This window comes from Serratia sp. CMO1 (assembly GCF_015689115.1).
GTDB lineage: Bacteria > Pseudomonadota > Gammaproteobacteria > Enterobacterales > Enterobacteriaceae > Serratia > Serratia marcescens.
Map to the genome: position 1 here is coordinate 230,687 of NZ_CP065032.1, position 115,343 is coordinate 346,029.

86 protein-coding genes, 8 tRNA genes, 6 rRNA genes, 1 other RNA gene and 1 riboswitch (2 of these 102 running past the window's edge) are annotated in these 115,343 nt (G+C 57.9%); of the genes, 73 read left to right on the top strand and 28 right to left on the bottom strand.

What is annotated here, in order from left to right; all coding sequences use genetic code 11:
• Positions 1-533, bottom strand: partial view of an acetyl-CoA C-acyltransferase FadA gene (fadA, locus tag IT763_RS01040; RefSeq protein ID WP_033638974.1) — the 5' end (the start) only. It extends 631 nt beyond the left edge of the window; the window shows 533 of its 1,164 coding nt (coding positions 1-533); the start codon lies at positions 531-533; the stop codon falls past the left edge of the window.
• A gap of 10 nt (positions 534-543) precedes the next feature.
• On the bottom strand, positions 544-2,733 hold the full coding sequence (gene fadB, locus IT763_RS01045; protein ID WP_049299744.1) for a fatty acid oxidation complex subunit alpha FadB: 2,190 nt from the start codon (positions 2,731-2,733) through the stop codon (positions 544-546).
• A 233-nt stretch (positions 2,734-2,966) separates the two neighbouring features.
• On the opposite strand from fadB, the gene IT763_RS01050 reads away from it, so the two are divergent.
• From IT763_RS01050 to birA, 11 genes are all read left to right on the top strand, one after another.
• Positions 2,967-4,163 carry an MFS transporter gene (locus IT763_RS01050; RefSeq protein WP_028127639.1) on the top strand — a complete coding sequence of 399 codons (1,197 nt, stop codon included), beginning with the start codon at positions 2,967-2,969 and terminating at the stop codon, positions 4,161-4,163.
• A gap of 112 nt (positions 4,164-4,275) precedes the next feature.
• On the top strand, positions 4,276-5,607 hold the full coding sequence (gene pepQ / locus IT763_RS01055; RefSeq protein WP_049299746.1) for a Xaa-Pro dipeptidase: 1,332 nt from the start codon (positions 4,276-4,278) through the stop codon (positions 5,605-5,607).
• On the top strand, positions 5,607-6,221 hold the full coding sequence (locus tag IT763_RS01060; RefSeq protein ID WP_004934489.1) for an IMPACT family protein: 615 nt from the start codon (positions 5,607-5,609) through the stop codon (positions 6,219-6,221). Before pepQ ends, IT763_RS01060 begins: the two co-directional genes overlap by 1 nt.
• A 35-nt stretch (positions 6,222-6,256) precedes the next feature.
• Entirely contained in the window at positions 6,257-7,708 is a 1,452-nt protein-coding gene (trkH, locus tag IT763_RS01065) for a Trk system potassium transporter TrkH (RefSeq protein ID WP_004934492.1), read from the top strand.
• Between the two features lie 21 nt (positions 7,709-7,729).
• Positions 7,730-8,263, top strand: coding sequence for a menaquinone-dependent protoporphyrinogen IX dehydrogenase (gene hemG, locus IT763_RS01070; protein ID WP_025304933.1), 534 nt, complete (start codon positions 7,730-7,732; stop codon positions 8,261-8,263).
• 391 nt (positions 8,264-8,654) lie between these two features.
• Positions 8,655-10,196, top strand: a 16S ribosomal RNA gene (locus IT763_RS01075).
• A gap of 88 nt (positions 10,197-10,284) precedes the next feature.
• A tRNA-Glu gene (locus IT763_RS01080) sits at positions 10,285-10,360 on the top strand.
• A 239-nt stretch (positions 10,361-10,599) separates the two neighbouring features.
• A 23S ribosomal RNA gene (locus IT763_RS01085) occupies positions 10,600-13,507 on the top strand.
• 99 nt (positions 13,508-13,606) lie between these two features.
• A 5S ribosomal RNA gene (gene rrf, locus IT763_RS01090) occupies positions 13,607-13,722 on the top strand.
• Together the 16S, 23S and 5S rRNA genes with 1 tRNA gene alongside form the textbook arrangement of a ribosomal RNA operon.
• 378 nt (positions 13,723-14,100) lie before the next feature.
• Positions 14,101-15,138, top strand: coding sequence for a UDP-N-acetylmuramate dehydrogenase (gene murB / locus IT763_RS01095; protein ID WP_151254215.1), 1,038 nt, complete (start codon positions 14,101-14,103; stop codon positions 15,136-15,138).
• The gene (birA, locus tag IT763_RS01100; protein WP_004929427.1) at positions 15,135-16,097 is read left to right on the top strand and encodes a bifunctional biotin--[acetyl-CoA-carboxylase] ligase/biotin operon repressor BirA; all 963 of its coding nucleotides are present in this window, start codon (positions 15,135-15,137) and stop codon (positions 16,095-16,097) included. The genes murB and birA overlap by 4 nt, the downstream gene beginning before the upstream one ends.
• Positions 16,098-16,145: 48 nt before the next feature.
• Here the strand turns inward: birA and coaA are convergent, their stop codons facing one another.
• Both coaA and IT763_RS01110 read right to left on the bottom strand, forming a co-directional pair.
• Positions 16,146-17,096, bottom strand: coding sequence for a type I pantothenate kinase (gene coaA, locus IT763_RS01105; RefSeq protein WP_049300049.1), 951 nt, complete (start codon positions 17,094-17,096; stop codon positions 16,146-16,148).
• Between the two features lie 219 nt (positions 17,097-17,315).
• Positions 17,316-17,864 (bottom strand): GNAT family N-acetyltransferase, encoded by a 549-nt coding sequence (locus IT763_RS01110; RefSeq protein ID WP_085337720.1) that lies wholly within the window; start codon positions 17,862-17,864, stop codon positions 17,316-17,318.
• A 396-nt stretch (positions 17,865-18,260) separates the two neighbouring features.
• Between IT763_RS01110 and IT763_RS01115 the strand changes: the two genes are divergently transcribed.
• The 17 genes from IT763_RS01115 to IT763_RS01195 all read left to right on the top strand — a co-directional run bounded on the left by IT763_RS01115 (position 18,261) and on the right by IT763_RS01195 (position 34,909).
• A tRNA-Thr gene (locus IT763_RS01115) sits at positions 18,261-18,336 on the top strand.
• A gap of 25 nt (positions 18,337-18,361) precedes the next feature.
• Positions 18,362-18,446, top strand: a tRNA-Tyr gene (locus IT763_RS01120).
• A 46-nt stretch (positions 18,447-18,492) separates the two neighbouring features.
• A non-coding RNA gene (locus IT763_RS01125) (RtT sRNA) lies at positions 18,493-18,608 on the top strand.
• Positions 18,609-18,644: 36 nt separating this feature from the next.
• Positions 18,645-18,719, top strand: a tRNA-Gly gene (locus IT763_RS01130).
• Positions 18,720-18,725: 6 nt separating this feature from the next.
• Positions 18,726-18,801 (top strand) — tRNA-Thr (locus IT763_RS01135).
• Between the two features lie 109 nt (positions 18,802-18,910).
• Positions 18,911-20,095, top strand: a complete 1,185-nt coding sequence (tuf, locus tag IT763_RS01140) for an elongation factor Tu (protein WP_015376315.1) — start codon at positions 18,911-18,913, stop codon at positions 20,093-20,095.
• A gap of 259 nt (positions 20,096-20,354) precedes the next feature.
• On the top strand, positions 20,355-20,738 hold the full coding sequence (gene secE / locus IT763_RS01145) for a preprotein translocase subunit SecE (protein ID WP_004929916.1): 384 nt from the start codon (positions 20,355-20,357) through the stop codon (positions 20,736-20,738).
• 1 nt (position 20,739) lies between these two features.
• Complete coding sequence (nusG, locus tag IT763_RS01150) at positions 20,740-21,285, top strand: transcription termination/antitermination protein NusG (RefSeq protein WP_004929914.1); 546 nt, start codon at positions 20,740-20,742, stop codon at positions 21,283-21,285.
• 165 nt (positions 21,286-21,450) lie between these two features.
• Positions 21,451-21,879 carry a 50S ribosomal protein L11 gene (rplK, locus tag IT763_RS01155; RefSeq protein ID WP_004929911.1) on the top strand — a complete coding sequence of 143 codons (429 nt, stop codon included), beginning with the start codon at positions 21,451-21,453 and terminating at the stop codon, positions 21,877-21,879.
• A gap of 3 nt (positions 21,880-21,882) precedes the next feature.
• Complete coding sequence (gene rplA, locus IT763_RS01160; protein WP_004929908.1) at positions 21,883-22,587, top strand: 50S ribosomal protein L1; 705 nt, start codon at positions 21,883-21,885, stop codon at positions 22,585-22,587.
• Positions 22,588-22,925: 338 nt separating this feature from the next.
• Complete coding sequence (gene rplJ, locus IT763_RS01165; protein WP_004929905.1) at positions 22,926-23,423, top strand: 50S ribosomal protein L10; 498 nt, start codon at positions 22,926-22,928, stop codon at positions 23,421-23,423.
• 63 nt (positions 23,424-23,486) lie between these two features.
• Positions 23,487-23,852, top strand: coding sequence for a 50S ribosomal protein L7/L12 (gene rplL / locus IT763_RS01170; protein WP_004929903.1), 366 nt, complete (start codon positions 23,487-23,489; stop codon positions 23,850-23,852).
• A 332-nt stretch (positions 23,853-24,184) separates the two neighbouring features.
• Complete coding sequence (gene rpoB / locus IT763_RS01175; RefSeq protein WP_004929900.1) at positions 24,185-28,213, top strand: DNA-directed RNA polymerase subunit beta; 4,029 nt, start codon at positions 24,185-24,187, stop codon at positions 28,211-28,213.
• A 118-nt stretch (positions 28,214-28,331) separates the two neighbouring features.
• A complete protein-coding gene (gene rpoC, locus IT763_RS01180) occupies positions 28,332-32,555 on the top strand; it encodes a DNA-directed RNA polymerase subunit beta' (protein ID WP_004929899.1) in 4,224 nt (1,407 codons plus the stop codon).
• 167 nt (positions 32,556-32,722) lie between these two features.
• Positions 32,723-33,169, top strand: coding sequence for a GNAT family N-acetyltransferase (locus IT763_RS01185; RefSeq protein ID WP_016929429.1), 447 nt, complete (start codon positions 32,723-32,725; stop codon positions 33,167-33,169).
• On the top strand, positions 33,169-33,633 hold the full coding sequence (locus tag IT763_RS01190) for a hypothetical protein (RefSeq protein WP_016929428.1): 465 nt from the start codon (positions 33,169-33,171) through the stop codon (positions 33,631-33,633). Before IT763_RS01185 ends, IT763_RS01190 begins: the two co-directional genes overlap by 1 nt.
• A 1-nt stretch (position 33,634) precedes the next feature.
• Entirely contained in the window at positions 33,635-34,909 is a 1,275-nt protein-coding gene (locus tag IT763_RS01195) for a sensor histidine kinase KdpD (protein ID WP_016929427.1), read from the top strand.
• On the opposite strand, the gene IT763_RS01200 is transcribed toward IT763_RS01195, so the two are convergent.
• The 8 genes from IT763_RS01200 to IT763_RS01235 all read right to left on the bottom strand — a co-directional run bounded on the left by IT763_RS01200 (position 34,895) and on the right by IT763_RS01235 (position 42,613).
• Positions 34,895-35,590, bottom strand: a complete 696-nt coding sequence (locus tag IT763_RS01200; RefSeq protein ID WP_049300352.1) for a response regulator — start codon at positions 35,588-35,590, stop codon at positions 34,895-34,897. The genes IT763_RS01195 and IT763_RS01200 overlap by 15 nt on opposite strands.
• Positions 35,591-36,391: 801 nt before the next feature.
• Complete coding sequence (gene thiH / locus IT763_RS01205; protein ID WP_206195089.1) at positions 36,392-37,525, bottom strand: 2-iminoacetate synthase ThiH; 1,134 nt, start codon at positions 37,523-37,525, stop codon at positions 36,392-36,394.
• A complete protein-coding gene (locus IT763_RS01210) occupies positions 37,525-38,304 on the bottom strand; it encodes a thiazole synthase (RefSeq protein ID WP_049300351.1) in 780 nt (259 codons plus the stop codon). Before IT763_RS01210 ends, thiH begins: the two co-directional genes overlap by 1 nt.
• 1 nt (position 38,305) lies before the next feature.
• The gene (gene thiS, locus IT763_RS01215) at positions 38,306-38,506 is read right to left on the bottom strand and encodes a sulfur carrier protein ThiS (protein WP_004929884.1); all 201 of its coding nucleotides are present in this window, start codon (positions 38,504-38,506) and stop codon (positions 38,306-38,308) included.
• Positions 38,503-39,252 carry a HesA/MoeB/ThiF family protein gene (locus IT763_RS01220; RefSeq protein ID WP_004929883.1) on the bottom strand — a complete coding sequence of 250 codons (750 nt, stop codon included), beginning with the start codon at positions 39,250-39,252 and terminating at the stop codon, positions 38,503-38,505. Before IT763_RS01220 ends, thiS begins: the two co-directional genes overlap by 4 nt.
• A complete protein-coding gene (thiE, locus tag IT763_RS01225) occupies positions 39,245-39,895 on the bottom strand; it encodes a thiamine phosphate synthase (RefSeq protein ID WP_016929422.1) in 651 nt (216 codons plus the stop codon). Before thiE ends, IT763_RS01220 begins: the two co-directional genes overlap by 8 nt.
• Positions 39,888-41,831, bottom strand: a complete 1,944-nt coding sequence (gene thiC / locus IT763_RS01230) for a phosphomethylpyrimidine synthase ThiC (RefSeq protein ID WP_016929421.1) — start codon at positions 41,829-41,831, stop codon at positions 39,888-39,890. Before thiC ends, thiE begins: the two co-directional genes overlap by 8 nt.
• 114 nt (positions 41,832-41,945) lie before the next feature.
• Positions 41,946-42,070: riboswitch (TPP riboswitch) on the bottom strand.
• Between the two features lie 39 nt (positions 42,071-42,109).
• Positions 42,110-42,613: an Rsd/AlgQ family anti-sigma factor gene (locus IT763_RS01235; protein ID WP_016929420.1), complete on the bottom strand. Its 504-nt coding sequence runs from the start codon at positions 42,611-42,613 to the stop codon at positions 42,110-42,112.
• Between the two features lie 101 nt (positions 42,614-42,714).
• Here IT763_RS01235 and nudC point away from each other — a divergent pair, with 101 nt between their 5' ends.
• The 6 genes from nudC to IT763_RS01265 all read left to right on the top strand — a co-directional run bounded on the left by nudC (position 42,715) and on the right by IT763_RS01265 (position 47,090).
• Positions 42,715-43,482: an NAD(+) diphosphatase gene (gene nudC / locus IT763_RS01240; RefSeq protein WP_028127642.1), complete on the top strand. Its 768-nt coding sequence runs from the start codon at positions 42,715-42,717 to the stop codon at positions 43,480-43,482.
• Between the two features lie 38 nt (positions 43,483-43,520).
• Complete coding sequence (hemE, locus tag IT763_RS01245; RefSeq protein ID WP_206195090.1) at positions 43,521-44,585, top strand: uroporphyrinogen decarboxylase; 1,065 nt, start codon at positions 43,521-43,523, stop codon at positions 44,583-44,585.
• Positions 44,586-44,594: 9 nt separating this feature from the next.
• Positions 44,595-45,281, top strand: a complete 687-nt coding sequence (gene nfi / locus IT763_RS01250; protein ID WP_049300349.1) for a deoxyribonuclease V — start codon at positions 44,595-44,597, stop codon at positions 45,279-45,281.
• Between the two features lie 48 nt (positions 45,282-45,329).
• The gene (locus IT763_RS01255) at positions 45,330-45,920 is read left to right on the top strand and encodes a YjaG family protein (RefSeq protein WP_015376329.1); all 591 of its coding nucleotides are present in this window, start codon (positions 45,330-45,332) and stop codon (positions 45,918-45,920) included.
• Positions 45,921-46,109: 189 nt separating this feature from the next.
• Positions 46,110-46,382 (top strand): nucleoid-associated protein HU-alpha, encoded by a 273-nt coding sequence (gene hupA / locus IT763_RS01260; protein WP_004929874.1) that lies wholly within the window; start codon positions 46,110-46,112, stop codon positions 46,380-46,382.
• A gap of 36 nt (positions 46,383-46,418) precedes the next feature.
• Entirely contained in the window at positions 46,419-47,090 is a 672-nt protein-coding gene (locus IT763_RS01265; RefSeq protein ID WP_028127643.1) for a DUF1481 domain-containing protein, read from the top strand.
• A 49-nt stretch (positions 47,091-47,139) separates the two neighbouring features.
• Here the strand turns inward: IT763_RS01265 and purD are convergent, their stop codons facing one another.
• Both purD and purH read right to left on the bottom strand, forming a co-directional pair.
• Positions 47,140-48,423, bottom strand: a complete 1,284-nt coding sequence (purD, locus tag IT763_RS01270; protein WP_049300348.1) for a phosphoribosylamine--glycine ligase — start codon at positions 48,421-48,423, stop codon at positions 47,140-47,142.
• Between the two features lie 48 nt (positions 48,424-48,471).
• Positions 48,472-50,061 carry a bifunctional phosphoribosylaminoimidazolecarboxamide formyltransferase/IMP cyclohydrolase gene (gene purH / locus IT763_RS01275; RefSeq protein ID WP_033631541.1) on the bottom strand — a complete coding sequence of 530 codons (1,590 nt, stop codon included), beginning with the start codon at positions 50,059-50,061 and terminating at the stop codon, positions 48,472-48,474.
• A gap of 636 nt (positions 50,062-50,697) precedes the next feature.
• Between purH and IT763_RS01280 the strand changes: the two genes are divergently transcribed.
• The 5 genes from IT763_RS01280 (at position 50,698) to rrf (IT763_RS01300) (ending at position 55,833) form a co-directional block, all read left to right on the top strand.
• Positions 50,698-52,239 (top strand): 16S ribosomal RNA (locus tag IT763_RS01280).
• 74 nt (positions 52,240-52,313) lie between these two features.
• Positions 52,314-52,390, top strand: a tRNA-Ile gene (locus tag IT763_RS01285).
• A 38-nt stretch (positions 52,391-52,428) separates the two neighbouring features.
• Positions 52,429-52,504: transfer RNA gene (locus IT763_RS01290), tRNA-Ala, on the top strand.
• 207 nt (positions 52,505-52,711) lie between these two features.
• Positions 52,712-55,619 (top strand): 23S ribosomal RNA (locus IT763_RS01295).
• 98 nt (positions 55,620-55,717) lie between these two features.
• Positions 55,718-55,833, top strand: a 5S ribosomal RNA gene (gene rrf, locus IT763_RS01300).
• Between the two features lie 359 nt (positions 55,834-56,192).
• Here the strand turns inward: rrf (IT763_RS01300) and actP are convergent.
• The 3 genes from actP to acs all read right to left on the bottom strand — a co-directional run bounded on the left by actP (position 56,193) and on the right by acs (position 60,203).
• Positions 56,193-57,845, bottom strand: a complete 1,653-nt coding sequence (gene actP / locus IT763_RS01305; protein ID WP_004930048.1) for a cation/acetate symporter ActP — start codon at positions 57,843-57,845, stop codon at positions 56,193-56,195.
• Complete coding sequence (locus tag IT763_RS01310) at positions 57,842-58,153, bottom strand: DUF485 domain-containing protein (protein ID WP_004930047.1); 312 nt, start codon at positions 58,151-58,153, stop codon at positions 57,842-57,844. The genes actP and IT763_RS01310 overlap by 4 nt, the downstream gene beginning before the upstream one ends.
• Positions 58,154-58,244: 91 nt before the next feature.
• Positions 58,245-60,203: an acetate--CoA ligase gene (gene acs, locus IT763_RS01315; RefSeq protein WP_164053953.1), complete on the bottom strand. Its 1,959-nt coding sequence runs from the start codon at positions 60,201-60,203 to the stop codon at positions 58,245-58,247.
• Positions 60,204-61,104: 901 nt separating this feature from the next.
• Here acs and gltP point away from each other — a divergent pair.
• Positions 61,105-62,421: a glutamate/aspartate:proton symporter GltP gene (gene gltP / locus IT763_RS01320; protein WP_206195091.1), complete on the top strand. Its 1,317-nt coding sequence runs from the start codon at positions 61,105-61,107 to the stop codon at positions 62,419-62,421.
• Between the two features lie 274 nt (positions 62,422-62,695).
• Entirely contained in the window at positions 62,696-64,039 is a 1,344-nt protein-coding gene (locus IT763_RS01325) for a condensation domain-containing protein (protein WP_206195092.1), read from the top strand.
• A 43-nt stretch (positions 64,040-64,082) separates the two neighbouring features.
• On the opposite strand, the gene IT763_RS01330 is transcribed toward IT763_RS01325, so the two are convergent.
• Positions 64,083-67,178, bottom strand: a complete 3,096-nt coding sequence (locus IT763_RS01330) for an amino acid adenylation domain-containing protein (protein WP_206195093.1) — start codon at positions 67,176-67,178, stop codon at positions 64,083-64,085.
• 64 nt (positions 67,179-67,242) lie between these two features.
• A complete protein-coding gene (locus tag IT763_RS01335) occupies positions 67,243-68,853 on the bottom strand; it encodes a condensation domain-containing protein (protein ID WP_164053942.1) in 1,611 nt (536 codons plus the stop codon).
• Between the two features lie 534 nt (positions 68,854-69,387).
• On the opposite strand from IT763_RS01335, the gene IT763_RS01340 reads away from it, so the two are divergent.
• The 3 genes from IT763_RS01340 to IT763_RS01350 all read left to right on the top strand — a co-directional run bounded on the left by IT763_RS01340 (position 69,388) and on the right by IT763_RS01350 (position 75,749).
• A complete protein-coding gene (locus IT763_RS01340) occupies positions 69,388-71,481 on the top strand; it encodes a TonB-dependent receptor (RefSeq protein ID WP_049299585.1) in 2,094 nt (697 codons plus the stop codon).
• A 78-nt stretch (positions 71,482-71,559) separates the two neighbouring features.
• The gene (locus tag IT763_RS01345; RefSeq protein ID WP_206195094.1) at positions 71,560-74,469 is read left to right on the top strand and encodes a condensation domain-containing protein; all 2,910 of its coding nucleotides are present in this window, start codon (positions 71,560-71,562) and stop codon (positions 74,467-74,469) included.
• A 47-nt stretch (positions 74,470-74,516) separates the two neighbouring features.
• A complete protein-coding gene (locus IT763_RS01350) occupies positions 74,517-75,749 on the top strand; it encodes a YncE family protein (protein ID WP_151254720.1) in 1,233 nt (410 codons plus the stop codon).
• A 57-nt stretch (positions 75,750-75,806) separates the two neighbouring features.
• On the opposite strand, the gene IT763_RS01355 is transcribed toward IT763_RS01350, so the two are convergent.
• Positions 75,807-78,089, bottom strand: coding sequence for a TonB-dependent siderophore receptor (locus tag IT763_RS01355; protein WP_164053892.1), 2,283 nt, complete (start codon positions 78,087-78,089; stop codon positions 75,807-75,809).
• Between the two features lie 284 nt (positions 78,090-78,373).
• On the opposite strand from IT763_RS01355, the gene fes reads away from it, so the two are divergent.
• The 11 genes from fes (at position 78,374) to IT763_RS01410 (ending at position 92,785) form a co-directional block, all read left to right on the top strand.
• A complete protein-coding gene (gene fes / locus IT763_RS01360; RefSeq protein WP_072265060.1) occupies positions 78,374-79,747 on the top strand; it encodes an enterochelin esterase in 1,374 nt (457 codons plus the stop codon).
• The gene (locus tag IT763_RS01365; protein WP_004930023.1) at positions 79,722-79,928 is read left to right on the top strand and encodes an MbtH family protein; all 207 of its coding nucleotides are present in this window, start codon (positions 79,722-79,724) and stop codon (positions 79,926-79,928) included. Before fes ends, IT763_RS01365 begins: the two co-directional genes overlap by 26 nt.
• A 32-nt stretch (positions 79,929-79,960) precedes the next feature.
• Entirely contained in the window at positions 79,961-83,905 is a 3,945-nt protein-coding gene (locus IT763_RS01370; RefSeq protein WP_206195095.1) for an enterobactin synthase subunit F, read from the top strand.
• Positions 83,906-84,080: 175 nt separating this feature from the next.
• The gene (gene entS, locus IT763_RS01375) at positions 84,081-85,337 is read left to right on the top strand and encodes an enterobactin transporter EntS (RefSeq protein WP_164053888.1); all 1,257 of its coding nucleotides are present in this window, start codon (positions 84,081-84,083) and stop codon (positions 85,335-85,337) included.
• Positions 85,338-85,549: 212 nt separating this feature from the next.
• Entirely contained in the window at positions 85,550-86,755 is a 1,206-nt protein-coding gene (locus IT763_RS01380; RefSeq protein WP_049186371.1) for an isochorismate synthase, read from the top strand.
• A 7-nt stretch (positions 86,756-86,762) separates the two neighbouring features.
• Entirely contained in the window at positions 86,763-88,391 is a 1,629-nt protein-coding gene (locus IT763_RS01385) for a (2,3-dihydroxybenzoyl)adenylate synthase (protein ID WP_164053879.1), read from the top strand.
• 3 nt (positions 88,392-88,394) lie between these two features.
• Positions 88,395-89,255, top strand: a complete 861-nt coding sequence (locus IT763_RS01390) for an isochorismatase (protein ID WP_016929399.1) — start codon at positions 88,395-88,397, stop codon at positions 89,253-89,255.
• 243 nt (positions 89,256-89,498) lie between these two features.
• Positions 89,499-90,518, top strand: coding sequence for a PQQ-binding-like beta-propeller repeat protein (locus IT763_RS01395; protein ID WP_371811612.1), 1,020 nt, complete (start codon positions 89,499-89,501; stop codon positions 90,516-90,518).
• A 120-nt stretch (positions 90,519-90,638) separates the two neighbouring features.
• The gene (locus IT763_RS01400; RefSeq protein ID WP_049299592.1) at positions 90,639-91,256 is read left to right on the top strand and encodes a DUF2238 domain-containing protein; all 618 of its coding nucleotides are present in this window, start codon (positions 90,639-90,641) and stop codon (positions 91,254-91,256) included.
• A gap of 320 nt (positions 91,257-91,576) precedes the next feature.
• Positions 91,577-92,317 carry a helix-turn-helix domain-containing protein gene (locus IT763_RS01405; RefSeq protein ID WP_228009779.1) on the top strand — a complete coding sequence of 247 codons (741 nt, stop codon included), beginning with the start codon at positions 91,577-91,579 and terminating at the stop codon, positions 92,315-92,317.
• A gap of 3 nt (positions 92,318-92,320) precedes the next feature.
• Positions 92,321-92,785, top strand: a complete 465-nt coding sequence (locus tag IT763_RS01410; RefSeq protein WP_164053966.1) for a hypothetical protein — start codon at positions 92,321-92,323, stop codon at positions 92,783-92,785.
• A gap of 74 nt (positions 92,786-92,859) precedes the next feature.
• Here IT763_RS01410 and IT763_RS01415 read toward each other — a convergent pair whose 3' ends face one another.
• Positions 92,860-93,615, bottom strand: a complete 756-nt coding sequence (locus IT763_RS01415; protein WP_197817679.1) for a winged helix-turn-helix domain-containing protein — start codon at positions 93,613-93,615, stop codon at positions 92,860-92,862.
• A 430-nt stretch (positions 93,616-94,045) separates the two neighbouring features.
• Between IT763_RS01415 and IT763_RS01420 the strand changes: the two genes are divergently transcribed.
• The 11 genes from IT763_RS01420 to IT763_RS01470 all read left to right on the top strand — a co-directional run bounded on the left by IT763_RS01420 (position 94,046) and on the right by IT763_RS01470 (position 103,411).
• Positions 94,046-94,588, top strand: a complete 543-nt coding sequence (locus tag IT763_RS01420) for a fimbrial protein (protein WP_206195096.1) — start codon at positions 94,046-94,048, stop codon at positions 94,586-94,588.
• Between the two features lie 94 nt (positions 94,589-94,682).
• A complete protein-coding gene (locus IT763_RS01425; protein ID WP_049299760.1) occupies positions 94,683-95,228 on the top strand; it encodes a fimbrial protein in 546 nt (181 codons plus the stop codon).
• Positions 95,229-95,274: 46 nt separating this feature from the next.
• The gene (locus tag IT763_RS01430; RefSeq protein WP_206195097.1) at positions 95,275-97,800 is read left to right on the top strand and encodes an outer membrane usher protein; all 2,526 of its coding nucleotides are present in this window, start codon (positions 95,275-95,277) and stop codon (positions 97,798-97,800) included.
• Positions 97,801-97,840: 40 nt separating this feature from the next.
• Positions 97,841-98,599, top strand: a complete 759-nt coding sequence (locus tag IT763_RS01435; RefSeq protein ID WP_151254724.1) for a fimbria/pilus periplasmic chaperone — start codon at positions 97,841-97,843, stop codon at positions 98,597-98,599.
• Positions 98,600-98,635: 36 nt separating this feature from the next.
• Positions 98,636-99,298, top strand: a complete 663-nt coding sequence (locus tag IT763_RS01440) for a fimbrial protein (protein WP_049299757.1) — start codon at positions 98,636-98,638, stop codon at positions 99,296-99,298.
• 13 nt (positions 99,299-99,311) lie between these two features.
• Entirely contained in the window at positions 99,312-99,821 is a 510-nt protein-coding gene (locus IT763_RS01445) for a fimbrial protein (RefSeq protein ID WP_065426406.1), read from the top strand.
• An 11-nt stretch (positions 99,822-99,832) separates the two neighbouring features.
• A complete protein-coding gene (locus IT763_RS01450) occupies positions 99,833-100,318 on the top strand; it encodes a fimbrial protein (RefSeq protein ID WP_161801396.1) in 486 nt (161 codons plus the stop codon).
• A 54-nt stretch (positions 100,319-100,372) separates the two neighbouring features.
• Positions 100,373-100,897: a fimbrial protein gene (locus IT763_RS01455; RefSeq protein WP_053090359.1), complete on the top strand. Its 525-nt coding sequence runs from the start codon at positions 100,373-100,375 to the stop codon at positions 100,895-100,897.
• Positions 100,898-101,022: 125 nt separating this feature from the next.
• Positions 101,023-101,841: a hypothetical protein gene (locus IT763_RS01460; RefSeq protein ID WP_206195098.1), complete on the top strand. Its 819-nt coding sequence runs from the start codon at positions 101,023-101,025 to the stop codon at positions 101,839-101,841.
• A gap of 240 nt (positions 101,842-102,081) precedes the next feature.
• Positions 102,082-102,612 (top strand): LuxR family transcriptional regulator, encoded by a 531-nt coding sequence (locus tag IT763_RS01465; protein ID WP_049299755.1) that lies wholly within the window; start codon positions 102,082-102,084, stop codon positions 102,610-102,612.
• Positions 102,613-103,123: 511 nt separating this feature from the next.
• Entirely contained in the window at positions 103,124-103,411 is a 288-nt protein-coding gene (locus IT763_RS01470) for a hypothetical protein (protein WP_049299754.1), read from the top strand.
• A gap of 376 nt (positions 103,412-103,787) precedes the next feature.
• Here IT763_RS01470 and IT763_RS01475 read toward each other — a convergent pair.
• The 6 genes from IT763_RS01475 to aspA all read right to left on the bottom strand — a co-directional run bounded on the left by IT763_RS01475 (position 103,788) and on the right by aspA (position 109,629).
• Positions 103,788-103,863: transfer RNA gene (locus IT763_RS01475), tRNA-Phe, on the bottom strand.
• Positions 103,864-104,023: 160 nt separating this feature from the next.
• Positions 104,024-104,599: a transcriptional regulator gene (locus IT763_RS01480; RefSeq protein WP_143779099.1), complete on the bottom strand. Its 576-nt coding sequence runs from the start codon at positions 104,597-104,599 to the stop codon at positions 104,024-104,026.
• A 39-nt stretch (positions 104,600-104,638) separates the two neighbouring features.
• Positions 104,639-106,357, bottom strand: coding sequence for a protein-disulfide reductase DsbD (locus IT763_RS01485; protein ID WP_164053124.1), 1,719 nt, complete (start codon positions 106,355-106,357; stop codon positions 104,639-104,641).
• Entirely contained in the window at positions 106,333-106,656 is a 324-nt protein-coding gene (gene cutA, locus IT763_RS01490; RefSeq protein WP_206195099.1) for a divalent cation tolerance protein CutA, read from the bottom strand. Before cutA ends, IT763_RS01485 begins: the two co-directional genes overlap by 25 nt.
• A 109-nt stretch (positions 106,657-106,765) precedes the next feature.
• On the bottom strand, positions 106,766-108,067 hold the full coding sequence (locus tag IT763_RS01495; RefSeq protein ID WP_118892531.1) for an anaerobic C4-dicarboxylate transporter: 1,302 nt from the start codon (positions 108,065-108,067) through the stop codon (positions 106,766-106,768).
• A gap of 125 nt (positions 108,068-108,192) precedes the next feature.
• Positions 108,193-109,629 carry an aspartate ammonia-lyase gene (gene aspA / locus IT763_RS01500; RefSeq protein WP_004929659.1) on the bottom strand — a complete coding sequence of 479 codons (1,437 nt, stop codon included), beginning with the start codon at positions 109,627-109,629 and terminating at the stop codon, positions 108,193-108,195.
• Between the two features lie 367 nt (positions 109,630-109,996).
• On the opposite strand from aspA, the gene IT763_RS01505 reads away from it, so the two are divergent.
• The 4 genes from IT763_RS01505 (at position 109,997) to IT763_RS01520 (ending at position 113,248) form a co-directional block, all read left to right on the top strand.
• Positions 109,997-110,485, top strand: a complete 489-nt coding sequence (locus tag IT763_RS01505; protein WP_004929660.1) for an FxsA family protein — start codon at positions 109,997-109,999, stop codon at positions 110,483-110,485.
• A 189-nt stretch (positions 110,486-110,674) separates the two neighbouring features.
• Positions 110,675-110,968: a co-chaperone GroES gene (locus tag IT763_RS01510; RefSeq protein WP_004929661.1), complete on the top strand. Its 294-nt coding sequence runs from the start codon at positions 110,675-110,677 to the stop codon at positions 110,966-110,968.
• Between the two features lie 44 nt (positions 110,969-111,012).
• On the top strand, positions 111,013-112,659 hold the full coding sequence (groL, locus tag IT763_RS01515) for a chaperonin GroEL (RefSeq protein ID WP_206195100.1): 1,647 nt from the start codon (positions 111,013-111,015) through the stop codon (positions 112,657-112,659).
• A 244-nt stretch (positions 112,660-112,903) separates the two neighbouring features.
• Positions 112,904-113,248 (top strand): DUF4156 domain-containing protein, encoded by a 345-nt coding sequence (locus IT763_RS01520; RefSeq protein ID WP_025305007.1) that lies wholly within the window; start codon positions 112,904-112,906, stop codon positions 113,246-113,248.
• An 88-nt stretch (positions 113,249-113,336) separates the two neighbouring features.
• Here the strand turns inward: IT763_RS01520 and epmB are convergent, their stop codons facing one another.
• Complete coding sequence (epmB, locus tag IT763_RS01525) at positions 113,337-114,365, bottom strand: EF-P beta-lysylation protein EpmB (protein ID WP_028127561.1); 1,029 nt, start codon at positions 114,363-114,365, stop codon at positions 113,337-113,339.
• Between the two features lie 42 nt (positions 114,366-114,407).
• On the opposite strand from epmB, the gene efp reads away from it, so the two are divergent.
• From efp to IT763_RS01540, 3 genes are all read left to right on the top strand, one after another.
• Positions 114,408-114,974: an elongation factor P gene (gene efp / locus IT763_RS01530; protein WP_004929666.1), complete on the top strand. Its 567-nt coding sequence runs from the start codon at positions 114,408-114,410 to the stop codon at positions 114,972-114,974.
• 70 nt (positions 114,975-115,044) lie between these two features.
• Complete coding sequence (locus IT763_RS01535) at positions 115,045-115,176, top strand: entericidin A/B family lipoprotein (protein ID WP_004929667.1); 132 nt, start codon at positions 115,045-115,047, stop codon at positions 115,174-115,176.
• Positions 115,177-115,296: 120 nt separating this feature from the next.
• Positions 115,297-115,343: the beginning of an entericidin A/B family lipoprotein gene (locus IT763_RS01540; RefSeq protein WP_004929668.1), read on the top strand. It continues 85 nt past the right edge of the window; the window shows 47 of its 132 coding nt (coding positions 1-47); it begins with the start codon at positions 115,297-115,299; the stop codon falls past the right edge of the window.

Here is a 115,343-nt window from a genome sequence, read left to right on the forward strand (position 1 = left end):
GCATGTGCGCGCTGGTGGGAGCGGGCGGCAAACTCATCCTGCATCTGGCGACTGATGTTGTGCATCTTGGCCAGCATTTCGGCGGTCAGCCCCATCATCCCGGCGGCTTTGGCCACGCTGCGGCTCAGGCCCGGATGGAAATCCACGCCGTGATTCATCGGCACATGGCCCATGTGTTCCACGCCGCCGATCAGGCTGATGTGCGCGTCGCCAACCATGATGGCGCGCGCCGCGTCGTGCAGTGCCTGCATCGAAGAGCCGCACAGGCGGTTGACGGTCACCGCCGGCACGCGGTGCGGGATCTCGGCCAGCAGCGCGGCGTTGCGGGCGATGTTGAAGCCTTGTTCCAGCGTTTGCTGCACGCAGCCCCAGTAAATGTCATCAATCTCGGCGGCGTCCAGCGCCGGGTTGCGGCTCAGCACTTCACGCATCAGGTGAGCGGAGAGATCTTCGGCGCGCACCTGGCGGAAGGCGCCGCCCTTGGAGCGGCCCATCGGCGTGCGTACGGCATCAACAATAACTACGTTTTCCATCTTTATGACCTCATGCCGGTTGGCGGGTAGCGACGTCGGACAGCGGTGTCGCCACCGGGTAGTAGCTTTCATTGCGTTCGGCCTTGGCGCGCAGACCGGCCGGCACCTGGTACAGGGCGCCGAGGTGTGCGTAACGCTGGGCCAGCTCAACGTAGTTGGCGGTGCCGAGCGCATCCAGGTAGCGGAACACGCCGCCGTGGAACGGAGGGAAACCGATGCCGTAGACCAGCGCCATATCGGCTTCGGCCGGGCTGGCGACGATCTTTTCTTCCAGGCAACGCACCACTTCGTTGATCATCGGGATCATCATGCGCGCGATGATTTCTTCGTCGCTGATGGTCTGGCGCGGTTGGCTCACTTCGGCCAGCAGCGCATCGGTCTGCTCGTCGTTGTCCTTGCGCGGTTTGCCTTTGCTATCCTGGCTGTAGCGGTAGAAGCCCAGCTGATTTTTCTGACCGAAGCGCTGGTTGTCGAACATCACGTCAATGGCGTCGCGATAGTCTTTGCTCATGCGATCCGGGAAGCCGGCGGCCATTACCGCCTGCGCGTGGTGCGCGGTGTCGATGCCCACGACGTCGAGCAGGTAGGCCGGGCCCATCGGCCAGCCGAACTGTTTCTCCATCACTTTATCGATTTGACGGAAGTCGGCGCCGTCGCGCAGCAGCAGGCTGAAGCCGGCGAAGTACGGGAACAGCACGCGGTTGACGAAGAAGCCCGGGCAGTCGTTCACCACGATCGGCGTTTTGCCCATGCGGCTGGCGTAGGCCACCACTTTGGCAATGGTCTCGTCGCTGGTCTGTTCGCCGCGGATGATTTCCACCAGCGGCATGCGGTGCACCGGGTTAAAGAAGTGCATGCCGCAGAAGTTTTGCGGGCGCTTCAGCGATTTTGCCAGGTGATTAATCGGAATGGTCGAGGTGTTCGACGCCAGAACGGTGTCCTCACCGATCAGGTTTTCCACTTCCGACAGCACGGCGGCTTTGACTTTCGGATTCTCGACGACCGCCTCAACGATCACCTGCGCGCGCTCGATGCCGGCATAGTCCAGCGTCGGCTGAATGGTCGACAGCACCTGCGCCATTTTCAGGCCATCCAGCTTGCCGCGCTCCAGTTGCTTATTGAGCAGCTTGGCCGCTTCGCTCATGCCCAGCGTCAGCGACTTGTCGCTGATGTCTTTCATGATCACCGGCACGCCTTTCAGCGCCGATTGGTAGGCGATACCGCCGCCCATGATGCCGGCGCCCAGCACCGCCGCCTGTTTCGGCGCATCCACATTCTTGGCCAGCTTTTTCGCCTGGCCCTTCACGAACTGATCGTTAAGGAAGATGCCGACCAGCGCGCGCGCTTCGTTGGAGCGGGCCAACGGCACGAAGCTGGCGGTTTCCAGTTTCAGCGCTTCATCGCGGCCCAGCTTGGCGGCGGCTTCAATGGTCTTCACCGCGGTCATCGGCGCCGGGTAATGTTTACCGGCGGTCTGCAGCACCATGCCTTTGGCGGTGGTGAAACTCATCGCCGCTTCAATCGGGCTGAGTTTCAGCGGCTCCAGCTTAGGTTGACGCGCGGCGCGCCAGTCCAGCTTGCCGTCGATCGCCTGTTGCAGCATGTTGAGCGCCGCTTCGGCCAGTTTTTCCGGTGTCACCACCGCATCCACCAGGCCGACTTTCAACGCGTCTTTGGCGCTGACGTCTTTGCCGGCGGCGATGATTTCCAGCGCGCTGTCGTTACCCAGCAGGCGCGGCAGACGGACGGAACCGCCGAAGCCCGGCATGATGCCCAATTTGGTTTCCGGCAGGCCGATGCGCGCGTCCGGCGAGGCGACGCGGAAATCGGTCGCCAGAATGCATTCGCAACCGCCGCCGAGCGCATAGCCGTTAATGGCCGAAATGGTCGGTACCGGCAAATCTTCCAGCCGGTTAAAGACGTTGTTGGCGAATACCAGCCACTCGTGCAGCTTTTCAGCCGGTGCGGCGAACAGAGAAAGGAATTCGGTGATATCGGCGCCGACGATAAACGCGGCTTTGGAGGAGCGCAGCAGCAACCCCTTGAGCTCAGGCTGGTTTTCCAGCACGGTGAGCGCTTCGCCCAGGCTGGCGACGGTGCGGGTGTCCAGCTTGTTGACCGAGCCCGGTGCGTTGAACACCAGCTCGGCGATGCCGTTATCGAGCCAGTGCAGTTGTAATGTTTCGCCTTGGTAGAGCATGTCTATCTCCTGAATCAGCGTATGATCTGGTATGACCAGATGAAGAGGAGTGTGGTTTTTATGTTAAAAATATGCAAATGAGAGATTGCATATTTGCTGGTCGGATCACATGTCGCCAAGTTAGTTTTTTGATTTGAAACGAAGTTATATTTTATGTGCTATCGGCATTTGCTGGAGTGTGTCGGCACTCATACACTTGCTCGCAGCGAATGAACATTCAGACGAGGTTACGCATGACTAAGGCGGCTTGTGTCAAACGCAGCGGCTTATGGAGCATTCCGGCCAGAACCATGACGCTGGCATGTCTGTTGGTGTTTATGGCACAGATGGCGACGACCGTGTATTTGCCTTCGCTGCCGACGGTGATGCGGGAGCTGGCGATGAGCCGACGCGCCACCGAGCTGTCCATTTCGATCTTCGTCATCGGCGCCGCTTTGCCGGTGCTGTTCTGGGGCGCGGCCGCCGATCGCTTTGGCCGCCGTGCGCCCCTGACGCTGTCTTTGTTTCTTTTCATTGGCTGCAGCGGGCTGTTGGCGCTGTGCAGCAACGGCGCCCAGCTGCTGGCGCTGCGTGCGCTGCAGGGTGTGGGCGCCGGCGGTGCGGCGATCATTGCGCGTATCATCGTGCGGGATAACTGGAGCGGTGACGAGTTGGCGCGTCGGTTATCGGTGCTCTCCATCGCTTTTATCACCGCGCTGGGCGGTGGTCAGTTTGTCGGCGGCCTGCTCAGCCAATATTCGCACTGGCAGATGGGCTTCGTCCTGATGGGCGCCACCGGTTTGGCCATTCTGGCGCTGATGGCGACGCTGCCGCTTGAGGCGGGGCGCACACGCGGGCCACGCCCGGCGATGGCGGCCACCTACTTCGCCATCCTGCGGCGGCCGGGGTTCTTCTGGCCGGCCTGCGTCGGCGGATTGGGCTTCGCCACCACGGTGACATTGCAGGAGGTGAGCCCGTTCGTCATGCAGCAGGGTTTTGGCCTCAACGTTACGGCGTTCGGCGCGCTGGGGTTGGTGATAGGTATCGCCTACTTTAGCGGCGCGTTGACGGTGAACCGCACGGTGGCGCGTGTCGGCGGGAAAAAACTGATGCAAACCGGCAGCGGCATCGTCGCTCTGGCGACGGTAGCGATCCTGCTGTTGTGGTGGAGCGGCATTCTGGCCGGCCTTTCCGGTATGGCACTGTTCATCGTGCTGTATTGCCTGACCATTTTTGGCCAGGCGGTGTTGTTTCCCAACAGCATGGCGATGGCGGTCAGCGACGCCAAAGAGCACGGTGCCTATGCGATGGCGCTGTGCGGCTTTCTGCAGCAGTGTCTGGCGGGCATTGCCGCGGCCGGCGCGGTGTTATTGGAGCACCACGGCCTATGGGCGCTGGCGATAGCGTTGCTCGGCCTGGCCGGCTGGCTAATGGTTAAACTGCGGATGTAACGGCATTTGCAGGGAATTGCGAGCTGCTCCGCATGCCCAACGCGATAAGGTTGGTGCGCCGGAGCGCTGTGTTAAGATGACTTCTTTCGTGCTAAGGCATAAGGGTACTGTGATGGAAACGCTGGCTTCTTTGTATAACGACCACTTGGCAGAGCTGCAAAAACGCGCGCGCGAAGTGCTGGAGCGCAACAAGTTGGATGCGTTGCTGATTCACTCCGGTGAACTGCAAAAGGTATTTTTGGACGACCATAGCTATCCGTTCAAAGTGAATGCGCATTTCAAAGCCTGGGTGCCGGTGACGTCGGTGCCGAACTGCTGGTTGTGGATCGACGGTGTCAACAAGCCGAAGCTGTGGTTCTACTCCCCGGTCGACTACTGGCACAGCGTAGAGCCGCTGCCGGACAGTTTCTGGACTAAATCCCTTGAATTGATGCCGCTGGCCAACGCCGACGCCATCGCCCAGCAGCTTCCGCCGCAGCGCGAGCGCGTGGGCTATATCGGTTATGCGCAACAGCGCGCCCGCGATCTCGGCATCCCTTCCGAGAACATCAATCCGAAAGCGGTGTTGAACTACCTGGATTTCCACCGTTCGATCAAAACCGGCTATGAGCTGGCCTGCATGCGCGAAGCGCAGAAGACGGCGGTAACCGGCCATCGTGCGGCGCATGAGGCCTTCCTCTCCGGCATGAGCGAGTTCGACATCAACCTGGCCTACCTGACGGCGACCGGCCACCGCGATACCGACGTGCCTTACGACAACATTGTGGCGCTGAACGAACACGCTTCGGTACTGCACTACACCAAGCTGGATCATCAGCCGCCGGCCGAATCCCTGAGTTTCCTGATCGACGCCGGCGCGGAATATAACGGCTACGCCGCCGATCTGACCCGCACCTACGCGGCGCAAAGCGGCAGCGAGTTTGCCCACCTGGTGAAAGATCTCAACGGTGAGCAGCTGGCGTTGATCGATACCATCAAAACCGGCGTGCGTTATACCGACTACCATGTGCAGATGCACCAGCGCATCGCCAAGCTGCTCAAGAATCACAAGTTGGTGAACGGCCTCAGCGAAGAGGCGATGGTTGAAACGGGTATCACCACGCCGTTCCTGCCGCACGGGCTGGGCCACCCGCTGGGCCTGCAGGTGCACGACGCCGCCGGCTTTATGCAGGACGAGCAAGGCACCCACCTGGCGGCGCCGTCCAAGTATCCGTTCCTGCGTTGCACCCGCGTGTTGCAGCCGGGCATGGTGTTGACCATCGAGCCGGGTCTGTACTTCATTGACTCTCTGTTGGCGCCGTGGCGCAGCGGTGAGTTCAAGCAGCACTTCGCCTGGGATCGCATCGATGCGCTGAAGCCGTACGGCGGCATCCGCATCGAAGACAACATCGTGATCCACGAAAAGCGCATCGAGAACATGACGCGCGATCTGAACCTGGCCTGATGCGGCCGTACCCGATACCGGCGGAAGCAACCTGCTTTACCGAAGAAATAAAGAAGAGCCGTTTTATCACCCTGCTGGCGCCGACCAGCGGGGTAGAAGCGGCAAAGGCGTTTATTCAGCAGGTGCGGGACGAGCACCCGGCGGCGAGGCACCATTGTTGGGCTTTCGTCGCCGGCAGCCCCGATGACTCGCAGCAGCTGGGGTTCTCCGACGACGGAGAACCGTCGGGCACCGCCGGCAAACCGATCCTCGCGCAGCTGATGGGCAGCGGTATCGGCGAAGTGACCGCCGTGGTCGTTCGTTACTATGGCGGCGTCAAGCTGGGCACCGGCGGGCTGGTGAAAGCCTATGGCAACGGTGTTCAACAGGCGTTGAAGCAGTTGGCGTTGGCACAAAAGGTGCCGGAAGCCGAATATATCTTGCAGTGCGACTATGCGCAGTTGGCGCTGGTGGAGAACTTGCTGCAGCAAACCGCAGGTCGGATCCTGCAGGGTGAATACGGTGCCGCCGTCGTGCTGCATCTGGCGTTGCCGGCAACCGAGGTCGAACTGTTTGGGAATAAATTGCGTGATCTCAGTCGCGGTAATTTGCAATTAACCCCCATTTCGCAATAATTCCTCCCAATTGAATTGCTAAGGATCGTGCTGAAATGCATTTTCGCGCCATAACCCGTATCGTTGGTCTGCTGGTCATCCTGTTCTCCGGGACGATGTTTATTCCCGGCCTGGTGGCATTGATTTACCGCGATGGGGCGGGGCGCGCGTTCAGCCAAACCTTCTTCGTGGCGCTGACCATCGGTCTGATGCTGTGGTGGCCGAACCGCAAACAGAAACACGAGCTGAAGCCCCGTGAAGGCTTCCTTATCGTCGTGTTGTTCTGGACCGTTCTGGGCAGTGTAGGGGCATTGCCGTTCCTGTTTTCGGAGCGGCCCAACTTGTCGCTGACCGACGCCTTCTTTGAATCCTTCTCGGGATTAACGACCACCGGTGCGACGACGCTGGTGGGGTTGGACTCGCTGCCGAAGGCCATTCTGTTCTATCGCCAAATGCTGCAATGGATGGGCGGCATGGGGATCATCGTGCTGGCGGTGGCGATACTGCCGATACTCGGCGTCGGCGGCATGCAGCTGTATCGGGCAGAAATGCCCGGGCCGCTGAAAGATAACAAGATGCGCCCACGCATCGCCGAAACCGCCAAAACCCTGTGGCTAATCTATGTGTTGCTGACCGTCGCCTGTGCGCTGGCGCTCTGGGGGGCCGGGATGTCGGTGTTCGACGCCATCGGCCACAGTTTCTCGACCATCGCCATCGGCGGTTTTTCTACCCACGACGCCAGTATCGGTTATTACGCCAGTCCGACTATCAACACCATCATCGCCGTGTTCCTGCTGATTTCCGGCTGTAACTACGGCCTGCACTTCGCTTTGCTAAGCGGCCGTAGTCTGAAGGTGTACGGACGCGATCCTGAATTCCGCATGTTCATCTTCGTTCAGTTGACGCTGGTGGTGGTATGCACGTTGGTGCTCTGGGGACATGGCGTCTATAAGAGCGGTATGGAAACGCTCAATCAGGCGTTCTTCCAGGTGGTATCGATGGCGACCACGGCCGGTTTTACGACCGACAGCATCGCCAAGTGGCCGCTGTTCCTGCCGATGTTGTTGCTGTGCTCAGCGTTCATCGGCGGCTGCGCCGGCTCGACCGGCGGCGGCCTGAAGGTGATCCGTATTCTACTTCTGTACCTGCAGGGCTCGCGCGAGTTGAAGAGGCTGGTGCACCCCAACGCGGTCTATACCATCAAATTGGGCAATCGCGCACTGCCGGAACGCATTCTGGAAGCGGTATGGGGATTCTTCTCCGCCTATGCGCTGGTGTTTATCGTCAGCATGCTGGCGATCATTGCCACCGGCGTTGACGATTTTTCCGCGTTCGCCGCAGTGACGGCAACGCTCAATAACCTTGGCCCCGGCCTGGGCGTAGTGGCGGATAACTTCACCACGATGCCGGCGGCGGCCAAGTGGATCCTGGTGGTGACGATGCTGTTCGGGCGCCTGGAAGTGTTCACATTGCTGGTGCTGTTCACGCCAACCTTCTGGCGTGAGTGAGTCTGATATAAGGAGTACGCCATGAAGGCATTGATACTTTATTCGAGCCGTGACGGGCAAACACGCGCTATCGCTTCTTATATAGCAAGCAAGCTGCAGGACACGCTGCGTTGTGAGGTGATCGATCTGCTGCAGGCGGAACAGGTCGATCTTAGCCAGTATCAGCAGGTGATGATCGGCGCGTCTATCCGTTACGGGCACTTTAACCCGGCGCTGGATAAATTCGTCAAGCGTCATGCCGAGCAACTGAATCGAATGCCGAGCGCGTTCTTTGCCGTGAACCTGACCGCGCGTAAACCGGAAAAGCGCTCGCCGCAAACCAACGCTTATACTCGCAAGTTCCTGCTGGCCTCGCCGTGGCAGCCAAAACAGTGCGCGGTGTTTGCCGGCGCATTGCGTTATCCGCGCTATCGCTGGTTCGACCGCATCATGATTCAATTTATTATGCGTATGACGGGCGGTGAAACGGATACCAGTAAGGAAGTGGAGTACACCGATTGGCAGCAGGTCGACCGTTTCGCCCAGGAATTTAGCCAGATCCAGTACGAAAAGTGACAAAAATGCGGGTTTGGCCAGCGTTTTGCCGAAAAAATCCGCGCTTGAAAAGTTTTTTGCATTTAGGGGTTGCGGCCTGCCGAGAACTCCCTATAATGCGCCTCCACTGACCGGGAACAACGACTGACAAGCCGCCGGGTCAGCGAGAAGAAAGCGAAATAAACGCTTGACTCTCCGGGCGAAAAGCGTAGTATACGCAGCCCGCGCCGATGAGTTTCTCGGCACTGCTCTTTAACAATTTATCAGACAATCTGTGTGGGCACTCCACAAGACGATATCCAGCATCTTCGGATGCAAAAAAATATCAAGTCTTGAAGAGTGACTAACTGAAGTAAAATTCATGCAGTAAATCTTTGAGCATCGCTTCTCGAGTGGAAGCAAATCAAGCTTTTAATTGAAGAGTTTGATCATGGCTCAGATTGAACGCTGGCGGCAGGCTTAACACATGCAAGTCGAGCGGTAGCACAAGGGAGCTTGCTCCCTGGGTGACGAGCGGCGGACGGGTGAGTAATGTCTGGGAAACTGCCTGATGGAGGGGGATAACTACTGGAAACGGTAGCTAATACCGCATAACGTCGCAAGACCAAAGAGGGGGACCTTCGGGCCTCTTGCCATCAGATGTGCCCAGATGGGATTAGCTAGTAGGTGGGGTAATGGCTCACCTAGGCGACGATCCCTAGCTGGTCTGAGAGGATGACCAGCCACACTGGAACTGAGACACGGTCCAGACTCCTACGGGAGGCAGCAGTGGGGAATATTGCACAATGGGCGCAAGCCTGATGCAGCCATGCCGCGTGTGTGAAGAAGGCCTTCGGGTTGTAAAGCACTTTCAGCGAGGAGGAAGGTGGTGAGCTTAATACGTTCATCAATTGACGTTACTCGCAGAAGAAGCACCGGCTAACTCCGTGCCAGCAGCCGCGGTAATACGGAGGGTGCAAGCGTTAATCGGAATTACTGGGCGTAAAGCGCACGCAGGCGGTTTGTTAAGTCAGATGTGAAATCCCCGGGCTCAACCTGGGAACTGCATTTGAAACTGGCAAGCTAGAGTCTCGTAGAGGGGGGTAGAATTCCAGGTGTAGCGGTGAAATGCGTAGAGATCTGGAGGAATACCGGTGGCGAAGGCGGCCCCCTGGACGAAGACTGACGCTCAGGTGCGAAAGCGTGGGGAGCAAACAGGATTAGATACCCTGGTAGTCCACGCTGTAAACGATGTCGATTTGGAGGTTGTGCCCTTGAGGCGTGGCTTCCGGAGCTAACGCGTTAAATCGACCGCCTGGGGAGTACGGCCGCAAGGTTAAAACTCAAATGAATTGACGGGGGCCCGCACAAGCGGTGGAGCATGTGGTTTAATTCGATGCAACGCGAAGAACCTTACCTACTCTTGACATCCAGAGAACTTAGCAGAGATGCTTTGGTGCCTTCGGGAACTCTGAGACAGGTGCTGCATGGCTGTCGTCAGCTCGTGTTGTGAAATGTTGGGTTAAGTCCCGCAACGAGCGCAACCCTTATCCTTTGTTGCCAGCGGTTCGGCCGGGAACTCAAAGGAGACTGCCAGTGATAAACTGGAGGAAGGTGGGGATGACGTCAAGTCATCATGGCCCTTACGAGTAGGGCTACACACGTGCTACAATGGCGTATACAAAGAGAAGCGACCTCGCGAGAGCAAGCGGACCTCATAAAGTACGTCGTAGTCCGGATTGGAGTCTGCAACTCGACTCCATGAAGTCGGAATCGCTAGTAATCGTAGATCAGAATGCTACGGTGAATACGTTCCCGGGCCTTGTACACACCGCCCGTCACACCATGGGAGTGGGTTGCAAAAGAAGTAGGTAGCTTAACCTTCGGGAGGGCGCTTACCACTTTGTGATTCATGACTGGGGTGAAGTCGTAACAAGGTAACCGTAGGGGAACCTGCGGTTGGATCACCTCCTTACCTAAAGATATTAGTTCGAGTGGCGTGCTCACACAGATTGTCTGATGAAAAAGTAACGAGCAAAAGCGTCATAAAAGTACGGTGTCGTGTCCCCTTCGTCTAGAGGCCTAGGACACCGCCCTTTCACGGCGGTAACAGGGGTTCGAATCCCCTAGGGGACGCCAAGCTTCCGACCCACCCGGTGAAAGCGGCGGTCTCAAGTATCTGACGATACACCATATCTTAAAGATGACTTCCGAGTCATGTTTAAGATATTGCTCTTTAACAATCTGGAACAAGCTGAAAATTGAAACATGACGGCTGAAATTTATCCCTCCGTAGAAGTACCGGGATGAAGAGTAACCTGTCATAGAGTCTCTCAAATGTTTGCAGCACGAACGATGGAAACATCTTCGGGTTGTGAGGTTAAGTGACTAAGCGTACACGGTGGATGCCTAGGCAGTCAGAGGCGATGAAGGGCGTGCTAATCTGCGAAAAGCGTCGGTAAGGTGATATGAACCGTTATAACCGGCGATACCCGAATGGGGAAACCCAGTGTGTTTCGACACACTATCATGTCATGAATACATAGTGGCATGAGGCGAACCGGGGGAACTGAAACATCTAAGTACCCCGAGGAAAAGAAATCAACCGAGATTCCCCCAGTAGCGGCGAGCGAACGGGGAGGAGCCCAGAACCTGAATCGGCTTGTGTGTTAGTGGAAGCGTCTGGAAAGTCGCGCAGCAAAGGGTGATAGCCCCGTACACTAAAATGCACAGGTCGTGAGTTCGATGAGTAGGGCGGGACACGTGACATCCTGTCTGAATATGGGGGGACCATCCTCCAAGGCTAAATACTCCTGACTGACCGATAGTGAACCAGTACCGTGAGGGAAAGGCGAAAAGAACCCCGGCGAGGGGAGTGAAATAGAACCTGAAACCGTGTACGTACAAGCAGTGGGAGCACCTTCGTGGTGTGACTGCGTACCTTTTGTATAATGGGTCAGCGACTTATATTTTGTAGCAAGGTTAACCGTATAGGGGAGCCGTAGGGAAACCGAGTCTTAACTGGGCGAATAGTTGCAAGGTATAGACCCGAAACCCGGTGATCTAGCCATGGGCAGGTTGAAGGTTGGGTAACACTAACTGGAGGACCGAACCGACTAATGTTGAAAAATTAGCGGATGACTTGTGGCTGGGGGTGAAAGGCCAATCAAACCGGGAGATAGCTGGTTCTCCCCGAAAGCTATTTAGGTAGCGCCTCGTGAACTCATCTTCGGGGGTAGAGCACTGTTTCGGCTAGGGGGCCATCCCGGCTTACCAAACCGATGCAAACTCCGAATACCGAAGAATGTTATCACGGGAGACACACGGCGGGTGCTAACGTCCGTCGTGAAGAGGGAAACAACCCAGACCGCCAGCTAAGGTCCCAAAGTCATGGTTAAGTGGGAAACGATGTGGGAAGGCATAGACAGCCAGGATGTTGGCTTAGAAGCAGCCATCATTTAAAGAAAGCGTAATAGCTCACTGGTCGAGTCGGCCTGCGCGGAAGATGTAACGGGGCTAAACCATGCACCGAAGCTGCGGCAGCGACGCTTAGGCGTTGTTGGGTAGGGGAGCGTTCTGTAAGCCGGTGAAGGTGGCCTGTGAGGGTTGCTGGAGGTATCAGAAGTGCGAATGCTGACATAAGTAACGATAAAGCGGGTGAAAAGCCCGCTCGCCGGAAGACCAAGGGTTCCTGTCCAACGTTAATCGGGGCAGGGTGAGTCGACCCCTAAGGCGAGGCTGAAAAGCGTAGTCGATGGGAAACAGGTTAATATTCCTGTACTTGGTGTTACTGCGAAGGGGGGACGGAGAAGGCTAGGCTAGCCGGGCGACGGTTGTCCCGGTTTAAGCGTGTAGGGGGTGTGACCTGGTAAATCCGGTTGCATACTAACCCTGAGGCGTGATGACGATGCACTACGGTGCAGAAGTAGTTGATGCCCTGCTTCCAGGAAAATCCTCTAAGCTCCAGGTAACATTAAATCGTACCCCAAACCGACACAGGTGGTCAGGTATAGAATACCAAGGCGCTTGAGAGAACTCGGGTGAAGGAACTAGGCAAAATGGTGCCGTAACTTCGGGAGAAGGCACGCTGGCATGTAGGTGAAGTCCCTCGCGGATGGAGCTGAAGCCAGTCGAAGATACCAGCTGGCTGCAACTGTTTAATAAAAACACAGCACTGTGCAAACACGAAAGTGGACGTATACGGTGTGACGCCTGCCCGGTGCTGGAAGGTTAATTGATGGGGTCAGCCGCAAGGCGAAGCTCTTGATCGAAGCCCCAGTAAACGGCGGCCGTAACTATAACGGTCCTAAGGTAGCGAAATTCCTTGTCGGGTAAGTTCCGACCTGCACGAATGGCGTAATGATGGCCAGGCTGTCTCCACCCGAGACTCAGTGAAATTGAACTCGCTGTGAAGATGCAGTGTACCCGCGGCAAGACGGAAAGACCCCGTGAACCTTTACTATAGCTTGACACTGAACATTGAGCCTTGATGTGTAGGATAGGTGGGAGGCTTTGAAGCGTGGACGCCAGTCTGCGTGGAGCCATCCTTGAAATACCACCCTTTAATGTTTGATGTTCTAACTCGGCCCCATAATCTGGGGTGAGGACAGTGTCTGGTGGGTAGTTTGACTGGGGCGGTCTCCTCCCAAAGAGTAACGGAGGAGCACGAAGGTTAGCTAATCACGGTCGGACATCGTGAGGTTAGTGCAAAGGCATAAGCTAGCTTGACTGCGAGAGTGACGGCTCGAGCAGGTACGAAAGTAGGTCTTAGTGATCCGGTGGTTCTGAATGGAAGGGCCATCGCTCAACGGATAAAAGGTACTCCGGGGATAACAGGCTGATACCGCCCAAGAGTTCATATCGACGGCGGTGTTTGGCACCTCGATGTCGGCTCATCACATCCTGGGGCTGAAGTAGGTCCCAAGGGTATGGCTGTTCGCCATTTAAAGTGGTACGCGAGCTGGGTTTAGAACGTCGTGAGACAGTTCGGTCCCTATCTGCCGTGGGCGTTGGAAGATTGAGAGGGGTTGCTCCTAGTACGAGAGGACCGGAGTGAACGCACCACTGGTGTTCGGGTTGTCATGCCAATGGCATTGCCCGGTAGCTAAGTGCGGAAAAGATAAGCGCTGAAAGCATCTAAGCGCGAAACTTGCCTCAAGATGAGTCTTCCCTGGGCCTTCAAGGCCCCTGAAGGAACGTTTAAGACTAAGACGTTGATAGGCTGGGTGTGTAAGTGCAGCGATGCATTGAGCTAACCAGTACTAATGATCCGTGAGGCTTAACCTTACAACACCGAAGGTGTTTTTAGAGAGATTTTCAGCGAAGTTCCGAGATTGGTTCTGATGGCGACACGAGAGTGAAGCGGTTGGAATGAAACAGAATTTGCCTGGCGGCAATAGCGCGGTGGTCCCACCTGACCCCATGCCGAACTCAGAAGTGAAACGCCGTAGCGCCGATGGTAGTGTGGGGTCTCCCCATGCGAGAGTAGGACACTGCCAGGCATCAAACAAAGCCGAAAGCCCTGAACTGACGTTCAGGGCTTTTTGCTATGCGTAAAATAAATATCCTGACAGTATCTATTACTTTGAAAAATGCCTTTTTGGGCATGTGTAACTTATTCTTATAATGAAGAATAATGTTTCTTTGCTAAGGAAATAGCCAGCTAAATATATAATTGATAGTTCCAGATTATTATTTAAATAATAAAAATATCTATCTATGAACAGACTGATGAGAATTATCCGGTTATATCAAAGATAAATCTTAATTCTTCAGTGTATTAGTCGATAAATTTCACGTTAATTAAAACAAATATTAGCCAGACGCCTCGAATCGAGTAGACTAGGCGGAAGATTATTTCCGTATGGGTACTGAACGTTATGTCTACTGAAAGCGCGTCTTTAAAAAACCACAATACGTTTGCGCTCCCGGTCAACGCAGCGCACCTGATCATGGCCGATAGAATTGAGCTAATGCTCAAGGTGTGGCAACAAACGCGCAAGCGTCAGGAGCCGTTGCTGATTCTCGGTGAAGGTAGCAACGTGCTGTTCCTGGAGGATTTTTCTGGCACAGTAATGGTCAATCAGTTGAAGGGTATTGATGTTCGGGAAGATAACGATGCCTGGTATCTCCACGTCAGCTCCGGTGAAAATTGGCATGACCTGGTGCAATATACGCTGCAGGCCGGGATCTGCGGTCTGGAAAACCTGGCATTGATTCCTGGATTGGCCGGTTCCGCCCCTATCCAGAACATCGGCGCCTACGGCGTCGAATTGAAAGATATCTGCGAGTATGTCGATCTGCTGGACTTCTCTACCGGCGCTATCGATCGTATCCCGGCTGCCGAGTGTGGTTTTGGTTACCGGGAAAGTATTTTCAAACACCGTTTCCAGACTGGACATGTCATTGTCGGGCTGGGTCTGCGTCTCAACAAACAGTGGCAACCTAAATTGAGCTACGGCGATCTGGCCAAGCTGGATCCTGCCACGGTGACGCCACTTCAGGTATTTGAATCCGTATGCGCCATGCGCCGCAGCAAGCTGCCCGATCCGCGTGAAACCGGCAATGCAGGCAGCTTCTTCAAGAATCCGCTGGTGAACGCAGAGAAAGCCGCAGAACTCATCGCTAAATATCCTGCTATGCCGCATTATCCACAGCAGGATGGCCAAGTGAAGCTGGCCGCCGGATGGCTTATCGATCAATGCGAACTGAAAGGATATCGTATCGGTGGCGCTGCGGTACACCGCCAACAAGCGCTGGTGCTGGTGAACATCGCCAACGCCCACAGTCAGGATGTGGTGGCGTTGGCGCGCCACGTACGCAAGACGGTGGCTGATAAATTCGGCGTGTGGCTGGAACCTGAGGTGCGTTTTATTGGCGCGACCGGTGAACTGAATGCCGTGGCGGTGCTGTCATGAAAGATACCAAGGTTCCGTTAAAACTGATCGCGCTGCTGGCTGACGGCGAATTCCATTCCGGTGAACACCTCGGTGAGTCACTGGGCATGAGTCGCGCGGCGATCAATAAGCATATTCAGACCATTCGCGAATGGGGACTGGATGTCTTTACCGTGCCCGGAAAAGGCTATAGCCTGCCTGGCGCCATCCAGCTGTTGGAAGCCAAGCGAATCCTCAGCCTGCTGGAAGACAAGCGTGTAAGCGTGTTGCCGGTGGTCGATTCCACCAACCAATACTTGCTGGATCGCATCGACGAATTGCACTCTGGTGATGCCTGCGTCGCTGAATACCAACAGGCTGGACGAGGGCGCCGCGGGCGGCAGTGGATCTCGCCATTCGGCGCTAATTTATATCTGTCGATGTTCTGGCGACTGGAGCAGGGGCCGGCAGCGGCTATGGGGCTTAGCCTGGTGATCGGGATGGTGATGGCGGAGGTCTTGCAGCGTCTCGGTGCGGCTGATGTGCGCGTGAAGTGGCCTAACGATCTTTATCTAAACGATCGTAAATTGGCGGGGATCCTGGTCGAACTGACGGGAAAAACCGGCGATGCGGCCCAACTGGTCATCGGCGCCGGCATCAACCTGGCGATGCGTGATACCAATGCCAGCGCCATTACTCAGGGATGGATTAACCTACAGGAAGCGGGAATTCAGATCGATCGCAATGAACTGGCTGCGACCTTGCTTAATGAACTGCGTCAGTCATTGAAACAGTTTGAGATAGACGGACTCGCACCCTTTATCGGTCGCTGGCGTACCCTGGATAACTTTATCGACAGGCCGGTCAAGCTGCTGATTGGCGAGCGGCAGATTGTGGGTATCGCCCGAGGAATCGATTCACAGGGCGCACTGCTGCTGGAACAGGACGGGGAGATCAAGCCCTTCATCGGTGGCGAGATATCGCTGCGCAGCGCGGAATAGTGAGAAAAGACAAGGGGACAGTAACGTCCCCTGAATCGATCGGTAGGCTTATTTTCTTAAACGCACGCTTTCAACGGCGTGGTTAGCGCTTTTGGTCATTATCAGGCTGGCGCGTTCACGGGTGGGCAGTATATTCTGCTGCAAATTCAATCCGTTAATTTCATTCCATAATTGCGTGGCGATATTAACTGCTTCCGGTTCCGGCAATTTTGAATAGTTATGGAAATAAGAATCGGGATTGGAAAATGCGCCCTGACGGAATTTCAAGAAGCGATTGATATACCAGCTTTGCAATAGCGTCTCCGGCGCATCGACATATATAGAGAAGTCGACAAAGTCGGAAACGAATACGCGATGCGGATCGTGAGGATAATCCATACCGCTTTGCAATACGTTAAGCCCTTCCAGGATCAGAATATCCGGTTGCTCGATGACTTTATTGCCTTCGGGTACAACGTCATAGATTAAATGAGAATAAACCGGAGCGGTGACGCGTTTGGCGCCGGATTTCACTTCCGACACGAATTTCACCAGGCTATGCATATCGTAAGACTGCGGGAAGCCTTTTTTCTTCATCAGGCCGCGTTCGTTCAGCACCTTATTAGGGTGCAAGAAGCCGTCGGTCGTGATCAACTCAACGCTGCGGTGTTCTGGCCAACGGCTCAACAACGCCTGCAACAGACGTGCGGTTGTGCTCTTACCTACGGCTACGCTGCCGGCGATACCGATGACATAGGGAATCTTTTGCCCGTCGGTGCCGAGGAATTGCTCGAGCACCGCCTGCCTACGCAGGTTGGAACTGATATAGAAGTTCAACAGTCGTGACAGCGGCAGATAAATCTGCGCAACTTCTTCCAACGAGAGATCTTCGTTAATCCCTTTCAGTTTAACGATCTCTTCTTCCGACAACGTCAGCGGCACCGAATCTCGCAACGCAGCCCATTGGGTACGATCGAACTGTAGGTAAGGCGTTGCTAAAGATTGATCTCTTTTTATCATAAGCCAAATTCTGCCTGTTAACGCAGGTTGGGAAAGGCGCCGGACGCCAACTCCAGAGAATAAACAAGCTGCATATTATAGACAGCTTCGTTTTTGGCGTAGACTTTTTTCGCAAAAGTTGTCGATAGGCAGCAGTTTATGTCAATTGTGCGAAGCGGCGCGCAGTTGATAAAGCGGGGTTGCAAGGCGGTATCATCAGAGCCGGATACCGCCTGAAGACTAACTGGCGATGGCGCGCGAAGGCTGACTTACGGTGAACAGACGTTTGTAATAAATGACGGTCGGATGGTAATGCCCATCGGGACCCGCTGCATAATCCGGCAGCTCACCCAAACAGCGATAACCCAGGCTGCGATAAAGCGCTTCTGCCGCCGAACCGGCCTGCGTATCCAGATACAATAGCCCGCGTTGCTGCTGCAGTGCCGCGTACTCCAGTGTCTTCATCAGAGCCTGACCTACGCCGTTGCGGCGAGCACGGCTATGCACCAACAGCTTCACTACCTCCGCACGATTACGGCCGTTCGGCTTCTGGCAAAGCTCGAGTTGCACGGTGCCAACGACGCCGCGATCGTCACGGGCAATCCACAGCAGCAGCTCACCTTTGGCCAGGGCCGGTCGCAGACTGTGGAAGTAGCTCTCGGCGTCTTCGTGAGGAATTAAGGTGTCGTAACCGACAGAAGCGCCGTGCGTGACGGCATCGGTCAACAGGCGGGCCAATTCATCGCGGTAAATCGGCAACGTAGCGGCGTTGATAGGCACTATTTTCATCGGTCATTCCTCCTGGGATGGGGGTAATGAAGAGAAGCAATAACTGAGCCACAGCGGCGAAAGGCATAGCAACGGCAAAAGGGCGAGGGATCAGTGTAGCCCACGCCGCAGTTCGGGGCAGGTATCCCCTTTTTGGTGCATCGATCCCGCTCACAGTTTACCATCGCGGGTTAAGTGTTTTGAGAAGCCCGACACGGAGAAAGCGGCGCTCAAGGCTTGCAAAAAGTGGATAAAATTGTAGAGAATGATTGCCGCGAGTGATGAATGTTTGCACGCCGCAGGCTGCAAATTGCATGACAGTATGCAAAATTGACTGATTTATGAGCGAAAGTGCGCGTAAAGCAATTTTTTTGTTGCATAGGTCGCCCGCTCTACCTAGAATGCGCTGCACTTGATGCCGGCTTAGCTCAGTAGGTAGAGCAACTGACTTGTAATCAGTAGGTCACCAGTTCGATTCCGGTAGCCGGCACCATTCAAGTCACAAGTAGTTAAAATCTGGTGGGGTTCCCGAGCGGCCAAAGGGAGCAGACTGTAAATCTGCCGTCACAGACTTCGAAGGTTCGAATCCTTCCCCCACCACCAAATCTTGCCTTCGGCGATTAACTGAGATGCGATGAATACCGCAGCGGTTGATGGCGGGAGGAGAGGGCGAAAGCCTTCGGCAAGGTTCGAGCTGTGCAGCGCAAGGCGCAGCCGGCCCGAAGGATGCGAGCCGAGTGATGAACAATCCTGCTCCATCCCAAAATTCTACAGAAAAATCAGGTAGCCGAGTTCCAGGATGCGGGCATCGTATAATGGCTATTACCTCAGCCTTCCAAGCTGATGATGTGGGTTCGATTCCCACTGCCCGCTCCAAGATGTGCTGATATAGCTCAGTTGGTAGAGCGCACCCTTGGTAAGGGTGAGGTCGGCAGTTCGAATCTGCCTATCAGCACCACTTCTTAATTTCTCGCCCCCTGATTTTCTTTCTGTTCTGGATTCAACGAGCAAATGCTTGGTTGATGTGGTGATACCACCGATTTATCCGTGTCTTAGAGGGACAATCGATGTCTAAAGAAAAGTTTGAACGTACAAAACCGCACGTTAACGTCGGTACTATCGGCCACGTTGACCACGGTAAAACTACCCTGACTGCAGCGATCACTACCGTACTGGCTAAAACCTACGGCGGTTCTGCACGTGCTTTCGACCAGATCGATAACGCGCCAGAAGAAAAAGCTCGTGGTATCACCATCAACACCTCTCACGTTGAATATGACACCCCGACTCGTCACTACGCGCACGTTGACTGCCCAGGGCACGCCGACTACGTGAAAAACATGATCACCGGTGCTGCTCAGATGGACGGCGCGATCCTGGTAGTAGCTGCGACTGACGGCCCAATGCCTCAGACTCGTGAGCACATCCTGCTGGGTCGTCAGGTTGGCGTTCCTTTCATCATCGTATTCATGAACAAATGCGACATGGTAGATGATGAAGAGCTGCTGGAACTGGTAGAAATGGAAGTTCGCGAACTGCTGTCCGCTTACGACTTCCCAGGCGACGACCTGCCGGTAATCCGCGGTTCCGCGCTGAAAGCGCTGGAAGGCGAAGCTGAGTGGGAAGCGAAAATCATCGAACTGGCCGAAGCCCTGGACAGCTACATCCCAGAGCCAGAGCGTGCTATCGACAAGCCGTTCCTGCTGCCAATCGAAGACGTATTCTCCATCTCCGGTCGTGGTACCGTTGTTACCGGTCGTGTTGAGCGCGGTATCATCAAAGTTGGCGAAGAAGTTGAAATCGTTGGTATCAAAGACACCGTTAAGTCTACCTGTACTGGCGTTGAAATGTTCCGCAAACTGCTGGACGAAGGCCGTGCTGGTGAGAACGTAGGTGTTCTGCTGCGTGGTATCAAACGTGAAGAAATCGAACGTGGTCAGGTACTGGCTAAGCCAGGCTCCATCAAGCCGCACACCCAGTTCGAATCTGAAGTGTACATCCTGAGCAAAGATGAAGGTGGTCGTCACACGCCATTCTTCAAAGGCTACCGTCCACAGTTCTACTTCCGTACTACTGACGTGACCGGTACCATCGAACTGCCAGAAGGCGTAGAGATGGTAATGCCAGGCGACAACGTGAACATGGTTGTAACCCTGATTCACCCAATCGCGATGGACGACGGTCTGCGTTTCGCAATCCGTGAAGGCGGCCGTACTGTAGGCGCTGGTGTTGTTGCTAAAGTTATCGCTTAATCGCTGATAAAGTTTGACGCGACACGCGGTAAAAGGGCATCATTTGATGCCCTTTTTCTACGCTGTGAACTAGAACCTATCTCATCAGCGATTTTGCAGTCATAATCATTGGTGAGATGGGCTCTTAAACCGTATTGACTGAATACGTCATGGCGTAAAACACCGGGATATCGCTAGTGCGGTATCCGATCGGTTTGGTTTGCCTCGCAATGCGAGGCAAAGTTGTTTGTTCTGAATCATCATTGTGACAGGTTGGTTTATGAGTGCGAATACCGAGGCTCAAGGGAGCGGACGCGGCCTGGAAGCGGCAAAGTGGCTGATCGTCGCCGTTCTGTTGGTTGTGGCTATTGTCGGTAACTATTACTACCGTGATTTAAGCCTGCCATTGCGCGCGCTGGCAGTTGTGCTGATCATCGCCGTTGCAGGTGCAGTGGCTCTGATGACCACCAAAGGCAAAGCCACCGTTGCGTTTGCCCGTGAAGCGCGTACCGAAGTACGTAAAGTGATTTGGCCAACTCGTCAGGAAACGCTGCACACCACGTTGATCGTCGCCGCGGTAACCGCCGTGATGTCACTGATTCTGTGGGGGCTGGATGGTATTCTGGTCCGTCTGGTGTCGTTTATTACTGGCCTGAGGTTCTAAAATGTCTGAAGCTCCAAAAAAACGTTGGTACGTCGTTCAGGCGTTTTCCGGTTTTGAAGGTCGCGTAGCACAATCGCTGCGTGAACACATCAAACTGCACGATATGGAAGAGCTGTTCGGCGAAGTGATGGTGCCTACGGAAGAAGTGGTTGAAATCCGTGGCGGTCAGCGTCGCAAGAGCGAGCGTAAGTTCTTCCCTGGCTATGTGCTGGTGCAGATGGTGATGAATGACGCCAGCTGGCACCTGGTGCGCAGCGTACCGCGCGTCATGGGGTTCATCGGCGGTACGTCTGACCGTCCAGCGCCGATCAGCGATAAAGAAGTTGATGCGATCATGAACCGCCTGCAGCAGGTTGGTGACAAGCCGCGTCCGAAAACGCTGTTCGAGCCGGGCGAGCTGGTGCGCGTCAACGACGGCCCGTTTGCCGATTTCAACGGCGTGGTCGAAGAAGTCGATTACGAGAAGAGCCGCCTGAAAGTTTCCGTTTCCATCTTCGGCCGTGCAACGCCGGTGGAACTGGACTTCAGCCAGGTTGAAAAAGGCTGATCGAATAATCAGCAGTAAGCGGCCTGTTGCCGCTTGTCAAAGGCGCGAAATTGAACTACAATTTCGCGCCTTTTGTTTTTAGATGCCTTGCCTGATGTTTGTCCGGCGAGGTTAAACACGGGGAGCCTCTCACGAGGCGATACTACCCAAACCGAGGAAATTTAAATGGCTAAGAAAGTACAAGCCTACGTTAAGCTGCAAGTTGCAGCTGGTATGGCTAACCCGAGCCCACCAGTGGGTCCAGCTCTGGGTCAGCAGGGCGTTAACATCATGGAATTCTGTAAGGCGTTCAATGCTAAGACTGACAGCATTGAAAAAGGTCTGCCGATTCCGGTTGTTATCACCGTTTATTCTGATCGCTCCTTCACTTTCGTTACCAAAACCCCGCCAGCAGCAGTTCTGCTGAAAAAAGCGGCTGGTATCAAGTCTGGTTCCGGTAAGCCGAACAAAGACAAAGTAGGTAAAGTGACCCGTGCTCAGGTACGTGAAATCGCAGAAACCAAAGCTGCGGACATGACTGGTTCTGACGTTGAAGCGATGACTCGCTCCATCGAAGGTACCGCTCGTTCCATGGGCCTGGTAGTGGAGGATTAAGAGATGGCTAAGCTGACCAAGCGCATGCGCGTGATCCGTGACAAAGTTGATGCTACTAAACAGTATGACATCACTGAAGCTGTTGCTCTGCTGAAAGAGCTGGCCACCGCTAAATTCGTAGAAAGCGTTGACGTTGCCGTTAACCTCGGCATCGACGCTCGTAAATCTGACCAAAACGTTCGTGGCGCTACCGTTCTGCCACACGGCACCGGTCGTTCCGTTCGCGTTGCCGTATTTACCCAAGGCGCTAACGCTGAAGCTGCGAAAGCTGCAGGCGCAGAGCTGGTAGGTATGGACGATCTGGCTGAGCAGATCAAGAAAGGCGAAATGAACTTCGACGTTGTTATTGCTTCCCCGGATGCAATGCGCGTTGTTGGTCAACTGGGCCAGATCCTGGGTCCACGCGGCCTGATGCCAAACCCGAAAGTGGGTACCGTTACCCCGAACGTTGCTGAAGCTGTGAAAAACGCTAAAGCAGGTCAGGTTCGCTACCGTAACGACAAAAACGGCATCATCCATACCACCATCGGTAAGGTTGATTTCGACGCAGACAAACTGAAAGAAAACCTGGAAGCCCTGCTGGTTGCGCTGAAAAAAGCAAAACCTTCTCAGGCGAAAGGTATGTACATCAAGAAAGTTAGCCTCTCCACCACCATGGGTGCTGGCGTTGCTATCGATCAGAGCGGTCTGTCTGCCGCAGCGAACTAATCGCACTTGCGATTATCGCTTTGACTTGGGGCCGAGATTTGTCTAGAATCTTATGCCCCAAGGTTTTGCTATTGGCTATGCCGTAGGCAAAACAAAGATTTTTCGGTTGGAGCCTGGCCTATCCAGGCCTCCGTCCAAGACCGCAGGTGTATCGCGAGATACTTAATCCTTCCTGCGTAGACGGTGACAGAGCCTAAGAAAATTTTTCTTTTTTATAAAAGAATGTCTTTGCTGGATTCTGCTCACCGTGTTAAGCCGCTCGGCGTGGCGTTTTACAAAGCGCCGAGTGAAGTGAGTTCCGGGGGATTTTCCCCGGCTAATCCAGGAGCAAAAAGCTAATGGCATTAAATCTTCAAGACAAACAAGCGATTGTTGCTGAAGTCAGCGAAGTAGCCAAAGGCGCGCTGTCTGCGGTTGTTGCGGATTCCCGCGGCGTTACCGTAGATAAAATGACTGAACTGCGTAAAGCAGGTCGTGAAGCTGGCGTTTACATGCGTGTTGTTCGCAACACCCTGATGCGTCGCGTAGTTGAAGGCACTCCATTCGAATGCCTGAAAGACACGTTTGTCGGTCCAACCTTGATTGCATTCTCTCACGAACACCCGGGCGCTGCTGCTCGTCTGTTCAAAGAGTTCGCGAAAGCGAATGCAAAATTCGAGGTTAAAGCTGCGGCCTTTGAAGGTGAGCTGATCCCAGCGGCGCAAATCGACCGCCTGGCGACGCTGCCAACTTACGAAGAAGCGATCGCACGCCTGATGGCAACCATGAAAGAAGCCGCTGCCGGCAAACTGGTTCGCACTCTGGCTGCAGTACGCGATCAGAAAGAAGCGGCGTAAGCCACTCTTTCTTAGCCTTTGCTAACGTATTTAAACTATTTCTGAATTTTAGGAACAATTGTTATGTCTATCACTAAAGACCAAATCCTGGAAGCAGTTGCCGCTATGTCCGTAATGGACGTTGTTGAACTGGTTTCCGCTATGGAAGAAAAATTCGGCGTTTCTGCTGCTGCTGCTGTAGCTGTAGCTGCTGGCCCAGCTGAAGCTGCTGAAGAGAAAACTGAATTCGACGTTATCCTGAAAGCTGCAGGCGCTAACAAAGTTGCTGTTATCAAAGCAGTACGTGGCGCTACCGGCCTGGGTCTGAAAGAAGCTAAAGACCTGGTTGAATCTGCTCCAGCCGCTCTGAAAGAAGGCGTGAGCAAAGATGACGCAGAAGCTCTGAAAAAATCTCTGGAAGAAGCTGGCGCAGAAGTTGAAGTTAAATAAGCCAACCTTTCCGGTTGCAGCCTAGTCTTTTAGGCTGATGGCTGGTGACTTTTTAGTCACCAGCCTTTTTGCGCTGTAGGGCGCCAGTAGCGTTTCACACTGTTTGGCTGCTGGTTTCGCCTCCCAATGTTTGTTTCTATTGACGACTTAATATACCGCGGTCTTTGCACTACCAGGAGTTCTGGGGGAAGGCGCGATGAAATGGTTTAAGCGTGATAGCAAGAGACATTGCGGAAAGTGTTTCCGCTTTCCGGTCGACAAAACGGTGTTGCATGAACTGTCCCTAATCGGACGGACAGATTGGGTCACTGATCAGCGAGCTGAGGAACCCTATGGTTTACTCCTATACCGAGAAAAAACGTATTCGTAAGGATTTTGGTAAACGTCCACAAGTGCTGGACATACCATATCTCCTTTCTATCCAGCTTGACTCGTTCCAGAAGTTTATCGAGCAAGATCCAGAAGGGCAGTACGGCCTTGAAGCCGCATTCCGTTCTGTTTTCCCTATCCAGAGCTACAGTGGCAATTCGGAGCTGCAATACGTTAGCTACCGTCTTGGTGAGCCGGTCTTCGACGTCAAAGAGTGCCAGATCCGTGGTGTGACGTTCTCTGCACCGCTGCGCGTAAAACTGCGCCTGGTTATCTATGAGCGCGAAGCGCCTGAAGGTACGGTCAAAGACATCAAGGAACAAGAAGTCTACATGGGCGAAATTCCGCTCATGACCGAAAACGGCACCTTTGTGATCAACGGTACTGAGAGGGTTATCGTATCTCAGTTGCACCGTAGTCCTGGCGTATTCTTCGACAGCGATAAGGGTAAAACCCACTCCTCGGGTAAAGTGCTGTACAACGCACGTATCATCCCTTACCGCGGTTCATGGTTGGACTTCGAGTTCGATCCGAAAGACAACCTGTTCGTGCGTATTGACCGTCGCCGCAAACTGCCTGCGACCATCATTCTGCGCGCGCTGAACTACACCACTGAACAGATCCTCGACCTGTTCTTTGACAAGATCGTCTTCGAAATCCGCGACAACAAGCTGCAGATGGAGCTGGTGCCAGAGCGCCTGCGTGGTGAGACCGCTTCGTTCGATATCGAAGCCAACGGCAAGATCTACGTAGAGAAAGGCCGTCGCATCACCGCTCGTCATATCCGTCAGCTGGAAAAAGACGACATTCAGAGCATTGAAGTACCGGTAGAGTACATCGCGGGCAAAGTGGTCGCGAAAGACTATATCGATACCAATACCGGCGAACTGATCTGCGCAGCCAACATGGAGCTGTCGCTGGATCTGCTGGCCAAGCTGAGCCAGTCTGGCCACAAGCGCATCGAAACGCTGTTCACCAACGATCTGGACCACGGCGCGTACATCTCTGAAACGCTGCGTGTCGATCCGACCAACGATCGTCTGAGCTCGCTGGTAGAAATCTACCGCATGATGCGTCCTGGTGAGCCGCCAACGCGCGAAGCTGCCGAAAGCCTGTTCGAGAACCTGTTCTTCTCCGAAGACCGCTACGATCTGTCCGCGGTTGGCCGTATGAAGTTCAACCGTTCTCTGCTGCGTGACGAGATCGAAGGTTCGGGCATCCTGAGCAAAGACGACATCATCGAAGTGATGAAGAAGCTCATCGATATCCGTAACGGCAAGGGCGAAGTGGACGATATCGACCACTTGGGCAACCGCCGTATCCGCTCCGTTGGCGAAATGGCCGAGAACCAGTTCCGCGTAGGTCTGGTGCGTGTTGAGCGTGCGGTGAAAGAGCGTCTGTCTCTGGGCGATCTGGATACCCTGATGCCTCAGGACATGATCAACGCCAAGCCGATTTCGGCGGCGGTGAAAGAGTTCTTCGGCTCCAGCCAGCTGTCCCAGTTCATGGACCAGAACAACCCGCTGTCCGAGATCACGCACAAGCGTCGTATCTCCGCACTGGGCCCGGGCGGTCTGACCCGTGAGCGCGCCGGCTTTGAAGTTCGAGACGTACACCCGACCCACTACGGCCGCGTGTGTCCAATCGAAACGCCGGAAGGTCCAAACATCGGTCTGATCAACTCCCTGTCCGTGTACGCACAGACTAACGAGTATGGCTTCCTGGAAACCCCGTACCGCCGCGTGCGCGACGGCGTGGTGACCGATGAAATCAACTACCTGTCTGCTATTGAAGAAGGCAACTTCGTTATCGCCCAGGCGAACTCCAACCTGGATGAAGAAGGCCGCTTCGTAGAAGACCTGGTCACCTGCCGCAGCAAAGGCGAATCAAGCCTGTTCAGCCGCGACCAGGTTGACTACATGGACGTATCCACCCAACAGGTTGTTTCCGTTGGTGCCTCACTGATTCCATTCCTGGAACACGATGACGCCAACCGTGCATTGATGGGTGCGAACATGCAACGTCAGGCCGTACCAACCCTGCGCGCTGACAAGCCGCTGGTCGGTACCGGTATGGAACGCGCTGTAGCGGTTGACTCCGGCGTAACCGCCGTTGCCAAACGCGGCGGTGTGATCCAGTACGTGGATGCTTCCCGTATCGTTATCAAAGTTAACGAAGACGAGATGTACCCGGGCGAAGCAGGTATCGATATTTACAACCTGACCAAGTACACCCGTTCTAACCAGAACACCTGCATCAACCAGATGCCGTGTGTGAATCTGGGTGAGCCAATCGAGCGCGGTGACGTGCTGGCGGATGGCCCATCGACAGACCTGGGCGAACTTGCACTGGGCCAGAACATGCGCGTAGCGTTCATGCCTTGGAACGGCTACAACTTCGAAGACTCCATCTTGGTCTCCGAGCGCGTGGTGCAGGAAGATCGCTTCACCACCATCCACATCCAGGAACTGGCGTGCGTGTCTCGCGACACCAAGCTGGGGCCTGAAGAGATCACCGCCGACATCCCTAACGTGGGTGAAGCTGCGCTCTCCAAACTGGATGAATCCGGTATCGTGTATATCGGTGCTGAAGTGACCGGCGGCGACATTCTGGTCGGTAAGGTAACGCCTAAAGGCGAAACCCAACTGACGCCGGAAGAGAAACTGCTGCGTGCGATCTTCGGTGAGAAAGCGTCTGACGTTAAAGACTCTTCTCTGCGTGTGCCGAACGGCGTTTCCGGTACGGTTATCGACGTGCAGGTCTTCACCCGCGATGGCGTGGAAAAAGACAAGCGCGCGTTGGAAATCGAAGAGATGCAGCTGAAGCAGGCGAAGAAAGACCTGACTGAAGAACTGCAGATCCTGGAAGCCGGCCTGTTTGCGCGTATCCACGCGGTGCTGGTTGCCGGTGGCATCGAAGCCGACAAGCTGAGCAAGCTGCCGCGCGATCGCTGGCTGGAACTGGGCCTGACCGACGAAGAGAAGCAAAACCAGCTGGAGCAGCTGGCTGAGCAGTACGACGAACTGAAATCCGACTTCGAGAAGAAGCTGGAAGCCAAGCGTCGTAAGATCACTCAGGGCGACGATCTGGCGCCGGGCGTACTGAAAATCGTCAAGGTTTATCTGGCCGTTAAACGTCAGATCCAACCGGGTGACAAGATGGCGGGCCGCCACGGTAACAAGGGTGTTATCTCCAAGATCAACCCGATCGAAGATATGCCTTACGATGAAAACGGCACGCCGGTAGACATCGTACTGAACCCGCTGGGCGTACCATCACGTATGAACATCGGTCAGATCCTGGAAACCCACCTGGGTATGGCTGCGAAAGGCATCGGTGAGAAGATCAACCAGATGCTGAAGCAGCAGCAGGAAGTGGCCAAGCTGCGTGAGTTCATCCAGAAGGCCTACGATCTGGGCGACGACGTTTGCCAGAAAGTTGACCTGAACACCTTCAGCGACGACGAAGTGCTGCGTCTGGCAGAGAACCTGAAAAAAGGTATGCCGATCGCAACGCCGGTGTTTGACGGTGCGAAAGAGACTGAAATCAAGAAGCTGCTGGAAATGGGCGGAATCCCGACCTCCGGTCAGATCACGCTGTTCGATGGCCGTACCGGTGAGCAATTCGAGCGCCAGGTTACTGTTGGCTATATGTACATGCTGAAACTGAACCACTTGGTTGACGATAAAATGCACGCCCGTTCAACCGGTTCTTACAGCTTGGTTACTCAGCAACCTCTGGGTGGTAAAGCGCAGTTCGGTGGTCAACGCTTCGGTGAGATGGAAGTGTGGGCACTGGAAGCATACGGCGCGGCTTATACCCTGCAGGAAATGCTCACCGTTAAGTCGGATGACGTTAACGGCCGTACCAAGATGTACAAAAACATCGTGGATGGCGACCACCGGATGGAGCCAGGCATGCCGGAGTCCTTCAACGTACTGTTGAAAGAAATCCGCTCGCTCGGCATCAACATCGAACTGGAAGACGAGTAATCGTCATTCCGGCTCAGGCTCCCCGCCTAAGGGAGCCTGAGGGTGGTTGTTCAGGTCACACGGGTACCTACTGCGGTTGTGGGTGCCCAACAGGTTTAACTCCGACAGGAGCCAATCCGTGAAAGACTTATTGAAGTTTCTGAAAGCGCAAACTAAGACCGAAGAGTTTGATGCGATCAAGATTGCTCTGGCCTCGCCAGACATGATCCGTTCGTGGTCGTTCGGTGAAGTTAAGAAGCCGGAAACCATTAACTACCGTACGTTCAAACCAGAGCGTGACGGCCTTTTCTGCGCCCGTATCTTCGGGCCGGTAAAAGATTACGAGTGCCTGTGCGGTAAGTACAAGCGCTTGAAACACCGCGGCGTGATCTGTGAGAAGTGCGGCGTTGAAGTGACCCAGACCAAAGTGCGTCGTGAGCGCATGGGCCACATCGAACTGGCTTCCCCGACTGCGCACATCTGGTTCCTGAAATCGCTGCCATCCCGCATCGGTTTGCTGCTGGATATGCCGCTGCGTGACATCGAACGCGTACTGTACTTCGAATCCTATGTGGTGGTCGAAGGCGGTATGACGAACCTCGAGCGTCGTCAGATCCTGACCGAAGAGCAGTATCTGGACGCGCTGGAAGAGTTCGGTGACGAATTCGACGCCAAGATGGGTGCGGAAGCTATTCAGGCCCTGTTGAAAAACATGGATCTGGAAGCCGAGTGCGAGCAGCTGCGTGAAGAGCTGAACGAAACCAACTCCGAAACCAAGCGCAAGAAGCTGACCAAGCGTATCAAGCTGCTGGAAGCGTTCGTACAGTCCGGCAACAAGCCGGAGTGGATGATCCTGACCGTGCTGCCGGTACTGCCGCCGGATCTGCGTCCACTGGTTCCGCTGGATGGCGGCCGTTTCGCGACGTCGGATCTGAACGATCTGTATCGTCGCGTGATCAACCGTAACAACCGTCTGAAACGCCTGCTGGATCTGGCTGCGCCTGACATCATCGTGCGCAACGAAAAGCGTATGCTGCAAGAAGCGGTAGACGCCCTGCTGGATAACGGCCGTCGCGGTCGTGCCATCACCGGTTCCAACAAACGTCCTCTGAAATCTTTGGCCGACATGATCAAAGGTAAGCAGGGTCGTTTCCGTCAGAACCTGCTCGGTAAACGCGTTGACTACTCCGGCCGTTCCGTAATCACCGTAGGTCCATACCTGCGTCTGCATCAGTGCGGTCTGCCTAAAAAGATGGCGCTGGAGCTGTTCAAACCGTTCATCTACGGCAAGTTGGAGCTGCGTGGCCTGGCCACCACCATCAAAGCCGCCAAGAAAATGGTTGAGCGTGAAGAAGCCGTCGTTTGGGATATCCTGGACGAAGTGATCCGCGAACACCCGGTACTGCTGAACCGTGCACCAACCCTGCACCGTTTGGGTATCCAGGCGTTTGAACCTGTTCTGATCGAAGGTAAAGCGATCCAGCTGCACCCGCTGGTTTGTGCGGCCTATAACGCCGACTTCGATGGTGACCAGATGGCCGTTCACGTACCGCTGACGCTGGAAGCCCAGCTGGAAGCGCGTGCGCTGATGATGTCCACCAACAACATCCTGTCCCCAGCGAACGGCGAGCCAATCATCGTTCCTTCTCAGGACGTTGTACTGGGTCTGTACTACATGACCCGCGACTGTGTTAACGCCAAGGGCGAAGGCATGGTGCTGAACGGTTCCAAAGAAGCTGAGCGCGTTTACCGCGCCGGCCTGGCGTCTCTGCATGCGCGCGTTAAAGTGCGTATCACCGAAGACGTCAAAAACGCCGAAGGCGAATGGACTTCTCAGACCAGCATCATCGACACCACCATCGGCCGCGCCATCCTGTGGATGATCGTACCGAAAGGTCTGCCGTACGCGATCGTTAACCAGCCTTTGGGCAAGAAAGCGATCTCCAAGATGCTGAACACCTGTTACCGCATCCTGGGCCTGAAGCCGACCGTTATCTTTGCTGACCAGATCATGTACACCGGTTTTGCTTACGCAGCCCGTTCCGGCGCTTCCGTAGGCATCGACGACATGGTTATCCCGGCCAAGAAGGCGGAGATCATCGAAGAAGCGGAAACCGAAGTTGCCGAGATCCAGGAGCAGTTCCAGTCTGGTCTGGTTACCGCCGGCGAACGCTACAACAAAGTGATCGATATCTGGGCTGCAGCGAACGAACGCGTTGCTAAAGCGATGATGGAAAACCTGTCGGTAGAAGACGTGGTTAACCGTGACGGCGAAGTGGAACAGCAAGTTTCCTTCAACAGCATCTTTATGATGGCCGACTCCGGTGCGCGTGGTTCCGCCGCTCAGATTCGTCAGCTGGCCGGTATGCGTGGTCTGATGGCGAAGCCGGACGGCTCCATCATCGAAACGCCAATCACCGCGAACTTCCGTGAAGGTCTGAACGTACTCCAGTACTTCATCTCCACCCACGGTGCTCGTAAAGGTCTGGCGGATACCGCACTGAAAACCGCGAACTCCGGTTATCTGACCCGTCGTCTGGTTGACGTGGCGCAGGATCTGGTGGTGACCGAAGACGACTGTGGCACCCACGACGGCATCCTGATGACTCCGGTTATCGAAGGTGGCGACGTGAAAGAGCCGCTGCGTGAACGCGTTCTGGGTCGTGTGACGGCAGAAGACGTCCTCAAGCCGGGTACGGCGGACATTCTGGTGCCACGCAACACCCTGCTGAACGAGAAGGCGTGTGACCTGTTGGAAGAGAACTCTGTCGACAGCGTTAAAGTCCGTTCCGTGGTGAGCTGTGAAACCGACTTTGGTGTGTGTGCAAACTGCTATGGTCGCGACCTGGCACGTGGCCACATCATCAACAAAGGCGAAGCCATCGGCGTTATCGCGGCACAGTCCATCGGTGAGCCGGGTACACAGCTGACGATGCGTACGTTCCACATCGGTGGTGCGGCATCTCGTGCGGCTGCTGAATCCAGCATTCAGGTGAAAAACAAGGGTAGCATCAAGCTGAGCAACGCGAAGTTCGTTATGAACGCCGCAGGCAAGCTGGTGATCACCTCGCGTAACACCGAACTGAAACTGATCGACGAATTCGGCCGTACCAAAGAAAGCTACAAGGTGCCTTACGGCGCCGTGATGGGCAAAGGCGACGGTGAAGAAGTTAATGGCGGCGAAACCGTCGCTAACTGGGATCCGCACACCATGCCGGTCATCAGTGAAGTCAGCGGCTTCATTCGCTTCGCGGACATGGTTGACGGCCAGACGATTACTCGTCAGACCGACGAACTGACCGGTTTGTCTTCTCTGGTTGTTCTGGACAGCGCAGAGCGTACCGGTAGCGGTAAAGACCTGCGTCCGGCACTGAAAATCGTTGACGCTCAGGGCGAAGACGTATTGATCCCAGGTACTGATATGCCTGCTCAATACTTCCTGCCGGGCAAAGCGATCGTTCAGCTGGAAGATGGCATTCAGATCGGTGCGGGTGATACCCTGGCGCGTATTCCTCAGGAATCCGGCGGTACCAAGGATATTACCGGTGGTCTGCCGCGCGTTGCCGACCTGTTCGAAGCGCGTCGTCCGAAAGAGCCGGCAATCCTGGCTGAAATCAGCGGGATTATCTCGTTCGGTAAAGAGACCAAAGGCAAACGTCGCCTGGTGATCTCTCCGCTGGACGGCAGCGACGCTTACGAAGAGATGATTCCGAAATGGCGTCAGCTCAACGTGTTCGAAGGCGAAGTGGTGGAACGTGGTGACGTCGTTTCCGACGGCCCAGAGTCTCCGCACGACATTCTGCGTCTGCGTGGCGTGCATGCGGTTACCCGCTACATCACCAACGAAGTGCAGGAAGTTTACCGTCTGCAAGGCGTTAAGATTAACGATAAGCACATCGAAGTTATCGTTCGTCAGATGCTGCGTAAAGGCACCATCGTTAGCGCTGGTGGCTCCGAGTTCCTGGAAGGCGAGCAGGCTGAAGTGTCTCGCGTCAAGATTGCCAACCGTCAGCTGGAAGCTGAAGGTAAAATTGCGGCAACCTTCTCGCGCGATCTGCTGGGTATTACCAAGGCTTCCTTGGCGACCGAGTCCTTCATCTCCGCCGCATCGTTCCAGGAAACGACGCGCGTTCTGACCGAAGCTGCCGTAGCCGGCAAGCGTGATGAACTGCGTGGCCTGAAAGAGAACGTCATCGTGGGCCGTCTGATCCCAGCCGGTACCGGTTACGCTTATCATCAGGATCGCATGCGTCGCCGTGCTCAGGGTGAAGCGCCGGTTGTTCCGCAAGTCAGCGCGGAAGAAGCGACGGCTAACCTGGCCGAGCTGCTCAATGCAGGCCTGGGCGGCAGCGACGACGAATAATCGTCATCCGCGCCGCGGGCCCGGCATGCCGGGCCCATCGCCAGATAAACCGCTCCCTCGGGGGCGGTTTTTTTTCGCCTCATGCCGGGGCCGAGCAAACTTTGCTACTATGGTTACAGCAGAAATTGACCGGCGTTTTTTACCAGACAACCAAGGACAGTGCGAACATGGACAGCCTCATTACCTTCGAAAAATTGACGGCGCAACACCTGCCTTACCTGTATGAGATCCGCTTTTCCGTTGAGGAAAACCTGCTGCACCCGCATCAGATCCAGTATCTGCAGCGCAGGCAGGCGCTGGAGGACATCAACCAGGGCGGCGGCTGGATCTGCAAGCATGGCGACGACTATGCCGGCGTTGGCTTCGGGTTATTCATCCCTGAACCGCTGATCGGCGGCCTGTTCGTGAAGCCGGAATACCAGTCGAAGGGGATCGGCTCCGCCTTGTTGGCGCGGGTCACCGCCTGGATGTTTGAGCGCGGCGCCGAAGCGATCCACTTAACCACCGATCCCGGCTCCAAAGCCGAAGGCTTTTATCAACATCACGGTTGGGCCGTGGTCGGGCAGGATGAATTCGGCCAGGCCGAACTGGTAAAACGTAAAGAGGGTGAATAATGACAATCAAAGGATTGATGACGTTACTGCTGCTTTCGCTGTTCAGCACGCCGCTGTATGCGGCCGTTGACTATTTTTACCTGAAACCGCTCGATGGCGAGAAGATCAAGATAACCCGGCAGATGCTGGCGGCGATGCCGCAGCACACGATTAAAACCTCGACCAATTTCACCCCGGAAGATATGTTCACCGGCGTTGAGTTTGCGGAGTTAGTGAAAGCCTATCACCTGAAAGGCCAGTCGGTGCGCGCTTTCGCCTGGGATGATTACTCTTATTCGATGCCGATTGACGAGATGATTAAATACCGTGTGATCGTCGCCTACCAGCGCGGCGGCAAGCCGATCGACGTTGGTGAGCTGGGGCCGTTCGCCATTATTTATCCGCGCGATGGCTATGCTGAGCTGAATAACCTGGATGTGAATGCGAAAACCGTCTGGCAAGTTAAAAGGTTGGAGCTGAAATAAGATGAGCAAAAAACTGATCGGTACTCTTATCGCGTTGGTTGCCATCTTCTCCTTATTGATTTTGTTGATTGCCATTAATTTCGGCGGCGTAAAAGAGCGCTATAAGCAGATCGAGCCCAATCTGGACAACTACTCGGTGGCCGAGATCCTGTTTCTGGCGTTTGAAAGGACCAAAACCGCGCTGTTGCTCAGTGAAAACAACGATTACGACGCCTTCCAGATCAAAAAGAAAATCTTCTACTCGAAGATTCAGATCCTGGAGAGCCGTTCGACCTTCAGCGACTCTTTTTATTACGACGACGAGTTCATCAAAAATGTTGCGCTGCTGAAGCAGCAGTATCGCACGTTGGACGATCTTTCTGCCGGCTTGCTGGTGGGGCAGAAAAACAAGGCGGACATTCTCTCTTATATGGATGATATCGAGGGCACGCTGGTCGATATCCAGGAAATTATTTATCGGATACAGATTAAAAACTTTACCGAAGTGAAAGGCATCATCCAGGACAACTCGAGTAAAGCCGAGATGTTCGCCCTCTTTTCGCTGATTTTGGTGTTCCTGATGATGTTCCTGGTGCTGAGAAATGCCTTCTCGTTGAAAGAGATCATCAAGAACAAGAACATCTTTATCTCTTCCATCTACCACGAGATCGCCGGCTCGACCCAGGCCATCGTCATTGCCGCGGATATCATGGAACACGAGCTAGCGCAGGAAGAGTTGAAAAAAGAAGCCCGCCTGATCTCCTATCACGGCAACAAGATCGCCGAACAAACGCGCGAGGTGATGGATTATTCTCGGCTTGAGATGGGAGAAGTTAAAATCAATATTTCCACCTTCCGGCTGAATGAGGTGGTGGAGGATGCCGTAACCGGCATCGGCGCCGGGCGAGGCAATCGGCTCGTGATCCACCGTTCGTCTTATGCCGGCCTGATTGGTTCTGATAAATACAAGCTCTACCGAATATTGGCCAACCTGCTCAGCAACGCGGACAAATTTACCCACCACGGCGCGATCGTCCTCAATGTGAAGGTGTGTCACGGCAATCTGTATTTGCGGGTCAAAGACACCGGCATCGGGTTTAACGTCGATAATCTGGATCGGTTATATAAGGCGTTCAATCAGGGGCTGGAAAGGGAAACGCGGCAGGGGTTGGGGCTGGGGCTGACCATTATCAAAAATTACGTCACGACGATGAAAGGCGCCATCAAGGTCAAATCCGTCGAAGGGGTTGGCTCATCGTTTTTGATCCGCATCCCGATCAAACTAATTAAAGAATAGGTTCGACAGCAACAGCGAGGAGATAATCAGCGGCTTGGTCGGTTTTTCCACCAGGTGCACGTCATAGTGCAGGATCATATCGCCGATGTTTTTCTCGTAGTGATTCAGCTGGCCGGTCAGAATGATGATGCGGGCGTGCGGATCGAGGGCGTCTTTAATTTTCTTCACGACGCGTTCGGAAGTCTCGCCGAAGTCCAACAGCCAGTCCAAAATAAACGCCTCAAAGGACTGCTGCTCCAGCGCGGCCAGCATGGCGTCCGCCGTCTGAAAGGTCTCAGTTTCGATGCCGTAGCGGCTGGCGATCTTCTTCAACAGTTCGAGAATATCGCCGTCATTATCCAGGATCGCGATACGCGGGGCCGGCAGAAAGTCTATCTTGTTGACTTTATACAGCGGGGCATCGGCTGCATATTCCCGATTGGTGTTGATGATGAAAAGGTCGTCCTTTTTGTAGGCGTAAGTTTCGTCGCTGTCCGCTTGCGTGACCGGGCGCTCGTCGACCTCAATGTTGCAGCGCTTGTGAATGCTGTTCATGATAAACACGCCGTTATGTGTCCGTTGGCCGGCAAACGGCTCGTTGAAATACTGGAAAACCTTTTTGACTTCATCGAGGGTGATGCCCCTTTTGCCATCCAGCTTCTGTTTGGCGCTGTTGTACTGAAGGTTCAGTATGTTGGCCATCGTGGAGGCATGTTTTCTGTCGCCAACTCCTTTCAGAGTGAGCAACGCGCTGATTGCATCGATGTAATTTGGCGTTTTCTTCATGACAACCTTGGCTTTTTTGATGTTAACCGCGAGCGTTGAAAAACCTGTTTGAGGACCCGTGCTGGATTATAGATGAAGCCTCGGGTATTGCGGTGATATCAGTTTGATTTTCCTTGGCAAACTCAAAACACACTCGATCATGAATAAAAAAACACTCAAAAGACATTCACATTTCGCCGTTTATGTGGTTAATTAGCGCACATACTGTGTGATTCGCGTCCTGGGGGGGTGCCAGTCTCACAAAATAAACCGCCTGCTCTTGTCCGTAAGCAGGGAGCAGGCGGCAAAAAGATCCGCGGCCAGCACCAGGGCCATTGGCAGCACCGGGGATTATCCTTCAAGCTTCTCTTGTCGCGCATCTTCTTTGCAGTGCCTTCTTTTTCCACGCTCTCCACTTTCTGTTGTAACCGTCGCCCTTTGAATCTCACTCTGAGTTATTGCAGAACGCAGTTTCTCCTGTCAGCCGAGTCGCCAAAACGGCCTGTCCGCATGCCCCGCCGGCGCAAATCCAAGGAGGAACCGGAGTCGCGCAGAGAGTCTCTGCGCGATCCGGGATGGGATAAGGCGGGGCCATCGAGAGGGAGACGGCCCCGGCCGACGCCGGGTTTGGCGGTCGGCAAGGTCACTATAAGCGAGGGGCTTGCCGACGCCAGCATCGGCGTTCAGCATTGCGCGGCCGCTCCAGCGTTTTCTTCACGCGGCGGCAAACGTTGCCGCTTATTGCGCACCGCGTCCCAGATAACCGTCCCAGTCTTTCCACACCGGCTGCAGCCCGGCGTTGCTGATGGCCTCGGCGACCTGCTGCGGCGTGCGGCCGTCGTGCGGTTCGAACTGTTCCAGCTCCGGCGGCACGTCATCGGCATAGCCGCCGGGCTGCGTCTTGGAGCCGGCGCTGACGCTGTTGATCGCCACCGGGATCATATGATCGCGGAAGTACGGCGACTCACGCGTAGACAGTGACAGCTCAACGTCCGGCGCGAACAGCCGGAAGGCGCAGATCAGCTGCACCAGTTGAGGCTCGCTCATGATCGACGCCGGTTCAATGCCGCCGGCGCAGGGGCGCAGACGCGGGAACGAGATCGAGTAGCGGCTCTGCCAGTAAGTTTGCTGCAGGTAGAACAGATGTTCCGCCAGCAGGTAGCAGTCGGTGCGCCAGCTGTTGGAGAGGCCGATCAACGCGCCGAGGCCGATCTTGTCGATCCCGGCGCGCCCCAGGCGATCCGGCGTGGCCAGGCGCCAATGGAAATCCTGCTTCTGGCCGCGCAGGTGATGCTGCAGATAGGTGGCCGGATGGTAGGTTTCCTGGTACACCAGCACGCCGTCCAGGCCCAGTGTTTTCAGTTCGGCGTACTCGTCCTGCGCCAGCGGCTGCACTTCCATCATCAGCGAGCTGAAGTGGCTGCGGATCGCCGGAATGTGCCGGCGGAAATAGTCCATGCCGACCTTGGTCTGATGCTCGCCGGTGACCAGCAACAGGTGTTCGAACCCCAGCGCCTTGATGGCTTCGCACTCGCGTGCGATCTCCGCCGCATCCAGCGTTTTGCGCTTGATGCGGTTGCTCATCGAAAAGCCGCAGTAGGTGCAGTCGTTGGCGCACCGGTTAGAGAGGTACAGCGGCACATAGAAGCTAACGACGTTGCCGAACCGCTGACGGGTCAGCTGCTGCGCGCGCTGCGCCAGCGGTTCCAGATACGGCGCGGCGGCGGGGGAGATCAGCGCCATAAAGTCGTCGCGCGTCAGCTTGTCGGCGTTCAACGCGCGTTCCACGTCGCGCGCGGTTTTGCCGTTGATGCGCAGCGTAATATCGTCCCAATCCAGCTGTTGCCAGCGGCTACTGAAATCGTCGCCCATCACTGCGCCTCCTCTGGCTGAGTGAGGAAGGCGGTCAGCGGGCTGGAGGCGACCGCCCCGCGCTGGCTGGCGCCCAGTCCGGCGCTGCGCGCCAGTTCGCCGGCCTCCAGCGCCTGACGAAACGCCCGCGCCATTTGCACCGGGTCGCGCGCCACGGCGATGGCGGTATTCACCAGCACCGCGTCGGCGCCCAGCTCCATCGCTTCCAGCGCGTGGCTTGGCGCGCCGATGCCGGCGTCGACCACCACCGGCACTTTGGCCTGTTCGATGATGATCTCGAGGAAGTCACGGGTGCGCAGACCGCGGTTGGAGCCGATAGGGGCGCCGAGCGGCATCACCGCCGCGCAGCCCGCCTCTTCCAGCCGTTTGCACAGCACCGGATCGGCGCCGCAGTAAGGCAGCACCACAAAACCGTCTTTCACCAGCGTTTCCGCCGCCTTCAGCGTTTCTATCGGATCAGGCAGCAGGTATTTCACATCGGGATGGATCTCCAGCTTCACCCAGCGGGTGCCGAGCGCTTCACGCGCCAGCCGGGCGGCGAACACCGCTTCGGCGGCGGTTTTGGCGCCGGAGGTGTTGGGCAACAGCCTGACGCCCAACTGCTGCAGCGGCGCCAAAATGGCGTCGTTGCCGCCGCGCAGATCGACGCGCTTCATGGCCATGGTCACCAGCTGTGAACCGGAGGCCGCCAGCGCCTCCAGCATTAGCTCCGGGGTGGCGAACTTGCCGGTGCCAGTGAACAGGCGCGAGGTAAAAGTGGTATCGGCGATTTTCAGCATGTCAGCCTCCGGCGATCGCTTGAAACAGCAAAATGTCGTCACCGTCCTGCACCTGATGGTCGGCCCAGTCGGCGCGTGGGATGATGGTTTGGTTGATCGCCAGCGCGGTACCCGGCTGGTGGCGTTCCAGCTGGGCCAGCAGGGCGGCAACGCTGAGCGGCTGCGCCAGCTCCAGCGGTTGGTCGTTCAAACGGATCTTCATGCCGCGCCTCCGCATACCGGGCAGGCACGGGCCTGGCTCAGTTGCAGCGTGCTCCAACTCTGCTGCTTGCCGTCGAACAGCCGCAGTTTCCCGCTGAGGGAGGAAGGCATGCCGGCCAGCATCTTGATGGCCTCCAGCGCTTGCAGGGTGCCGATCACGCCGACCACCGGGCCGAGTACCCCGGCGGTGCGGCAGTTGCGCTGCGGCTCTTCCTGCTCCGGGTACAGGCAGGCGTAACAGCCGTGTGCATAGGGCGGCTCGAGCACCAGCAACTGGCCGCTGAAGCCGACCGCGCTGCCGCTGATCAGCGGCTTGGCGGCGGCGATGCAGGCGGCATTGACCTCATGGCGGGTCGCCATATTGTCGCAGCAGTCCAGCACCAAATCGGCGCGGGCGACCGCGTCGCGCAGCGCTTGCCCTTGCAGCCGCTGCGCCAGCGGGATGGATTCCACCAATGGGTTCAGCGCCTGCAGATGGCGTTGCGCCAGCGCCGCCTTACCGGTGGCGGTATCGGCGCTGCGGTAGAGGATTTGCCGCTGCAGGTTGGTGACGTGCAGCTGGTCGTCGTCGGCCAACAGCAGCGTGCCGACGCCGGCGGCGGCCAGATACAGCGAAGCCGGGGAGCCGAGCCCGCCCAAACCGACGATCAGCACCGTGGCGCGCTTGAGTTTCTCCTGGCCTTCCGGGCCGACGTCCTCCAGCAGCAGTTGGCGGCTATAGCGCAGGAATTCCTGATCGTTAAGCATCGTTCGGATCCTCGCCTTCGATCAGCCGCAGCAGCTCGGCCGTCGCCGCGCGCCAGTCCGGCGCCTGGGTGATGGCGCTGACCACCGCGACGCTGCCGACGCCGCACGCCAGCACCGCCGGTACGCGATCGATACTGATCCCGCCGATCGCCACCGTCGGGTAATCCGCCAGGCCGGCGATGTGGCGTTTCAACTCCGTCAGCCCCTGCGGCGCCGAAGGCATGTCTTTGGTTTGGGTGGGGAAGATGTGCCCCAGCGCGATGTAGGACGGTTTCACCGCCAGCGCGCGCGCCAGTTCGGCGTCGTCATGGGTGGACACGCCGAGCCGCAACCCGGCGCGGTGAATGGCCGCCAGATCGGTGGTATCAAGATCTTCCTGGCCCAGATGCACGCCGTAGGCGCCGTGCTTGATCGCCAGCCGCCAGTAGTCGTTGATGAACAGCCGCGCCTGATAACGCTGGCCCAGCGCGATGGCGGCGGCGATATCCTCTTCGACCTGCTCGTCAGGCAAATCCTTGATGCGCAGCTGGATGGTGGTGACGCCGGCCTCCAGCAGGCGAGCGATCCATTCCACGCTGTCGACGACCGGGTAGAGCCCCAGTTTGTAGGGCGTCGCCGGGAAGGGGGTCGTGATATCAGTCATTGCTTGTCTCCTCTTGCAGCGTGCCGGCGCTGTGATACAGCTCGCTGCCGCGGGCGCGGAACTCGGCGGACATTTTCTCCATGCCGGTCAGCTGCACTTCGATCGGTTTGGCGGCCTCTTGGGCGGCGGCGTAGTCGCGCACCTCCTGCGAAATCTTCATCGAGCAGAATTTCGGCCCGCACATCGAGCAGAAGTGGGCGACCTTGCCGGATTCCTGCGGCAGGGTTTCGTCGTGATAGGCGCGCGCGGTGGCCGGATCGAGCGCCAGATTGAACTGATCTTCCCAGCGGAATTCGAAACGCGCCTTGGACATGGCGTTATCGCGGATCTGCGCGCCCGGATGGCCTTTGGCCAGATCGGCGGCGTGAGCGGCGATCTTGTAGGTGATCAGGCCCTGTTTGACGTCTTCTTTGTTCGGCAGGCCGAGGTGCTCTTTCGGCGTGACGTAACACAGCATGGCGCAGCCGAACCAGCCGATCATCGCCGCGCCGATGCCGGAGGTGAAATGGTCATAGCCCGGGGCGATATCGGTGGTCAGCGGGCCGAGGGTGTAGAATGGCGCTTCGTGGCAGTGTTCCAGCTCTTCGGTCATGTTGCGGCGGATCATCTGCATCGGCACGTGGCCTGGGCCCTCGATCATCACCTGCACGTCGTATTCCCAGGCGATTTTGGTCAGCTCGCCCAGCGTATGCAGTTCGGCGAACTGGGCTTCGTCGTTGGCGTCCTGAATTGAGCCGGGGCGCAGGCCGTCGCCGAGCGACAGCGAAACGTCGTAGGCGGCGCAGATCTCACAGATTTCGCGGAAATGCTGATAGAGGAAGTTTTCCTGATGGTGCGACAGACACCATTTGGCCATGATCGAGCCGCCGCGCGACACGATGCCGGTCAGGCGTTTGGCGGTCATCGGCACGTAACGCAGCAGCACGCCGGCGTGGATGGTGAAGTAGTCGACCCCTTGCTCCGCCTGTTCCAGCAGCGTATCGCGGAACATCTCCCAGGTGAGGTTTTCCGCCACGCCGTTGACCTTCTCCAGCGCCTGGTAGATCGGCACGGTGCCGATGGGCACCGGGCTGTTGCGCAGGATCCACTCGCGGGTTTCGTGAATGTAGCGGCCGGTGGAGAGATCCATCACGGTGTCTGCGCCCCAGCGGGTGGCCCACACCAGCTTCTCCACCTCTTCTTCGATCGACGACGTGACCGCCGAGTTGCCGATATTGGCGTTCACCTTCACCAGGAAATTGCGGCCGATGATCATCGGCTCTGCTTCCGGATGGTTGATGTTGGCGGGAATGATGGCGCGGCCGGCGGCCACTTCCTGGCGCACGAACTCCGGCGTGATGTTGTCCGGCAGGTTGGCGCCCCAGCCCTGGCCCGGATGCTGATGGCGCAGTACTTCGCCGCGAATGCGTTCGCGCCCCATGTTTTCACGGATGGCGATGAACTCCATCTCCGGGGTGACGATACCGGCGCGGGCATAGTGCAGCTGGGTCACGCGCTTGCCCGGCAGCGCTTTGCGCGGCAGCGGCAGATGCTCGAAGCGCAGGTGATCCAGCCCCTCGTCCGCTAACCGCTGCTGGGTGAAGCCGGAGCTGGCGCCGCTGAGCGTCGTGGTATCGCCGCGCGCGTCGATCCAGCCGGCGCGCAGCTTGGCCAGGCCGGCGTGCACGTCGAGCTCGGCCTGCGGATCGCCGTAGGGGCCGGCGGTATCATACACCGGAATCGCCTCGTTGGGTTCATACTGCGGGCTATCTTTGCTGCCGCCGAGCAGGGTCGGGCTGAGCTGAATTTCGCGCATCGGCACCTGGATATCGCCGCGCGAGCCCTGGAGATAGATGCGGCGTGAGTTCGGGAAAGCCATGCCTTGCAGCGTGTCGATAAACTGCTGGGCGGCTTCGCGTTGCGCTTTACGGGCGCGCGGTGGATTAACGTTAGACATAGCAAGTTCCTACCAGTGTGTTGGGTTGGGAAAGTTGCTTGTCTGGAGCTCGGAGGGAGTAATGATGGTGGCCGATAAGGCAGGGCGCCCGCAAGGGGACGGCCGTGCCTGTGGCGATAGATTACTCTTGTTCCCTTCGCGGGTATTAACCCGATCAGGTTCCGCGGATCCCGAATTAACGGTCTCAGCCTGGCTGATTCGATGAACAAATCAGGCGCTAGGCACTCCGACAAGATGCCCCCCAGTATAGGAGGGATAAGAAAAAAAACTATAAAATTTTAACGCGCCGGATCCAGTGTCTGGTCCGGCAGCGGTTGCTGCGCGGCTTCCGCTTCCAGTTGGATCAGCTTATCTTCCAGCGCAAAGCGCGCCGCCAACGTTTCGCCGATATCCGACAAGGCCTGGTGGAATTCCAGACAAACTTCCTGATCGATATCCACTTCGGTATAGCGATCGTGGAACGCCATGATCTGTTCGGTATTGGCCCACAGCTTGGGGTAGATGTTCACCGCCAGCGACATTTTCGGACTGGCTGCGCCTTCCACTTGTTTGATAATTCTGTCATAGATATGAAAATGCCCTGCGGAGAGGTAATCCACCAGGTTATGGCAAAAGTTCTCCAGCGCTTTTTCATTCAGCGGCGTATGCTTTTCTTTATTCGGTTTGAGGCCTACCAGCGTGCAGTAGGCGACCAGCAACTGCTTGCGGGCCTGAAGCCATTGATCAACTAATTCATTACTACCGCCAACGCGCTGAGTCAGCCTTTCCAAACGGTTGAGCATGTTTGACTCCGTGTAAGTAACAAAAGTAACCGGTAAGTTATTAAAATGTAACAAAGCCGATTTGTAGAGTGCCAGTGAAGCTGAGGTTGTGCAACAACGATATGGAACTTGCATTAACGGGCAATGAAAACGGCTGGTGGATCGTCAGCCATGAAAGCAAACTTTGGTTACCGAACGGTGAATTGCCGTCGGGGACTGCCGCCGCCCTCGGGCTGCAGGGCCACATGGCGCGCGTCATCGGTGAGTGGGAGGGCGCGCCGGTCTGGCTGGTGCGCCAGGCGATGCCGCGGGAGATGGGGTCGGTGCGTCAGCTGTTGGATCAGGATCGCGGTCTGTTCCAGCTGGCCGGGCGCGGCGTGCAGCTGGCGGACTTCTACCGCTCCCATCGCTATTGCGGCTACTGCGGCCATGAGATGCACCTCAGCCGCACCGAAAGCGCCTGCCTGTGCGGCCATTGCAAAGAACGCTACTACCCGCAGATCGCGCCCTGCGTGATCGTCGCCATTCGGCGCGAGGATCAGATCCTGCTGGCGCAGCACGTGCGCCATCGCGGCGGCATTCACACGGTGCTGGCCGGCTTCGTCGAAGTGGGCGAAACGCTGGAGCAAGCGGTGGCGCGCGAAGTGATGGAAGAGAGCAATATTGAAATCAAGAACCTGCGCTACGTCACGTCACAACCCTGGCCGTTTCCGCACTCGCTGATGATGGCCTTTATGGCCGATTACCACCAGGGTGAGATTCGTCACGATCCCAAGGAGCTGCTCAATGCCGGCTGGTATCGTTACGACCAACTGCCGCTGTTGCCGCCGCCCGGCACCGTGGCGCGCCGGTTGATTGAGGACACCGTGGCGCTGTGCCGGGCAGAATAATGTACAATGGCCGGCAGATTATTAAGGGAGCCCCATAAATGACTGAGTTGAAGAACGATCGTTACCTGCGCGCGCTGTTGCGCCAGCCGGTGGATGTGACCCCCGTATGGATGATGCGCCAGGCCGGTCGTTATTTACCGGAGTACAAGGCGACTCGCGCCCAGGCCGGTGATTTCATGTCGCTGTGCAAGAACGCGGAGCTGGCCTGGGAGGTTACGCTGCAGCCGCTGCGCCGCTATGCGCTGGACGCCGCCATCCTGTTCTCCGATATTCTCACCATTCCCGACGCCATGGGGCTCGGCCTGTACTTTGAAGCCGGCGAAGGCCCGCGTTTCAGCTCCCCCGTCACCTGCCGCGCCGACGTCGACAAACTGCCGGTGTTCGATCCGGAAGTGGAGCTGGGCTATGTGATGAACGCGGTGCGCACCATTCGCCGCGAGCTGAAGGGCGAAGTGCCGCTGATCGGCTTCTCCGGCAGCCCGTGGACGCTGGCTACCTATATGGTTGAGGGCGGCAGCAGCAAGGCCTTCACCAAGCTGAAGAAGATGATGTATGCCGAACCGGCCACGCTGCACCTGTTGCTGGACAAGCTGGCGGACAGCGTGATCCTGTATCTCAATGCCCAGATCAAGGCCGGCGCGCAGTCGGTGATGGTGTTCGACACCTGGGGCGGCGTGCTGACCGGGCGCGATTACCGCGAGTTCTCGTTGCACTACATGCACAAGATCGTCGATGGCCTGCTGCGTGAAAATGACGGCCGCCGCGTGCCGGTGACGCTGTTTACCAAAGGCGGCGGGCAGTGGCTGGAGGCGATGGCCGCCACCGGCTGCGATGCGCTGGGGCTGGACTGGACCACCGACATTGCCGATGCGCGCCGTCGCGTAGGCGACAAAGTGGCGCTGCAGGGCAATATGGATCCGTCGATGCTTTATGCTTCTCCGGCGCGCATCGCGGAAGAAGTGGAGACCATTCTGGCCGGTTTCGGCCACGGCAACGGTCATGTGTTCAACCTGGGCCACGGCATCCATCAGGATGTGCCGCCGGAGCACGCCGGGGCCTTCGTCGAGGCGGTACACGCGCAGTCGGCGAAATACCACCGTTAAGGATCCGATGTGACCGATATGGCGGCTCTGCGCGCCGAACAGCTGCGGCGCGCCGCTGAAGTCATTCGCTACGACGATCTGCCGGCCGAACCGCCGGCGTTCATCGCCGGCGCCGATGTGGGCTTCGAGCAAGAGGGCGCGGTGACGCGCGCCGCCATCGCCATCCTGCGCTATCCGTCGCTGGATCTGGTGGAGTATCAGGTGGCGCGCATCGCTACCGTCATGCCTTATATCCCGGGTTTCCTGTCGTTTCGCGAATACCCGGCGCTGCTGGCCGCCTGGGCGCAGCTGCGGCAAAAACCGGGGCTGATCTTCGTTGATGGCCACGGCGTTTCACATCCGCGGCGCCTTGGCGTCGCCAGCCATTTCGGCCTGCTGGTCGATGTGCCGACCATCGGCGTGGCCAAGAAGCGCCTGTGCGGCAAATTCGCGCCGCTGGACGCCGCCGTCGGCGCGCTGGCGCCGTTGGAAGATAAGGGTGAACAGCTGGGTTGGGTATGGCGCAGCAAGGCGCGTTGCAACCCGCTGTTCATCTCTACCGGTCACCGCGTGGGTGCCGACAGCGCGCTGGCGTGGGTGCAGCGCTGCATGGCGGGCTACCGTTTGCCGGAGCCGACCCGTTGGGCCGACGCCATCGCTTCGCGCCGTCCGGCGTTTCAGCGGTGGTTGCAGCAGCATCCGGAGGTGTCGCCATGAGCGATTTCGGGTACACTGCGCCGCAGATAACGCGTAAGAGAGTAAAGCATGCTACGTAACCCGATTCATTTACGTCTGGAACGGCTCGAGGGCTGGCAACATTTGACCTTTATGGCCAGTTTGTGCGAGCGTATGTACCCGAATTACCAGATGTTCTGCAAACAGACCGAGTTCGGCGATCCGGCGGTTTATCGCCGCATTCTGGATTTGGTGTGGGAAACGCTGGTGGTGAAGGATGCCAAGGTCAACTTCGACAGCCAGCTCGAGAAGTTGGAAGAGGCGATTCCGTCGGCGGAAGATTACGATCTTTACGGCGTTTACCCGGCAATTGATGCCTGTATCGCATTAGGGGAACTGATCCATTCGCGGCTCGGCGGGGAGACGCTGGAGCACGCCATCGCCATCAGCGAAACATCGATTCGCACCGTGGCGATGTTGGAAATGACCCAAGCCGGTAAGGAAATGACCGACGAAGAGTTGGAAAGTTTGCCGGCGGTAGAGGAAGAATGGGACATTCAATGGGAAATTTTCCGCCTGTTGGACGCCTGTGAAGAGCGCGATTTAGACCTGATCAAGGGGCTGCGATCCGACCTGCGAGAGGCCGGTGTCAGCAACATCGGGATAAATTTAGCGCAATAAGGCAACAAAACGTGATTTAACGCCTGATTTGTCATGCCTTAAGGCTTCACATCCGCACCCTGTCTGGTCTACATTTGGGGGGCGTAAAAAAAGTGGCTATCGGTGCGTGTATGCAGGAGAGTGCTGTCAATCGGCATATCCGTCGCACTCGATGCTTTGCAAACGATAAACACACTGTAAGGATAACTTATGAACAAGACTCAACTGATTGATGTAATCGCGGACAAGGCTGACCTTTCCAAAGCACAAGCTAAACTGGCTCTGGAATCCACCCTGGCTGCAATTACTGAGTCTCTGAAAGAAGGTGATGCAGTACAATTGGTTGGCTTCGGTACTTTCAAAGTAAACCATCGTAGCGAGCGCACTGGCCGCAACCCACAGACTGGCAAAGAAATCAAAATCGCAGCAGCCAACGTGCCTGCGTTCGTTTCTGGCAAAGCACTGAAAGACGCCGTTAAATAAGACCGCGCCTCGGTGAAAAGATTAAACAGGGGGGCGATGGCGCCCCTTTTGTTTACTCGTCGGGCGCTCATGGCCGTTGGCATCGCCGTCGGCCTGAGCGCCTGCAGTTTCCATTCCGATATCCCCAGTTTTACCGCCAGCGGCTTCGTGGCCGATCAGGGCGTGATACGTCTGTGGCGTAAAGACGATGAGCAACATCGTCCGCAAGTGTTGGTCAGCGTCTACAGCCCTTACCGCGGCCCGGGTACCATTACCACGCTGTACACCTATCAGGGCGACGTGCTGCGCCAAATCAAACGTAACGACGCCGACGGCGATCGAGATTCTATTCAGCTGCGCTTTGCCGACGACGGCACGGTGAGCTTTATGCAGCGCCAACTGGCGACACGCCGCGAACCGCTGACCCGCGATGAAATTGCCCTGTATCAATATCAGGCGCGACGGATCCTCGAAGTGAGCAATGCGCTGCGCGCCGGCAAGGTGAAATTGCTGCAGGGGCGTTGGATGCAGGGCGAGGTGCAAACCTGCGACGGCCAAAGCATGAAACCGGGACTGGATGCCGCCTCCATCGTCTGGATCGAGAAGCGTGCCCGCAGCAGCAGCCGGCCGGTGAGCGTCGCCTGGCTGGAAGCGCCTGAAGGCAGCGAACTGCTGCTGGTGGCGAACGACGATTTCTGCAGCTGGGAACCGAAAGAAGACCAACTATAAAAAAGGCCCCGCGCTGCGGAGCCTCTTGTCATGACCATGAAAGGTCAAATTATTTGCCGCGCGCAATCGCGCGATAACCGATATCTTTACGGCAGAAGCTGCCTGGCCACTGGATGCCTTCCGCCAGCTGATAAGCGCGTTGCTGCGCCTGCGCCACGGTGTCGCCCAGCGCCGTCACGCACAGCACGCGGCCGCCGCTGGTGACGACGTCATCGCCCTGCAGGTGCGTACCGGCGTGGAAGACCTTACCGTCGGCGCTTTCCTGCTGCGGTAGCCCCTGGATAACCTCACCGTTGCGATAGTCGCCCGGATAACCGCCGGCTGCCAGCACTACGCCGAGCGCAGGGCGTTCGTCCCAGTCAGAACTTTTCTCGTTCAGACGGCCTTCGGCACCCGCCAGGCATAGTTCCACCAGATCGGAGCGCAGGCGCAGCATGATCGGCTGAGTTTCCGGATCGCCAAAACGGCAGTTGAATTCGATCACCTTCGGCTGGCCGTCAGCGGAGATCATCAGGCCGGCGTACAGGAAGCCGACGTAGGTATTGCCTTCCGCCGCCATGCCGCGCACCGTCGGCCAGATCACCTGGTCCATGGCGCGCTGGTGGATTTCGTCGGTCACGACCGGCGCCGGAGAGTAGGCCCCCATGCCGCCGGTGTTCGGGCCGGTATCGCCGTCGCCGACGCGCTTGTGGTCCTGGCTGGTGGCCATCGGCACCACGTTCTCGCCATCGACCATCACGATGAAGCTGGCTTCTTCGCCGTCGAGGAACTCTTCCACTACGATGCGATGACCGGCGTCGCCGAAGGCGTTGCCGGCCAGCATGTCACGCACGGCTTCTTCCGCTTCCTGCAGCGTCATCGCGACGATCACGCCTTTACCGGCCGCCAGGCCATCAGCCTTGATGACGATCGGCGCGCCTTTGCGGCGCACATAGGCTAGCGCTGGCTCCACCTCGGTGAAGTTTTCATATTCGGCGGTCGGGATGCGGTGGCGCGCCAGGAAATCTTTGGTGAAGGCTTTGGAGCCTTCGAGCTGCGCGGCGGCCTGTGATGGGCCGAAGATTTTCAGACCGGCGGCCTGGAAGGCGTCGACCACGCCGATCACCAGCGGCGCTTCCGGCCCAACGATGGTCAGACCGATATCATGGCTCTGGGCGAACGCGACCAGGGCGGGGATGTCGGTGGCGGCGATCGCCACGTTTTCCAGATTGGCTTCCAGCGCGGTGCCGGCATTACCCGGCGCGACGTAGACTTTGTCCGCCAGCGGAGACTGGGCGGCTTTCCAGGCCAGCGCGTGTTCGCGCCCGCCGTTGCCGATAATCAAAATGTTCATCAGGGGCTCCACGAATGGCGTGCGCCGGAGCGCACGCGGCAAAAGGAATTAATGGCGGAAGTGACGCATGTCGGTGAAGATCATCGCGATGCCGTGTTCGTTGGCGGCGGCGATCACTTCGTCGTCGCGGATCGAACCGCCCGGCTGGATCACGCAGGTGATGCCAACCGCCGCCGCGGCATCGATGCCGTCGCGGAACGGGAAGAAGGCGTCGGAGGCCATGGCGGAGCCTTTCACTTCCAGCCCTTCGTCGCCCGCTTTGATGCCGGCGATCTTGGCGGAGTAAACGCGGCTCATCTGGCCGGCGCCTATGCCGATGGTCATGTTGTCACGCGCATAAACGATGGCGTTGGATTTCACGAACTTGGCCACTTTCCAGCAGAACAGCGCGTCACGCAGTTCCTGTTCGGTCGGCTGGCGCTCGGATACCACGCGCAGATCGGCGGCGGTGACCATGCCCAGATCGCGATCCTGCACCAGCAGCCCGCCGTTGACGCGTTTGAAGTCCAGCCCCGCCACGCGTTGCTGCCACTGGCCGCAGGCCAGCACGCGCACGTTCTGTTTGGCGGCCAGCAAGGAGCGCGCTTCCTGGGTGACGTTTGGCGCGATGATCACTTCCACGAATTGGCGGCTGATGATCGCCTGCGCGGTGGCGGCGTCCAGCTCGCGGTTAAAGGCGATGATGCCGCCGAAGGCGGAGGTCGGGTCGGTTTGGTAAGCGCGCTCGTAGGCGGCCAGAATGTCGTCGCCGATCGCCACGCCGCAAGGGTTGGCGTGCTTGACGATCACGCAGGCCGGTTCGTCGAACTCTTTCACGCATTCCAGCGCGGCGTCGGTATCGGCGATGTTGTTATAGGACAGCGCTTTGCCCTGCAGCTGTTCGGCGGTCGCGACAGAAGCTTCCTTTACTTCTTCCTCTATATAGAAGGCGGCCTGCTGGTGGCTGTTTTCACCGTAGCGCATATCCTGCTTCTTGATGTAGTTGAGGTTCAGGGTGCGCGGGAAGCGGCCGGACGGCTGTTCGGTCTCGCCGTGGTACGCCGGCACCAGCGCGCCGAAGTAGTTGGCGATCATGCTGTCGTAGGCGGCGGTGTGTTCAAAGGCCTTGATGGCGAGATCGAAGCGGGTGGCATAGCGCAGCGAGCCGTCGTTGTTGTCCATCTCGGTAATGATGGCGGCGTAGTCGCTGCTCTTCACCACGATGGCGACGTCTTTATGGTTCTTGGCGGCGGAGCGCACCATGGTCGGGCCGCCGATATCGATATTTTCGACCGCGTCTTCTAGCGAGCAATCCGGGCGCGCCACGGTTTGGGCGAACGGGTACAGATTGACGACCACCATGTCGATAGGCTTGATGTCATGCTGATTCATGACGGCGTCGTCCTGGCCGCGGCGGCCGAGAATGCCGCCGTGGACTTTCGGGTGCAGGGTCTTAACTCGTCCGTCCATCATCTCCGGGAAGCCGGTGTAGTCGGAAACTTCGGTAACGGGCAGACCGGCGTCTGCCAGCAGACGAGCGGTGCCGCCGGTGGAGAGCAGTTCAACGCCGCGCTGGGAAAGCGCTTCGGCGAATTCAACGATACCGGTTTTGTCAGACACGCTGAGCAGGGCCCGGCGGATTGGACGAGGTTGTTGCATGGTTTTATCCCTTGGCTTTGAGTCGCAATTAAAGAGCGTTACGTGAATGTCCACCTCGTTCTCTCTATAAGGAAGGGTTTTTTGCCTTATAAAGGGAGGGTCAGGCACATATTCAGGTAGCGCCCCCATTAAAAGGGGGATCGTTTCGTCGCGGGGAATTGTAGCGAAAACGTTTGCGTGGCGCTCGTAAATTTTCCGTGCAAATCGCATCTGTGGATAACACTGTGTGCAAGTGGGTATAAGGCGGGGTTTTGCTGTGGAATGCAGCGAACGATCGTTTTTGCTGAAAATACCTGTTGCGGCCTGCGAGGAACTCCCTATAATGCGCCTCCATCGACACGGAACATGTGAACAACTTCACAGAGTATCCGGGGGTCGCAGAGAAAAAATCCTGAAAATTAGGGTTGACTCTGAAAGAGGAAAGCGTAATATACGCCACCTCGAGTTAGCAAGCGAAAGCGCCTAACTCACTGCTCTTTAACAATTTATCAGACAATCTGTGTGGGCACTCCACAAGACGATATCCAGCATCTTCGGATGCAAAAAATATCAAGTCTTGAAGAGTGACTAACTGAAGTAAAATTCATGCAGTAAATCTTTGAGCATCGCTTCTCGAGTGGAAGCAAATCAAGCTTTTAATTGAAGAGTTTGATCATGGCTCAGATTGAACGCTGGCGGCAGGCTTAACACATGCAAGTCGAGCGGTAGAACAGGGGAGCTTGCTCCCCGGGTGACGAGCGGCGGACGGGTGAGTAATGTCTGGGAAACTGCCTGATGGAGGGGGATAACTACTGGAAACGGTAGCTAATACCGCATAACGTCGCAAGACCAAAGAGGGGGACCTTCGGGCCTCTTGCCATCAGATGTGCCCAGATGGGATTAGCTAGTAGGTGGGGTAATGGCTCACCTAGGCGACGATCCCTAGCTGGTCTGAGAGGATGACCAGCCACACTGGAACTGAGACACGGTCCAGACTCCTACGGGAGGCAGCAGTGGGGAATATTGCACAATGGGCGCAAGCCTGATGCAGCCATGCCGCGTGTGTGAAGAAGGCCTTCGGGTTGTAAAGCACTTTCAGCGAGGAGGAAGGTGGTGAGCTTAATACGTTCATCAATTGACGTTACTCGCAGAAGAAGCACCGGCTAACTCCGTGCCAGCAGCCGCGGTAATACGGAGGGTGCAAGCGTTAATCGGAATTACTGGGCGTAAAGCGCACGCAGGCGGTTTGTTAAGTCAGATGTGAAATCCCCGGGCTCAACCTGGGAACTGCATTTGAAACTGGCAAGCTAGAGTCTCGTAGAGGGGGGTAGAATTCCAGGTGTAGCGGTGAAATGCGTAGAGATCTGGAGGAATACCGGTGGCGAAGGCGGCCCCCTGGACGAAGACTGACGCTCAGGTGCGAAAGCGTGGGGAGCAAACAGGATTAGATACCCTGGTAGTCCACGCTGTAAACGATGTCGATTTGGAGGTTGTGCCCTTGAGGCGTGGCTTCCGGAGCTAACGCGTTAAATCGACCGCCTGGGGAGTACGGCCGCAAGGTTAAAACTCAAATGAATTGACGGGGGCCCGCACAAGCGGTGGAGCATGTGGTTTAATTCGATGCAACGCGAAGAACCTTACCTACTCTTGACATCCAGAGAACTTAGCAGAGATGCTTTGGTGCCTTCGGGAACTCTGAGACAGGTGCTGCATGGCTGTCGTCAGCTCGTGTTGTGAAATGTTGGGTTAAGTCCCGCAACGAGCGCAACCCTTATCCTTTGTTGCCAGCGGTTCGGCCGGGAACTCAAAGGAGACTGCCAGTGATAAACTGGAGGAAGGTGGGGATGACGTCAAGTCATCATGGCCCTTACGAGTAGGGCTACACACGTGCTACAATGGCGTATACAAAGAGAAGCGACCTCGCGAGAGCAAGCGGACCTCATAAAGTACGTCGTAGTCCGGATTGGAGTCTGCAACTCGACTCCATGAAGTCGGAATCGCTAGTAATCGTAGATCAGAATGCTACGGTGAATACGTTCCCGGGCCTTGTACACACCGCCCGTCACACCATGGGAGTGGGTTGCAAAAGAAGTAGGTAGCTTAACCTTCGGGAGGGCGCTTACCACTTTGTGATTCATGACTGGGGTGAAGTCGTAACAAGGTAACCGTAGGGGAACCTGCGGTTGGATCACCTCCTTACCTAAAGATATTAGTTCGAGTGGCGTGCTCACACAGATTGTCTGATAGAAAGTAACGAGCAGAAATACCTTTATAGGCTTGTAGCTCAGGTGGTTAGAGCGCACCCCTGATAAGGGTGAGGTCGGTGGTTCAAGTCCACTCAGGCCTACCACTTCTCGGAAGTGGAAAAGGTACTGCGCGTGACTGTATGGGGCTATAGCTCAGCTGGGAGAGCGCCTGCCTTGCACGCAGGAGGTCAGCGGTTCGATCCCGCTTAGCTCCACCATATAGTCCGGTATTTCAATACTTCAGAGTATATTGGCGACAGTATGCTGCGAAGTATTTTGCTCTTTAACAATCTGGAACAAGCTGAAAATTGAAACATGACGGCTGAAATTTATCCCTCCGTAGAAGTACCGGGATGAAGAGTAACCTGTCATAGAGTCTCTCAAATGTTTGCAGCGCGAACGATGGAAACATCTTCGGGTTGTGAGGTTAAGTGACTAAGCGTACACGGTGGATGCCTAGGCAGTCAGAGGCGATGAAGGGCGTGCTAATCTGCGAAAAGCGTCGGTAAGGTGATATGAACCGTTATAACCGGCGATACCCGAATGGGGAAACCCAGTGTGTTTCGACACACTATCATGTCATGAATACATAGTGGCATGAGGCGAACCGGGGGAACTGAAACATCTAAGTACCCCGAGGAAAAGAAATCAACCGAGATTCCCCCAGTAGCGGCGAGCGAACGGGGAGGAGCCCAGAACCTGAATCGGCTTGTGTGTTAGTGGAAGCGTCTGGAAAGTCGCGCAGCAAAGGGTGATAGCCCCGTACACTAAAATGCACAGGTCGTGAGTTCGATGAGTAGGGCGGGACACGTGACATCCTGTCTGAATATGGGGGGACCATCCTCCAAGGCTAAATACTCCTGACTGACCGATAGTGAACCAGTACCGTGAGGGAAAGGCGAAAAGAACCCCGGCGAGGGGAGTGAAATAGAACCTGAAACCGTGTACGTACAAGCAGTGGGAGCACCTTCGTGGTGTGACTGCGTACCTTTTGTATAATGGGTCAGCGACTTATATTTTGTAGCAAGGTTAACCGTATAGGGGAGCCGTAGGGAAACCGAGTCTTAACTGGGCGAATAGTTGCAAGGTATAGACCCGAAACCCGGTGATCTAGCCATGGGCAGGTTGAAGGTTGGGTAACACTAACTGGAGGACCGAACCGACTAATGTTGAAAAATTAGCGGATGACTTGTGGCTGGGGGTGAAAGGCCAATCAAACCGGGAGATAGCTGGTTCTCCCCGAAAGCTATTTAGGTAGCGCCTCGTGAACTCATCTTCGGGGGTAGAGCACTGTTTCGGCTAGGGGGCCATCCCGGCTTACCAAACCGATGCAAACTCCGAATACCGAAGAATGTTATCACGGGAGACACACGGCGGGTGCTAACGTCCGTCGTGAAGAGGGAAACAACCCAGACCGCCAGCTAAGGTCCCAAAGTCATGGTTAAGTGGGAAACGATGTGGGAAGGCATAGACAGCCAGGATGTTGGCTTAGAAGCAGCCATCATTTAAAGAAAGCGTAATAGCTCACTGGTCGAGTCGGCCTGCGCGGAAGATGTAACGGGGCTAAACCATGCACCGAAGCTGCGGCAGCGACGCTTAGGCGTTGTTGGGTAGGGGAGCGTTCTGTAAGCCGGTGAAGGTGGCCTGTGAGGGTTGCTGGAGGTATCAGAAGTGCGAATGCTGACATAAGTAACGATAAAGCGGGTGAAAAGCCCGCTCGCCGGAAGACCAAGGGTTCCTGTCCAACGTTAATCGGGGCAGGGTGAGTCGACCCCTAAGGCGAGGCTGAAAAGCGTAGTCGATGGGAAACAGGTTAATATTCCTGTACTTGGTGTTACTGCGAAGGGGGGACGGAGAAGGCTAGGCTAGCCGGGCGACGGTTGTCCCGGTTTAAGCGTGTAGGGGGTGTGACCTGGTAAATCCGGTTGCATACTAACCCTGAGGCGTGATGACGATGCACTACGGTGCAGAAGTAGTTGATGCCCTGCTTCCAGGAAAATCCTCTAAGCTCCAGGTAACATTAAATCGTACCCCAAACCGACACAGGTGGTCAGGTATAGAATACCAAGGCGCTTGAGAGAACTCGGGTGAAGGAACTAGGCAAAATGGTGCCGTAACTTCGGGAGAAGGCACGCTGGCATGTAGGTGAAGTCCCTCGCGGATGGAGCTGAAGCCAGTCGAAGATACCAGCTGGCTGCAACTGTTTAATAAAAACACAGCACTGTGCAAACACGAAAGTGGACGTATACGGTGTGACGCCTGCCCGGTGCTGGAAGGTTAATTGATGGGGTCAGCCGCAAGGCGAAGCTCTTGATCGAAGCCCCAGTAAACGGCGGCCGTAACTATAACGGTCCTAAGGTAGCGAAATTCCTTGTCGGGTAAGTTCCGACCTGCACGAATGGCGTAATGATGGCCAGGCTGTCTCCACCCGAGACTCAGTGAAATTGAACTCGCTGTGAAGATGCAGTGTACCCGCGGCAAGACGGAAAGACCCCGTGAACCTTTACTATAGCTTGACACTGAACATTGAGCCTTGATGTGTAGGATAGGTGGGAGGCTTTGAAGCGTGGACGCCAGTCTGCGTGGAGCCATCCTTGAAATACCACCCTTTAATGTTTGATGTTCTAACTCGGCCCCATAATCTGGGGTGAGGACAGTGTCTGGTGGGTAGTTTGACTGGGGCGGTCTCCTCCCAAAGAGTAACGGAGGAGCACGAAGGTTAGCTAATCACGGTCGGACATCGTGAGGTTAGTGCAAAGGCATAAGCTAGCTTGACTGCGAGAGTGACGGCTCGAGCAGGTACGAAAGTAGGTCTTAGTGATCCGGTGGTTCTGAATGGAAGGGCCATCGCTCAACGGATAAAAGGTACTCCGGGGATAACAGGCTGATACCGCCCAAGAGTTCATATCGACGGCGGTGTTTGGCACCTCGATGTCGGCTCATCACATCCTGGGGCTGAAGTAGGTCCCAAGGGTATGGCTGTTCGCCATTTAAAGTGGTACGCGAGCTGGGTTTAGAACGTCGTGAGACAGTTCGGTCCCTATCTGCCGTGGGCGTTGGAAGATTGAGAGGGGTTGCTCCTAGTACGAGAGGACCGGAGTGAACGCACCACTGGTGTTCGGGTTGTCATGCCAATGGCATTGCCCGGTAGCTAAGTGCGGAAAAGATAAGCGCTGAAAGCATCTAAGCGCGAAACTTGCCTCAAGATGAGTCTTCCCTGGGCCTTCAAGGCCCCTGAAGGAACGTTTAAGACTAAGACGTTGATAGGCTGGGTGTGTAAGTGCAGCGATGCATTGAGCTAACCAGTACTAATGATCCGTGAGGCTTAACCTTACAACACCGAAGGTGTTTTTAGAGAGATTTTCAGCGAAGTTCCGAGATTGGTTCTGATGGCGACACGAGAGTGAAGCGGTTGGAATAAAACGAATTTGCCTGGCGGCAATAGCGCGGTGGTCCCACCTGACCCCATGCCGAACTCAGAAGTGAAACGCCGTAGCGCCGATGGTAGTGTGGGGTCTCCCCATGCGAGAGTAGGACACTGCCAGGCATCAAATAAAACAAAAAGCCTCATGCGAAAGCATGAGGCTTTTTGTTTTGTCTGTTATCTGGCGTTCTGCTCGAGCATGGGCATGCGAAAGGCCCGTCGGGAACGGGCCTTAACGCCGTGTGCGGCGGCCCCGGAGGGGAGAGTCTCAGGATGAGACGAATTGTGTAGGACACTGCCAGGCATCAAACAAAGTCGAAAGCCCTGAACTGACGTTCAGGGCTTTTTGCTATGCGTAAAACGTCAAAAAGCGCAGCTACGCTGCGCGGTTTTCCCCTCCTTCTTCTCCGCCAGCGAGCCAGAGAAAAGGCCCCGAAGGGCCTTTGATTAGGGTGTGTTTGCTTTTTTCACTTATTATTCGATCAATGCGAGCTGCCCTGAGAGATGCCCAGTCCGGTTTGCGAACGGACAAACTGGGCCCGGAAGCGTTCCCGCTCCTGCTGTCCGGCCAGCGAGCTGTCGGTGATCGAGAACAGCCAGGTGCCGACAAAGGCCACGATCATCGAGAACAGCGCCGGATATTCATACGGATAAATCGGTTTTTCATGGCCGAGGATCTGTACCCAGATTGTCGGGCCGAGGATCATCAGAATCACCGCCGTTAACAGACCCAGCCAGCCGCCAATCATCGCGCCGCGGGTCGTCAAACGCGACCAGTACATCGACAGGATGATGATAGGGAAGTTACAGCTGGCGGCGATGGAGAAGGCCAGTCCGACCATAAAGGCGATATTCTGCTTCTCGAACAAAATCCCCAGGGCAATGGCGACCAGCCCCAATACCACGACGGTGATCTTGGAGACCTTCAGTTCATCGCGCTCGGTCGCCTTGCCGTTTTTAATCACGCTGGCGTACAGGTCATGGGACACGGCCGAGGCGCCGGCCAGCGTCAGGCCTGCGACGACTGCCAGAATGGTGGCGAACGCCACCGCCGAGATAAAGCCGAGGAAGAAGTTGCCGCCAACGGCATTGGCCAGATGCACCGCCGCCATGTTGGTGCCGCCCAGCAGCGCGCCGGTGGCGTCTTTGAACGCCGGATTGGCGCTGACCAGCAAGATGGCGCCGAAGCCGATGATAAAGGTCAGAATATAGAAGTAACCAATAAAGCCGGTGGCGTAGAACACGCTCTTGCGCGCTTCCTTGGCGTCACTCACGGTGAAGAAACGCATCAGGATGTGCGGCAGACCGGCGGTGCCGAACATCAGCGCCAGGCCAAGCGATAGCGCGGAAATCGGATCGGAGACCAGCCCGCCGGGGCTCATGATGGCGATGCCTTTCGGGTGCACCTTTACCGCTTCGGCGAACAGGGTATTGAAGTCGAAGTTCACCGACTTCATCACCATCAGCGCCATAAAGCTGGCGCCCGCCAGCAACAGCACCGCTTTGATGATCTGCACCCAGGTGGTGGCCAGCATGCCGCCGAACAGCACGTACAGCACCATCAGGATACCGACCAGGATCACCGCCACGTGGTAGTTGAGCCCGAACAGCAGCTGGATCAGTTTGCCGGCGCCGACCATCTGCGCGATCAGATATAGCGCCACCACCACCAACGAGCCGCAGGCCGAGAGGGTACGGATCGGTTTCTGCTGCAGACGGTAAGAGGCGACATCGGCGAAGGTATAGCGGCCGAGATTGCGCAGGCGTTCTGCGATCAGGAACAGAATGATCGGCCAGCCGATGAGGAAGCCGATGGAGTAGATCAGCCCGTCATAGCCCGAGGTATAGACCAGTGCGGAGATGCCGAGGAACGAGGCGGCGGACATGAAGTCGCCGGCGATCGCCAGGCCATTTTGCAGGCCGGTGATGCGCCCGCCCGCGGTGTAGTAGTCCTGACGGGAACGGGTGCGTTTGGACGCCCAATAGGTGATGTAGAGTGTGGCGCCGACAAACAGGATAAACATCACGATCGCCTGGATGTTCAGCGGTTGACGATGCACCTCACCGCCAATGGCGTCGGCGCAGGCCAGGCCAGGCAGTAACAGCAGCGCGGCGGCGGACAATAAGCGCTTCATTGTTTCACCTCGCGCAGAATCTCTGCGGTGAGGCGATCGAACTCGCCGTTGGCGCGAAACACGTAGATCCCGGTCAAGACGAAAGAGATCACGATCAACCCGACGCCGACCGGGATCCCGCGGGTGATGGTCGATCCGGCGGCGATCGGCGTGCCGAGCCATTGGGGATCGAAGGCGATCAACAAGATAAAGCCGACGTACAGCGCCAGCGTAATCAGCGAAAGCAGCCAGGCGAACCGGCCGCGTTTTCTCACCAGCTCTTTAAAGCGCGGGTTTTCTTCAATCCCTTGATAAATGGTGTCATTCATCAGAGTGTCTCCAGTCGGTATTGAGAGAGTACGCCGCGCCAGGGCCGCTCAACGGCGCGTTATCCGAATGAGCGGCCTGAAGCGGCGTAAATTATGACGGCACTTTCATTGATTGTTTTTCTTCCAACAGCTTGTCGACTACGGCCGGATCCGCCAGCGTGGAGGTATCCCCCAGGTTGCTGGTGTCGCCGGCGGCAATTTTGCGCAGGATACGCCGCATGATCTTGCCGGAGCGCGTTTTGGGCAGCGAATCTGTCCAGTGCAACACATCCGGCGTAGCGATCGGCCCTATCTCTTTGCGCACCCAGTTGCGCACTTCGGTATAGAGCTCCGGCGTCGGTTCTTCGCCGTGATTCAGCGTGATGTAGGCGTAGATCGCCTGGCCTTTGATGTTGTGAGGAATGCCGACCACCGCTGCTTCGGCGATTTTCGGGTGCGATACCAGCGCGGACTCGATCTCGGCGGTGCCCAGACGATGGCCGGAGACGTTCAGCACGTCGTCGACGCGGCCGGTGATCCAGTAGTAACCGTCCTCGTCGCGGCGGGCGCCGTCACCGCTGAAGTACATGCCTTTGAAGGTCGAGAAGTAAGTTTGCTCGAAGCGATCATGATCGCCGAACAGGGTGCGCGCCTGGCCTGGCCAGGAATCGACGATCACCAGATTGCCTTCGCAGGCACCTTCCTGCGGCGTGCCGACGTTATCGACCAGCGCCGGCTGTACGCCAAAGAACGGCCGCGTGGCTGAACCGGCCTTCAGCTCAGTGGCGCCCGGCAGCGGGGTAATCATGAAGCCGCCGGTTTCGGTTTGCCACCAGGTGTCGACGATCGGGCATCTCGCGTTGCCGATCTTGTTGTAATACCACTCCCAAGCTTCCGGGTTGATCGGTTCGCCGACCGAGCCCATGATGCGCAGCGAATCGCGTCGGGTGCCTTCGATCGCCTTGTCGCCTTCGGCCATCAACGCGCGAATGGCGGTCGGCGCGGTATACAGAATGTTGACCTGGTGTTTGTCGATCACCTGCGACAGGCGATTGACGCCCGGATAGTTAGGCACGCCTTCGAACATCAGCGTGGTGGCGCCGCAGGCCAGCGGGCCGTACAGCAGATAGCTGTGGCCGGTGACCCAGCCCACGTCGGCGGTGCACCAGTAAATGTCGCCGTCGTGGTAGTCGAACACATACTTAAAGGTCATCGCAGCGTAGACCAGGTAGCCGCCGGTGGTGTGCAGCACGCCTTTCGGCTTGCCGGTCGAACCGGAGGTGTACAGGATGAACAGCGGATCTTCGGCGTTCACTTCTTCCGGCGGGCAGTCTGCGGAGACGCCCTGGGTCAGCTCATGCCACCACAGATCGCGCCCTTCCTGCCAGTAGCCCGGCTTACCGGTGCGTTTGAATACCACCACGTTGGCCACGCTGATCACGCCGGGATTTTTCAGCGCATCGTCGACGTTCTTTTTCAGCGGCACGGCGCGGCCGGCGCGCAGGCCTTCATCGGCGGTGATCACCAGTTTGGCGTTGGAGTCGATAATGCGCCCGGCGACGGCTTCCGGCGAGAAGCCGCCGAAGATCACCGAATGTACGGCGCCGATGCGCGCGCAGGCCAGCATCGCGACCGCCGCTTCCGGCACCATCGGCATATAGATGGCCACCACGTCGCCTTTTTTAACGCCGAGCTGTTTCAGCACGTTGGCGAATTGGCAGACATCGTGATGCAGCTGTTTGTAAGTCACCTTTTTGGATTGGGTCGGGTCATCGCCTTCCCAAATAATGGCGGTCTGGTCACCGCGCTCGGCCAGATGGCGGTCCAGGCAGTTGGCCGCCAGGTTCAAGGTGCCGTCTTCAAACCAGCGAATGCTGACGTGGCCCGGATCGAACGAGGTATTTTTAACTTTGGTATAGGGTTTGATCCAATCCAGGATTTTGCCATGCTCACCCCAGAAAGCCTCTGGGTCTTGAACCGACTGTTGATAATACTGTTGGTATTGTGCCGGATTAATCAGGGCGCGTTCTGCAATTGCAGAAGGAATAGCGTGTTTATGCAGTTGGCTCATAGCTTTTCTCCTTGAAGTTGTTAATGATATGTCAACTGAAGGTTAAGTATAGTTTGCTACGATTCTTTGTTTCTTTTTTGCGCGGCAGATCACGCAACAAAGATATTGATTTGTAATCGTTCTGTCGCATTTGCAGGGCGTATCTATCTCTTTGGCGCTTAAATCCTCATAAACCCACGTTTTTAACCAAAAACACTTATATAAAGAACAAAAAAGAATAAACCAAAACGGGCTCAACTGCCGAGAAACTAATAGATACGATCAGGGCCGCCATTATTTCTCGCTATAAATCTTTTTGGATTATTTTTCGCTATTAATATTCTAAGTTGGCATTAGCACGATATAACGATGGACTGCACAGCGTGAAATAACGTTTTATTAACCTTTAATTCCTGATGAAAGGTCGGGTAATGCCCTATGGTATGCGCCCTGCGATATCGTTCTTTTTTTAATCGAAATATAAAGTGGCACTGCATTTATGGGCGAAAGTGTCACTCGGTCAATTCTCATTTGTTTGACTTTTGAGTAACAAAATATAAACATATCATGCGGATTAAATATGCAGATTGAGCGAAAAATAACGCATTTTAATAGCGTTCAAAAAATCGTCGTCGGTGCGGTTATGTACTTCATTGTATGAAAAATTATGTTTTTAATAACAACCAATTATGCCGTTTGAAATAGTTACGCGAATTTTTTGTGATTCGATTCAGCGCTCAACACTGACAAATCAAGGCTTGCAGAGCATGCCGCCCGGATGATACAGATTTATACTGCGTTTCACTCAGGGCAGGTGAACGCTTCCGCTGAATTAACATAAGCCTGTAATAAATGATTAAGTATTCTTTTCGTCGTGTTGCGACTTTGTACGGCGAAAAGAGTCTTTGAGGACTTTTTGGGTATGAAAAGTGTAAAAATTAGCCTGGCTTGGCAAATCCTGATCGCGTTGGTACTGGGTATTATTGTTGGCGCGGTATTGCACAACCAGACCGAATCTCGTGAGTGGCTGGTCAGTAATATTCTCAGCCCGGCGGGTGATATCTTTATTCGTCTGATCAAGATGATTGTGGTGCCGATCGTTATTTCCACGCTGATCGTCGGTATTGCCGGCGTGGGGGATGCGAAAAAGCTGGGCCGCATCGGATTGAAAACCATTATCTACTTCGAAGTGATCACCACCGTCGCCATCGTGGTGGGGCTCACCTTGGCCAACGTCTTCCAACCCGGCCACGGCATCGATATGTCGACGCTGACCACGGTGGACATTTCGCAGTACGAGAAAACCACCGAACAGGTGCAAAGCGGTTCGCACAGTCTGGTGGCGACCATTCTGTCGCTGATCCCGTCGAACGTCTTCTCGTCGATGGCCAAGGGCGACATGTTGCCGATTATCTTCTTCTCGGTGCTGTTCGGCCTGGGGCTGTCGTCGTTGCCGAAAGAGACCAAAGAGCCGTTGCTGAAGGTGTTCAAGGCGGTGTCCGAGAGCATGTTCAAAGTCACCCACATGATCATGCGCTATGCGCCGATCGGGGTGTTTGGCCTGATTGCGGTCACGGTAGCCAACTTCGGTTTCTCTTCGCTGTTGCCGCTGGCCAAGCTGGTGGTGCTGGTATACTTCGCCATCGCGTTCTTCGCCCTGGTGGTGCTGGGGGCGGTCGCCCGGCTGTGCAACCTGCGCATCTGGACGCTGATCCGCATCCTGAAAGACGAACTGATCCTGGCTTATTCCACCGCCAGCTCGGAAACGGTGCTGCCGCGCATCATCGAAAAGATGGAGGCTTACGGCGCGCCCAAGTCGATCACCAGCTTCGTGGTGCCGACGGGTTACTCCTTTAACCTGGATGGCTCGACGCTGTACCAGAGCATTGCCGCCATCTTTATCGCCCAGCTGTACGGCATCGAGCTGTCGTTGGGGCAGGAGATCGTGCTGGTGCTGACGCTGATGGTGACCTCGAAAGGGATCGCCGGCGTGCCGGGCGTCTCGTTCGTGGTGTTGCTGGCCACCCTGGGCAGCGTCGGCATTCCGCTGGAAGGCTTGGCGTTCATCGCCGGCGTGGACCGTATCCTGGATATGGCGCGCACCGCGCTGAACGTGGTGGGCAACGCGCTGGCGGTACTGGTGATCGCCAAGTGGGAGCACCAGTTCGATCGCAAGAAGGCGCTGGCCTACGAAACGGAGTTCCTGGCGCAGAAGGTGAAGCCGGCCAACCAGGCCTAATCACCGAGTATCGCCGACGTTGAAAACGCCCCAGGCAGTTGTGCCGGGGCGTTTTGTTTTTTATGGCTCTTCAACCTGCCACTTTCTTTTCTCTGCCTTACTGCGCGACTTGCATCCCCGCTTAACAGAATCTAAAGTGTTACCAAATTAATAGAAATGATAATAGATGTTATTATCATTTCCATTTGATGATGTATGGAGACACGCAAAGCCGTTGAACGGTGGGGTTACGCCCGTTCGGCGTCTTTATTCAGGCTTATCAAAGGTAGGTAACATGTCGGACACCGCTTTGGCCTCTGAATGGTTGCCGCTGGCGCCAGCGCAGCTTGATTTCTGGGAAGAACACACCTTGCACCCTGGGCAGACTCTGTCCACCGTCGCACATTGCACCGAACTGTGCGGCGAGGTAGAGGAAGAGACGCTCTGCCGGGCGATCGCCACCACTCTCGCCGAGACGCAGGCGTTTGCCTTGCGCTTTGGTGAGCGGCATGGCGACGCTCCTCCGTCGTTACGTTACGATCCACCGTGCACACCGCCATTGCAACGCATCGATCTGCAAACGCACGGCGATCCCTGGCAGGCGGCGCATAGCCTGATGCGCGAAGATATCGCGCAGCGCCGGGCGCTGCACAGCGAGCCGCTAGCCGCAGCCTGGCTGCTCAAACTGGGGCCGGAGCGCTACCTCTGGTACGTGCGTGCGCACCATATTCTGGTTGATGGCTTCGGCATGGCCCTGATCGAACACCGCTGCGCCGTGTTATACGCGCACTATCTGGGTGAGGGCAGCGCGGGTATGCCCCTGGGTGCCTTTGACGCCTTTCAACAGGCTGAACTGGCCTACGCTGATTCTGAGCGATGCGCGCGCGATCGGCGCTTTTGGCAGACCTATCTGCCGCCGTCGCAGGCGCTGCCGACGGTGCGCAAGGGCGGTGAGGCCTATGGCGTACGGCGTTTGAGCGCCCACTACCGGCTGCCGGCGGCGGTGTCGCACTGTCTGGCGCAGTTGGCGGAGCGCAGCGGCATCAATTGGCCCGACTTGCTGGTGGCGCTGTCGGCGGCCTGGCTGTTTCAGGTGATGCCGCGCTGTACCCGGCAAGGCGATACGCTGCCGATGTGGATGCCGGCGCTGAATCGCCGTGGGCAGGCCGCCACCAACGTGCCTTCGCTGGCGGTCAACACTCTGCCGCTGCTGGTGTCACCACCGCAAGCGGAGACGCTGGGGAGCTTTCTCACCACGCTGACGCAGCAACTGCGCGAGCTGCGCAGCCACGGCGGCTACCGCCTGCGCCAACTGGCCGCCGATCGCGGCGTGGATCCGGACTCGCGCTTCTTTATTTCCCCTTTCATCAACGTGCAGCCCTTCGATACGCCCCGTTTTACCGGCTGCAGCGGTACGCGCAGCGTATTGGCCGGCGGCTCGGGCGACGGTTTCAACCTGACTTATCGCGGCCGCACCGACGCCCGCGATCTGCAGGTGGATATCGATATCTATCTGGAGCAGTTTCCGACGGAGGATGCGCTGGACTATGGCGAGGCGCTGCAAGAATTTCTGTTGCGTGCGCTGCAGCGGGAAGCCTGGGAGCAACCGCTGGCGGCCCTGACGGCGTTGCCCGCCTGAGAAAGTGCGGGCGGGAGGATGCTCCCGCCCGAGTGGTATGGCTTCAGCTGGCCAGCAACGCCGCCACTTCGCGCGCGTTCTTGCACGGCAAGAGCGAACTGCTTACCAGACGGGTGCCGAAAGCGTCATTGAGGCGTGCCGCCACCTGTTTGATATGCGGCAGCTTCAGCCCCATGGCGATAAACGCCGTCTCTTCCCCCCATTCCGGGCGCGGCGTTACGCCAATTTCCTGCCAGTAAATGGCCAGGATCTCTGTGCTGCGCGCCAGCGGCGCGTTTGGCGGCGGGGCCGCGCAGGCGTTTAACGCCGGCGCGGTTTGCTGGTGGCTCAGGTCGGCGCGGATGCGATGGCGATCGGTTTTACCGTTGGCGGACAACGGCAGCGCCTCGGCATGGATAAAGCGCGTGGGAATATGGGTACAGGGCAGATAGCCGGTGGCGAAGGCGCGGATCTCGGACAGCGGCAGCGGTTTGCCGTCGCGGGTCAGATACAGGGCGCCGAGCGCCGCCTCGTTGTTCTCTCCGCTGGGATAATCCACCACCACCATATCCAGGATCGCCGGATGGCGGCGCAGCACGTCTTCGATTTCCGGCAGCGAGACGCGCACGCCGCGGATCTTCACATAGCCGTTCACTCGGGTGGCGAACATGATGTTGCCGTCCGCACGGTAGTAGCCCTGATCGCCAGTGCGGAAAGCGCGCAGCGGTTGTCCGTCCGGCCCTTCGAGGGTGATGAAATCGTGCTGCCTCAGCTCACCCTGCTCCAGGTAGCCCAACGCCAGGTTGACCCCGGCGGTATGGATGCGGCCGACCACGCCGGCCGGGCAATGGCTGCCGTCGTCATGGCAGATGAAATAACGGTTGGCGGGCAGCGGGCGGCCGTAAGGCACAGTGCCGCTCTCCTGCGGGGCGATCGGGTGCCAGATGCTCCAAATGGTGGTTTCGGTCGGCCCGCCAAGCGAGAACAGCGCAAGATCCGGGCGCAGGGTTCGCAGGGTTTGCACCGTCGCCGGCTTGATGTAGTCGCCGCCTTGCGCCACCAGGCGCAGCGAACGCAGGCTGTCGGCCGTTTTGCAGGTGAGCAGCATCTCCAGAATGGCCGGCACCGAACACCACAGACTGACCCGATGTTTTTCCACCAGCTGGTTCCAGCTGATGGCGTCCTTTTCCTGATGCGGCGCCGGCAGCACCAGCGTAGCGCCGGCGCACAGCGAACCGAACAGATCGAACATCGACATGTCATGGTGCGGCGGCGTGACGGAAATGAACACGTCGTCGGCGGTGACCGCCCAGCGCTGCTGGGTCTGGTGGATAACGTTGGCGGTGGCGCGGTTGTTGAGCACCACGCATTTGGGCTTGCCGGTGGTGCCGGAGGTATACAGGTAGTAGCTTGCGGCCAGGCTGGCGCTGCGTTCCACCAACGTCTGTTCATCCGGCAGCGCAGGCGCGCGATCCGTCGGCGCCAGCAGGATCGCCGGCGTCACGCCGATCGGCGTCTCCAGATCGCCGCCGTGCACCACCAGCGTTGGCCGGCAGTTCTCCAGCAGGTAGGCGGTGCGTTCCGGCGGTGAGTTGATGTCGATAGGCACCCAGATCACGCTCTGCAGGGCGCAGGCGAGGCTGAAGATGATCTGTTCTGGGCTGCGCGGCAGATACAGCGCCACCACGTTGCCCGGCTGCACGCCGCGGCTCTGCAGGTGGGCGATTGCCGTGGCGATCCGCTGGCCCAGTTCGCGGTAGGTCAGCGTCTGCTCGCCGCAGATCAGCGCATTGCCGCCGTTTTGCGCGCCAAACAGCCGCTCGGCCAGCTGCGCCAGATAAGGGTAAGGCGCGTAATTCGCTTCGCTGTCGTTGTGGCGGTAATGCGCCAGATCGATGAAGTCCCGCGGCGCGATCGCCAGGTCGGCCCGTTGGCAACTGTGCAGGAAGCGTCGCTGCAACGCGGCTAGCATGGCTTCTACCTGCTCGCCGTGCAGCGCCTGTTCGGCGTAGTCCACGCACAGCTGCAGATTTTTTTCGCTGTCCAGCGTCAGGCGAATGTCGATGGCGACCTGCGGCGTTTGGGTCAGGCCGTCGTGGAAGCGCACCGGCGCCTCGGCCGGCAGCGTTTCCCAACCCAGGCAGTTGGTCAGGATCACCGGCAGCGCCGGGCCGCCCTGGCTTTGGCCGAGCAACTGCCGCGCCAGATCGACGCCGGAAAACGCCAGGTGGTCGAGCGCGCCGAGCACATCGTCCTGCAGGGCTTGCGCGCGCTGAATAAAATCTTCGCCGTGGCGGGAATAGCGCACCGCCACGAAGCTGGAGGCGTTGCCCAGGGCGCCGTCGGCGGCGGGGAACGCCACCGGCACCCCGACGCACAGCTCGCCATCGGTGGTCCAGTGGGCCAGCGTATCGAGGATCAGCGCCGACAGCAGGCTGTTGCGCAGCAGCGCATGCGGCGATCCCAGGCGGCCAAGCTGTTTTACCGTATCGCGCGGCAGCGTCAGGGTGGCGCGGCGATAGCGTGATGAGGTGAGATTGGCGAGTGGGGCGCGCCACGGCAGTGCCGACGGGGTGGTGACATCCTGCAGCTTTTCACGCCAGTAGGCGGCATCGGCCTGGCGCTGCGCCGCCGATGCGGCGGGGGGCGGCAGTGCGGCGGCGGTCGGCGCCAGAGGGCGATCGTCGAACAGGCGCGCGATCACGGTGGAGATCCCCTGGCCGTCGAGGATCAAGGCATCGAAGCTGGTGAAGATCAGCGTATCGTACGGCGATCCCGTCGGATCCTGCTGTTCGGCAAGTTGGATCACGGCGATGCGCCACAGTGGCTGGCTCGGATCGTGGCGCTGGTGGGAGTAGCGATCGCGCAGCTGTTCAGTCTGGCGCTGCGCCGCTTCGTCATCAAGGGAGCGCAGATCGTGGCGATCCAGATGCAGCGTCACCTCTGGGCGTACGTGCTGAGTGGCGCGCTGCACATCGATGCAGGTGCGCAACGCCGGGTAGTGCTGTACCAGCTCGGCCAGGCGCGCTTCAAGGCGCGGTACATCCCGCTGCCGGGTGCGGTATTCGCGAAAGTCGTGCATCGCCACGCCGCCGAGCGGCCATCGATCGCTGCGACCCAGAAGGTAGGCCTGCTGCAGTGCGGTTAATGGTGTCTCCATGGTACTTCCCTATAGTCGCTAACCGATTAAAACGAGCCGGGCGCCGTGCGCCCGGAAACCGATCTCAGTGCTGCGGCGCCAGCGCGGCGAGCAGCGTTTTCGCATGCTTTCCTGCCTCGGGCGACCGTTGGCAGATCAACGCCGCCAGCGCAGCCGGGGAGGGATGCGCCGTCAGATCCTGCGCCGTCAGCGCCGCCGCCAGATACTTGTTGAGCACTGTCAGCAGCGCGTTCACCCCGGCATCCGGCAAGGCCAACCGGCGGATATCGTCGTGGTCGCGCAAGTCGGCCTCGGGAGCCACCCGCGCCAGCAGCCGGTGCAGCACCTGGCGCACCGGCGCCTGCTGCGCCAGCGCGTCGGGCGTGCATTGCGCCAGCAGCTGCGACAGCGGGCGATCGAATGCCCCCGCTTGCCGCACGGCCAGGTGCAGCAGCGCCCGGTAACAGGCCAGCAGGCGCGGCAGCACCTGCTCGGGGAACGCGTCCAGCCGCACGTCCCAGTTGATCAGAATGCCGTCGTCGACGTGGGCGACCTGCGCATCCAGCGCCACCTGCGGCCCCTGAGAGATCACCCAGCCGAGACGGCCAAAGGTGTTGGTGACCCGTTCGGAAAACAGCGTTTTGCCGCGGATGCCGAAACCGGCGGTAAACACCACCGGCGAAGGCTGCAGGCTGCCGTGCAGGCGCGACAGATCGCGCATCACGCTGACGCCGGGGTAATCCGCATGCTCGATCAGCTCCGCCAGCTGCGTCATCAAGCGTCGGCAGAAGGCGTTCAGGTTTTCCGTCGGGTTCAGTTCCACGCCGAGCAGCACCAGGTTAGAGAAATCGCCGATGAGGCGATGTGCGTCCTCCCGTTCGCTCTCGCGGTGGAACAGCGGCACGTTGAGCCGGAAGCGTGTCATGTTCCAACCCTGGCCGACGGCCAGCGCGAACAGCGCCAGAAACAGCGTCGAGAGGGAGGTGTGATGCCGTTTGGCGACGTTTTCCAGCGCGCGGCTTTCTTCTGCATTCAGCTGTATGGCCAAACGATCGCTGCGGCAGCGATCCGGCGTGCGCAGCAGGCGCGGCGCCGGCGGCATCTGCGCCAGGCGTTCACGCCACCAACGCTGACCGCGTTCGCGCCTTTGGCGCAGCGCCACGTCGGCATCGCGTCGTTCTAGGTGATCGAAGTAGGCCGGCGGCGCGTCATGGGCTGGGGCCGCCGGACACTGGTGATAAAACGCCGTCAGATCTTCCATCAACAGGCGAAAGCTCATGGCATCGCCGGCGATCATGTCGAGATCGACGTGCAAGCGGCTGCGTCCTTCCGGCAACAGGCTCAGGCTGATATCGCAGGGAACGCCCTGTTCCAGCGGCAGCAACTGGGTGCTTTTCGCCTGGCGTTTGGCGGCGAGCGCGGCCGCCAGCGTTGCTTCATCGGCATGTCGCCAGTCGTCGAGATGCAAAGTATGCCGGGAGCCGGGAGACGCGATCGTCTGCCTGCCATCGTCGGTAATGCGCAGGCGTAACAGCGGATGGCGCAGATACAGCGCCTCGACGGCCTGGCGCAGCCGGGCGATGTTCAGCTCGCCGCCGTCGAATTCCGCATACAGGTGGGCGGCCATGCCGCCGAGAGGAGGAGCGGACTGTCGGCCTACCCAATAGGCGGCCTGCATCGTGGTCAAAGCTTTCATCGGGTATCCATTTTGATTCAGCCAACGAGACTGCAAGAATATATCCAAATGTTAATAGGAATGAAAATTATTATTATTTGATCCATTTGGCGCGGAGGTGCTATCTATAAGGGGTTTGCGCGATGCCGGGCAGGCAGGGCGTTAGGTGTGAATAATTTATCTATATTATTCTTAGCATTGAAATGATTGCTTGTTATTGCAGCGCTTGTTTTTCCTGCGAAAGTATAAGGTTTTCTGGCGGTTATCGTGGCCGCTCTCACACCTTTATTGATAATGATTTGCATTAGAAAATGCAAAATATTATCATTCTTAACATTATTTTACGTTTTTATACAAGCCGTCGGCCGCTCCGCCGGCGGCTTGGCCGTGGACGGGCCGCGCCCGTTCGGCCGCGAAAGACATGGGTTTGCCGCAGGGATAAGCAACAGCAAGGCCGGGAAGGCCGCAGCGTCATGGTCTGTGTGAGTGTCGATGTAGGTTGTGTAAAAAAAAATCAAATTTTGTGCACCTCTGGGATGAAAGGAGAAGACATCTATGGGCAAGCATTTTGCGGCTCAACGGCATGAAAGCGTAGGAAACGGGGAAAAGGCGGGGATGAAAGCCCTTGGGGCATTTTCCTCCGTATTTTTAGGGGTTTGTTCACTGGCGATCGGTAACGTCAACGCGGCGGAAACGAAGAGCAACGAAACCTACCAGGACGCGGAAACGCTGCTGGTTACCGGTGAGAAGATCAAACGTTCCATTTTCGACACCGGCTCCAGCGTGCAGGTGTTCGACAGCAACCGCATCGCCTCGATGCCCGATGCGGTGCAGATCCCCGATCTGCTGCGCATGACCCCCAACGTGGTGGATCTAGGCATCGGCAACGAACTGCCGACCGTGCGCGGTATCGACGGTTCCGGCCCGAACGTCGGCGCCAACGCTTTCCTCAGCGGCACCCGCCCGCGCCTCAATCTGTCATTGGACGGCCGTTCGCTGACGTATAACGAACAGGCGTTCGGTCCGCAGTCGCTGTGGGATCTGGATCGCGTCGAAGTGTTCCTCGGCCCGCAAAGCTACATCCAGGGGCGCAACGCCATCGCCGGCGCTATCGTCATGGCCAGTAAAGATCCGACCTTCGAATGGGAAAGCGCGTTCAAGGGCGGGGCCGGCAACCAGCACTCTTCACAGCTGGCCGCCATGGCGTCCGGCCCGCTGGTGGAAGATCAGCTGGCGTTCCGCGTCAGCGTCGATCGCCAGCGCCGCCGTAGCGAAGCCGATCTGCCGGCCTATGCGCCGGTGGGCGATCCGCGCGAAGTGGAGGCCACCACCGCCCGCGCCAAGCTGTTGTTTAACCCGGCCGGCCTGCGCGATCTGACCACCAAGCTGACCTTTAACCACTTTGGCAGCACCGCGCCGCAGAACGAAAGCCTCAACCCGCAGCCGCATCCGACCAACCCGCGCCACGATCCGCGCCGCGCCGTGTTCAAAAGCAACATGAACAGCACCATCTGGGATCTGGCCTGGGAGGCCTCCGATGCGATGACGTTTGAAAATCGCGTTATCTATACCGATTTCAACATCAACCGTCCGACCGCTTACAACATCCAATACGCCGAGATCGACGGCCAGGAAGTTCACGTGGAGCCGGTGGTGCGCTTCGGCGGAGCGGACAGCCGCCTGCACGGGCTGGCGGGGCTGCGTTACTTCCACGGCACGCAGGATGAGTTCGTCAACATCTTCGGCGGATCGACCTTCAAAGATAAAACCGATACCCATTCGGCGTTCGCCGAGCTGACCTATGCGCTGACGCCGCAGGTGGACGTGACCGCCGCCAGCCGCCTGGAACGCGAACACCGTCGCCGCGACGGCGGCAGCCAGGCGGTGCGCATCGATTTCGATGAAACCTACACCGTGTTCCTGCCGAAGCTGGACGTGGCCTGGAAACCGACGGATACCCAAACCTACGGCGCCAAGATCGCCCGCGGCTATAACGCCGGCGGCGGCGGCATCACGATCGGCACGCCGGTGGTCAGCTACACCTACGGTTCTGAGTATGTCTGGAACTACGAGTTGTACACCCGCCATCACCTGAAAGACGCCAACGTGGTGCTGACAGGTAACATCTTCTACAACGATTACAAAGACATGCAGCTTCCGTACTCGCTGGGTGAGAACTCCAGCGTGATCCGCAACGCCGACAAGGTGGAAACCTACGGCGCGGAAATCGGCGCCACCTGGCAGCCGCGCTGGGACTTCGAACTGTTCGGCAACCTCGGCCTGTTGAAAACCGACATCAAGAAGTTCTCGGGCAGCGGCGTGGAAGGGCATGAGCTGGCGCGCGCACCGGCTTACACCGCCAACATGGGCGCCAAATATCAGTTCCTGAAAGGATGGGAGCTGAGCAGCAACGTGGCGTTTACCGACTCCTACTATTCGCAATACGACAACGACTCGCGCGGGCGCATCGGCTCTTATTGGACGGCCAACGCCCAGTTGGCTTACACCTTCGACTACGGTCGCGCCACGCTGTATGCGAAAAACCTGTTTGATTCCGACCGCCGCGAGATGGTCAGAAGCAACGACATCTACACGGCGACTCTCCAGCGAGGCCGCCTGGTCGGCGCTGCGGTTGAGCTGACTTTCTAACGCTATCGCGGTGACGGGGGACGAATGTCCCCCATTTTATGCGCTATCCCGGCATGGCCGGGCAAAGGAGATAACGCAGTGATCGGTGATTTTGACAGCATTCTGAGCGATGAAGAGGCCCAGCGGCTGGAGAGCGCGTTTCAGGCGCTGGGCGCGGCGTCGGCGGACGGCGAACGGCCGGTAAGCGAAGCCGAAGAGCGGGCATGGTTTGCCCATCTGCAACAGGGTGACGCACGCGGGCAGCGGGCGCTGGCCTGGCGCCTGACGGGGGACGTGGATATCGCCCGGCTGACGGCGGCGCTGCAGGCGCTGGTGCGGGAAACGCCGGGCGTGGACATGCGCTACGTTTTTGATGACGAAAACGGTCTGGTGAAACGCGCCGCCGACTCGGCGCCGTTGCCGGTGAGCCTGCGTCAGGTGGCGGATGAACAACACGCCATTGGCTGCCTGCTGCAAGCGCAGGCGGCACCGTTTGAACTGGAAAGCGAAGCGCCGCTGCGCTGCCTGCTGTTGCTCACGCCGGGCGATGCCGTGATTTTGGGCGTGGTCCTGCATGACATCCTGGCGGAAGCGCTGCCGTGGCGCCACCTGCCGGCGATGCTGTCCGCCCGTTACAACGGGGATGTGATGCCTCTGCCTTTCGCGGCGGAGCCGGTCGAGCTGGCGGAAACCCCGGAGCTACAGCTGCCGTGGGTGCGCCAGGCGGTCTCGCTGCAGGATTACCGCAGCCCGGCGCAGCGTGCTGAAGCCTTGCCACCGGTGGGCGCGCGCGTGGTCACGCGGATTGATCGCTCGCTGTTGCCCGCCAACGACACGCCGCGGGCCTTGCTGGCGGCGGTGGCGGCACGGTTTGCCGAGTTCATCGCCGCGCAGGCCGGCGGCCAAGCGGTGCAGCTGTGCGTGCCGGCGGCGGAGACGGCGGAGTGCATCGGTCTGGAACTGGGGCTGACGGCGGCACCGCTGATGCGCCTGACCGTGCTGCATGGCGAGGGCAACGTCGGGCAGCGGCTGCTGGCGCAGACCGTGGCCGAACAGCCGGATCCGCAGCGGGCGCAGCTGCTGGTGGCCTGGCGTGACGATCTGGCTGCGGACTGGTGCATGGAAGGCGTTCACGCCGAACGCCTGTTGCTGCCGCCGCTGCATACGCCGTTTGAACTGGCGCTGCTGTTGGGCTTGCCCGAGGCGGAAGCGCTGACGCTGGAGCTGGTCACCGACCCGCGTCTGTCTCCGCACGCGGCGCCGTTCCTGCTGGAGCAGTTCAGCGCCTTCCTGGCCGGGCAGCGAATTGCCGTCGCATTGCCAGCGGCTGAGGCCGCTTCCCCGGCGATTACCGCGCCGGCGGCGAAGGGTGACGCAGACGAAAGCGTTGCACCGCTGATTTTGCAGGAGTTCCGTGAGGCGCTGGTGGCGCCGGAAATGACCCTGGATGAAGACTTCTTCGATCGCGGCGGCCATTCGCTGGTCGCTACCCGGGTGATCGGCCGTTTGCTGAGCCTGCATCAGATCGAAATCAACATTAACGATCTGTTCAGCCATCCGACGGCGCGTGGGCTGGCGGGGTACGCCAAACGCCTGAACGTCGCGCAGCCGAATGCCCCAGTGGCCGCCGCCGACGATCATGATCGGGCGCAGGCGCCGCTGTCGCTGGCGCAGGAATCGCTGTGGAAGGTGTATGAAGCCTTCGGCCATGACGAGATCTTCAACCTGCCGTTCTCTCTGCGCTTCTTCGATGCGGTGGATGAAACGGCGCTGCATCAGGCATTTATCGACGTCATGACTCGCCATACCGTGCTGCGTTCACGCTTTGTCGAGCAGCAGGGCGAGGTGGTGCAGGTGGTGGTGCCGGCCGCAGAATTGCCGGATTATCAGTGGTTCCGCTTCTCCCACGAGACGCCGGCGGGCAACGCCGCCGCCCTGTTGGCCGACGCCGGCCAGCACCGGTTCGATCTGGCCGCCGAGCTGCCGCTGCGCGTCACGCTGCTGCGCGATGCGGACAACGGCCAGCAGCTGCTGTCGCTGCTGTTCCACCATGTGGTGCTGGATGAATGGTCGCTCAACCTGATGATGGATGAGCTGGGCGTCGCCTACCGCCATCGCGTCGTCGGCCAGGCGCCGCAGTGGAGCGGGCAACCGCCGCAGTTCCACACCTTCGCCCGGCAGCAGCGGGCCTCCGGGGTGCAGCAGCAGCATCTGGACTACTGGCTCGATGCGCTGCGCGGCGCGCCGGTCGGCCAGCCGATCTTCCGGCAAGAACCCTCTACCCACCCGGCGGTGCCGGCGCCGGCGGACGTCAACGGCGGCTGGCTGGAGTTCGAGGTCGATCCCGCTGTGGCGGAGGGCCTGTATCAGCTCGCTCGCCGCAATAACGCTTCGCTGTTCAACGTGGTGTATGCCGGGATTACCTCGGCGCTGCGCCTGCTGGGCGGCCCGGCGGATCTGCTGGTGGGCACTTCGACCTCCGGTCGTAACGACGCCGAGTTCTTCGATACCGTCGGCTACTTCACCACCGTGGTGGTGCACCGCGTGCGCTTCGACGAAGGGTTGACGGTGGCCGGCTTGGTCAGCCAGGTGAAAAACACCATCAACGGCTCGCTGCCATACACCGACATTCCGATCGATCTGGTGGAAGAAGGGCTGTTCGGCGTGGACGCCGACCGCAAGAACCACATGTTTGAAGTGTTCATCCAGATCCACAGCCGCATCAAGCTGAACGGCGAGTTCCGGCTGCAGGACGGCAGCGCGATCGCCTACCGTCAGGTGGAGCCGGAAAAAGCCGAATCGCTGCTCGGCCTGCAGTTTGAGGTGATGGAAGACGATCTGGCCGGGAAGAAATCCCTGCGAGTGATGATGACCTACCGCCAGGATCACTACAGCCGGGAGCAGGCCAATCTGATCGCCGACGGCGTTCAGCACGTCTTTACCCAGTTTGCGCAGCACATCGCTGGCGATATCGCTCTGGCGGCGCTGCCGCCCGGGCCGCAGGCATGACGTTGTTTCACTCTAACCGAAAGCATGATTTTCAAGGAGATAAAAGGATGTCTGGAACCCTAGCAACCCCGCGCGCGTTACTGTCGCTGCTGGTGGCGGCCTCTCTGGTGGTCGCCGGCGCCGCGCAGGCCGACGATGCCGGCATCAAACCGCAGGACATCAAGCGCCAGGCGCTGTCGTCGACGGTGGTGGAGATGGCCTACAGCACCTCGCAACAGGCGCTGTTCGTCAGTGCGCCGGACTGGAAGGAAGAGGCGCGCTCCCGCGTGCTGCGGCTGGATCCCAACACCCTGGCGATCAAGGCGGAGATCCCGCTGCAGGTGAAAGGCTTCGGCGTGGCGCTGAACGACGCGGGCAATCGCCTGTACCTGACGCAGGCCTTCAACGGCGAAGTCGGGGTAGTGGACACCACCACCAACCACGCGCTGGGCAGCATCAAGTTGCTGGACAAAGCGGTGCTGGAGCAGGCTTACAAGCAGGCGGGCATCAGCGGCAAGCGTCTGGATTTCCTGTTGGCGGAGCTGAAGAAGTTTAAAATCACCGAGGACTATCTGTACCGCCTCCGCGAGCTCAAGTATGACGCGCAAAGCGGCCGTCTGTTCCTGCCGGGTCTGGGCTTCGGCGTTGACAGCGTGCTGTACGTGGTCGATACCAAGGCCGGCAAGCTGGAGAAAGTGATCCCGGGCTTCGGCTACAACGCGGTGGGCATCACGCTGGATGAGAAGGGCCGCCGGGTGTTCGTCTCCAACATGCAGGGGCAGGTGATCACCCTGAACGCCGACACGCTGGCGATCACCGCCACGCACGAAGTGCAGGCCGATCAGCTGCTGAATCTGGTGTATGACCCGGCGAGCAATCGTCTGCTGGGCGTCGATCAGGGCATCGATCGCGACGACTACCGCAATCATCATCTGGGGCACGACTATGTGAAGCGCAGTAGCGGCCACCGGGTATTCGCGCTGGATGCGGACAGCGGAAAAGTGCTGGCCAGCGAGCTGACGGATGAGGTGCCGATCGGCCTGCTGCTCGATGAGCGTAGCCAGCGGCTGTATGTCGCCAACCGCAAAGGCGTGCGCGTGGATCACGGCGCCGGGACGCTGACGGTGTTTGACGCCAAGACCCTCAAGCGCCTGCAAACCGTAGACCTGCCGCCGCACCCTAACAGCCTGGCGTTGGATCCGAAAGGCGACGCGCTGTTCGTGACGGTGAAAAACGACGGCGCTTCCACCAAGGCCGGCAAGCCGGAAAGCGTGGTGCGTATTCAACTGCATTCCAACTAGCTGAATATAAAGATAAAAAAAGGGCGCCGCGGCGCCCTTTGTCGTTGGAACATGCCATCAGAAGTGGGTGTTGATGCTCATGTAATAGGTACGGCCCGGTTCGTTGTAGGTGGCCGCGCCCGCGCCGGCGATGTTGATCGCACCGGTGTTCGGATCGCCCACGTTCTGCGCGTTGCCGGCGCGGAACTGGCGTTTGTCGAACAGGTTGTCGATGCCGGCGGTGACGCTGACGTTTTTGGTCAGGTCATAGGTTGCGCTGGCGCCGACGACGGCGTAAGGGCTAACCTCGCGGGTTTCGCCGCCGGTGGCCGGTTTACCCTGATAGTTGTACTTCTTCGGCTTCTGCCGGCCGTACCAGGTCAGAGTGGACTGCATCGACAGATCCTGCGTGGCCTGCCAGCTGAGGGTCGAGTTGACGGTGAACTTCGGGATCACCGACAGGTAATCGCCGGTGGTCTTGTTCTTGTTCTCGATCATGTAGGTGGCGTTGTTGCTCCAGGTGACGGTCTCGCTGACCGGCACGTTCAGCGAGCCTTCCAGCCCCTGCACCACCGCCTTCGGCACGTTTTCCCACTGATAGACCGCCGTGCCGGTGCTGCTGGTGGCGATGCGCGAGTTACCCGCCTCAATCTTGTTGTGGTAATCGTTGCGGAAGTAGGTCACGCCGGCCAGCCAGCCTTCGTTATGGAATTCCAGCCCGATCTCTTTGTTGACGCTGGTTTCCGCTTTCAGATCGTCGTTGCCCAGCAGGTAGCAGCCGTTTTTGGTATCGCTGCCGGCACATCCCTGGCCTTTGCTGTACAGCAGGTAGTTGCCGTTGGTTTGGAACAGGGTCGGGGCTTTATAGGAACGCGCGATGCCCATCTTCAGCGTGAAGTAATCACCCAGTTCCTGCGACAGGTTCAGCGCCGGGCTCCAGTTGTTGCCGGATTCCGAATGCAGATCGTAGCGCAGACCCGGCGTCAGCATGGTGGTGTCGGTCAGCTCAATGTTGTCTTCGGCGAACAGCGAGAAGATATGTGCGGAAGCGTAAGGGCTGCGCGTGCCGGTAGTCATGCCGGGAATGGTACCGCCCATCAGCGTTTGGCTGGTGGAGGTGCCGTCCTTCATGCGCTGCTGGCTCCACTCGGTACCCAGCGTAGCGGTTTGCGCGACGCCCAGCTCGAACGGCACGCTGACTTCGCTGTGCGCCAGGAAGTCGTCCAGCTTGGTGGTGCCGAAACCGGTGTTCTTGGTATCGAAAATGCCTTCGGTGCCGCCGGCCAAGCCTTCGTTCAGGCGGGTGTTGCGGGTGCGTTCGAACTGCACGTAGTTGTTGGTGCTCACGCCGTTGTCCCAGGCACCGCGGTGGGTCAGGCCGAAGGTTTCACGGTAGATGCGGTTGGTCTCTTTGCCGTAGTTGCTCTGCACCAGGGCGTTGGTGTTGGTGTTCTGAGTATCGCCGGCGTACAGGTTGCCCTGGCGGCCATAGGCGTATTCGAACTCCAATGACTGCAGATGGGCGAAATCCCAGTGCAGCAAGGCGTCGATGTTTTTATCGACCACCCCCTCGCGCCCGGCCGGGACGCTGTTGGCGTAGGCGCCGACGCGTTCGGATTTATGCGATTCGTTAATGTCCCAGGCGTCGGCCTGCGTTTTGCTGTAGCCGCCGAACAGGCGGAAGCTCAGGGTGTCGCTCAGCGGGCCGGACAGGCTGAAATCGGTGCGCTTGGTGGCGCCTTCCTGCTTGTGCTGCGGCACGTTGAAGTAACCGTTCAGCGAGCCGTGCAGCGCATCGCCGGCCTTCTTGGTGATGATGTTGACCACGCCGCCCGCGGCGCCGTTGCCATAGCGCGCCGCAGCCGGGCCGCGCAGCACTTCGATGCGCTCGATCATCTCCGGCGGCACCCAGGCGGTATCGCCGCGCGAGTCGCGCTCGCCGCGCCAGCCCTGACGCACCGAGTTGCGGCTGGAGGCCGGTTTGCCGTCGATCAGAATCAGGGTGTTTTCCGGGCCCATGCCGCGGATATCGATCTGGCGATTGTTGCCGCGCTGGCCGCTGGTGGAGTTGCCGGTCAGGTTAACCCCGGGCATGGTGCGGATCAGTTCGCTGATGTCGCGCGCCGGCGGGCGTTTTTTGATCTCGTCGGCGGTGATGGTGGACACCCCCGGCGCCTGCAGGTTCTGCCGGGCGGCGGTCACGACGATGGTGTCTTCGCCGCGCGGCTTTTTCTCCGTGGCGCCGCTGTTCTCTTCCGTGGTGGTGGTGTCGGTCTGCTGCGCGGCGTTGGCGAACGCGGACGCGCCCAATCCCAAGCCGATAAGAGTGGCTAAAGAATAACGTGATAGCTTGCTTTTCATCTGAGTGTCCTACCTTGCTGCCATCCCTCGCCGAATGGGGGGAAGGGCGGTTGTAGTTTTTGTGTAGTCGGAAATAGAAAATCGGCTGCGGCAAGGGATGCCATTGATGTATCCCCGATCCCTGTCCGTTGCGCGCAATACCAGCACGATCTCCAAGCCTTACACACTATTGCAAATGCAAATTATTATCAATAGTATTTGGCGTACAGTGCGTTCGGGCGGTGGCCGGCGATAGGGAAAAGTCGACGTTCCCGGTGCCGCCAACTACAAAATGGGTAGGCGTTGTGAATACAGAACTACAGTCAGAAAGCAGCAGATTATTGGCCAGCAGCAATGCGGGCAGTCCAGGGTGGTGGTTGACGGTGGCACGACGCGGTACGCCATGGGTAGAACCGGCGGGTAACGGCCGGTGGCGCACCACCTTCTTCTGGCGCGATCCTCAGGGATGCGAATTGACCTCCGCCTACCGTCGCGTGTGGATCAACATTAACTGCCTGACCGACCATCATCAGCCGAATCCGCCGCAAAGCCTGCAGCGCTTGGCCGGTACCGACGTGTGGTACTGGCAGACCGAGCTGAGCGGCGCCTGGCGCGGCAGCTACTGCTTTATCCCCTGCTTTGACGAACGGCCGCCGGCGTTCAGCGGCGACGATGCGCACGCCAACATGCACAACCTGCGTCACTGGTGGCACCAGGTGTTCGCCAGCGCTACCCCCGATCTGCTCAACCCTTATCGCTCCTGGCAAAGCGCCAGCGGCCACAGCGTCTCCGGTCTGCACATGCCGGATGCGCCGCCGCAGCCGGTATGGCGCTCGTTCGACGAGTATGAGATCGCCAGCGGGCGCTGCACGCCGCCACTGCCGGCGCGTTTGCAGCGCCATACCTGGCAGAGCGAACGCCTGGGCAACAGCCGCGACGTCTGGATCTACACCACCGGCGACAGCAAGCCGGCCGAGCGCCCGCTCGCGATCCTGCTCGACGGCCAGTTCTGGGCGAAGCAGATGCCGGTTTGGGAGCCGCTGATGCAGCTGACCCGCGAGGGGGCGTTGCCGGAAGCGGTGTATGTGCTGATCGACATCATCGATCTGCCGCACCGGGCGCGAGAATTAACCTGCAAGGACGATTTCTGGCTGGCGGTGCAGGAAGAACTGATGCCGCAGCTGGCCGACTGGGCGCCGCACAGCGACAAGCCGGCCGATACGGTGGTGGCGGGGCAAAGCTTTGGCGGCCTGGCTTCTCTGTACGCCGGGCTGCGTTGGCCGCAGCGCTTCGGCGCGGTGATCACCCAGTCCGGCTCCTACTGGTGGCCGCGGCGCGACATGCTGCAGCTGCCGAGCATTCCCGACGACGCCTGCTGGCTGATGCAGCAGGTAGAACGGCACGGCCTGGGCAACCATGGCGCGCTGAAGGTCTTTATGGAAGCCGGTTCGCAGGAAAAGCTGGTGCATCGGGTCAGCGGCGAAATGGCGGCACGCCTGAGCGACGCCGGCCATCGGGTGCACTACCGGGTGGTGGAAGGCGGGCACGACGCGTTGTGTTGGCGCAGCGGCCTGACCGATGGGCTGCAGGCGGTATGGGCTTCCGCTTTCGCCACCGCTTACCCGGCATCGGCGACGGCACGAGGAACACATGATGGAAAGCCTGAATCCGTTCGATGATCAACAGCAGCGCAGCCTGGTGCTGCGCAACGTACAACAACAATACAGTTTGTGGCCGGATTTCCGCGCCATTCCGTCCGAGTGGACGATCGTCTTTGGCCCGGCGGCGCGCCTCGAGTGCGCCGAATGGCTGGAACAGCATTGGCAAGATATTCTGCCGGTCGCAGCACGCGAGGCGTGACCGGCGCCAGGTAATCACGGGAGCAATAAGCAGTGTCACATACCCCTAACTCTCTCAGCGGCCCGGCGCTTGCGGGCGAATGGCCGCTGGTCGCGGCACAACCCGGCATCTGGGTCGCCGATCAAATCTCCCCGCATCGCAATGCCTACGCGGTGGCTCACGCCATCGAACTCAACGGCCCCATTGCCGTGGAGCCTCTGCTGCAGGCCATCATCCAGGGCCTGGGCGAGGTGGACATGCTGCGCCTGCGTTTTGCGGAACGTGACGGCGTGCCGGTGCAATGGCTGGACGACGCGCTGGCGGTGCACGAGCCGGAACTTGTCGATCTGACGACGTCGCCGGACCCTGAAGCCGCCGCGCGCGCGCTGATGGACATCGATCTGGCGAGCGATCTGCGCGCCGGCAGCGGCGCGCCGCTGTATCGCCATGTGGTGATGCGTCTGGCGGATGACCGCTGGTTCTGGTATCAGCGCTATCACCATCTGCTGGTGGACGGTTTCAGCTTCACCGCCATCGCGCGCCGCGTGGCGGCGATTTACACCCATCTTTGCCGCGGCGACGCGCTGGAACCGACGCCTTTCACGGCGTTCAGCGACGTGGTGGCGGAATACCAGGCTTACCGGCAGGCGCCGGCCTGGCAACGCGACGCCGATTTCTGGCTCGAAAAAGCACGGCAGCTGCCGCCGCCGGCCACGCTCTGCCCGCAGCCGCTGGCCGGGCAAACGCCCACGCCGCGCATCCACCGGCTGGAACAGCGCTGCGATCCGCAGACCTTCGCCGAACTGGTGCAGTGCGGCGCGCAGCAGAAGCTGAACGCCGCCGATATGGCGGTGGCGCTGGTGGCGCTGTGGGTGTCGCGTCTGAGCGGCCAACCGAGCTTCAGCGCCGGTTTTATCTTCATGCGCCGTACCGGATCGGCCGCCCTGTGCGCCGCCGGCCCGGTGATCAACGTGTTGCCGATGGAGATGCACCTCGAGCCGCAGGCCACGCTGTATGAGGCCGCCGCCCGCATCAGCCGCGAGCTGAAAACGGTGCGCCGCCATCAGCGCTACGATGCCGAACAGGTACAGCGCGATCTGGGGCGCATCGGCGACGGCGAACCGCTGTACGGTACGGTCTTCAACTTCAAAATGTTCGATTACCAGCTGGACTTCGCCGGTATCGAAGGCATTACCCACGATCTGGCCTCCGGGCCGGTGCGCGATCTGGAGATTGCGCTGTTTATCGACGAACACCATCAGCTGAAGGTGGAGCTGCTGGCCAACGCCGAGCGTTACAGCCGTCAGGAACTGCTGGCGCATCTGCAGCGGTTGCCGCTGCTGCTGGCGCAGTTCGCCGCGCAGGCAACGTTGCCGATCGGCGAAGCCGACATGCTGACCGCCGACGATCATGCGCTGCTGGCGCGGGTCAACGACACGACGCATCCGGTGCCGGCGGCCACGCTGAGCCAACTGCTGGCGCAGCAGGCGAAAATTACGCCGAACGCGCCGGCGCTGGCGGATGCGCATTTCAATTTCACCTACCGCGAAACGCGCGAGCAGGTCACGGCGCTGGCGCGCCAGCTGGTGGCGCAGGGCGTGCAGCCGGGCGACATCGTGGCGGTGGCGCTGCCGCGTTCGGTGTTCCTGTCGCTGGCGTTGATGGCGATCGTGGAAGCGGGCGCCGCCTACCTGCCGCTGGATACCGGTTATCCGGACGAGCGGCTGGCGATGATGCTGGAAGACGCCGCGCCCCGGCTGGTCATCACCAACCCGGCGCAGCAGGCGCGCTTCGCCGACAAGGGCGAAATCTTGCTGTATGACGCGCCGCTGGCGGCCGATCATGCCGCCGGGGTGGCGATCGCGGGCCCGACGCCGGATCATGCGGCCTATATCATCTTTACCTCCGGTTCCACCGGGCGCCCGAAAGGCGTGCTGGTCGGCCATCAGGCGATCGTCAACCGCTTGCTGTGGATGCAGCACCAGTATCCGCTGGGGGCGGACGACGCGGTGCTGCAGAAAACGCCATGCAGTTTCGACGTCTCGGTGTGGGAATTCTTCTGGCCGCTGATGGTCGGCGCCCGGCTGGTGATGGCGCCGCCGGAGGCGCACCGCGATCCGCAGCAACTGCAACAGCTGATCGCGCAACACCGCATTACCACGATGCACTTCGTGCCTTCGATGCTGGCGGCTTTCGTGGCCGCACTGGACGACGACGCGGCGGTGGCGAACTGCGCCGCGCTGCGCCAGGTGTTCTGCAGCGGCGAAGCGCTGCCGGCGGAGCTGTGCCGCCTGTGGCAAAGCCGCACGGCAGTGCCGTTGCACAACCTCTACGGCCCGACCGAGGCGGCGGTGGATGTGACCTGGCATCCGGCCTACGGCGACGCGCTGGCGAAGGTGACCGGCGCCAACGTGCCGATCGGCCTGCCGGTATGGAACACCGGACTACGCATTCTGGACGCGCGCCTGCGGCCGGTGCCGCCGGGCGTGGCGGGCGATCTGTATCTGACTGGCGTGCAGCTGGCGCACGGCTACCTTGGCCGGCCTGATCTGACCGCCAGCCGCTTTGTCGCCGACCCGTTCGGCGAGGGCGGACGGATGTACCGTACCGGCGACGTGGCGCGCTGGCTGCCGGACGGCGCGGTGGAATATTTGGGCCGCAGCGATGATCAACTGAAGATCCGCGGGCAGCGTATCGAGCTGAGTGAAATCGACCACGCCTTGCTGTCGCTGCCGGGCGTGCGCCAGGCGGTGACGCATGCGCTGGTGTTGCAGGGCACGCCGGTGGACGCCGGCGGCGATGCGCGCCAGCTGGTGGGCTATCTGGTGATGCAGCCCGGCGCGAGCTGGGATGCGGAAGTTTTGCGCGCGGCGCTGGCCGACCGCCTGCCGCCGCACATGGTGCCGGTGGCGTTGGTGGAAATGAGTGATTTGCCGCTGAGCGCCAACGGCAAGCTGGATCGCAAGGCTTTGCCGCAGCCGCAGGGCGGTGTGCGCAAGGCGGGGCGGCCGCCGCAGGCCGGGTTGGAAAGCGAGATCGCTGCGGTATTCGCCCGTTTGCTGCAGCGCGAGCAGGTGTTTGCCGACGACGATTTCTTCGCCCTTGGCGGCCATTCGCTGCTGGCGATGCGCCTGGCGGCGGAGTTGCGCCGCGATCTGGGCAAGGCGGTGTCCGTCGGCCAGGTGATGGTGGCGTCGCGCGTTGAGCAACTGGCCGCCTTGCTGGCGGAAGATCGCACGCAGGAAGAGGCCGATCGCAGCGGCTTCGACAGCGTATTGCCGCTGCGCGTCACCGAGGGGCCGACGCTGTTCTGTCTGCACCCGGCGTCCGGTTTCTCCTGGCAGTTCAGCGTATTGCCACGCTATCTCGATCAGCACTGGTCGCTGGTCGGCATCCAGTCGCCGCGGCCGGACGGCCCGCTGGCGCTGAGCGAAGATATGGATCAGGTGGTGGATGCCCACTTGCAGACGGTGTTGCAGGTGCAACCGCACGGGCCGTATCACTTCATCGGCTACTCGCTGGGCGGCACGCTGGCGCAGGGCATTGCCGCCCGGCTGCAGGCGCGCGGCGAGCAGGTGGCGTTCCTCGGCCTGCTGGATACCTATCCGCCGGAGACCCAAAACTGGGACGTGATGCTGGACGACAACGTGTTGAAGGAAGTGCAGCGCGAGCGCGAGCAGTTCCTGGCGGTGTCGCAGGACACGCTCGATCCGGCGCTGGGTGAGACGCGCACGGCGATGTTCGACAACATCGAAGCCAACTACGCCGATTCGGTGCGGTTGTTGTCGCACACGCGGACCGCCCGTTTCCACGGCCAGGCGACGCTGTTCGTCGCCAAACGCACGCTGCAGGAAGGGATGGACGTGCAGCAGACCTGGTCGCAGTACGTCGATGCGCTGCAGGCGCACGAGCTGGACTGTGCGCACGTCGATATCGTTTCGCCGGCGTCGTTCAAAGTGCTGGGGCCGCTGCTGAACCGGATCTTGCGCACGCTGTAATGACGCCCTCATCCCGCCGCCAGGCACGGGGATTATCCCGCGTTTGGCGGCGTTTCTTGCGGTCGCTCACAATTGAATATCAATGATTTTTATTATCATTATTGATTTCGTCATCTGTGCTAGCATAGCGCTCCGCAACTGCAGAATCCCCGTTTAAAGATGTGGTGAACAACCGATGAGTAGCAAACCCTCCATCCTGCTTGATTTCAGCCTGCTGAAAACCAATCGGGCTTTCCGCGCGGTGTTCTGCGCGCGCTTTATCTCCATTGTGGCGCTGGGGTTGATGGCGATCGCCATCCCGGTGCAGATCCAGGCGTTGACCGGTTCCACCCTGCAGGTGGGGCTGGCGGTGACGCTGGCCGGCGGCGGCATGTTCGCCGGGCTGCTGATGGGGGGCGTATTGGCCGATCGCTATGAGCGACGCCGGCTGATTCTGTTTGCGCGTTCCACCTGCGGCGTCGGATTTGTCGGCCTGTGTCTCAATGCCCTGTTGCCGTCGCCTTCGCTGGCGGCCATTTATCTGCTGGCGGTGTGGGACGGCTTCTTTGGCGCGGTGGGGGTGACGGCGCTGCTGGCGGCCACGCCGGCGCTGGTGGGCCGCGAAAACATCGTGCAGGCGGGCGCCATCAGCATGCTGACGGTGCGCTTCGGCTCGATTCTTTCTCCGGCGATCGGCGGCCTGGTGATCGCCCATATGGGCATCGCCTGGAACTACGGTCTGGCGGCGTTCGGCACCCTGCTGACGCTGCTGCCGCTGCTGAGCCTGCCGCAGCTGATGCCGCCACCGCAGCCGCGTGAACACCCGCTGCGCGCGCTGGCAGGCGGTTTCGCCTTCCTGTTCCAGAACAAGGTGATCGGCATGGTGGCACTGATCGGCGCGTTGCTGACCATGGCCAGCGCGGTGCGGGTGCTGTACCCGGCGATGGCGGAAGGTTGGCACATCGACGCTGCCCACCTCGGTTATATGTACGCCGCCGTGCCGCTCGGCGCGGCCATCGGTGCGTTCACCAGCGGGCGCGTGGCGCACGTGGCGCGCCCCGGTTGGGTAATGCTGCTGACGGCGATCGCGGCTTTCGCCTCTATTGGCCTGTTCGGCCTGATGCCGTGGTACAGCCTGGCGTTGCTGTGCCTGGTGGCGTTCGGCTACCTGAGCGCGCTGAACTCGCTGCTGCAATACGGCCTGATCCAGAGCCTGACGCCGGATAACTTCCTTGGCCGCATCAACGGCCTGTGGACGGCGCAAAACGTGGTGGGCGATGCGCTGGGCGCGTTGCTGCTGGGGGCGATGGGCGCCTTCATGCTGCCGGCGATGAGCGCCAGCGGTTTCGGCTTCGGCGCGGCGCTGCTCGGCATCCTGTTGCTGTTCGCCATGACCGGTTTGCGCCAGGTTACGCTGCACAAACCGGAGCCGCAGCCCGCCACAGAAAAGTAGTCGAACGCGTTAAAACAACGCTGTGGGATCAAATAGCAATGCTTATCATCGGCATGCGTAAAACCCACAGCGTTTATGTCATGATTTCGAAATGAAAGAAGTGCTTACGTTTATTGACATAGCAAATATCGGCGAGTAATTTAGCGCGGAATTAACTCAAATGATAATCATTATTATATTGGTTATCACTTCAAATTCTTGAGGGCGAAGCGATGGATACTGCCGTGAACGACATCAATCGAAAGGAAGTGCAGGAGTGCGAAGAGCAGCGGTTTGCCGCTGATTTTTCTCCGGCGTCGGGCTTCTTCTTTACCTCCCCTTTCCGCAGCTTGACCACCACCGGTTGTTTCAGCCGCATTCGCCTGCCGGCCGCGGACGGCGCCGATCTGAACGGCGAGTTCCAGCGCAGCGTACGGCAGGCGTTTGCCGAGGCCCGCCAGGCCGGCATCAAAAAACCGCTGCTGTGCGGCGCCATTCCGTTCGATACCCGGCAGCCTTCGGCGCTGTTTATTCCGCAGCAGAGCCGCTGGTTCGATCGCGCCGCCTTTATGGCCGGCGTTAGGCCGGCGGCGGACGGGCCGGAGCTGGCCGGGGTAACGGAACTGCCGCCACAGCAGCCGTTCATGAATATGGTCAGCGACGCCGTCGACGCGATGAAGGCCGGTGAGTTGGACAAAGTGGTCTTGTCGCGCCTGCTGGAGATCGAAACGCGTCAGCCGGTGGATCGCCATGCGCTGATGGCGCGCGTGATTGCCCAGAACCCGCACGGTTTCCATTTCCATGTGCCGCTGGAGCAGGGCGCGCTGTTGGGCGCTAGCCCCGAGCTGCTGCTGCGCCAGGACGGCGGCCGTTTCTATTCCAATCCGCTGGCCGGTTCCGCCCGGCGCGAGGCCGACCCAGAGCGCGATCGCGAAGTGGGGGAGCGGCTGATGGCCTCGGCGAAAGATCGCCACGAGCATCGCATCGTCACCGAAAGCATGCGTGACGTGCTGGCCGGCCGCTGCCGCTACCTGAACGTGCCGCACACCCCTGAATTGTTGACCACCACCACGCTGTGGCATCTCTCCACGCCGATCGACGGCGAGGCGGCGTCTCCCGACGAAAACGCCCTGTCGCTGGCCTGCCTGTTGCACCCGACGCCGGCGCTGTGCGGCATGCCGACGGCCGAGGCGCACGCCCTGATCGGCAAGCTGGAGCCGTTCGATCGCGGCCTGTTCGGCGGCATCGTCGGCTGGTGCGACGACGAAGGCAACGGCGAGTGGGTTGTGACTATCCGCTGCGGCACCGTTGACGGCAACCGGGTACGGCTGTTCGCCGGCGCCGGCATCGTGGAAGACTCTTCACCCGAATCTGAATGGCATGAAACAGGCACCAAACTCAGCACCATTCTGCGTGCCTTTGGTATAAATCAAGGATAACGACAAGATGAGCATTGCCTTTACCCCCTGGCCGGCGGAGTTCGCCAGCCGCTATCGCGAGCGCGGCTACTGGACTGACAAGCCGCTGACCGAGATCCTCGACCGTCAGGCCAACAATGACGCTCCGGCGATCATCGACGCCCAGGGCAGCCTGACCTACCGCGAGCTGCAGCAGCGCTCCGATCGCCTGGCGGCCGCTTTGCTGCGCCGCGGCGTGAAATCCGGCGACACCGCGCTGGTGCAGCTGGGCAACGTGGCGGAGTTCTATATCGTGTTCTTCGCGCTGCTGAAAATTGGCGTGGCGCCGGTCAACGCGCTGTTCAGCCATCAGCGCAGCGAACTGAACGCCTATGCCGAGCAGATCAAACCGGCGCTGCTGATCGCCGATCGCCAGCACGGGCTGTTTGCCGACGATCAATTCCTGAACGCCTTCCGCGCTGCGCATCCTTCGCTGCGCGTCGTGGCGCTGCGCAGCCAGCCTGAGGGCGAGCTGGCGCTGGCCGCCTGGCTGGACGAAGCGAGCGACGGTTTTGTCGCGCAGCCTTCCGCGGCCGACCAGGTGGCGTTCTTCCAGCTTTCCGGCGGCAGCACCGGTACGCCGAAGCTGATCCCGCGCACCCACAATGACTACTACTACAGCATTCGCCGCAGCGTGGAGATCTGCCGTTTCGACGCGCAGACCCGCTATCTGTGCGCGCTGCCGGTGGCGCACAACTACCCGATGAGTTCGCCGGGCGTGCTGGGCGTGTTTTATGGCGCCGGACTGGTGGTGTTCGCCGCCGATCCGGACGCCGCGCAGTGCTTCCGCCTGATCGAACAGCACCAAATCAACGTGACGGCGCTGGTGCCGCCGGCGGTCACGTTGTGGCTGCAGGCGATCGAAGAGTGGGGCGGCAATGCCCAGCTCGCCAGCCTGAAACTGCTGCAGGTGGGCGGCGCCAAGCTGGGCGAAACGCTGGCGGCGCGCATTCAGAACGAAATTGGCTGCCAACTGCAGCAGGTGTTCGGCATGGCGGAAGGGCTGGTGAACTACACCCGGCTGGACGACGACGAACGCCACATCCTGACGACGCAAGGGCGGCCGATGTCGCCGGACGACGAAGTGTGGGTGGCGGACGACGACGGCAATCCGTTGCCGGCGGGCGAGGTTGGGCGGTTGATGACGCGCGGGCCTTATACCTTCCGCGGTTACTACCAGAGCCCGGCGCACAACGCTGACGCCTTCGACGCCAACGGTTTCTATTGCTCCGGCGATCTGATCAGCATCAGCGAAGACGGTTACATCACCGTGCAGGGGCGGCAAAAAGACCAGATCAACCGCGGCGGAGAGAAGATCGCCGCCGAGGAGATCGAGAACCTGCTGCTGCGTCATCCGGACGTGATCAACGCCGCGCTGGTGTCGATGCCGGATGCGCTGATGGGGGAGAAGAGCTGCGCCTATATCATCGCCAACGCGCCGCTGAAGCCGGTGGTGCTGCGCCGCCACCTGCGTGAGCAGGGCGTGGCGGACTTCAAGCTGCCGGATCGCTTTATTCAGGTGGACAGCCTGCCGCTGACCCCGGTCGGCAAAGTGGACAAAAAACGGCTGCGCCAGCAGCTCGATGCGCAACTACAGACTCAGGCTCAGGGAGATTAATCGATGGCCATTCCAAAACTTAATGATTACGCGCTGCCGACGGCGGACGAACTGCCGCAAAATAAAGTCACCTGGCAGGTGGAGCCGCAGCGCGCCGCGCTGTTGATCCACGATATGCAGCAGTATTTCCTCAACTTCTGGGGCGAGGACAGCGCGCTGATTAAACAGGTGGTGGAGAACATCGCCAACCTGCGCCGCTACTGCAAGCAGCAGGGCATCCCGGTGTTTTATACCGCACAGCCGAACCAGCAGAGCGATGAAGATCGCGCGCTGTTGAACGACATGTGGGGGCCGGGCCTGAACAAACACCCTGAGCAACAGGCGGTGACTGCCGCGCTGGCGCCGGACGAAGACGACACGGTGCTGGTGAAATGGCGCTACAGCGCCTTCCATCGCTCGCCGCTGCAGGAGATCCTGCAGGAGTCCGGCCGCGATCAGCTGATCATCTGCGGCGTGTATGCGCACATCGGCTGCCTGACCACCGCCATCGACGCCTTCATGCGCAACATCCAGCCGTTCATGGTGGCCGACGGCCTGGCGGACTTCTCGCGCGACGAACACCTGATGGCGCTGCGCTACACCGCCGGCCGCTGCGGCCGGGTGGTGACCACCGCGTCTCTGCTGCCGGCGGCCGGCATCGCCAGCATCGATGCGCTGCGTCAGCAGATCCTGCCGCTGCTGGATGAAGACAGCGAAGACATGGGCAACGATGAAAACCTGATCGATTACGGCCTGGATTCGGTGCGCATCATGGAGCTGGCGACCCGCTGGCGCAAGATCCGCAGCGACATCGACTTTATCGCGCTGGCGCGCAACCCGACCATCGACAGCTGGTGGGCGCTGCTTTCCGAAGAGAAAGCCTGATTTTTAATAACGATAATGCGGCGGCCGTCTGGTTTGACATAAAACGCCGCTCTTTTGAGCCATATCCAAAATAATTGCAGCTGCATCAAGGTGGCAAGAACGTGAGTCCCCAGGAGCTTACTCAGGTAAGTGACTGGGGCGAGCGAGCGCAGCCAACGCCGATGTAGCTGCAAGTATGAAGGATATAAGGAGATTTTGATGAATACTTTGATTACCAAGGGAAAACGCGCGGCATTTCCGCTCATGCTGCTGTCTACGCTACTGTTCTCCAACACTTTGCAGGCGCAAACCGCGCCGGAAGTGCTGCGCAAGCCGGTTGGCAAGGGCGCCTATGAAATGGCCTACAGCCCGAGCGAGAACGCGCTCTACCTGGCCACCTCGCAGAGCCGCAAGCTGGACAAGGGCGGCATCGTTTACCGTCTGGATCCGACCACGCTGGACGTGACCCAAATTATCCATAACGACATCAAGCCGTTCGGCGCCGCCGTCAACGCCAAGACCGGCACGCTGTTCTTCGGCAACACCGTCAATAACTCGGTAACCGCCATCGACGCCAAGACCGGCGACGTGAAAGGCCGCCTGGTGCTGGACGCGCGCCAGCGCTCCGAAACCGTCAAGCCGCTGGCGCCGCGCGAACTGGTGGCGGATGCCGACAGCGATACGCTGTACATCACCGGGCTGGGGGATTCCAGCGTAGTATGGGTGGTGGACGGCAAGGATCTGACCCTGCGCGCCACCATCACCGGCACCGGCAAATACGGCACTGGCCTGGCGCTGGACGCCGCCGCCAAACGCCTGTACGTCACCAACGCCGACGGCGAGCTGGTGACCATCGATACCCAGAGCAACAAGGTGCTGTCGCGCAAGAAGCTGGATGAGTCTAAAGAGCACTTCTTCCTGAACATCAGCCTGGATACCGCCACTCACCGCGCCTTCATCACCGATTCCAAGCAGCCGCAGGTGCTGGTGGTGGATACCCGCAACGGCAACATCCTGAGCAAGATAGATGTGCCGGAATCGCTGGCGGTGCTGTTCAACCCGGCGCGCAATGAAGTTTACGTGACCCATCGCCAGGCGGGCGAAGTGAGCGTAATCGACGCCAAGAGCTACAAGGTGCTGAACACCATTAAAACGCCGACCCACCCGAACAGCCTGGCGCTGTCGCCGGACGGCCAGACGCTGTACGTCAGCGTCAAGCAGGCTTCCAGCCGCGAGAAAGAAGCGACTGCGCCGGACGACGTGATCCGCGTCGCGCTGAAATAATCCCACCCAGGTAAGCACACCTCGAACAGGCGAAGCGGCGACGCTCCGCCTGTTTTTTTTCGCCGTGCGATCTGCGGTATAAAGAGGGGATTGCCTTATTGACCCGAAGGAACGTTGGTTATGCCCGCCTCACGCACCCCGCTGTTGTTGTTCGTTATCACCCTGCTGCTGCTGGCGGCGCTGATCCACAGCGGCATCAGCCCTTACGATCGCACCACCTGGCTGATGGAGGTGGCGCCGGTCTTGATCGTTTTGCCGCTGCTGTGGCTGACCCATCGCCGTTATCCGCTGACGCCGCTGCTCTATACGCTGATTTTCTGCCATGCGCTGATCCTGATTTTCGGCGGCATGTACAGCTACGCCCGAGTGCCGCTGGGGTTTGAGGTGCAGCAGTGGCTGGATCTTGATCGCAACCCGTACGACAAACTGGGGCATTTCTTCCAGGGGCTGGTGCCGGCGCTGGTGGCGCGCGAGATCCTGCTGCGCGGCGGCTATGTGCAGGGCCGCAAGATGCTGGGCTTTGTGGTGTGCTGCATCGCGCTGGCCATCAGCGCCGTGTATGAGCTGATCGAGTGGTGGGCGGCGCTGGCGCTGGGCCAGGGCGCCGACGAATTTCTCGGCACCCAGGGCGACCCGTGGGACACCCAGTCTGACATGTTCTGCGCGCTGCTCGGGGCGATGTGCGGCCTGTTGCTGTTCGGGCGCTGGCAGAAGCGGCAAATCGCTCGCTTAGTTTGATAAATTTCAAACCGAATTAGCCCGCCGTTATGGCGGGTTTTTTTATATATATCGCAATGAACGTTGTCGCATCAAGCGAAGGCCGGGAGCTTTAACTGCGTCCAAGGTTCCGCTGTTCTTTATGATTTGTTGTTTCTATTTAATTGTTTTATATGAATTTATATTCAATTGGTAAGAATTTTCTTATTATAATTGCTGTGCTAATATCATGTTGTTTGGTGGGGAATTGGCGTTGACATGGTTTGTAGCGCAGGGAATGTATGAGATACATAATTAATAATAATATTAAATATCACGAAGATAGATCGGAATTGGTCTCGGTGCATGACGATATCCCGCCGATTACGCTGACGGCCACGCTGAACCGCCTGCTCTCCACATTAGTCAGAAACAACAATCTGGTGTTATCCAGAGAGACGTTGTTGACGCAGGTGTGGGAGGCTCACGGCCAGGTCGCTTCCGGTAATAACCTCAACAATACCATTTCAATTTTACGCAAGGCGTTCTCTTCGCTTGGCGAGGAGGAGATCATCGTCACCTTGCCGCGGCAAGGTTTTATGTTCACCGCCGCTACGATCAAAACGGCGGACAGCCAGGCGCCCGCAGAGGATCCGGCTCCGGAGGTGGGCCAGGATGTGGGCGTCCCCCCTGAGGTAGGCTCCGTCGCTGTACGCAACTATACGCGTTTCAAAGCCGCCGGACTGGCGGCTTTGCTGGTTCTGGCGCTGGGCTGCAGTATTTGGGCATGGTTCGATGCGGGTTATCTGCCGGCCAGCACGGTCGACGTGGGGCGCATCGACAGCTGCAGCGTGCGTCTTATCACCACCTATCATAAGCCGGCGATCAACAAGGTCGATTTGGATCATCTGCGCGACATGCTGAAGGAGCGGCCACAGATTCACTGCAACGAACCGGCGACGCTGCTCTACTACGACACGCAAACACTGGCGCCAAATGGCTCCGGGAGAACCCGAACGTCCTATTTCTATTACTGCCCAGAGTCGCAAATGGCGGATAACAAGGTGCAATGCGAGAGTTTCTATGAAGGCTGGGGCCTGTAAACGATGAAACGATATGGTTACGCGATTGTGGCATTACTGGCTATGGGCTGCTGCGCTATCGCCGGTTACTTTTTATTTTTCAAACCGCAAATCCCGGAGTGCCGGGCGGTTGAACACGTGACTGACAACATTGCCGGCCGCAGCGTTGAACGCATTGTTCTGATAAACGTGATTCCTGATGGCCCGCGGCGCATTAACATATTGTTGAACGGCAGAGTCTATGACGGTAAGGATCACTATGTAGTCTCGCGCACTCTGGTTATGGATTATCGGCGGCAGGGCAATAACTATACGCTGTGGGTGAAGGAAAATATCAAGAAACCGCATGACTCGATAAGGCTTGAGGATTTTAATCGGCGGTTGCCGGTGAAGGGAATGCAACTACACTGGCGCATTGAACGGCTAGATACCCAGCGCTTTCTGTTCGCAGATAATCATGCACCGCTATTTGTGTGTACCACCTCTTAAGAAAACCCCCCTTGGCTAAACCAAGGGGGCTGAATATTACCTGGCCTGGTGGGATAACGCTTGCAATATCAACGCTAGTTTTTATCGATATAATTATAAATGCACGGGCTGTCGCCTTCCCGTGGGCAGAAGGTCAGTAACTCGGTGTCTTTCTGTGAAGTTTCGTCGCGGATGTTGTCGTAGTAATACACGTCTGCTTTACTTCGGCAGTTAAAACCGGCGCGCTGGATAAACTGCCTGATTTGAGGCAGGTTGCCGCTGCCTGAACTCATGCTGTAAATCTGGCAACGCTGGTAATCGCCTAAAGGATACATGCTGATGCGGGTGGCATTCTGATAAAGCACGATAGCGGCAAACGGCACCAGGCAGGCAAAGAACGCCATGGCCAGATGCCTGAATGAGCGCGTGGCGCTATTATTTTTCTCAGTTAAATCTATCGGATTACCCAATGCAGCATCCTCTGCAAGATTATTTATATCTCTCTTTTCTCCTCCTTTACTATTTATTTCTTGAATGATATCAGCGGTAAATTTAAAGCCCTGCCGTGGATAGGTGACAATCAGCGTTTCTTCACCGAACTGCGCCAGCGACTTACGTAGTCCTGAAACATAGTTATTCAGGTTGTTGTTCGAAGCTTTAAGGCCATGTTCAACCCAGACATCATTAAGCAGTCTTTCACGCATTAACAATACATTATTGTTACGGATGAACAGTGATAACAGCCTGGCACTGGGTCTAAGTAAGACTATTTTTGTCGCCGCATTATCAATATGCGACAGCGTATTCTCTACTTCATCATAGAGAACGTTGTTATTTATATGGAAAATCATTTTTTCAACCTGTCAACTTACCTGTCGAGAGATGATTCTGAGACCTGCCTGTCTTTTTTTCAATCCTTCGTAATATTGGTCAATAGGATTTTTCCCTGTCTTTGTATAATTATCGTAATTAGACCTTATGTTTACAAGTATTAAAAAATAATTAGCCTTATTTAATTTCTATTTTTTGGTATTTAAATCTATTTAATGTGTGTTTTTCATGTATAAATCATGTGTTTTTGTCTTTTTGCGATATAACGTTTTATTTTTGATCTGGGCGGGGTAAATTTGTTGCCACTGATACGGAACGCTGAAAGGCAGGTATCAGCGAAAGAATCTGCGCCCAATAATAAAGCGGCGCGTTAAACATCAAGAGTGAATTGTTGATCTAATTGACGTCAATGAGTACCTCTTTCTTACTAAGGAATGTAAGGGATTTAATATGAAACTGAACAAAATCATGATGGCAGCAGTATTGGCTTTCGGCGTAACTTCTGTGGCTCACGCAACGGATCAGGGCCACGGTACCGTGACCTTTAAAGGCGCGATCATTGACGCTCCTTGTTCCATTACCCCAGAAACCGTAGACCAGACCGTTAACCTGGGCCAGGTTTCTAACGTGGCGCTGAAAGACGGCGGCCAGTCTACGCCTAAGAACTTCGTGATTAAGCTGGAAAACTGTGAGCTGACGGATACCTCGCCTGGTAAAAACAATACCGTTTCTATCAAATTTACCGGTGCTTCTTCGGTAGAGGACGACAAACTGCTGGGCATTACCGGTACCGCTAAAGGCGCCGGCATCGCCATCACCGACGGTTCCGGTAAGCTGATTGAACTGGGTAAAGCAACAGCGGCGCAAACCTTGCAGAACGGCAACAACACCCTGAACTTCTCTGCCTATCTGCAGGGCAGTAAGGCTTCTACCGCTGTCATCACCCCGGGCGACTTCCAGTCCGTGGCTGACTTCACCCTGGCTTACCAGTAAGCCCGGCTGTTTTCCTTAATTTAGCATGCGGGCTTGCCCGCATGCTTTTCAGGAATACCCGGAGACGGAAAAGTTTGTGAATAGGGAATATTCTATGAGCCATTTTCATGCAAAATTAATGCTTCCTTGCATATTAGCCTCATTGCTAATGGCAAATGACTCTCAGGCCGCTTATTCCTCTCAGGGATGGGGGCGAGTCAATATGCAAGGAGCCATTATTGATACCGCCTGCGCCATCGCCACTGAAAGTCAAGAACAGGTGATCGAGATGGAGACGGTACCGGTCGCGGATATCGTTCGGGATGGGAAAGGAATATCCAAGGGTTTTTCTATTGAGTTAACTAACTGTGTATTGTCTCGTACTGAAAAAAAACTAAGTGACTGGCAACACTTTCAAATGACATTTGATGGTGACAATGATGATGGGTTATTCGGCGTTGACGGTGAAGCGAAGGGTGTTGGTCTGCAGATAGCCGATGCTTACGGAAATGTTGCCAGGCCCGGTAGTCCGTTGCCCACTGGAGAAATAGAGCCGGGAAGTATGCGTCTTAATTATGAGATGCGTTTGGTAGCCAATAAAAAAACGCTGCGGCCGGGAGCTTATTACTCTGCGATTCGATTCAAAGTTGACTACTACTGAGGCTGAGCTCTGCCGATAAACACTATTAAATAACAGGGTCGTGGATATGTTTTTTTCTCCTGCATGGAAGCTGTTTCGTCCTCATGCGCTAAGTGTTGGTATATTTCTGGCGTTAGCGCATTTGACGCCAAAGGCAGAAGCTGAGGACGGCATTCAGTTTAATACCGATATTTTGGACGTAAACGATAGAAAAAATATCGACCTGAGCCAGTTTTCACGCAGCGGCTATATTATGCCGGGCGCCTATGCCATGGTGATTCATCTTAATAACAATGAATTGCCGGAACAGAGCGTCAGTTTTTATCCGCCGGATGACGATGCTCAGGGCAGCCAGGCCTGTATTTCGCCGGCGCTGGTGGAACAGCTGGCGCTGAAACCGGATGCGTCGAAAGAATTGCGTTGGTGGCATCAGGATGAGTGTCTGGATATCGCCAGCCTGAAGGGCATGGAGGCGCGCGGCGATTTAGCCACGGCGGCGCTGTATTTGAGCATTCCGCAGGCCTATCTGGAATATTCATCGCCAGACTGGGATCCGCCGTCGCGCTGGGATGAGGGCATTCCGGGCCTGCTGTTTGACTATAACGTTAACGGCCAGACTCAGCGCCAGGAGCGGAGCGGCGGGCAGAGCAACAGCCTGAGCGGCAACGGCACCGCCGGCGCCAATTTCGGCGCCTGGCGATTGCGCGCCGACTGGCAGGGGCAGCTCAATCACCAAACCGGTAGCGGGCAGGGTACCGATCAGCGGCTGGACTGGAGCCGTTACTATGCCTACCGCGCACTGCCGGCGCTGCGTTCGCGGTTGACGCTGGGGGAGGATTACCTCAACTCCGGTCTGTTCGACAGCTTCCGCTTCACCGGTGTCAGCCTGGTGTCTGACGACAACATGCTGCCGCCGAATCTGCGCGGCTATGCGCCGGAAGTGGTCGGGGTGGCGAAAACCAACGCCAAAGTCACCATCAGCCAGCAGGGGCGGGTGATATATGAGACTCAAGTGGCGGCGGGGCCGTTCCGCATCCAGGACATCAGCGAGGCGGTCTCCGGCGAGCTGGACGTGAAGGTGGAAGAGCAGGACGGCAGCGTGCAGGCGTTCAAGATGAACACCGCCAGCATCCCGTACCTGACGCGCCCTGGCTCCTGGCGCTTCAAAATGGCTGCGGGCAAGCCTTCGGACTGGCAGCAACGCAGCAATGGGCCGCTGTTTGGCACCGGCGAGTTTTCCTGGGGGGTGAGCAACGGTTGGTCGCTGTACGGCGGCGGTCTGTTCGGCGGCGACTACAACGCGGCTTCGCTGGGTATCGGCCGCGATCTGATGGCGCTGGGGGCGCTGTCGCTCGACGCTACCCAGTCGCGGGCGCGGTTGCCGCAGCAGGACGGCACGCTGAGCGGCGGCTCATACCGCCTGAGCTATTCGAAGACCTTTGACGAGACCGACAGCCAGGTGACGTTCGCCGGCTACCGCTTCTCGGAGCAGGACTTTATGAGCATGAGCGAATATCTGGACGCCCGCTACTCCGGTGGCCGGGTGGGCAACAACAAGGAGATGTACACCATCACCTTTAACCAGCAGTTCCGGGATATCGGCCTGAGCCTGTATCTGAACTATGACCACCAGACCTATTGGGATCGGCCGGCCAACGATCGCTACAACCTGACGCTGTCGCGCTATTTCGATATCGGCCGGTTTAAAAACCTGAGCCTGTCATTGACCGGTTATCGCAATAAGTATGAAAACACCAACGATGACGGCATGCATCTGTCGCTGTCGATGCCGTGGGGGCAGGGGGGCAACCTGAGCTACAACGCCTCGGCAAACCGCAACGACAGCAGCCAACGGGTGGGATATTACGACAGGTTGGATGAGCACAGCAACTACCAGCTGAGCGTCGGCAGTGCCAGGAATGGCGCCAATCTGAGCGGCTATTACAACCGTGAGGGCGATATGGCCCAGTTGAGCGCCAACGCCAGCTATCAGCAGGGCAGTTACAGCGCGCTGGGCTTCAGCGCCCAGGGCGGTGCCACCCTGACCGCAGAGGGCGGCGCGCTGCACCGTATCGGCATGCCGGGCAGTACCCGGCTATTGCTGGATACCGGCGGCGTGGCTGAGGTGCCGGTGCGTGGCTATGGCAGTACGGTTGACACTAACCGCTGGGGCAAGGCGGTGGTGACGGACGTTAACAGCTACTACCGCAACAAGGCCAGCATCGATCTGAACCAACTGGGGGATAACGCAGAGGCCACCAAATCGGTAGTGCAGGCGACCCTGACCGAAGGCGCGATCGGCTACCGCAAGTTTGACGTGATCGCCGGGGAGAAGGCGATGGCGGTTATCCGCCTGGCGGACGGCAGCACGCCGCCGTTCGGCGCTACGGTGATGAACGCCAACAAGCAGGATACAGGGATAGTGAACGACGGCGGCAGCGTCTACCTGAGTGGCATCCGACCAGGTGAAAGCATGACGGTGCACTGGAACGGCGCGGCGCAGTGCGCCATCAGCCTGCCGCAAACCTTGCCGGCCGACATGATGAGTAACTTGCTGCTGCCGTGCCGGGCGTTACCGGCCAATGAGCCATAAGCGCGAACACCCTATTTGAATCTGTAAGAGTGATAAACGTATGAAAAAGAACTTTACCATGAATAAACCGAATCTGATGACCATCGCACTGTTGGGCGCGTTGCTGGCGCCGCAGGTGCAGGCCGCTATCGCGCTGGATCGCACCCGGGTGATCTTCGACGGTAGCGAAAAATCCGTCAGCCTAAACATCAGCAACCAGAATAAGCAGTTGCCGTACCTGGCGCAGGGCTGGCTGGAAGACGAGCAGGGCAACAAAATCCAGAGCCCGTTGGCGGTGCTGCCGCCGGTGCAGCGCGTCGAGCCAGGCAAGCCGAGCCAGGTGAAAATCCAGGCGCTGCCGGCGGCCAAACAACTGCCGCAGGACAGAGAGTCATTGTACTACTTCAACCTGCGCGAGATCCCGCCGAAGAGTGACAAGCCGAACACGCTGCAGATTGCGTTGCAGACGCGTATCAAGCTGTTCTATCGCCCGGCGGCGATTGCGCCGAAGCAGAATGCCGCGCCCTGGCAGGAACAGCTGACGCTGACCAAGCAGGGCGACAAGTACGTGGTGAATAACCCGACGCCTTACTACGTAACTATCGTGGACGCGGGCGCCAAAAAGGGCATAGCGGGTGTGAAAGACTTTGAACCGCTGATGGTGCCGCCGAAGGGCAGTGCGGCATTGGGTGCCAGCGCCGCCGCATTGGGCGCCGGTCCGGTGCTGACTTACATCAACGACTACGGTGGCCGGCCGCAACTGACGTTCAACTGCAGTAGCGCCACTTGCCAGGTAGTACCGGAAAAGAGCAAGTCGTAATGCTATCGGCTGCGGCGGGGAATCGGGAGGAATAAGATGCAATGGATGAGCAACAAACTGAAAAAACACCTGCCGGAGCGCCAGGATTTGCGCTATTACGGGTCCCTGGGCGGGTTGGCGCTGATGGTGCCGCTGACTTTAGGCGCCATGCTGTGGCTAATGCCGGCCGCGCAAGGGCAAGTCGCGGACAACTGGTACACCGACGGCGCCAATGGCGTATTGCAGGTGCGCGGAGCGTTAACGGAGAGCGCCTGTCGGCTGGAGATGGAAAGTGCGTGGCAAGACATCAGCCTGGGGGAGATCGGCACTGGGCGTCTGCAGAATATCGGTGACCGTGGCGCGCCGGTAGCCTTTGAGTTACAGCTGAAAGACTGCTTGCGCAGCCTGGCCGGTAGCCGGGATTCACGCACCGGCGCCTTAACCTGGGCCGAAAATCAGCCGGCGGTAACGGTGGCTTTCCGCGCGGTGCAGGATGCGGACAATCCGCGACTGGTTAAGGTGCAGGGCGTTGCCGGCCTGGGGTTGCGTCTTGAAGACGGCCGTGGTCAGGACGTGCGGCTGGGCGGCCGCGGCGAGCCGCTGCTATTGACGCCGGGGCAGAATACCTTGAGCTATAGCGTGGTGCCGGAGCGCACGGCGGCCCCTCTGGCGGCCGGAGCCTATCGCGCCACGGTGGATTTTAGCCTGAGCTATGATTGAGGAATCAAGGAACATGACGCATAAATTTAAGGCCGGTTGTTTCACCTCTTGGCGTAATGCGGCGATGTTTCTCCTTTGTGTGGGGATATCGCCACTGACCGGCGCGACCACCGTGACGGTCAGCGTTACGGTGCAGGTACCGCCGCCTTGTGTGATCAACGGCAATCGCACCATCGAAGTGGACTTCGGCGAGATCCTGACGGTTAGCGTGAATGGCAGCAATTATAAGAAAAAAGTGGATTATACACTGGAGTGTTCAGGCAGTAAGTCCAATGCTTTGCAGATGAAGATCCAGGGTAATGCGACCTCCTTTGATCCCACTGCGTTGCAGACTAACATCAGTGACTTCGGCGTGGCGTTACACGCCGATGGGCAGCCGCTTAATATTAATAGTTGGCTGAAGTTCACCTATTCGGATAATCAAACGCCATTATTAGAGGCGGTACCGGTAAAAAAAACGGGTAAGACGTTGCCCGGCGGCGCCTTTACTGCCGGCGCCACTCTGCTGGTGGCTTATCAATGAGGAAGGCGGCGATGAAAAAGCTTGGCATGGTTTGCCTTATCCTGTTGGGTATCACAGCTCAAGGGGCGACGGCGGACAACATGAGTTTTAAGGGAACACTGCGAGAGGATGTGCCCTGCGAGTTCAACGGCGGGCAGCCGATAAACGTCAATTTTGAGACGGTTGGTGTCAATAAAATAGATGGCGAGCGCTACAAAAAGTCATTTGCTGTTGATATAACCTGCCCCTCGGGTTTCGACGTTCCCTTTAAAATCAGCTACGTCGGTAATCCGAGTGATTTCGATGCCTCAGCGCTGGCGACCAATATTAACGGGTTGGGGATTAAGGCACAGTACCAGGTTAATAATGGATTCTCCGATCTTGCTGTCGGTGGCTATATGGGCGGTGTTGGCAGCGTTAAGCGTCATGTGAAAGTGGTGCCGGTTAAGAGCCCCAATGCGGTTTTAACGCCGGGTATGTTTAATGCGAATGCCTCGCTTCGTCTTGAATATTATTAAATCGAATTCACGGTGAATAATAAAAGACATCCATACTATTAACCAGGAGATGGGATGAAAAAGACTTTGCTGCCGCTGGCATTATTGTGTATTAGCCATGCCTGCTGGAGCGCGGCGCCCACGTTAGCCGTCAACTATAGCGGCGAACTGGTAGCGGAGCCCTGCGTTATTGCTCCCGGGGAAGAAAATATTGAGCTGGATTTTGGCACGGTGATCGATAAATATCTCTATCTCAACCAACGCACGCCAGGGAAAGAGTTTGTTCTGCAACTAATGGAATGCGATCTCAGCCTTGGCGAAACGGTAAGCGTCTCTTTCAGCGGCACGGAAAGTGCTGCACTGCCGGGGCTGCTGGCCATCAATAGCGGTGGCGCGAGCGGAATTGCTATTGGTCTGGAAAATACTGCCGGAGAATTGTTGCCCCTGAATAAACTTACCGGTAAGCAGCGGTTGCAGGCGGGAAGCAACAGAATCACGCTTAAAGCCTATGTGCGTGGTGAGCCTGAGGCGATAAAAAATAATACTATCAGCAGAGGCGTTTTTAGCGCTGTGGCAACGTTTTTACTGCACTATGATTGAAATCTATTGTAAGGGTGAAAGTTTATTATTTTAATGTTAGATAATTCGTCATTGGCTGATAACCTTATTCCCGGTTAGTTATTGAAAAGTAAGTAAGGAAAAAAGATGGGTGGTATTATATTGAGTTGCCTGAAACGGGTGGTTTTTTTTCTTCAATTATGTCGATGTTGGTATTTATGCCTGCTGCATATTCTTCTCCTTGGGAGATAGAACCAGAAATTGAACCAGCGATATCAGGCTTTTGGAAGATAAGAGCCAAGATAACGTCATGGGATATTTATAACACGACACCTAATCCACTTTACAATTGTGAAGGTAACGCCTGTTATGTTTATATTATCCATCGTAGTATCTGGGGACTTTCAACTCCCCCTCAGATGTCTATATATGTGCCCGAAGCTCGGGGGATTAAAACGCTAGGGGAGTTGGGCGATTATCTCAGACGACGAGGTGATCTTAATTGGACATATGTCCATAATTTAATGGGTGGTGGGACCTATATGTCATGTGTCTTTCTTGGATATCCTAATCAGGGCCAGGGAGGTTCTGCTTATATTCCGATGCCAGGAGGTAAAGATTTTTGTCAGGTTAAAGTCAGCCCAAATTACTGCGACGTTTATATGCCGAACGCGGAATTGCGGCATGGTTCACTCAGTTCGGATAAGGTCAACGGGAATATCGCCAGAACTTCATTATATGTGCGATGCACCGGTAATCTTCAAGCGCGGCTCATGTCGGCAGACCATTCCAGCAACATTTTTTTCAAAGGGGTTGGCGGTTTTCGCAGCGAGCTGAAATTAGACGGCACTGGTTTAGGTGAGGGGAAAGTTGTTAACGTTACACCCGCGGGCGTGTCATTGACCTTAACCTCTACGCTGGCAGGTTATGACGGCAGTATCGGTACATTCCGGGGGTCAAAAACTATAATAATTGTTTTACCATAGTTGATATTCTTCTTATTTCAGATGAGAGGAATTCTGTGGTTGTTTAAAAAATTAGATTAATAAATATATTCGTGATGGATATGTTTTAGGCATTTTTTAAAACGGGGTTTGTGCTTTTTATAATGATGGGATATAACCATTCATTTCCATTGTCACATTTCTAGAATAAAAACTGCTTGAGTAATCGATGTTCTCCATAGCCGCGTATCCATAGGATGGATGTTAACCGGGGTGATAAGAATGAATAGTATTAATATCGTTATCGACGATGAGAACCGTTATTTCGCTGAAGGCCTGCGGCTCAGCATTGAAAAATATGCGAAGAAAAACAATAAAACCGTCTGCTTTTTACCTCCGGGTGTTGTTGAGCCGCCTGATATGGTGCTTGCTTCCTCTCGGCGGCGCGCCCAGCGTTGGGGGAGATGCGCACCGCAGGTGATCACCGTTAAAGAAAGACCCATTTTAAAGGTGAAAGATGTAGCACGTGTGCTGTATCGCACGGACGATCAGATCAAGCTGTTTGAGTTGCTGAATGAGGCATTGTCTGGTTCTGTCTCTGTGCTTACCAAACGTCAGCCACTGACTCAGCGCGAACGGCAGGTCGTGAACTATCTCCGCTGCGGGTTCGATCAGTCGCAAACCGCCAGGCTGTTAGGCGTCAGCGTAAAAACCGTGCACAGCCATAAACGATCGGTCATGAGCAAGTTGATGTTAAACCGGAATCATGAGTTTATTTATTGGCTATTGTCCGAAGAGGGAGAATATTCTTAACCTTGATGAGGGATATTCTAATTCTTATTTTTTGTTATTCTGACTTCTCATGTTATTTTCAATTTTAATGAAATAGCTATGTGTTTTTAAATATATTAATGGCGTGAACATTAAATTTTAAAAGATAGTTCACAAGCACGTCGCACAGGTTGTGAAAGAAAATACTACAGGTTTATTAATGGCTATTTATCGATGAGCGGGGGTTAACCCTGCTTTTTTTGGCTCATAACGCGCTATGGCTTATGAGTTATGAAAAACTATTTATCAAGTGAATATTATATTTTGTGTGGTGCCGAGATGTACCCAGGGAAGGTAAAGTGGATCTTTTTTATCTGGCGATTTTTTTGTTTTTTCTGAGTTTATATGCGTTTTTCAAACACGATCAGCGCATGAAGAAAAGGCGATTGGCGATAGGTGGAAGAGGGCATTAGCCGCAACAGGAAACCGGTACAGGGTCTGCCGCACAGAGAAATAAATACAAACGGGTAATTCAATAAACAAGGAGAAGGACATGATGAGAAAAAAAATCGCATTACTGGGTTGCACACTGCTGATGTGTTCGCAGCTGGCTCAGGCCAAGCTGGTGATTGAAGGCGGTCTCAATGGCAATACCGGCAGCGGCGGCGGAACTTCCGTTGACGTGAGCATTAACGGCAGCACTAACGGCAACAACGGCACCGGTGTAAACGTTGGCGGTTCGCAAAAGCCAGATTCTAGCGCCAGCCAACTGCAAAAAGACATTTACGCGTCAATTTGCGCCAGCCCGTTTATGAAGAAATACGCTTCGATTTGCCAGTGAGCACCTCGGTGAAAGAAAAGCAAAAACCCAGCCATAGGCTGGGTTCTCTAAATAGGGGGCCCGGACTCGGACAACCGGCGCTGGCGCCGCGTTGAACAGCGCTTTAGCGCTGGCCCGCAGGGTGAGGCCTTTGGCCGAATAATCGAACGCAGTTCGATGGAGAGTCCGTACTCCAGAAAGCGAAAAACCCAGCCATAGGCGGGTTTTTCTGAATAGGGTGCCCGGACTCGGACAACCGGCGCTGGCGCCGCGTTGAACAGCGCTTTAGCGCTGGCCTGCAGGGTGAGGCCCTTGGCCGAATAATCGAACGCAGTTCGATGGAGAGTCCGTATCCCAGAAAGCGAAAAACCCAGCCATAGGCTGGGTTCTCTAAATATGGTGCCCGGACTCGGAATCGAACCAAGGACACGGGGATTTTCAATCCCCTGCTCTACCGACTGAGCTATCCGGGCAACGGGCAGCATTAAACCGTATTGGCCGAAAGCCGTCAACGGCTTTATGCGTGAAAGACGCTAAAATGCCTCCGGTTGCTGGCTTTTCAGGCAAAGGGCGCAAAAAATGCGCCTGTTGGGGCTATCGCCTCGGGTTGGCGGCTTCACCAACCCTGCCGATTCAGCTCAGCGCCCCGTTACGGCGGCATTGCGCCACCTGCAAGATGTCTTCCGCCAGCCGTTTGGCGACCGATACGTCATGGAGCTGGCGTTTTACCAGCAGTTTGCTCAGGCAGCCTTCCTGAATCAGCTCCATTTGCTGCGCCACCATGTCGGCGTCGTCGGCATCCATGTCGCGCAGCAGTTCGCGGGTCAGCTCCAGCGAGGTCAGCTTTTGCTGCTCCGCCAGCTGGTGGATCGGGTGGTCCGTTTCCGGGAAGAAGCTGCAGGCGGCGATAAACAGGCAGCCGGGATAGCGGTCTTGCTGCACGTATTCCGCCAGCACGTCATAGCGCGCCAGCAGCTTTTGCTGCGGGCTCAGATTTTCGTCCAGCAGCAGCTGGCGGCGCCAGGTGTCGATCTGTTGGCCGTGGTAGCGCAGGCAGTCGTACAGCAGCGCTTCGCGATCCGGCCAGAACCGTTTGAGATCGCCGGGCTGAACGTCGAGTTTTTCCGCCAGCATCTCTAATGTGGCGGTCGCCAGGCCCTGTTGTTCCAACAGGCCCAGCGCGGTATCAAGGACGTGTTCACGTTGCACTTGTGCTTCCTCCCATTCACTTCCGATCTTCAGTGTCAGTTATCGCATCACTTTCTGCAAATGCGCGTTGAAGGCTTCCGCCTTCATAAAACCGGTGACCCGCTGCGCCGTCAGTTCCTGGCCCGCCGGATCGAAGAACAGGATCGTCGGCAGCCCCAGCACCTGCAGATGCTTCAGCAGCGCCGCCTGTTCCGCGCTGTTGGCGGTCACATCCGCCTGCAGCAGCACCGCGTTGGCCAGGCTCGCCTGCACCGCCGCATCGCTGAAGGTGTATTTCTCGAATTCTTTACAGGCTACGCACCAGTCGGCGTACAGATCCAGCATCACCGGCTTGCCGCGCGCCTGTTGCAGCGCCAGATCGAGCTGTTCGACGTTGTTGATGCGGGTAAAGGCCAGGTGTGGCTGAGCGGCCTGCTGCGCCTGGTCGGCGCCGAAAGCCCAGTCCTGCAGCGGCCGTGCGGCGATCACCGCCGCCGCCAGCAGCAGCAGTTGCAGGGCGCGCGCCCAGCCGCGCGCGCTTCTCAGGCTCAGGGCGAAGGCCCAACCGAAGAACGCCAGGCCGAGCAGGCTCCACAAACGCATGCCCCACAGATCGTCGATCACTCGCTCCAGCAGGAACACCGGCAGCGCCAGAATGACGAAGCCGAAGGCCTCTTTCACGTACTGCATCCACGGGCCGCTGCGCGGCAGCAGGCGGTTGCCGAACAGGGTGACGATCACCAGCGGAATGCCCATCCCCAGCGCGTACAGGTATAGCGTGCCGCCGCCGGCCCACAGATTGCCGCTCTGGGCGATATACAGCAGGATGGCGCTGAGCGGCGCGGTGGTGCAGGGCGAGCAAATCAGCCCGGCCAGGGCGCCCATCAGGAACACGCCGGTCAGCGAGCCGCCGCGCTGGGTGTTGCTCCAGTTAGCCAGCCGGGTTTGCAGTGCGGAAGGCAGCTGCAGGGAATAGAGGCCGAACATCGACAGGGCCAGGGCGATGAACAGCACCGACAGGCCGATCAAGACATAAGGATGTTGCAGCGCCGCCTGGAACTGCAGGCCGGCGGCGGCCACCACCAACCCGAGCAGGGTATAGGTCAGCGCCATGCCCTGCACGTAAACCACCGCCAGCGCCAGAATGCGGCCGCTGCTTTGTGGCCGGTCACGGCCGAGGATGATGCCGGAGATCAGCGGGTACATCGGCAGCACGCACGGCGTGAAGGCGATGCCGATGCCGATCAGCAGCGCCCACAGCGGCGAAAACGGCAGGCTGGCCGGTGCGGCGGGCGCTTCAGCCGGTGCAGCGGCCGGGAGCGGGGCGGCAGCGTTTGCGCTGACGGCATCCAGCGGGATCACCCGGGTTTCCGGCGGATAGCAGAAACCGGCCTCGGCGCAGCCCTGATAGGTGACGCTGAGGCTGGCGTTGGCCGCCGCCTGTTGCAGAGGCACCTGCAGATTAAGCTGCTGCTTGAAGATGGCGACTTCGCCGAAGAACTCGTCCTTGTGGCTCAATCCTTCCGGCAGGGTAAAGGCGCCAAGCGTCGCCTGCTGGGGCACCAGTTTGATCTGCTGACGATACAGATAATAGCCGGGGCGGATCTGCCAGTTCAGCGTTACCTGGTTGCCTTGCTGTTTGAAATCGAAAGCGAAGGCCCGATCGACGGGCACGAACTGGCTGCCGCCCGTCGGTGCGAACAGCGAAGCCTGCGCCGCCTGCGGCAGGAAGAACAGGCTGCACAGCAGCAAAATCAGTTTAATGAAGCGTTGATCCATGACAGGTAGTCTTTATCTCCGGCCATCACCGGCAATACCAGCAGCTCGGGCTTCTGGTAGGGGTGATGTTGTTTCAGGGTGTCGAGCAGGGCCTGCTGACGGCGGCGATCGCTTTTGAACAGCATCTGCACCTCGTATTCCTGTTCCAGTTTCCCTTCCCAGTAATACAGCGAGGTGGCGCCGGGCAGCAGCGTGGCGCAGGCCGCCAGCTTATCGCCCAGGACCCGCGCCGCCAGTTCCTGGGCGCTGGCTTCATCGGGTGCGGTACAGAGTATGACGACAGCTTCGCAATCAGACATCTTCAGCCCTCTCATCGGTTCGAATGGGCACTATACCCTGAAGGCGGATTGGCTAGAAGGTGAGTTTATCGCCAAAAGGAAAACCGGGGCCGCAGCCCCGGTCGAAGCGTTACAGCATGACGCTGCCGAGCAGGAAGCCGAATACCACAGCGAAGATCACGCCCATGGTGCCGGGAATGAAGAACGGATGGTTGAACACGAAGCGGCCGATGCGCGTGGTGCCGGTATCGTCCATCTGCACCGCGGCGACCAGCGTCGGGTAGGTCGGCAGGATGAACAGGCCGGAAACGGCGGCGAAGGAGGCGACGGCGGTCAGCGGCGACACGTTCAGCGCCAGCGCCATCGGCATCAGCGCCTTGGCGGTGGCGGCCTGCGAGTACAGCAGCGCCGAGCAGAAGAAGAAAATCACCGCCAGCAGCCACGGGTGTGCTTGAATGACGCTGCCGGCCGTCTCTTTGATCCAATCGATGTTGGCCTGGACGAAAGTATCGCCCAGCCAGGCGACGCCGAGGATACAGATACAGGCGCTCATGCCGGCCTTAAAGGTGCTGGAGTTCAGCACCATGTCGGTGTCGACGCGGCACAGCAGGGTGGTCAGCGTGGCAACGCTCAGCATGATGATCAGAATGGCGTTGGTGGTGTTCATCAGCGGCTTGGCCACCAGGCCCAGGCCCGGGCTGTTGATGATGGCGTAGGCCACCACGCACAGTACGCCCAGCAGGAACAGCAGCACCGAGGCTTTGGCGCGCGGTTTGATCGCCAGCGCGTTGTTGCCGCGCAGGGTGATCAGGCCCTCTTCCAGGCGTTTCAGGTAGACCGGATCGTTAGACAGCTTGGAGTCGAACAGCCAGGTCACCAGCAGCGACATCACCAGCACGGCGCAGAAGGTGGACGGGATCACCACCATCAGCAGGTGCAGGTAGCTGACGCCGTGGCCTTCCATCACCGAAGACATGTACACCACCGCGGCGGAGATTGGCGAGGCGGTGATGGCGATCTGGGCGGAGACCACGGCGGTCGACAGCGGCCGGCAAGGTTTGATGCCCTGTTCCTTCGCCACCTCGGCGATCACCGGCAGCGCCGAGAGCGAGATGTTGCCGGTGCCGGCGAAGATGGTCAGGAAGTAGGTGACGATAGGGGCGAGAATGGTGATATGTTTGGGGTTCTTGCGCAGCAGCTTTTCGGTCTGCTGCACCAGGTAGTCCATCCCCCCGGCGACCTGCATGGCGGAGATCGCCGCGATCACCGCCATGATGATGGAAATCACGTCGAAAGGAATGCTGCCCGGCTTGACGCCGATCAGCGCCAGGACCAGAACGCCCAATCCCCCCGCGAACCCGATACCGATACCGCCCAACCTGGCCCCTAAAAAGATGGCCAGCAGAACGATAACCAATTCTACGGCTAGCATAGTGTTTACTCCTTAAAATGAGAGAAATTGAAAATCAAACGTTAAAATTTTGTGGGCGCCTAAAAGTAAAAAGGCACGCTATCCAGAGGATTTAGCGTGCCTTTCAGGGCTACCGGGTAGGTCTGTTATTGTTCATTTTCATCCGTATAGCGTTTGGCTTTATAGGCCGGGTGCATCAGGTTCTCCACGGAGAAGATGTCATCCAGCTCGGCTTCGGTCAGCAGGCCGCGTTCCAGCACCACTTCGCGCACGCTCTTGCCGGTTTCGGCGCAGATCTTCCCGACGATGTCACCGTTATGGTGGCCGATGAACGGGTTCAGATAGGTGACGATACCGATCGAGTTGAAGACGTAGTGTTCGCAGACTTCTTTATTCGCGGTGATGCCGTTAATGCATTTTTCCAGCAGGTTGTAACAGGCGTTGGTCAGGATGTGGATCGACTCGAACATCGCCTGGCCGATCACCGGCTCCATCACGTTCAACTGCAGCTGGCCCGCTTCGGCCGCCATGGTAACGCAAGTGTCGTTGCCAATCACCTTGAAACACACCTGATTGACCACTTCCGGCACCACCGGGTTCACTTTGGCCGGCATGATGGACGATCCCGCCTGCAGCTCCGGCAGGTTGATTTCGTTCAGGCCGGCGCGCGGGCCGGAGGAGAGCAGGCGCAGGTCGTTGCAGATTTTGGACAGTTTCACCGCCAGGCGTTTGAGCGCGCTGTGCACCATCACGTAGGCGCCGCAGTCGGAGGTGGCCTCGATCAGGTCTTCCGCCGGCACCACCGGCAGGCCGCTGACTTCCGCCAGTTTTTGCACCGCCAGCGGCTGATAGCCTTCCGGGGTGTTGAGCGCGGTGCCGATGGCGGTGGCGCCCAGGTTCACTTCCAGCAGCAGCTCCGCGGTGCGGTGCAGGTTGCGGGTCTCTTCGTTCAGCAGCACGCTGAAGGCGTGGAATTCCTGGCCGAGGGTCATCGGCACCGCGTCCTGCAGCTGGGTGCGGCCCATTTTCAGGATGGTTTCGAACTCTTTCGCTTTGCGATCGAAGCCTTCGCGCAGCTGGTTGATGGCGTCGATCAGTTTCTGGTTGGAGGCGTACACCGCGATGCGGAACCCGGTCGGGTAGGCGTCGTTGGTGGACTGGCACTTATTGAGGTGATCGTTCGGATTCAGGTACTGGTATTCGCCTTTTTGGTGGCCCATCAGCTCCAGGCCAATGTTCGCCAGCACTTCGTTGGTATTCATGTTCAGCGAGGTGCCCGCGCCGCCCTGGAATACGTCTACCGGGAACTGATCCATGCACTTGCCTTTATCCAGCACCTCGTCGCAGGCCTGGATGATCACGTCGGCGATTTTGCGCGGAATGGTTTTGAGTTCTTTGTTGGCCATCGCCGCGGCCTTTTTCACCATCACCATGCCGCGAACGAACTCGGGAACATCGCTGATTTTGCTGTTGCTGATGTAGAAGTTTTCAATCGCACGCAGAGTGTGAACTCCGTAGTAAGCGTCTGCGGGGACTTCACGTGTTCCTAACAGGTCTTCTTCGATACGAATGTTGTTTGACATGAGAACCTTCTCTATGTGTTGCTGCCGAATTAATAATTTGTCAGGTCAAGGCTAAAGGGCACAGCCTAAATTAATATTGCCGAAGGCTTGGGGCGTGAAACGATTAACCAAATCGCCCGTTGCTGCCCAGATCATATGCTGGTTGATAAGAAATGACTGAATCCAGATCACCTTATGGTGTTTAAGGATATGCCCTTTTCCGGTTCTGTGACTTCTTTCACGTTTGTGAACTTTAGCAATAAAAACCGGCTCTCGGTTGAAATGGTGGGGGGATGCCCTCATTGTAATGGTGTCGGCCGTTTACGGCCTCTTTTTTCGCGCCGTCGCCCCGTGGCGGCCGCGCTTTACCTACCGATAGGAGAACCAGGTGCGCTGGTTACCGCTACTGCTGATATTTCTGCTGGCTTACATAGAAATATCCATCTTTATCAAAGTCGCCGCCGTGCTCGGCGTGGCTGTCACCTTGTTGCTGGTGGTGTTCAGCTCCTGCGTCGGCATTTCGCTGGTGCGCAATCAGGGCATGAAAACCTTCGTGCAGATGCAGCAAAAACTGGCGGCCGGCGAAAGCCCGGCGGCGGAAATGGTGAAAAGTGTTTCGCTGGTGCTGGCGGGCTTCCTGCTGCTGATTCCGGGCTTCTTCACCGACTTCCTCGGCCTGCTGCTGCTGCTGCCGCCGGTGCAAAAATCGCTGACGCTGAAGCTGATGCCGCATCTGTCGGTGTATCGCCCCGGCGGTTGGACGGGCGGCGACGCCGCCAACGGCAACACCTTTGACGGCGAATTCCAGCGCAAGGACGACGAGCGCCCGGTGCTGGAACACCGCCCGGACGAGGATCGCAAACCTCACGATCGTTAAGCAAACGCGGCCCAGGCCGCGTTTTTCATCTCTGCGGCACTCGCCGAACCAAAAATGCGAAATTTTTTTCGTTAGCCCCCTTGAAGGGGGCTGGAACGCCCCCATCTCAAATGCCACGAGGCCGGTAATAACAACCATCCGGTGTACAACCCTAAATCTGATAGAGACCTTCTTACAGGAGAGCGTTCAATGAGTATTCGTCCATTGCATGACCGCGTTATCGTCAAGCGCAAAGAAGTTGAATCAAAATCTGCTGGCGGCATCGTCCTGACTGGCTCTGCTGCGGGTAAATCCACTCGCGGTGAAGTGGTTGCAGTGGGTAAAGGGCGTGTGCTGGAAAACGGCAACATCCAACCGCTGGATGTGAAAGTTGGCGATATCGTGATTTTCAACGACGGCTACGGCGTGAAAGCAGAGAAGATCGACAATGAAGAAGTGTTGATCATGTCCGAAAGCGACATTCTGGCAATTGTTGAAGCGTAATTGCGCTTTATCTTCTGAACTGAACGAGTTGAAGGGAAATACCAATGGCAGCTAAAGACGTAAAATTCGGCAATGACGCTCGCGTGAAAATGCTCCGCGGCGTGAATGTTCTCGCTGATGCAGTAAAAGTGACCCTGGGCCCGAAAGGCCGCAACGTAGTGCTGGATAAATCTTTCGGCGCACCAACCATCACCAAAGACGGCGTTTCCGTTGCGCGTGAAATCGAGCTGGAAGACAAGTTCGAGAACATGGGCGCACAGATGGTGAAAGAAGTGGCCTCCAAAGCGAACGACGCGGCGGGCGACGGCACCACCACGGCAACCGTACTGGCTCAATCCATCATCACCGAAGGCCTGAAAGCGGTTGCTGCCGGCATGAACCCGATGGATCTGAAGCGCGGCATCGACAAAGCGGTTGTCGCTGCGGTTGAAGAACTGAAAAAACTGTCCGTACCTTGCTCCGATTCCAAAGCTATCGCTCAGGTGGGCACCATCTCCGCCAACTCCGACGAAACCGTGGGTAAACTGATCGCGGAAGCGATGGAGAAAGTGGGCAAAGAAGGCGTTATCACCGTTGAAGAAGGCACCGGCCTGCAAGACGAGCTGGACGTGGTTGAAGGTATGCAGTTCGACCGCGGTTACCTGTCCCCATACTTCATCAACAAGCCGGAAACCGGTTCTGTTGAGCTGGAAAGCCCGTTCATCCTGCTGGCTGACAAGAAGATCTCCAACATCCGCGAAATGCTGCCGGTGCTGGAAGCCGTTGCCAAAGCAGGCAAACCGCTGCTGATCATCGCTGAAGACGTTGAAGGTGAAGCGCTGGCGACCCTGGTGGTCAACACCATGCGCGGCATCGTGAAAGTGGCTGTCGTTAAGGCGCCTGGCTTCGGCGACCGTCGTAAAGCCATGCTGCAGGACATCGCGACCCTGACTGCCGGTACCGTTATCTCTGAAGAGATCGGTCTGGAGCTGGAAAAAGCCACCCTGGAAGACCTGGGTCAGGCGAAACGCGTTGTCATCAACAAAGACACCACCATCATCATCGATGGCGTGGGCGACGAAGCGACCATCCAGGGCCGCGTTGCTCAGATCCGTCAGCAGATCGAAGAAGCGACCTCTGACTACGATCGTGAAAAACTGCAGGAGCGCGTAGCGAAACTGGCCGGCGGCGTTGCCGTTATCAAGGTTGGCGCAGCGACTGAAGTTGAAATGAAAGAGAAGAAAGCCCGCGTTGAAGACGCCCTGCACGCAACCCGCGCTGCAGTGGAAGAAGGCGTGGTTGCCGGCGGCGGCGTCGCGCTGATCCGCGTTGCAGGCAAAATCGCCGCGCTGAAAGGCGACAACGAAGACCAGAACGTGGGTATCAAAGTTGCGCTGCGCGCAATGGAAGCCCCTCTGCGTCAGATCGTGGTCAACGCCGGTGAAGAAGCTTCCGTTATCGCCAACCAGGTGAAAGCGGGCGAAGGCAGCTACGGCTACAACGCTTACTCTGAAGAATACGGCGACATGATCGCGATGGGTATCCTGGATCCAACCAAAGTGACCCGTTCTGCACTGCAGTACGCGGCTTCCGTGGCTGGCCTGATGATCACCACCGAATGCATGGTCACCGACCTGCCGAAGGCTGACGCACCGGATCTGGGCGCAGCAGGCGGCATGGGTGGCATGGGCGGTATGGGCGGCATGATGTAATCATCCCCCACACGCTTGTGTGCTGAGAACCCCGGTCAAGTGACCGGGGTTTTTTTATGCCTGAGCGCCGCCGCACTGTATTTGATGATATTTTTGCCGCCGGAGGCGATTTAACTGGTAAACTGGTAAGTCATCAGCTGTCGCTCAAGACGTTGGCCCGCTAGCCGTGGCAACGGATGCTTAAGAGATGGCATCGCTTTCTGATAAGCTTTTGCGTAATTCTCAACATCGAATGGGGAACAAGATGCGGATTAAAGCCTTACTGGGTCTTTCGGCAGCGATGCTGCTGGCGGGTTGCAGCACCACTCATGAACTGACCGCTGCGGGTCAGCAGATCAAGTTCACCGACAGCAAGCCGGCGGCGGAATGCCAGCTGCTGGGGGAAGTGACCGGCACCCAGAGCAACTGGCTGTCCGGCAACGGCGGTGAGGGCAGCTCCATGCGCGGTGCGGCCAACGATCTGCGCAACAAGGCGGCGGCGATGGGCGGCAACGTCATTTACGGCGCCAACAGCCCAAGCCAGAACCTGCTCTCCAGCTTCGCGCCGCTGGACAGCAAAATGGTCGGCCAGGTTTACAAGTGCCCGTAAGGCGCTGAGGCCAAACGCCGCACAGAGATAAAAAAAGAGGAATGCCACGGCATTCCTCTTTTCGTTCCATCGGGCCATGTGGCGCGCGTCATTCCTGCATCAGGCGCAGGTCGATCGGCGTTTTGCTCGGTTCGCCGCCCACTTCACGCGTCAGGCGCGGCACCAGATAACCGGACACCTTGCTCAGCAGCGCCTGCATGATGACGCGCGCTTCATCGTCGCTGACCATGAAGTGCGCCGCGCCCTGCACCTTGTCCAGCACGTGGATATAGTAGGGCAGGATGCCGGCGTCGAACAGCGCGTTGCTGAGCGCCGCCAGCGTGTCGGCATCGTCGTTGACGTCGCGCAGCAACACGCTCTGGTTGAGCAGCGTGACGCCGGCGAGGCGCAGCTGGGCCATGGCGCTCCGCAGCTCGCGGTCGATTTCGTTGGCGTGGTTGATGTGTGTGACCATCAGCACCTGCAGGCGCGAGGCTGACAGCAGGCGGCACAACGCCGGCGTAATGCGCGCCGGGATCACCACCGGCAGACGGGTGTGAATGCGCAGGCGTTTCAGGTGCGGGATGGCCTCCAGTTCGCCGACCAGCCACTCCAACTCGCTGTCTTTGGCCATCAGCGGATCGCCGCCGGAAAAAATGATCTCGTCGAGTTCCGGGTGTTGGCGGATATAATCCAGCGCCTGCCGCCAGTTGTTCTTGTTGCCCTGATTATCCTGATAGGGGAAGTGGCGGCGGAAGCAGTAACGGCAGTTGACCGCACAGCCGCCTTTGACCAGCAGCAGCGCGCGATTGCGGTATTTGTGCAGCAGGCCCGGCACCACGCTGCGCTGCTCATCGAGCGGATCGGTGGTGAACCCTGGGGCGTTGATGAACTCTTCTCTGGCGGTCAGCACCTGGCGCAGCAGCGGGTCGTTGGCATCGCCGGGGCGCATGCGCGCAGCGAAGGCGCGCGGCACGCGCAGGGCAAACAGCCGGCGGGCATCTCGCCCCTGCGGCAGTTCCGGGTGCGTATTCAGTGACAAAAGCTGCAGTAATTCATCGGGATCGGTAATAACATCGGCGAGTTGATGCAACCAATCTTCTCTATGTGCCGTACTTTGGGTTATAATGTGTGCCATTTTTTTGGCTAAGCTACCAGTTCAAATATTCAGAGGGCCATCATGGCGACTTATTCTAGCAACGATTTCCGTCCGGGTCTTAAAATCATGTTCGAGGGCGAACCTTACGCCGTCGAAGCCAGTGAGTTCGTTAAGCCGGGCAAAGGCCAGGCGTTTGCACGCGTGAAAATGCGTCGTCTGCTGACCGGCACCCGCGTGGAAAAAACCTTCAAGTCTACCGATTCTTGCGAAGGCGCAGACGTGATGGACACCAACATGAACTACCTGTACAGCGACGGTGAGTTCTACCACTTCATGCACCCTGAGTCTTTCGAACAGCATCAGGTTGACGGCAAAACCGTCGGTGACGCGGCCAAATGGCTGCAGGATAACGCAGAGTGCATCATCACCCTGTGGGATGGCCGTCCAATCGCCGTTCAGCCGCCGAACTTCATCGAAGCGGAAATCACCGATACCGATCCTGGCCTGAAAGGCGATACCGCAGGGACTGGCGGCAAGCCGGCGACCCTGAGCACCGGCGCCGTGGTAAAAGTGCCGTTGTTCGTCCAGATCGGCGAAGTGATCAAAGTTGACACTCGCTCTGGCGAATACGTCTCTCGCGTTAAATAAGTTTCAAAACAGAGGAACCCTGGCGGTTCCTCTGTTTTACCCCATCCCCGTTCGTTGGCAGAAAATCCGCATGTTCAAGAAAACGTTGTTGGCCGTGCTCTCCCTGTTGTTCCTTTTCTCCCTCAGCAGTTGCAATACGTTTCGCGGTTTCGGCGAAGACGTTCAGCATCTCGGCGGCGCCATTTCGCGCACGGCCAGCTGACCCGGCCCTTAACCCGATGTATTCGCGCCACAAAGCCGGTGGCGATTCCACTCTCTGCGCCAATTTTGACTACGCTTAGAAAGCCGTACTTTTTCATCAACGACAAATAAGGACTTTCTTATGCTGAAGAAAAGTATTATCGCGATCTTCTCTTTGATGATTTTGAG

What these genes read in the sequence shown, in the direction of transcription:
- aspA (WP_004929659.1), bottom strand. Translation starts at nt 109,629, where the DNA reads ATGTCAAACAACATTCGTATCGAAGAAGACCTGTTAGGAACACGTGAA.
- thiE (WP_016929422.1), bottom strand. Translation starts at nt 39,895, where the DNA reads ATGACTGATATCACGACCCCCTTCCCGGCGACGCCCTACAAACTGGGG.
- IT763_RS01335 (WP_164053942.1), bottom strand. Translation starts at nt 68,853, where the DNA reads ATGAAAGCTTTGACCACGATGCAGGCCGCCTATTGGGTAGGCCGACAG.
- rplJ (WP_004929905.1), top strand. Translation starts at nt 22,926, where the DNA reads ATGGCATTAAATCTTCAAGACAAACAAGCGATTGTTGCTGAAGTCAGC.
- nudC (WP_028127642.1), top strand. Translation starts at nt 42,715, where the DNA reads ATGGAACTTGCATTAACGGGCAATGAAAACGGCTGGTGGATCGTCAGC.
- IT763_RS01465 (WP_049299755.1), top strand. Translation starts at nt 102,082, where the DNA reads ATGAATAGTATTAATATCGTTATCGACGATGAGAACCGTTATTTCGCT.
- pepQ (WP_049299746.1), top strand. Translation starts at nt 4,276, where the DNA reads ATGGAAACGCTGGCTTCTTTGTATAACGACCACTTGGCAGAGCTGCAA.
- IT763_RS01520 (WP_025305007.1), top strand. Translation starts at nt 112,904, where the DNA reads ATGCGGATTAAAGCCTTACTGGGTCTTTCGGCAGCGATGCTGCTGGCG.
- gltP (WP_206195091.1), top strand. Translation starts at nt 61,105, where the DNA reads ATGAAAAGTGTAAAAATTAGCCTGGCTTGGCAAATCCTGATCGCGTTG.
- IT763_RS01440 (WP_049299757.1), top strand. Translation starts at nt 98,636, where the DNA reads ATGCAATGGATGAGCAACAAACTGAAAAAACACCTGCCGGAGCGCCAG.
- trkH (WP_004934492.1), top strand. Translation starts at nt 6,257, where the DNA reads ATGCATTTTCGCGCCATAACCCGTATCGTTGGTCTGCTGGTCATCCTG.
- coaA (WP_049300049.1), bottom strand. Translation starts at nt 17,096, where the DNA reads ATGATAAAAAGAGATCAATCTTTAGCAACGCCTTACCTACAGTTCGAT.
- IT763_RS01510 (WP_004929661.1), top strand. Translation starts at nt 110,675, where the DNA reads ATGAGTATTCGTCCATTGCATGACCGCGTTATCGTCAAGCGCAAAGAA.
- epmB (WP_028127561.1), bottom strand. Translation starts at nt 114,365, where the DNA reads ATGGCACACATTATAACCCAAAGTACGGCACATAGAGAAGATTGGTTG.
- thiS (WP_004929884.1), bottom strand. Translation starts at nt 38,506, where the DNA reads ATGAAGATCCGTTTGAACGACCAACCGCTGGAGCTGGCGCAGCCGCTC.
- IT763_RS01050 (WP_028127639.1), top strand. Translation starts at nt 2,967, where the DNA reads ATGACTAAGGCGGCTTGTGTCAAACGCAGCGGCTTATGGAGCATTCCG.
- hupA (WP_004929874.1), top strand. Translation starts at nt 46,110, where the DNA reads ATGAACAAGACTCAACTGATTGATGTAATCGCGGACAAGGCTGACCTT.
- rplK (WP_004929911.1), top strand. Translation starts at nt 21,451, where the DNA reads ATGGCTAAGAAAGTACAAGCCTACGTTAAGCTGCAAGTTGCAGCTGGT.
- IT763_RS01390 (WP_016929399.1), top strand. Translation starts at nt 88,395, where the DNA reads ATGGCCATTCCAAAACTTAATGATTACGCGCTGCCGACGGCGGACGAA.
- groL (WP_206195100.1), top strand. Translation starts at nt 111,013, where the DNA reads ATGGCAGCTAAAGACGTAAAATTCGGCAATGACGCTCGCGTGAAAATG.
- entS (WP_164053888.1), top strand. Translation starts at nt 84,081, where the DNA reads ATGAGTAGCAAACCCTCCATCCTGCTTGATTTCAGCCTGCTGAAAACC.
- IT763_RS01400 (WP_049299592.1), top strand. Translation starts at nt 90,639, where the DNA reads ATGCCCGCCTCACGCACCCCGCTGTTGTTGTTCGTTATCACCCTGCTG.
- tuf (WP_015376315.1), top strand. Translation starts at nt 18,911, where the DNA reads ATGTCTAAAGAAAAGTTTGAACGTACAAAACCGCACGTTAACGTCGGT.
- rplA (WP_004929908.1), top strand. Translation starts at nt 21,883, where the DNA reads ATGGCTAAGCTGACCAAGCGCATGCGCGTGATCCGTGACAAAGTTGAT.
- IT763_RS01470 (WP_049299754.1), top strand. Translation starts at nt 103,124, where the DNA reads ATGATGAGAAAAAAAATCGCATTACTGGGTTGCACACTGCTGATGTGT.
- IT763_RS01425 (WP_049299760.1), top strand. Translation starts at nt 94,683, where the DNA reads ATGAGCCATTTTCATGCAAAATTAATGCTTCCTTGCATATTAGCCTCA.
- acs (WP_164053953.1), bottom strand. Translation starts at nt 60,203, where the DNA reads ATGAGCCAACTGCATAAACACGCTATTCCTTCTGCAATTGCAGAACGC.
- IT763_RS01330 (WP_206195093.1), bottom strand. Translation starts at nt 67,178, where the DNA reads ATGGAGACACCATTAACCGCACTGCAGCAGGCCTACCTTCTGGGTCGC.
- thiC (WP_016929421.1), bottom strand. Translation starts at nt 41,831, where the DNA reads ATGTCTAACGTTAATCCACCGCGCGCCCGTAAAGCGCAACGCGAAGCC.
- IT763_RS01200 (WP_049300352.1), bottom strand. Translation starts at nt 35,590, where the DNA reads ATGGCCAACATACTGAACCTTCAGTACAACAGCGCCAAACAGAAGCTG.
- IT763_RS01325 (WP_206195092.1), top strand. Translation starts at nt 62,696, where the DNA reads ATGTCGGACACCGCTTTGGCCTCTGAATGGTTGCCGCTGGCGCCAGCG.
- IT763_RS01310 (WP_004930047.1), bottom strand. Translation starts at nt 58,153, where the DNA reads ATGAATGACACCATTTATCAAGGGATTGAAGAAAACCCGCGCTTTAAA.
- IT763_RS01255 (WP_015376329.1), top strand. Translation starts at nt 45,330, where the DNA reads ATGCTACGTAACCCGATTCATTTACGTCTGGAACGGCTCGAGGGCTGG.
- murB (WP_151254215.1), top strand. Translation starts at nt 14,101, where the DNA reads ATGTCTACTGAAAGCGCGTCTTTAAAAAACCACAATACGTTTGCGCTC.
- fadB (WP_049299744.1), bottom strand. Translation starts at nt 2,733, where the DNA reads ATGCTCTACCAAGGCGAAACATTACAACTGCACTGGCTCGATAACGGC.
- nusG (WP_004929914.1), top strand. Translation starts at nt 20,740, where the DNA reads ATGTCTGAAGCTCCAAAAAAACGTTGGTACGTCGTTCAGGCGTTTTCC.
- IT763_RS01365 (WP_004930023.1), top strand. Translation starts at nt 79,722, where the DNA reads ATGGAAAGCCTGAATCCGTTCGATGATCAACAGCAGCGCAGCCTGGTG.
- IT763_RS01210 (WP_049300351.1), bottom strand. Translation starts at nt 38,304, where the DNA reads ATGCTGAAAATCGCCGATACCACTTTTACCTCGCGCCTGTTCACTGGC.
- IT763_RS01350 (WP_151254720.1), top strand. Translation starts at nt 74,517, where the DNA reads ATGTCTGGAACCCTAGCAACCCCGCGCGCGTTACTGTCGCTGCTGGTG.
- purD (WP_049300348.1), bottom strand. Translation starts at nt 48,423, where the DNA reads ATGAACATTTTGATTATCGGCAACGGCGGGCGCGAACACGCGCTGGCC.
- thiH (WP_206195089.1), bottom strand. Translation starts at nt 37,525, where the DNA reads ATGGGCGACGATTTCAGTAGCCGCTGGCAACAGCTGGATTGGGACGAT.
- IT763_RS01380 (WP_049186371.1), top strand. Translation starts at nt 85,550, where the DNA reads ATGGATACTGCCGTGAACGACATCAATCGAAAGGAAGTGCAGGAGTGC.
- secE (WP_004929916.1), top strand. Translation starts at nt 20,355, where the DNA reads ATGAGTGCGAATACCGAGGCTCAAGGGAGCGGACGCGGCCTGGAAGCG.
- IT763_RS01060 (WP_004934489.1), top strand. Translation starts at nt 5,607, where the DNA reads ATGCGGCCGTACCCGATACCGGCGGAAGCAACCTGCTTTACCGAAGAA.
- hemG (WP_025304933.1), top strand. Translation starts at nt 7,730, where the DNA reads ATGAAGGCATTGATACTTTATTCGAGCCGTGACGGGCAAACACGCGCT.
- IT763_RS01195 (WP_016929427.1), top strand. Translation starts at nt 33,635, where the DNA reads ATGAGCAAAAAACTGATCGGTACTCTTATCGCGTTGGTTGCCATCTTC.
- IT763_RS01415 (WP_197817679.1), bottom strand. Translation starts at nt 93,615, where the DNA reads ATGATTTTCCATATAAATAACAACGTTCTCTATGATGAAGTAGAGAAT.
- IT763_RS01435 (WP_151254724.1), top strand. Translation starts at nt 97,841, where the DNA reads ATGAAAAAGAACTTTACCATGAATAAACCGAATCTGATGACCATCGCA.
- IT763_RS01445 (WP_065426406.1), top strand. Translation starts at nt 99,312, where the DNA reads ATGACGCATAAATTTAAGGCCGGTTGTTTCACCTCTTGGCGTAATGCG.
- rplL (WP_004929903.1), top strand. Translation starts at nt 23,487, where the DNA reads ATGTCTATCACTAAAGACCAAATCCTGGAAGCAGTTGCCGCTATGTCC.
- IT763_RS01420 (WP_206195096.1), top strand. Translation starts at nt 94,046, where the DNA reads ATGAAACTGAACAAAATCATGATGGCAGCAGTATTGGCTTTCGGCGTA.
- purH (WP_033631541.1), bottom strand. Translation starts at nt 50,061, where the DNA reads ATGCAACAACCTCGTCCAATCCGCCGGGCCCTGCTCAGCGTGTCTGAC.
- IT763_RS01185 (WP_016929429.1), top strand. Translation starts at nt 32,723, where the DNA reads ATGGACAGCCTCATTACCTTCGAAAAATTGACGGCGCAACACCTGCCT.
- actP (WP_004930048.1), bottom strand. Translation starts at nt 57,845, where the DNA reads ATGAAGCGCTTATTGTCCGCCGCCGCGCTGCTGTTACTGCCTGGCCTG.
- IT763_RS01485 (WP_164053124.1), bottom strand. Translation starts at nt 106,357, where the DNA reads ATGGATCAACGCTTCATTAAACTGATTTTGCTGCTGTGCAGCCTGTTC.
- IT763_RS01355 (WP_164053892.1), bottom strand. Translation starts at nt 78,089, where the DNA reads ATGAAAAGCAAGCTATCACGTTATTCTTTAGCCACTCTTATCGGCTTG.
- IT763_RS01190 (WP_016929428.1), top strand. Translation starts at nt 33,169, where the DNA reads ATGACAATCAAAGGATTGATGACGTTACTGCTGCTTTCGCTGTTCAGC.
- hemE (WP_206195090.1), top strand. Translation starts at nt 43,521, where the DNA reads ATGACTGAGTTGAAGAACGATCGTTACCTGCGCGCGCTGTTGCGCCAG.
- cutA (WP_206195099.1), bottom strand. Translation starts at nt 106,656, where the DNA reads ATGTCTGATTGCGAAGCTGTCGTCATACTCTGTACCGCACCCGATGAA.
- IT763_RS01495 (WP_118892531.1), bottom strand. Translation starts at nt 108,067, where the DNA reads ATGCTAGCCGTAGAATTGGTTATCGTTCTGCTGGCCATCTTTTTAGGG.
- IT763_RS01220 (WP_004929883.1), bottom strand. Translation starts at nt 39,252, where the DNA reads ATGCTTAACGATCAGGAATTCCTGCGCTATAGCCGCCAACTGCTGCTG.
- IT763_RS01395 (WP_371811612.1), top strand. Translation starts at nt 89,499, where the DNA reads ATGCTGCTGTCTACGCTACTGTTCTCCAACACTTTGCAGGCGCAAACC.
- IT763_RS01430 (WP_206195097.1), top strand. Translation starts at nt 95,275, where the DNA reads ATGTTTTTTTCTCCTGCATGGAAGCTGTTTCGTCCTCATGCGCTAAGT.
- IT763_RS01535 (WP_004929667.1), top strand. Translation starts at nt 115,045, where the DNA reads ATGTTCAAGAAAACGTTGTTGGCCGTGCTCTCCCTGTTGTTCCTTTTC.
- IT763_RS01455 (WP_053090359.1), top strand. Translation starts at nt 100,373, where the DNA reads ATGAAAAAGACTTTGCTGCCGCTGGCATTATTGTGTATTAGCCATGCC.
- IT763_RS01450 (WP_161801396.1), top strand. Translation starts at nt 99,833, where the DNA reads ATGAAAAAGCTTGGCATGGTTTGCCTTATCCTGTTGGGTATCACAGCT.
- efp (WP_004929666.1), top strand. Translation starts at nt 114,408, where the DNA reads ATGGCGACTTATTCTAGCAACGATTTCCGTCCGGGTCTTAAAATCATG.
- IT763_RS01110 (WP_085337720.1), bottom strand. Translation starts at nt 17,864, where the DNA reads ATGAAAATAGTGCCTATCAACGCCGCTACGTTGCCGATTTACCGCGAT.
- IT763_RS01410 (WP_164053966.1), top strand. Translation starts at nt 92,321, where the DNA reads ATGAAACGATATGGTTACGCGATTGTGGCATTACTGGCTATGGGCTGC.
- rpoB (WP_004929900.1), top strand. Translation starts at nt 24,185, where the DNA reads ATGGTTTACTCCTATACCGAGAAAAAACGTATTCGTAAGGATTTTGGT.
- IT763_RS01235 (WP_016929420.1), bottom strand. Translation starts at nt 42,613, where the DNA reads ATGCTCAACCGTTTGGAAAGGCTGACTCAGCGCGTTGGCGGTAGTAAT.
- IT763_RS01385 (WP_164053879.1), top strand. Translation starts at nt 86,763, where the DNA reads ATGAGCATTGCCTTTACCCCCTGGCCGGCGGAGTTCGCCAGCCGCTAT.
- IT763_RS01265 (WP_028127643.1), top strand. Translation starts at nt 46,419, where the DNA reads ATGGCGCCCCTTTTGTTTACTCGTCGGGCGCTCATGGCCGTTGGCATC.
- IT763_RS01340 (WP_049299585.1), top strand. Translation starts at nt 69,388, where the DNA reads ATGGGCAAGCATTTTGCGGCTCAACGGCATGAAAGCGTAGGAAACGGG.
- birA (WP_004929427.1), top strand. Translation starts at nt 15,135, where the DNA reads ATGAAAGATACCAAGGTTCCGTTAAAACTGATCGCGCTGCTGGCTGAC.